Annotated in this window: 83 protein-coding genes, 1 tRNA gene and 1 pseudogene (1 of these 85 running past the window's edge); 44 read left to right on the top strand and 41 right to left on the bottom strand. The window is 52.6% G+C overall.

All coding sequences use genetic code 11. The features are described from left to right. A protein-coding gene (gene gyrA / locus PAG01S_RS11040) for a DNA topoisomerase (ATP-hydrolyzing) subunit A (RefSeq protein WP_062758689.1) crosses the window boundary here: on the top strand, nt 1–2190 show its 3' portion. 483 nt of this gene lie to the left of the window's left edge; only the last 2190 of its 2673 coding nucleotides appear in the window; its start codon lies off the left edge, out of view; its stop codon occupies nt 2188–2190. Nucleotides 2191–3162: 972 nt separating this feature from the next. Continuing rightward, the gene (rcsC, locus tag PAG01S_RS11035; protein WP_062758686.1) at nt 3163–6015 is read left to right on the top strand and encodes a two-component system sensor histidine kinase RcsC; all 2853 of its coding nucleotides are present in this window, start codon (nt 3163–3165) and stop codon (nt 6013–6015) included. A gap of 54 nt (nt 6016–6069) precedes the next feature. Here the strand turns inward: rcsC and rcsB are convergent, their stop codons facing one another. From rcsB to PAG01S_RS11020, 3 genes are read right to left on the bottom strand one after another with little or no spacing between them, the layout of a single operon-like run. Next, complete coding sequence (rcsB, locus tag PAG01S_RS11030) at nt 6070–6720, bottom strand: response regulator transcription factor RcsB (protein WP_009089068.1); 651 nt, start codon at nt 6718–6720, stop codon at nt 6070–6072. Between the two features lies 1 nt (nt 6721). Next, the gene (gene rcsD, locus PAG01S_RS11025; RefSeq protein ID WP_010248389.1) at nt 6722–9379 is read right to left on the bottom strand and encodes a phosphotransferase RcsD; all 2658 of its coding nucleotides are present in this window, start codon (nt 9377–9379) and stop codon (nt 6722–6724) included. Between the two features lie 19 nt (nt 9380–9398). Then, nucleotides 9399–10553, bottom strand: a complete 1155-nt coding sequence (locus PAG01S_RS11020; protein ID WP_050680391.1) for an MFS transporter — start codon at nt 10551–10553, stop codon at nt 9399–9401. 737 nt (nt 10554–11290) lie between these two features. Here PAG01S_RS11020 and PAG01S_RS11015 point away from each other — a divergent pair. From PAG01S_RS11015 to ompC, 6 genes are all read left to right on the top strand, one after another. Continuing rightward, nucleotides 11291–29296, top strand: coding sequence for an Ig-like domain-containing protein (locus PAG01S_RS11015; protein WP_062758683.1), 18006 nt, complete (start codon nt 11291–11293; stop codon nt 29294–29296). A 348-nt stretch (nt 29297–29644) separates the two neighbouring features. Then, a complete protein-coding gene (locus PAG01S_RS11010) occupies nt 29645–31588 on the top strand; it encodes an Ig-like domain-containing protein (RefSeq protein WP_062758677.1) in 1944 nt (647 codons plus the stop codon). A 304-nt stretch (nt 31589–31892) separates the two neighbouring features. After that, the gene (locus tag PAG01S_RS11005) at nt 31893–33248 is read left to right on the top strand and encodes a TolC family outer membrane protein (RefSeq protein ID WP_010248373.1); all 1356 of its coding nucleotides are present in this window, start codon (nt 31893–31895) and stop codon (nt 33246–33248) included. 16 nt (nt 33249–33264) lie between these two features. Continuing rightward, the gene (locus PAG01S_RS11000) at nt 33265–35418 is read left to right on the top strand and encodes a type I secretion system permease/ATPase (protein ID WP_010248371.1); all 2154 of its coding nucleotides are present in this window, start codon (nt 33265–33267) and stop codon (nt 35416–35418) included. After that, a complete protein-coding gene (locus PAG01S_RS10995) occupies nt 35415–36584 on the top strand; it encodes a beta-barrel domain-containing protein (protein WP_062758674.1) in 1170 nt (389 codons plus the stop codon). Before PAG01S_RS11000 ends, PAG01S_RS10995 begins: the two co-directional genes overlap by 4 nt. 598 nt (nt 36585–37182) lie before the next feature. Further along, complete coding sequence (ompC, locus tag PAG01S_RS10990; RefSeq protein ID WP_031292696.1) at nt 37183–38301, top strand: porin OmpC; 1119 nt, start codon at nt 37183–37185, stop codon at nt 38299–38301. 17 nt (nt 38302–38318) lie between these two features. On the opposite strand, the gene PAG01S_RS10985 is transcribed toward ompC, so the two are convergent. Both PAG01S_RS10985 and PAG01S_RS22515 read right to left on the bottom strand, forming a co-directional pair. Continuing rightward, nucleotides 38319–38513: a hypothetical protein gene (locus PAG01S_RS10985; RefSeq protein WP_010248364.1), complete on the bottom strand. Its 195-nt coding sequence runs from the start codon at nt 38511–38513 to the stop codon at nt 38319–38321. Between the two features lie 149 nt (nt 38514–38662). Continuing rightward, a complete protein-coding gene (locus PAG01S_RS22515) occupies nt 38663–38773 on the bottom strand; it encodes a hypothetical protein (RefSeq protein WP_010248361.1) in 111 nt (36 codons plus the stop codon). Between the two features lie 171 nt (nt 38774–38944). On the opposite strand from PAG01S_RS22515, the gene apbE reads away from it, so the two are divergent. The 3 genes from apbE to PAG01S_RS10970 all read left to right on the top strand — a co-directional run bounded on the left by apbE (nt 38945) and on the right by PAG01S_RS10970 (nt 42381). Further along, complete coding sequence (gene apbE / locus PAG01S_RS10980; protein WP_062758671.1) at nt 38945–39991, top strand: FAD:protein FMN transferase ApbE; 1047 nt, start codon at nt 38945–38947, stop codon at nt 39989–39991. Further along, nucleotides 39991–40632, top strand: coding sequence for a DNA oxidative demethylase AlkB (alkB, locus tag PAG01S_RS10975; RefSeq protein ID WP_062758668.1), 642 nt, complete (start codon nt 39991–39993; stop codon nt 40630–40632). The genes apbE and alkB overlap by 1 nt, the downstream gene beginning before the upstream one ends. A gap of 96 nt (nt 40633–40728) precedes the next feature. Next, nucleotides 40729–42381, top strand: a complete 1653-nt coding sequence (locus PAG01S_RS10970) for a multidrug ABC transporter permease/ATP-binding protein (RefSeq protein ID WP_010248354.1) — start codon at nt 40729–40731, stop codon at nt 42379–42381. A 170-nt stretch (nt 42382–42551) separates the two neighbouring features. Here PAG01S_RS10970 and PAG01S_RS10965 read toward each other — a convergent pair whose 3' ends face one another. From PAG01S_RS10965 to PAG01S_RS10955, 3 genes are all read right to left on the bottom strand, one after another. Further along, nucleotides 42552–43268 carry a 4'-phosphopantetheinyl transferase family protein gene (locus PAG01S_RS10965; protein ID WP_062758665.1) on the bottom strand — a complete coding sequence of 239 codons (717 nt, stop codon included), beginning with the start codon at nt 43266–43268 and terminating at the stop codon, nt 42552–42554. A gap of 71 nt (nt 43269–43339) precedes the next feature. Continuing rightward, nucleotides 43340–43543 carry a hypothetical protein gene (locus PAG01S_RS10960; RefSeq protein WP_003854174.1) on the bottom strand — a complete coding sequence of 68 codons (204 nt, stop codon included), beginning with the start codon at nt 43541–43543 and terminating at the stop codon, nt 43340–43342. Between the two features lie 557 nt (nt 43544–44100). Further along, on the bottom strand, nt 44101–45225 hold the full coding sequence (locus PAG01S_RS10955; RefSeq protein ID WP_062758662.1) for a DUF4062 domain-containing protein: 1125 nt from the start codon (nt 45223–45225) through the stop codon (nt 44101–44103). A gap of 78 nt (nt 45226–45303) precedes the next feature. Between PAG01S_RS10955 and PAG01S_RS10950 the strand changes: the two genes are divergently transcribed. From PAG01S_RS10950 to PAG01S_RS10940, 3 genes are all read left to right on the top strand, one after another. After that, nucleotides 45304–46158, top strand: a complete 855-nt coding sequence (locus PAG01S_RS10950) for a DUF6387 family protein (RefSeq protein WP_062758659.1) — start codon at nt 45304–45306, stop codon at nt 46156–46158. Nucleotides 46159–46257: 99 nt separating this feature from the next. Beyond that, complete coding sequence (locus tag PAG01S_RS10945) at nt 46258–46464, top strand: helix-turn-helix transcriptional regulator (protein ID WP_061062976.1); 207 nt, start codon at nt 46258–46260, stop codon at nt 46462–46464. Nucleotides 46465–46476: 12 nt separating this feature from the next. Then, complete coding sequence (locus tag PAG01S_RS10940) at nt 46477–46800, top strand: hypothetical protein (protein WP_062758656.1); 324 nt, start codon at nt 46477–46479, stop codon at nt 46798–46800. Nucleotides 46801–46894: 94 nt separating this feature from the next. On the opposite strand, the gene PAG01S_RS10935 is transcribed toward PAG01S_RS10940, so the two are convergent. After that, nucleotides 46895–47302: a hypothetical protein gene (locus PAG01S_RS10935; protein WP_062758653.1), complete on the bottom strand. Its 408-nt coding sequence runs from the start codon at nt 47300–47302 to the stop codon at nt 46895–46897. 405 nt (nt 47303–47707) lie between these two features. Here PAG01S_RS10935 and PAG01S_RS10930 point away from each other — a divergent pair, with 405 nt between their 5' ends. The 5 genes from PAG01S_RS10930 to PAG01S_RS10910 all read left to right on the top strand — a co-directional run bounded on the left by PAG01S_RS10930 (nt 47708) and on the right by PAG01S_RS10910 (nt 53207). Further along, complete coding sequence (locus tag PAG01S_RS10930; RefSeq protein WP_062758650.1) at nt 47708–48925, top strand: tyrosine-type recombinase/integrase; 1218 nt, start codon at nt 47708–47710, stop codon at nt 48923–48925. Next, a complete protein-coding gene (locus PAG01S_RS10925) occupies nt 48918–50438 on the top strand; it encodes a site-specific integrase (protein ID WP_062758647.1) in 1521 nt (506 codons plus the stop codon). The genes PAG01S_RS10930 and PAG01S_RS10925 overlap by 8 nt, the downstream gene beginning before the upstream one ends. Further along, entirely contained in the window at nt 50431–52260 is a 1830-nt protein-coding gene (locus PAG01S_RS10920; protein WP_062758644.1) for a hypothetical protein, read from the top strand. Before PAG01S_RS10925 ends, PAG01S_RS10920 begins: the two co-directional genes overlap by 8 nt. A 12-nt stretch (nt 52261–52272) precedes the next feature. Then, entirely contained in the window at nt 52273–52692 is a 420-nt protein-coding gene (locus tag PAG01S_RS10915; RefSeq protein WP_062758641.1) for a hypothetical protein, read from the top strand. Between the two features lie 95 nt (nt 52693–52787). Further along, the gene (locus PAG01S_RS10910; protein ID WP_062758638.1) at nt 52788–53207 is read left to right on the top strand and encodes a hypothetical protein; all 420 of its coding nucleotides are present in this window, start codon (nt 52788–52790) and stop codon (nt 53205–53207) included. 216 nt (nt 53208–53423) lie between these two features. On the opposite strand, the gene PAG01S_RS10905 is transcribed toward PAG01S_RS10910, so the two are convergent. The 4 genes from PAG01S_RS10905 to PAG01S_RS10890 are packed head-to-tail and all read right to left on the bottom strand — an operon-like array spanning nt 53424 to nt 56906. Further along, on the bottom strand, nt 53424–54533 hold the full coding sequence (locus PAG01S_RS10905; RefSeq protein ID WP_062758635.1) for a DegT/DnrJ/EryC1/StrS family aminotransferase: 1110 nt from the start codon (nt 54531–54533) through the stop codon (nt 53424–53426). Beyond that, nucleotides 54526–54984, bottom strand: a complete 459-nt coding sequence (locus tag PAG01S_RS10900) for an NUDIX domain-containing protein (RefSeq protein WP_062758632.1) — start codon at nt 54982–54984, stop codon at nt 54526–54528. Before PAG01S_RS10900 ends, PAG01S_RS10905 begins: the two co-directional genes overlap by 8 nt. After that, nucleotides 54981–55832 (bottom strand): DMT family transporter, encoded by an 852-nt coding sequence (locus tag PAG01S_RS10895; protein ID WP_062758630.1) that lies wholly within the window; start codon nt 55830–55832, stop codon nt 54981–54983. The genes PAG01S_RS10900 and PAG01S_RS10895 overlap by 4 nt, the downstream gene beginning before the upstream one ends. A 3-nt stretch (nt 55833–55835) precedes the next feature. Continuing rightward, a complete protein-coding gene (locus tag PAG01S_RS10890; RefSeq protein ID WP_140417635.1) occupies nt 55836–56906 on the bottom strand; it encodes a hypothetical protein in 1071 nt (356 codons plus the stop codon). Nucleotides 56907–58065: 1159 nt separating this feature from the next. Here PAG01S_RS10890 and PAG01S_RS10885 point away from each other — a divergent pair. From PAG01S_RS10885 to PAG01S_RS10870, 5 genes are read left to right on the top strand one after another with little or no spacing between them, the layout of a single operon-like run. Beyond that, complete coding sequence (locus PAG01S_RS10885; RefSeq protein WP_062758624.1) at nt 58066–58377, top strand: hypothetical protein; 312 nt, start codon at nt 58066–58068, stop codon at nt 58375–58377. A gap of 9 nt (nt 58378–58386) precedes the next feature. After that, nucleotides 58387–59589, top strand: a complete 1203-nt coding sequence (locus PAG01S_RS10880) for a PfkB family carbohydrate kinase (protein ID WP_062758621.1) — start codon at nt 58387–58389, stop codon at nt 59587–59589. Next, a complete protein-coding gene (locus PAG01S_RS21690; RefSeq protein WP_073970666.1) occupies nt 59582–60178 on the top strand; it encodes a 7-cyano-7-deazaguanine synthase in 597 nt (198 codons plus the stop codon). The genes PAG01S_RS10880 and PAG01S_RS21690 overlap by 8 nt, the downstream gene beginning before the upstream one ends. A gap of 29 nt (nt 60179–60207) precedes the next feature. Further along, the gene (locus tag PAG01S_RS10875) at nt 60208–62118 is read left to right on the top strand and encodes a DUF3696 domain-containing protein (RefSeq protein WP_062758618.1); all 1911 of its coding nucleotides are present in this window, start codon (nt 60208–60210) and stop codon (nt 62116–62118) included. Continuing rightward, nucleotides 62105–63133 carry a hypothetical protein gene (locus PAG01S_RS10870; RefSeq protein ID WP_062758615.1) on the top strand — a complete coding sequence of 343 codons (1029 nt, stop codon included), beginning with the start codon at nt 62105–62107 and terminating at the stop codon, nt 63131–63133. Before PAG01S_RS10875 ends, PAG01S_RS10870 begins: the two co-directional genes overlap by 14 nt. Nucleotides 63134–63203: 70 nt before the next feature. Here PAG01S_RS10870 and PAG01S_RS10865 read toward each other — a convergent pair whose 3' ends face one another. The 11 genes from PAG01S_RS10865 to PAG01S_RS10815 form a co-directional block, all read right to left on the bottom strand. Next, nucleotides 63204–63584, bottom strand: coding sequence for an SEN1984 family lipoprotein (locus PAG01S_RS10865; RefSeq protein ID WP_062758612.1), 381 nt, complete (start codon nt 63582–63584; stop codon nt 63204–63206). Nucleotides 63585–63587: 3 nt separating this feature from the next. Next, entirely contained in the window at nt 63588–64172 is a 585-nt protein-coding gene (locus tag PAG01S_RS10860) for a DUF4755 domain-containing protein (RefSeq protein ID WP_062758609.1), read from the bottom strand. A gap of 243 nt (nt 64173–64415) precedes the next feature. Continuing rightward, nucleotides 64416–65636, bottom strand: coding sequence for a relaxase/mobilization nuclease domain-containing protein (locus tag PAG01S_RS10855; protein WP_245006272.1), 1221 nt, complete (start codon nt 65634–65636; stop codon nt 64416–64418). Nucleotides 65637–66144: 508 nt separating this feature from the next. Then, nucleotides 66145–66855: an ankyrin repeat domain-containing protein gene (locus PAG01S_RS10850; RefSeq protein WP_062758603.1), complete on the bottom strand. Its 711-nt coding sequence runs from the start codon at nt 66853–66855 to the stop codon at nt 66145–66147. Nucleotides 66856–66921: 66 nt separating this feature from the next. After that, on the bottom strand, nt 66922–67518 hold the full coding sequence (locus PAG01S_RS10845; protein ID WP_062758601.1) for a hypothetical protein: 597 nt from the start codon (nt 67516–67518) through the stop codon (nt 66922–66924). A 103-nt stretch (nt 67519–67621) separates the two neighbouring features. Continuing rightward, nucleotides 67622–68944, bottom strand: coding sequence for an AAA family ATPase (locus PAG01S_RS10840; RefSeq protein ID WP_062758598.1), 1323 nt, complete (start codon nt 68942–68944; stop codon nt 67622–67624). Between the two features lies 1 nt (nt 68945). Continuing rightward, a complete protein-coding gene (locus PAG01S_RS10835; protein ID WP_062758595.1) occupies nt 68946–69893 on the bottom strand; it encodes a reverse transcriptase domain-containing protein in 948 nt (315 codons plus the stop codon). 275 nt (nt 69894–70168) lie between these two features. After that, nucleotides 70169–71416 (bottom strand): integrase domain-containing protein, encoded by a 1248-nt coding sequence (locus PAG01S_RS10830; RefSeq protein WP_062758592.1) that lies wholly within the window; start codon nt 71414–71416, stop codon nt 70169–70171. 214 nt (nt 71417–71630) lie between these two features. After that, a tRNA-Pro gene (locus PAG01S_RS10825) sits at nt 71631–71707 on the bottom strand. A 73-nt stretch (nt 71708–71780) separates the two neighbouring features. Next, the gene (yejM, locus tag PAG01S_RS10820; RefSeq protein ID WP_022625056.1) at nt 71781–73535 is read right to left on the bottom strand and encodes an LPS biosynthesis-modulating metalloenzyme YejM; all 1755 of its coding nucleotides are present in this window, start codon (nt 73533–73535) and stop codon (nt 71781–71783) included. Nucleotides 73536–73557: 22 nt separating this feature from the next. Continuing rightward, nucleotides 73558–73785 (bottom strand): YejL family protein, encoded by a 228-nt coding sequence (locus tag PAG01S_RS10815; RefSeq protein WP_010248348.1) that lies wholly within the window; start codon nt 73783–73785, stop codon nt 73558–73560. Between the two features lie 158 nt (nt 73786–73943). Between PAG01S_RS10815 and yejK the strand changes: the two genes are divergently transcribed. Further along, complete coding sequence (gene yejK, locus PAG01S_RS10810) at nt 73944–74948, top strand: nucleoid-associated protein YejK (RefSeq protein WP_010248346.1); 1005 nt, start codon at nt 73944–73946, stop codon at nt 74946–74948. A 118-nt stretch (nt 74949–75066) separates the two neighbouring features. On the opposite strand, the gene rplY is transcribed toward yejK, so the two are convergent. Together rplY and radD are read right to left on the bottom strand one after the other, a co-directional pair. Continuing rightward, the gene (gene rplY / locus PAG01S_RS10805) at nt 75067–75351 is read right to left on the bottom strand and encodes a 50S ribosomal protein L25 (RefSeq protein WP_003854168.1); all 285 of its coding nucleotides are present in this window, start codon (nt 75349–75351) and stop codon (nt 75067–75069) included. A 176-nt stretch (nt 75352–75527) separates the two neighbouring features. Continuing rightward, entirely contained in the window at nt 75528–77282 is a 1755-nt protein-coding gene (radD, locus tag PAG01S_RS10800) for a DNA repair helicase RadD (protein WP_010248344.1), read from the bottom strand. A gap of 155 nt (nt 77283–77437) precedes the next feature. Between radD and rsuA the strand changes: the two genes are divergently transcribed. The 3 genes from rsuA to PAG01S_RS10785 all read left to right on the top strand — a co-directional run bounded on the left by rsuA (nt 77438) and on the right by PAG01S_RS10785 (nt 80018). After that, complete coding sequence (gene rsuA / locus PAG01S_RS10795; RefSeq protein ID WP_010248342.1) at nt 77438–78157, top strand: 16S rRNA pseudouridine(516) synthase RsuA; 720 nt, start codon at nt 77438–77440, stop codon at nt 78155–78157. Nucleotides 78158–78206: 49 nt separating this feature from the next. Then, entirely contained in the window at nt 78207–79403 is a 1197-nt protein-coding gene (locus PAG01S_RS10790; protein WP_062758589.1) for a Bcr/CflA family multidrug efflux MFS transporter, read from the top strand. A 294-nt stretch (nt 79404–79697) separates the two neighbouring features. After that, entirely contained in the window at nt 79698–80018 is a 321-nt protein-coding gene (locus tag PAG01S_RS10785; protein ID WP_010248336.1) for a YejG family protein, read from the top strand. On the opposite strand, the gene yejF is transcribed toward PAG01S_RS10785, so the two are convergent. The 9 genes from yejF to yeiP form a co-directional block, all read right to left on the bottom strand. Next, nucleotides 80005–81609, bottom strand: coding sequence for a microcin C ABC transporter ATP-binding protein YejF (gene yejF / locus PAG01S_RS10780; RefSeq protein WP_062758586.1), 1605 nt, complete (start codon nt 81607–81609; stop codon nt 80005–80007). The two genes, PAG01S_RS10785 and yejF, sit on opposite strands and share 14 nt — an antisense overlap. Beyond that, a complete protein-coding gene (locus PAG01S_RS10775) occupies nt 81610–82632 on the bottom strand; it encodes an ABC transporter permease (RefSeq protein WP_022625052.1) in 1023 nt (340 codons plus the stop codon). Further along, nucleotides 82629–83723 (bottom strand): microcin C ABC transporter permease YejB, encoded by a 1095-nt coding sequence (locus tag PAG01S_RS10770; protein WP_010248326.1) that lies wholly within the window; start codon nt 83721–83723, stop codon nt 82629–82631. The genes PAG01S_RS10775 and PAG01S_RS10770 overlap by 4 nt, the downstream gene beginning before the upstream one ends. A gap of 11 nt (nt 83724–83734) precedes the next feature. Continuing rightward, nucleotides 83735–85543: an extracellular solute-binding protein gene (locus PAG01S_RS10765; RefSeq protein WP_062758583.1), complete on the bottom strand. Its 1809-nt coding sequence runs from the start codon at nt 85541–85543 to the stop codon at nt 83735–83737. Nucleotides 85544–85587: 44 nt separating this feature from the next. Next, the gene (gene pdeN, locus PAG01S_RS10760) at nt 85588–87150 is read right to left on the bottom strand and encodes a cyclic di-3',5'-guanosine monophosphate phosphodiesterase PdeN (protein WP_062758581.1); all 1563 of its coding nucleotides are present in this window, start codon (nt 87148–87150) and stop codon (nt 85588–85590) included. A gap of 222 nt (nt 87151–87372) precedes the next feature. Then, complete coding sequence (mepS, locus tag PAG01S_RS10755; protein ID WP_010248316.1) at nt 87373–87948, bottom strand: bifunctional murein DD-endopeptidase/murein LD-carboxypeptidase; 576 nt, start codon at nt 87946–87948, stop codon at nt 87373–87375. A gap of 512 nt (nt 87949–88460) precedes the next feature. Then, the gene (locus PAG01S_RS10750; protein WP_010671014.1) at nt 88461–89168 is read right to left on the bottom strand and encodes a phosphatase PAP2 family protein; all 708 of its coding nucleotides are present in this window, start codon (nt 89166–89168) and stop codon (nt 88461–88463) included. Nucleotides 89169–89213: 45 nt separating this feature from the next. Continuing rightward, the gene (locus PAG01S_RS10745) at nt 89214–90182 is read right to left on the bottom strand and encodes a CobW family GTP-binding protein (RefSeq protein ID WP_062758578.1); all 969 of its coding nucleotides are present in this window, start codon (nt 90180–90182) and stop codon (nt 89214–89216) included. Between the two features lie 76 nt (nt 90183–90258). Next, nucleotides 90259–90831 (bottom strand): elongation factor P-like protein YeiP, encoded by a 573-nt coding sequence (gene yeiP / locus PAG01S_RS10740; RefSeq protein WP_003854146.1) that lies wholly within the window; start codon nt 90829–90831, stop codon nt 90259–90261. A gap of 343 nt (nt 90832–91174) precedes the next feature. Here yeiP and PAG01S_RS21680 point away from each other — a divergent pair, with 343 nt between their 5' ends. After that, a complete protein-coding gene (locus tag PAG01S_RS21680; RefSeq protein WP_031292689.1) occupies nt 91175–91429 on the top strand; it encodes a YkgJ family cysteine cluster protein in 255 nt (84 codons plus the stop codon). Between the two features lie 39 nt (nt 91430–91468). Here PAG01S_RS21680 and PAG01S_RS10735 read toward each other — a convergent pair. Beyond that, a pseudogene (locus tag PAG01S_RS10735) lies at nt 91469–91705 on the bottom strand (PIN domain-containing protein); the annotation flags it as partial. A gap of 312 nt (nt 91706–92017) precedes the next feature. Between PAG01S_RS10735 and fruB the strand changes: the two are divergent. The 3 genes from fruB to fruA are packed head-to-tail and all read left to right on the top strand — an operon-like array spanning nt 92018 to nt 95812. Continuing rightward, nucleotides 92018–93148: a fused PTS fructose transporter subunit IIA/HPr protein gene (gene fruB, locus PAG01S_RS10730; RefSeq protein WP_010248303.1), complete on the top strand. Its 1131-nt coding sequence runs from the start codon at nt 92018–92020 to the stop codon at nt 93146–93148. Beyond that, on the top strand, nt 93145–94083 hold the full coding sequence (gene fruK / locus PAG01S_RS10725; RefSeq protein WP_010248301.1) for a 1-phosphofructokinase: 939 nt from the start codon (nt 93145–93147) through the stop codon (nt 94081–94083). The genes fruB and fruK overlap by 4 nt, the downstream gene beginning before the upstream one ends. Nucleotides 94084–94099: 16 nt before the next feature. Next, nucleotides 94100–95812 (top strand): PTS fructose transporter subunit IIBC, encoded by a 1713-nt coding sequence (fruA, locus tag PAG01S_RS10720; protein WP_062758575.1) that lies wholly within the window; start codon nt 94100–94102, stop codon nt 95810–95812. Between the two features lie 891 nt (nt 95813–96703). On the opposite strand, the gene nfo is transcribed toward fruA, so the two are convergent. Together nfo and PAG01S_RS10705 are read right to left on the bottom strand one after the other, a co-directional pair. Further along, nucleotides 96704–97549: a deoxyribonuclease IV gene (gene nfo, locus PAG01S_RS10710; protein ID WP_010671008.1), complete on the bottom strand. Its 846-nt coding sequence runs from the start codon at nt 97547–97549 to the stop codon at nt 96704–96706. Between the two features lie 51 nt (nt 97550–97600). After that, on the bottom strand, nt 97601–98656 hold the full coding sequence (locus PAG01S_RS10705; protein ID WP_062758861.1) for a YeiH family protein: 1056 nt from the start codon (nt 98654–98656) through the stop codon (nt 97601–97603). Nucleotides 98657–98762: 106 nt separating this feature from the next. Here PAG01S_RS10705 and PAG01S_RS10700 point away from each other — a divergent pair, with 106 nt between their 5' ends. The 5 genes from PAG01S_RS10700 to PAG01S_RS10680 all read left to right on the top strand — a co-directional run bounded on the left by PAG01S_RS10700 (nt 98763) and on the right by PAG01S_RS10680 (nt 103670). Further along, the gene (locus tag PAG01S_RS10700) at nt 98763–99137 is read left to right on the top strand and encodes a YkvA family protein (RefSeq protein ID WP_031592072.1); all 375 of its coding nucleotides are present in this window, start codon (nt 98763–98765) and stop codon (nt 99135–99137) included. A gap of 9 nt (nt 99138–99146) precedes the next feature. Next, a complete protein-coding gene (yieE, locus tag PAG01S_RS10695; protein WP_062758570.1) occupies nt 99147–100013 on the top strand; it encodes a DNA-binding transcriptional regulator YeiE in 867 nt (288 codons plus the stop codon). Nucleotides 100014–100130: 117 nt separating this feature from the next. After that, on the top strand, nt 100131–101597 hold the full coding sequence (locus PAG01S_RS10690; RefSeq protein ID WP_010248283.1) for an amino acid permease: 1467 nt from the start codon (nt 100131–100133) through the stop codon (nt 101595–101597). 208 nt (nt 101598–101805) lie between these two features. After that, nucleotides 101806–102882, top strand: a complete 1077-nt coding sequence (locus tag PAG01S_RS10685; protein ID WP_010248280.1) for a FecCD family ABC transporter permease — start codon at nt 101806–101808, stop codon at nt 102880–102882. Then, complete coding sequence (locus PAG01S_RS10680; protein WP_010248276.1) at nt 102882–103670, top strand: ABC transporter ATP-binding protein; 789 nt, start codon at nt 102882–102884, stop codon at nt 103668–103670. The genes PAG01S_RS10685 and PAG01S_RS10680 overlap by 1 nt, the downstream gene beginning before the upstream one ends. A gap of 151 nt (nt 103671–103821) precedes the next feature. On the opposite strand, the gene fghA is transcribed toward PAG01S_RS10680, so the two are convergent. From fghA to ptrR, 3 genes are all read right to left on the bottom strand, one after another. Beyond that, nucleotides 103822–104664: an S-formylglutathione hydrolase gene (gene fghA, locus PAG01S_RS10675; RefSeq protein ID WP_062758567.1), complete on the bottom strand. Its 843-nt coding sequence runs from the start codon at nt 104662–104664 to the stop codon at nt 103822–103824. A gap of 12 nt (nt 104665–104676) precedes the next feature. Then, nucleotides 104677–105801 carry an S-(hydroxymethyl)glutathione dehydrogenase/class III alcohol dehydrogenase gene (locus PAG01S_RS10670; RefSeq protein ID WP_010248270.1) on the bottom strand — a complete coding sequence of 375 codons (1125 nt, stop codon included), beginning with the start codon at nt 105799–105801 and terminating at the stop codon, nt 104677–104679. 100 nt (nt 105802–105901) lie between these two features. Beyond that, nucleotides 105902–106813 (bottom strand): putrescine utilization regulator PtrR, encoded by a 912-nt coding sequence (gene ptrR / locus PAG01S_RS10665; RefSeq protein WP_033767419.1) that lies wholly within the window; start codon nt 106811–106813, stop codon nt 105902–105904. Between the two features lie 117 nt (nt 106814–106930). Between ptrR and PAG01S_RS10660 the strand changes: the two genes are divergently transcribed. From PAG01S_RS10660 to mglC, 7 genes are all read left to right on the top strand, one after another. After that, the gene (locus tag PAG01S_RS10660) at nt 106931–108058 is read left to right on the top strand and encodes a YbfB/YjiJ family MFS transporter (protein ID WP_061703764.1); all 1128 of its coding nucleotides are present in this window, start codon (nt 106931–106933) and stop codon (nt 108056–108058) included. A gap of 125 nt (nt 108059–108183) precedes the next feature. Further along, a complete protein-coding gene (gene folE / locus PAG01S_RS10655) occupies nt 108184–108849 on the top strand; it encodes a GTP cyclohydrolase I FolE (protein WP_010248259.1) in 666 nt (221 codons plus the stop codon). Between the two features lie 49 nt (nt 108850–108898). Then, nucleotides 108899–110059: a DUF418 domain-containing protein YeiB gene (yeiB, locus tag PAG01S_RS10650; RefSeq protein ID WP_062758564.1), complete on the top strand. Its 1161-nt coding sequence runs from the start codon at nt 108899–108901 to the stop codon at nt 110057–110059. A 147-nt stretch (nt 110060–110206) separates the two neighbouring features. Beyond that, on the top strand, nt 110207–111247 hold the full coding sequence (gene galS / locus PAG01S_RS10645) for an HTH-type transcriptional regulator GalS (protein ID WP_022625039.1): 1041 nt from the start codon (nt 110207–110209) through the stop codon (nt 111245–111247). 311 nt (nt 111248–111558) lie between these two features. Continuing rightward, nucleotides 111559–112554 (top strand): galactose/glucose ABC transporter substrate-binding protein MglB, encoded by a 996-nt coding sequence (gene mglB, locus PAG01S_RS10640; RefSeq protein ID WP_010248252.1) that lies wholly within the window; start codon nt 111559–111561, stop codon nt 112552–112554. A 68-nt stretch (nt 112555–112622) separates the two neighbouring features. Then, a complete protein-coding gene (mglA, locus tag PAG01S_RS10635) occupies nt 112623–114143 on the top strand; it encodes a galactose/methyl galactoside ABC transporter ATP-binding protein MglA (protein ID WP_010248250.1) in 1521 nt (506 codons plus the stop codon). A gap of 19 nt (nt 114144–114162) precedes the next feature. Beyond that, entirely contained in the window at nt 114163–115173 is a 1011-nt protein-coding gene (gene mglC / locus PAG01S_RS10630; RefSeq protein WP_010248248.1) for a galactose/methyl galactoside ABC transporter permease MglC, read from the top strand. Nucleotides 115174–115343: the final 170 nt, after the last annotated feature.

The following is a 115343-nucleotide window of genomic DNA, read 5'->3' as shown; positions in this document are numbered from 1 at the left end:
AAAATCCCTAACCTGCTGGTGAACGGCTCTTCCGGTATCGCCGTGGGTATGGCAACCAACATTCCGCCGCATAACCTGCGTGAAGTGATTAACGGCTGTCTGGCTTACATTGAAAATGAAGACATCAGCATTGAAGAGCTGATGGAGCACATTCCGGGGCCTGATTTCCCGACCGCCGCTATCATCAATGGTCGCCGTGGCATCGAAGAAGCGTACCGCACCGGACGCGGTAAAATTTATATTCGTGCGCGTGGCGAAGTGGAAGCTGATGCTAAAACGGGCCGCGAGACCATCATCATTCATGAGCTGCCGTATCAGGTTAACAAGGCACGCCTGATTGAGAAGATTGCGGAGCTGGTGAAAGAGAAGCGTGTCGAAGGCATCAGCGCACTGCGCGATGAGTCTGATAAAGACGGCATGCGTATCGTGATTGAGATCAAGCGCGATGCGGTCGGCGAAGTCGTGCTGAATAATCTCTATTCACTGACCCAGTTGCAGACCTCGTTTGGTATCAACATGGTCGCCCTGCATCAGGGTCAGCCGAAGATCATGGCGCTGAAGGAGATTCTGGACGCCTTTGTTCGCCATCGTCGTGAAGTTGTGACGCGTCGTACTATCTTTGAACTGCGTAAGGCGCGCGATCGTGCGCATATCCTGGAAGGTCTGGCGATTGCGCTGGCGAATATCGATCCTATCATCGAGCTGATTCGTCGTGCACCAAACCCGGCAGAAGCAAAAGCGGGTCTGATTGCGCAGGCGTGGGATCTCGGTAACGTGTCAGCGATGCTGGAACGTGCCGGTGATGACGCCGCGCGTCCGGAGTGGCTGGATCCACAATACGGCATCCGTGATGGTCAATACTATCTGACCGAGCAGCAGGCTCAGGCGATTCTGGATCTGCGTCTGCAGAAACTGACCGGCCTTGAGCACGAGAAGCTGCTGGATGAGTATAAAGCGCTGCTGGAGCAGATCGCTGAGCTGCTGCGCATTCTGTCGAACGCGGACCGTCTGATGGAAGTGATCCGCGAAGAGCTGGAGCTGATGCGTGATCAGTTCGGTGATGAGCGTCGCACAGAGATTACTGCCAACACGGCTGACATTAATATCGAAGACCTGATCAATCAGGAAGATGTTGTGGTGACATTGTCGCATCAGGGCTATGTGAAGTATCAGCCGCTGACCGACTATGAAGCGCAGCGTCGTGGTGGTAAGGGCAAATCAGCCGCACGTATCAAAGAAGAGGACTTCATTGATCGTCTGCTGGTCGCCAATACGCATGACACGATTCTTTGCTTCTCCAGCCGTGGCCGTCTCTACTGGATGAAGGTTTACCAGCTGCCGGAAGCAAGCCGTGGCGCACGTGGACGTCCAATCGTCAACCTGCTGCCGCTGGAAGCCAACGAGCGTATTACGGCGATTCTGCCGGTACGTGAGTATACCGAAGGCTTTAATATCTTTATGGCGACCGCGCTCGGTACTGTGAAGAAGACCGCACTGAAAGAGTTCAGCCGTCCACGCAGCGCGGGCATTATTGCCGTGAATCTGCGTGACGACGATGAGCTGATCGGTGTGGCGCTGACCAACGGTAACGATGAGGCGATGCTGTTCTCAGCGGCCGGTAAAGTGGTGCGCTTTGCAGAAACCGCAGTCCGTGCGATGGGTCGTACCGCCTCTGGCGTACGCGGCATCAGGCTGGCTGAAGGCGATCGCGTTGTGTCATTGATTGTGCCGCGTGAAGAGGGTGCAATTATGACCGTGACGCAGAATGGTTACGGCAAGCGTACGGCCAACAGCGAATACCCGACCAAGTCGCGTGCGACTCAGGGTGTTATTTCAATCAAAGTGACCGAACGTAATGGTCCGGTGATTGGCGCCGTTCAGGTCGTTGATGGCGATCAGATTATGATGATCACCGATGCCGGTACGCTGGTGCGTACCCGCGTTTCAGAAGTGAGCGTCGTGGGTCGTAATACCCAGGGTGTGATTCTGATTCGTACCGCAGAGGATGAGAACGTCGTGGGTCTGCAGCGTGTTGCCGAGCCGGTTGAAGAAGAAGAGCTGGATTCAATCGACGGTAGCGTGGCGGAAGGCGAGGAAGATATCGCGCCGGAAGCAGAGAACGACGATGAAGAGATTGCGCCGGAAGCGGATGCAGAAGACGAAGACGACGCGGCTGAAGACGAAGAGTAATTTGTCTGGCGTGAGCTGAAGTTCGTTGCAGAAACGGCAGGTCAGGGGAAACCCGGCCTGCCGTTTTTTTTTGTGTGATGGGGAAGGAGCAGGGAGCTTAGGGCTGGAGGCTGGTTGCTGGAGGCTGGTTGCTGGTTGCTGGTTGCTGGTTGCTGGTGGCTGGTGGCTGTGAGTTGGGAGCCGCCGTAAGGCCCACTGTGCCCGATCGCAAAGGATTCCCGCATCCATGCGGATCGGCCACGCCATCCCTGGCGTGGACGCTTTGCTCTTCGGGCACAGCAGGCCTTTCTTGTTGGGATTTGGGTGTCGCTTTGAGGGGATGGGCGTGTTGTTTGAGGTGTGAGAGGCGGGTCGGGAAAATGGCTGGTGGCTGGTGGCTGGTGGCTGGTGGCTGGTGGCTGGTGGCTGATGGCTGGTGGCTGTGAGTTGGGAGCCGCCGAAAGGCCCACTATGCCCGATCGCAAAGGATTCCCGCATCCATGCGGATCGGCCACGCCATCGCGGGCCAGACGCTTTGCTCTTCGGGCATAGCAGGCCTTTCTTGGTGGGATTTGGGTGTCGCTTTGAGGGGATGGGCGTGTTGTTTGAGGTCTTAGAGGCGGGGCGGGAAAATGGCTGGCTGATGGCAGTCAGATGGGAGCCGTCGAAAGGACTGCTGTGCCCGATCGCAAAGGGTTCCCGCATCCATGCGGATCGGCCACGCCATCGCGGGCCAGACGCTTTGCTCTTCGGGCATAGCAGGCCTTTCTTGTTGGGGTTGTGGTGTCGCTTTAAGGAGATGTGTGCGTGCATTTGTTTGAGGGGGAGAGGCGGCGACTTCTTCCTAAGATAAAGATGTTGCTTTGGCTGTCTTAAAAGATTCCCAAACCGCCCGCTAAGCCTGCGGCTGGCTGGCTTTTTACGCCCGATAAAGCTAGTGTATGGGCATTAAAAATCGATGATGCGACTAACCTTGCCAACTGCGAGTTACCTTTGAAATATCCTGTCTCTTTCCGCACTACGCTTCGCATCTCGCGCTATCTTTTCCGCGCGCTGGCGCTGCTAATCTGGACGCTGGGCGCCGTTCTTACTGCGTTTTACATTATCAGCGTGCTGCACAATAAAGAGACGCAGGTTCGGCAGGAGTTTGCCAGCAACTACGGCACGATACAGTGGTATGTGCGCCATTCGGCGGACATGATGCGTGAGCTGAAATATATCACCGAGAACCGCTTAACCAACGCCAGCAGCGGTCTTGATGTGCTGACCGGTATGATGCCAGGCAAAACATCTCAGCCGCAGTTTACGCCCCTGTTTTCGGATGGCGACTGTACCTCGATGAGCAATACCTGGCGCAACTCGCTCGATTCACTCAGTTACTACATCAATTACTGGAAAAGTAACTTCGCCTCATCGTATGAGCTGAATCGGGTGTTCTTTATCGGTGGCGAGAGTCAGTGTCTGGCCGACTTCACGATTGGCAGCAGCAATGCTGACCGGGAACGCAGCCTGAAATCGCTGCGTGAGAATGTGCTGCGCTATCGCAACAGCAGCGAAGAAGATCGCCGCAATCCGATGTACTGGATTAACAGCAGTGCTCAGCCAGGCGTCGGAACCTTCTTTATGGTGGTGCCCGTCTACGTTGCTAATAAGTTACAGGCGCTGCTGGGCGTCGAACAGAATATCCGTCTGGATGAGTTTATTCAGCCGGGCAGCCTGCCGATTATCGCGTCCATTACCGATGAAAATTATCGTCCACTGCTAAATTCGCGGCGCGGCGGGCTGGGCTTCTCGCTCGATAGTCTTCCTGATGATAAAACCTGGTTCGGATACCTGAATGGTTATCGTCAGCTGGTTCTGAAAAAGCCGCTGCCGCCTTCCGATCTTAACGTGGTGTGGTCGATATCTACCGACGTGATGGTGGATCAGCTCAAGCTGATGATCATTAATGCGCTACTGCTCAATATTTTCAGCGCCGTTATTCTGTTTACCCTCGCCTGGCTGTTTGAGCGCCGGATGTTCCTGCCAGCGGAGGAGAATGCGCACCGGCTGGAAGAGCATGAGCAGTTTAACCGTAAGATTGTCGCCTCTGCGCCGGTCGGGATCTGTATTTTACGCACCAGCGACGGCACCAATATTCTGAGTAACGAGCTGGCGCACAATTATCTGACGTTGCTGACGCAGGAAGATCGCCTGCGGCTGAATGAGATTATTGGCGGGCAGCAGGTCAACTTTGTCGATGTGCTCACCGGCAGTAATACCAACCTGCAAATCAGCTTTGTGCATTCGCGCTATCGTAATGAGAACGTGGCGATTTGCGTGCTGGTCGATGTCTCGGCGCGCGTGCGGATGGAGCAGTCGCTGCAGGAGATGGCCCACGCGGCAGAGCAGGCGAGCCAGTCAAAATCGATGTTCCTTGCCACGGTCAGTCACGAACTGCGCACGCCGCTTTATGGCATTATCGGGAATCTCGATCTGCTGCAGACCAAAGAGCTGCCCAGCGGTATCGACTCGCTGGTGACGGCGATGAACAACTCCTCCAGCCTGCTGCTGAAAATCATCAGCGATATTCTCGACTTCTCAAAAATCGAATCAGAGCAGCTGAAAATTGAGCCGCGTCCGTTTGCACCTCGTGAAATCGTGACCCACATCGTCGGCAACTATCTGTCGCTGGTGGTGAAGAAGCGGCTTACGCTCTACTGCTTTATTGAGCATGACGTTCCGCAGGTGCTGGATGGCGATCCTCTGCGTCTGCAGCAGGTGATCTCGAACCTGCTGAATAACGCGATTAAGTTCACGCACACGGGCTGTATTATCCTCCACGCTTACGTTGCGCAGGGCTATCTGGCATTCCGCGTCCGTGATACTGGCGTCGGCATTCCGGCAAAAGAGCTGCCACGCCTGTTTGATCCTTTCTTCCAGGTGGGAAATGGCGTGCAGCGTAATTTCCAGGGCACCGGGCTGGGACTGGCGATCTGTGAAAAGCTGATCAATATGATGGATGGCGACATTGAGGTCGACTCAGAGCCAGGTATGGGCAGCCAGTTTATTGTGCGTATTCCAATCTACAAAGGGCAGAAGCCGTCACTGATGCTGCTGGAGGATTTACAGGATAAGAAAATCTGGCTGGCGATGCGCAACGAGTACCTCGCGGAATTTATCACGCGTCAGATTCAGCAGCAGGGCATTCAGGTCGCGGAGTATAACGGTAAGCCTGGCCACGACGATGTGGTGATGACCGATTACGAACTGGATATTGATGTCCCGCTGCGGGCACTGGTCACTTTCGATGGATCGCATGTGGATATGCCGCGTGAACGTCAGCCTGGCCGCTGGATCCACTCTACCGCCACGCTGCACGAGGTTCCGGCGCTGCTGGCGCGCATCTATCGGATCGCACTCGGCAACGACGCCGCAGATGCGCTGTTGCTGGCCGTGCCGGTAGAAGAGAAAGTGCATAACGATGACATCATGGTGTTGATTGTCGATGACCATCCGATTAACCGCATGCTGCTGTCGGAACAGCTCGGCACGCTGGGCTATCAGGTGAAGACTGCGCAGGATGGCGTTGATGCGCTTAATGTACTGAGTCGTAATGAGATTGATATCGTACTCACCGACGTGAACATGCCGAATATGGATGGTTATCGCCTGACGCAGCGGTTGCGTCAGCTTGGCCATCTCTTCCCGGTCGTTGGCGTGACGGCGAATGCGCTGGCGGAAGAGAAACAGCGTTGCATGGATGCGGGCATGGATAACTGCCTGTCGAAACCGGTGACGTTAGATGTGCTGAAAGTGACGCTGGCAATCTATGCTGATCGGGTACGTAAAACGCGGATGGGGTAGGGCAGGAAAGGGCAGAGGCGAGGCGGTGCAGGCTGCACCGCCTCAGGAAGTAACTTAGTCTCTTTCGACCTGAGTCTGGCTGACAGACGACAGGTAGTTCAGCAGTGCGATATCGTTATCCACGCCCAGTTTCATCATCGCTGATTTCTTCTGGCTACTGATGGTTTTGATACTGCGGTTCAGCTTCTTGGCAATCTCGGTGACCAGGAAACCTTCTGCAAACAGACGCAGCACTTCGCTCTCTTTCGGTGACAGGCGTTTGTCGCCATAACCACCCGCGCTGATTTTCTCCAGCAGTTTCGCAACGCTTTCCGGCGTATATTTCTTGCCTTTCTGCAGTGCAGCCAGTGCCTTTGGCAAATCGGTTGGCGCGCCCTGTTTCAGTACAATCCCTTCGATATCGAGATCAAGCACTGAACTCAGAATCGCCGGGTTATTGTTCATGGTCAGAACAATAATCGAGAGATCCGGGTAGTGGCGTTTAATATATTTAATCAGCGTAATACCATCGCCATACTTCTCACCTGGCATAGAGAGGTCGGTGATCAGGACGTTGGCGTCAAGCTTGGACAGATTATTGATCAGTGCTGTTGAGTCTTCGAACTCACCTACAACGTTAACCCATTCAATTTGTTCCAGAGATTTTCGGATACCGAAAAGGACAATTGGATGGTCATCGGCAATAATTACGTTTAAGTTATTCATCTTATTGGTTACCTTGCTGCAGCAGTTGATTGACGTAAGCGTCAATATCACTGGTGGTATTTGTAATGTTTGAATCGTCACACGCTTTAATGTGGTGTTCTAACTCTTCACAAAGCTGTTTGCCGGGAGTCAGATTGAGCATGGCAAACACGCCCTTTAGGCGATGCGCTGTCTGAGCAAGCGAGGCGTAGTCCTTTTCCGCCGACTCAGTATACAGCCTCTTCACATCAACCGGTACTGTCTCCGTAAACAGCTGGAAATAGCCGCCGCTCATCAATGGCGTGGCCGCGTCGTCTTCCGTGTCGTTATCCATCACATCATGCGACAGTTGCTTCTCTATCAGTGCCAGCAATGCATCCAGCAGCGCATTACTGAGATTGAAATTGACCCGATACTGCTGGTCGTTCAGTGCATGGTGCCCCAGTTCATCTTCCGCCAGCAGCAGTGCCCAGCCGCTAAGCTTTGATGGATCGTCGGTCACCAGCACATCGTGATCCTGACCGGAAATGCGCTCGTCGGGTGTCAGACAACGCGCTCCCCAGTTTTCCAGATGGCGGCAAACAATTTTATGCACGTCCTCCACGGTGATCTCCACCAGCGCGGTAACGCCATCCAGAATTTTTTCCTCTTCTTCTTCGCGCTTCTGCTCCAGCACCAGCGGCAACTGCATGTTGTAGCGCGTGCCGATATCCGCTTTTGCCACGATATCCAGGCTGCCGCCCATCTGCTTACAGAGCTGCTTACAGAGGAAGAACGCCATGCCAGAAGCCTGTCCGTAGCGATCCTGACTGGTATCGCCCAGGAACGGGAAGTCGACATTGGCCAGTTCATCCACCGTCAGGCCCGCACCGGTATCCACCAGTTCGATAATCAATCTATCGGCCTGCTTGTCCGCAGCCTTAACTTCCAGGGTGATTTTCCCCCAGCGGGTGGTGGTCAGGGCGTAGTGCATCAGCGTGGTCAGCACTTTACGCAGGGCGCGACGGTCGCCAAAGCGCGTCTCATCATTAGCCAGGTGATTATTCACCACCAGCGACAGCCCTTTGCGGCGCATCAGCGGCAGGCTTTCCAGCGCGATCTCATCCAGCAGTTCCTGCAGGTTAAAGACGGTCGCATCGGGTGACCAGTCGTGCGCCTCAAGCCGGTTCAGCAGCACGATATCATCCACCAGTCGCGCCAGCCCCTGACTCTCATCGAGCAGGTCCAGCACGGTCTCATCGGCATCACGCTGGCTGAGCTGTACCAGCTGCGTCACCATCTTCTCCAGGGGTTGATTCAGCGCATGGCCCAGATTGTGCAGTAGCTGCTGTCGCATCTGATGGTTACGATCCAGCACCTGCTGCGCTTTTTGCAGCTTCTTATTCACCAGCAGCTCGCGATCCTGGTCACGCATCATAAACAGCTGGGTATGCGGCGACAGCACGCTGCGGGCGTGGCGAATCTCATACACTTCGTTATTGATGGTGGCCTGCAGCACGCCCTGATGCTGGTCGGACATATTAATGATCTTCTGCAGATTGAGGTGAGGCAAAAGATGTTCAGCAATCTTATTGCTCAGCAGGGTGCGGTTGCTGGCAAAGTCATACACCAGCAGGCCGACAGGCAGACTGGCCACAATCTCTTCATTCAATACCCGCAGCGAATCGAGTTCAGCGCTCTGGTTCTCGCTGGGACGCAGCGACTGCTGGCGCAGCAGCACGATACCCGCCAGTGAAAGCAGGAACAGCAGCAGGTTAATCAGCAGAGGCCAGAGCAGATTATGCAGGGTGTCGATAATCAGACGGCCAATCGGCACCTGATAAACCAGCTGCAGCGAGGTGCTGGGCAGGGTGGCCGTAATCTCGATATTGGGATTAACCAGTGAGATGCGGGTATTTTCCACCTCCTGCTGTTCACTGCTGCTGGCAGGCATTGAGCTGTCCTGACGCAGCTGGAAATTTTCCAGCGGCATGTTCTGCGGAACAATATCGTTAACCGGCAGATCAAAGGCGACAACCGTGGCCAGATGGCCTGGCTGGTTAAAGGTGGTACGCAGCGTGAAATAGTGATCGTTCTGGAAGGCGAGGTGGCGCAGCGGTGAGAAACTCTCGCGCTCATCGAGCGCATTCGCCTGCTGCAACATCTCAGCACGACGGCCATCAACCATTGAACTGATGGCGCTCTCTTTATAGCGCGTCGCCATATCTTTCAGCGGCAGGGTCGAGATCATAATCAGGCTATTGTCCTGACCATTTAAAAAGTACATCGACCAGGTGGGATTTTCTGCGCCCCACAGCGTGTCGAGATAGTTCGACATCCGCATGGTCATATCCAGCGTGCTGCTGTCATGTGAACCGAAAATCAGCGCTTCCGTTTTACGCCGGGTTTTTTCCAGGTAGTAGACGTCAGGACGCAGTCGCGTCTCCTGCAGGTTACTGCCGGGTGTTGCACCTGCCGCACTGGTAGAGAGGTTTTCATAGATCTGCCAGGTGGCAAAGCGATAGGCATCAATGCGCTTCTGAACGTCACGAGCCAGATCGTCCATGGCATAGCGCTTCCCGGTCAGCCAGGCATTCACCGAGTTATGCACCATAAAGCCCAGCGCCAGCAGGAGCACCAGATTGAAAACCACAAAAAAGCGGGTGACGTTGCCGGAGGTCAGTGGAAACTTATACAACATAGCGTGTCAGGTACCTGAATTATTGCGCAACTTTTCGCGCACTGGCGGCTACCGCTAACAGCAACAGGGCGATCGCTAAAAATGCGCCGCTGAGGCTGATCCATTGCGAAATGAATCCGATTAAAGCCGGACCTGAGAGAATACCCGCATATCCCAGCGTTGTCATGGCAGAAATCGCCAGGTTCGCAGGCATATCCTGTTGATTCCCGGCAGCATTGAACAACATCGGCACCGTGTTAGATAAACCAAAGCCGACCAGCAGGAAAGCCAGCAGGGCGATCTCCGGCCACGGCAGCCAGACGGCCAGACTCATGCCCGCGGCGGCGGTCAGCGCGCCGGTCAGCATCACCGGGTAGCGACCAAAACGCTGGATGATCTTATCGCCGCTAAAACGGCCCAGCGTCATCGCTACGGAAAACACCGCATAGCCCAGCCCGGCCCAGGCGGGTGACATCTCCGGGTTCTGCAACAGCAGCAGCGCGCCCCAGTCCAGCACGGCCCCTTCCGCCAGGAACAGGATAAAGCAGAGCAGGCCAAGAAACGCGACCCAGCCGCGTGGGATCACCAGCCAGGGTTGATCGGGCTGATGCAGGCGTTCATTCATTAAGACCGGCAGTCGCCACAGCAACAGCAATAACATCACTGCCATCACCACCAGCGTGGCGGCCAGGGGTGTAAAAGACTGGCTCAGCAACAGGCTGACCGTGCCCGCACCCAGAATCCCGCCAAGACTGAAGAAGCCATGGAAGCCGGACATCATCGGTTTATCCGCCGCCTGCTCAACCTGAACCGCCTGATAATTCATCGCCACATCCAGCATGCCCAGCCCGGCGCCAAACAGCATCAGCGCAGCCGCCATAACCAGATGAGAATCAGCCGTGGCAAGTAGCGGCATCATCATCAGCACTAACAGGGTAGAGAAGCACATCACCCGACGGCAGCCAAACCGCGCCACCAGTGTGCCGGTCACCGGCATCGCGGTCAGCGAACCAATACCCAGACAGAGCAGTAACGCGCCCAGTGATGCGCCGCTGAGCTGCAGACGATCGCGGGCAAACGGCACCAGCGGAGCCCAGGCTGACATTCCTAAGCCATTGATCAAAAAGATGGTGCGCGTGCCCCAGTTCAGGCGGCTCTGATGTTTGTTTTGTTGTGCAGCGTCCAGTGCGGTCATAGGTCAGATTCATCAATGGTAAAGCGGAAAAGTGTAGCACTGGCCGTGAGTCAGTGGTCGTTGCGCCTCTTATCAGGAAGGGGATTGCAACATGGCATAAATGACAAAACCGGGAGTTTACCGACTTTTGTCGCGCTGCGAATTTTTTCCAGAACTTTCCTGGCATGACCACCGCCCCGCAGAATGACTTAACTCAAATTTCACTGTCGTTTTTCAACGACTTGCTGCTGAAAAATCGGAACAGGGCCACTGATAAATGATGGCTGAATCGCTTAATGAACAAATTTTTTTTTCAGCCCTGATGTTCCGGTAGTGGTGGTTTTTTAACCTCTCCGCATCATTTCCGGAAACAGTCAGCAATAAATTGACATGTAAAAACAAAGGCAAAGCGGATTTTATGAAAACCTTTTTTCAAGTGAGGCTTATGTAATGAAGATTAAAACATAATTAAATCTGTACATTGAAATTGTTTTTTAACACGGCTACGCTAAAACTTAATCTGTCAGAAACGTTACATTTTGCGTGAGTCTGTACAAGTAAAACTAACAATAACACCGTCACTCGCCACTCTGATTAGAGCGTGTGACCAGCTTTGGCTTTGCCGTTTCGACATACACCAGGTTAAGACATCTTCTGATTTTCAGAAGATGAAACTATGTGTGAACACTGTAAGCATAAAATAATTTTATGTTTATGGATTCAGTATATTAGCTAATCTGGTGGAGTAGAGGTCACAAATGGCAGAACTCACGCAAGGCCGTGTAGACATTATCTCGCGCGAAAACGGCACACTCATCTCGCAGTCCGTCAGCGGTTCGTCACAATCCATTAACCTCACCGAGCCCAGCGTCGTGCGCATCAGCGGCACCCGCGACATGGTGACGCAGTATGAGCGCCAGGGTAACGATCTGGTGTTGCATATGCGCGACGGCAAGACTGTCCGCTATCAGAAATTCTTCCTCGACGACGCCGATGGCCAGCACAGCGAACTGGTGTTCGATGATGGCGTCAACCCACCAGAACACGCGCTCTTTCCCCAGACCGCAGAAGGGGCTGAACTCGCTTCCACGTCGGTCACGCCAACCTATGAATCACTCGACAGCGTAGAGCCGCTGCTGCTGGCAGATAACGCCAACACCTCGATGGGTGTGATAACGGCGGGCGGTCTGGGTGTGCTCGGCTTAGCCGGTCTGGCCGTTGGCGTCGGCGGTGGTGGTGGTGGCGGCGGTGGGGGTAACGGTGGCGGCAATGATGGTGGCACCGATCCTGGAACACCGGTCACGCCGGGGACGCCTGCTATCACGCTCAATGCATTCGCTGGCGATGACGTTCTGGATAACGCGGAAAAAAGCAGCGATCAGGTACTGAGCGGCACCACCAGTAATGTCGAAGCGGGTCAGATTGTCACTGTCACGCTGGGCGGCCAGACCTACAACGCCACCGTCGGTGCTGACGGCAGCTGGAGCGTCACTATTCCTGCTGCCGCGCTGGCGGGACTCGCCGCAGGCACCACCACCATCGACGTCAGCGTCACTAACGCGGCGGGCACGACGACCACCGGCAGCCTGCCCATTACCGTCGCGGCCGCCGATCCCGGCACACCGGCTGCGCCGTCCATTAGCCTGAACCCGTTTGCGGGCGATAACCTGCTGGATAACAGCGAAAAAACCACGCCACAAACGTTGTCCGGCAGCACCAGCAATGTCGAAGCGGGCCAGCAGGTCAGTGTGACATTGGGCGGACAGAGCTATAACGCCACTGTGGGGGCGGATGGCAGCTGGAGCGTCTCAATTCCGGCTGCCGCACTCTCGGCGCTGGCTGCAGGCAGCAGCACCATTTCGGTCAGTGTGACCAGCGCCGCGGGCACGGCGGCTTCCGCCAGCCTGGGTATCCAGGTGCAGGCACCTGACACCACCCCTGGCGTGCCAGCCCTGACGATCGCCCCGTTTACCGGCGACGACGTGCTGAGCAACGCAGAAAAAACCAGCGATCAGATTCTTAGCGGCAGCACCACCAACGTCGAAGCCGGGCAGATCGTCACGGTTACACTGGGCGGCCAGAGCTACAGCGGCAGCGTGGCAGGCGACGGTAGCTGGAGCATTACCGTGCCTGCTGATGCGCTGACCGCACTGGCATCCGGCACCACCACGGTGACTGCCACCGTTGCTAACCAGGCAGGAACCGCTGCCAGCGGTAGCCTGACCGTAAACGTAGAGCCACCACTGACTCAGCCGGGTACGCCCGTTATCACCATCGATCAGTTTGCCGGTGATGACATTCTCAGCAATGCCGAGAAAAGCAGCGATCAGGTACTTAGCGGCACCACCACCAATGTGGAAGCGGGCCAGATTGTCACCATCACGCTGGGCGATCAGACCTACAGCGCAGTAGTGGATGCGCAGGGCAACTGGAGCGTCACGCTCTCGCCTGCGGCACTGAATGCGCTGGCAGCCGGTTCGGTGGCGATTTCCGCGGTCGTCACCAGCCAGGCTGGCATTGAAGCCAGTGAAAACCGCGCGATCAGCATTGATACGCCGGTCGTTCCGGGCCCGCCATCCGTCACGCTGGATGATTTTGCCGGGGACAACGTGCTGAGTAATGGGGAGAAAGTCACCGATCAGACACTCACCGGCAGCACCAGCAATGTTGAACCCGGTCAGCTGGTAACAGTCACCCTGGGCGGCCAGACTTACAGCGGCAGCGTTGATTCGCAGGGCAACTGGAGCGTTACTTTGCCATCGGCGGCCCTGAGCGCCCTGGCGGCAGGTGAAACGACGCTGACGGTTTCAGTCAGCAATGTGGCCGGTGATACCGTGACCGGCACGCTGCCCATCACCGTGGAAGCGCCTGTCACACTGCCGGGCGAACCCACCGTCACCATTGGTCAGTTTGCCGGGGATGACATCCTCAGCAACGATGAAAAAGGGACGGCCCAGACGCTCTCCGGCTCCACCACCAACATCGAAGCGGGCCAGACGGTGACAGTCACCTTCGGTGGCCAGACTTACCTCGGCACCGTCGATGGCAGTGGTAACTGGAGTGTAATTGTTCCGGCAGCCGCGCTGGGTAATCTGCCTGCGGGAGCTAATACCATCAGCGTTACCGTCAGCAATGCCGATGGCGTGAGCACTACCGAAATCCGCGATATCGCAGTTGAGACGCCAGTAACGGAACCGGGCGTGCCGTCTCTGATCCTGAATGATTTCGCCGGCGATAACCTTCTGAGCAACGACGAAAAAGCGGTCGATCAGCTTGTCAGCGGTAGCACCAGTAATGTCGAAACCGGGCAGATCGTGACGGTCACCCTGGGCGGTCAGACCTACAGTGCCAGCGTGCAGGGTGATGGCAGCTGGAGCGTCGCCGTGCCGTCAGCCGCGCTGAACGCGCTGGCAGCAGGCACCACCACACTGACCGTCTCGGTCAGTAATGCAGCGGGCGACACAGTCACTTCAACGCAGCCAGTCACTGTCGAAGCCCCGGTAACGCAGCCGGGTGAAGCCACCGTAACCATCGACGCCTTTGCCGGGGATGACATCCTCAGCAACAGCGAGAAAGCCAGCGATCAGCTGCTGAGCGGCACCACCACCAATATCGGTGAAGGCCAGCAGGTCACTGTCACCCTGAACGGAGAGACTTTTACCGCCACGGTCGGCGCGGATGGCAGCTGGAGCGTGTCGATTCCTGCCAGTTCGCTGGCGGCGCTGACAGCCGGTAGCGCAGCCCTGAATGTGACGGTGACAGATCAGTCTGGTACTCAGATCACTGAAACCCGCGACTTCCTGGTGGAGTCCTCGGGCACCGGGCCAGGCACCCCGACGCTAACTCTCAATGCCTTTGCTGACGACAACATCCTGAGCAACGATGAGAAGCTGGAAGCGCAGGCGGTCTCCGGCAGCACCACCAACGTCGAGGCGGGCCAGATTGTCACGGTGACGCTGGGCGGCCAGAGCTACAGCGGAACGGTTGGCGCCGACGGCAGCTGGAACATTGCCATTCCGGCCGATGCACTCGGTGCGCTGGCAGCCGGTTCTGCCTCGCTGGTGGTCACGGTCAGCAACGCGGCAGGCACCACCGTCAGTGACACGCTGCCGATCACGGTTGAGCCGCCGGTTACCGAGCCGGGCCAGCCCACTATCACGCTCGATCAGTTCGCCGTGGATGACGTGCTGAGCAACGATGAGAAAACCAGCGATCAGCTGCTGAGCGGCAGCTCAACCAATGTCGAGGCGGGTCAGGTCGTGACCGTTACGCTGGGCGACCAGACTTACAGCGCCACGGTCGGCGCGGATGGCAGCTGGAGCCTGAGCGTCCCGGCCAGCGCGCTGGCGGCACTGACGGCGGGCAACGCGACTATCGCGGCCACAGTCACCAATCAGGCGGGCGTAACAGTCAGCGAAGATCGGGTGATTGCGGTGGAAGCGCCAGCGGAACCGGGTACGCCGACGGTGACGATCGCCCTGTTTGCCGGTGACGATCTGCTGGATAACAGCGAAAAAGCGCTGGACCAGACGCTGTCCGGCAGCACCAGCAACGTGGAGGCGGGCCAGACGGTCACCATTACCCTGGGCGGCCAAAATTACACTGCGCTGGTCAACGCGGATGGCAGCTGGAGCACGCAGATCCCCTCTGCGGCGCTCAGCGCACTGGCGGCGGGCAGCACCACCATCGCGGTCAGCGTCACAACGGCGGCAGGCGCCTCAGCTACCGACACCCGCGATATTAACGTCGCCCCGGCGGCAGGCGAACCTGGCGTGGTTTCCATTAGTGAACCTGTCAGCCTTGATGGTTTCCTGAACCAGCAGGAGCTGAGCAGCGATCTGATCATCAGCGGATCTGCAGTCGGCGTTAACCCGGGCCAGGCAGTGCAGCTTAACTTTAACGGCAGCAATTACAGCGCGGTAGTGAACAGCAATGGCTTCTGGAGCGTCACCGTTCCGGCAGGCGATCTCACCACTATTACCGACGGCGTAAAACTGATTTCGGTCACCACCACCGACGCCACCGGCGCACTGCTGACCGACTCCGCTCAGCTGAATGTAGTCGCAGCCACGCTGCCGCAAATCACGCTGGAGGAGAGCGCGATCACCGATGGCCTTCTCAACCGGGTGGAAGCGGGCAGCGATCTGCTGATCGGCGGCAGCACCGGCAAAGCCGTGCCGGGCCAGCAGGTTGAACTGGAACTTAACGGTAAAACCTACAGCACCACGGTCAATCCTGACGGCAGCTGGAGCCTGGCGCTGCCGGCCGCCGATCTCGCCTTACTGCCACAGGGTGCCAACAGCCTGATCATTACCGCGATTGATGAAGCAGGCAACCGCGTGGACGAGACGCTCAACTTCAGCGTCGACACGCTGCCACCGAATCTGATTGTGGCAGAGGTCGCAGGCGGCGATGGCATTCTCAACAGCAGCGAAGTGGCTGCCGGTCTGCCGGTCAGCGGTTCAGGTGCGTTGCCGGGCGAAGTGGTTTCTGTCTCGCTGAATAACGTGAGTTACAGCGCCACCGTAGATGGGCAGGGCAACTGGACGGTGGATCTGCCGCCAGCGGCGCTGCAGGCCCTGTCAGATGGCAGCAGCTATACGCTGGTAGTTACACTGACTGATGCCAGTGGTAATACCACCACGCAGACGCAGCCCCTGACGGTCAGCACGCAGCCTCCGGTTGCGACTGTTACCGCACCGGGCGGTGATGGCGTCCTGACCAACAACGAACTCACTACGCCGCTGCAAATCAGCGGAACCGGCACACCGGGTGACAGCGTGACGGTGGAGTTAAACGGTAAGTCCTACACCGCCATTGTTGACGAAAACAGTAACTGGAGTGCATCCGTCCCGGTGGCCGATCTCGGCACGCTGACCAATCAGACCTATCCGGTGACCGTCACCGTGACCGATCCGGCCGGTAACATCAGCACTCAGAATACGGAACTGCGGGTGGCTACCGCGGTGCCCGCTCTGACGCTCAACGATCTCAGTGATGATGGCGTGATCAACGTCAGCGACGCGCAGCAGCCGCTAATCGTCAGCGGAACCGGCGACGAAGGCGACATCATCCGCGTCACGCTGAATAACGTGGCCTACAGCGCCGTGGTGGCGCAGGGTGGCAGCTGGAGTGTCACCGTTCCGGCATCCGACCTGGCAAATGTGCCCAACGGTACCCAACCGGTATCGGTAGTGGCGACAGACGCCGATGGTAATACCACGCCAGCCAGCAGTTCACTGATTTTCGCCACCACACCGCCGTTGCTGGAAGTCTCCACGCCGGGCAGTGATGGTTATATCAATATCGCTGAACACACTCAGGATCTCACACTCGACGGACGCGGGGGGGCCCAGGGCGACACCGTCACGGTGAGTTTCAATGGCGAGACCTACACCGCCACCGTGGATACCGATGGCGCGTGGAGTGTTACGGTGCCCGCCGCGATTATCAGCCAGCTGGGTGACGCAACCTATCCGGTGGATGTGGTACTCAGCGATGCTTATGGCAACAGCAGCACCGTACCGACCAGCGTCACTGTGCTGGCGGCAACGTCGCCGGCGCTGACCATTAATCCCGTGACCGGCGATAATCAGGTCGACAGCGCTGAACAGCTCACCGACATTCTGGTCACCGGTAACGTCACCGGCGTACCGGCAGGTCAGCCGGTATTGCTGACCATCAATGGCCAGTCTTACGATGGCGTAGTACAGGCGAACGGTAGCTGGAGTGTGTCGCTGCCAGCCGGATCGCTGGGCGGTGCAGGCGATAAAACCTTCACCGTGGCGATTACCGATGTGGCCGGTAACCCGGCGCTGCCTGCTGAAGGGCAGTTCAGCGTGGTTACTTCACCCGTACCGTCGCTGTCGATTGCCCCAATCAGTGACGACAATGCGCTGAATGCCCTGGAGGCGCAGAGCGATCTTATCCTCAGCGGCGGTTCAGCGAACCTGCCGGCTAACAGCCCGATCAGCGTAACGCTGGTGACTGGCGGCACCGTCTACACCACCACAACCGATGAAACCGGCGCGTGGACCCTGACCGTGCCGGCTGCCGATCTGGCGACGCTGCCGCAGGGCACGACCACCGTTACCGTCTCTTCGGGTGATGTGCAGAACAGCCTGCCGCTGCTGGTGGCGACCGCGCCGCTGGCAGACCCGCAAATCAACACGCCATTCACTGACGGCATACTTAATACCGATGAAGCCAGCGCGGCGCAGACGCTGACCGGCACAGTGCTGCCAGGCCAGGCCGTCAGCGTGACCCTGGGCGGTACCAGCTATCCGGCCACTGTAGACGCGAATGGTGAATGGAGCGTGACGATACCCGCAGACAGACTGCAGGCACTTGCGCAGGGCAGCAATCCGATTACCGTGACGGTGAGTGATGAAGCGGGTAACAGCACCAGCATCAGCGAGCCGCTGATTGTTGATACCGGCGTACCGGCGCTGACCGTTAACCCGATTGCTACCGATGGCACGATTAATGAGGCTGAAACCGCCACCGATCTGACCCTCAGCGGCACCGTTACGCCAGGCAGCAGCGTCAGCCTTGCGCTGAATGGCCAGACCTATGACGCAGTGGTTGCCGCCGATGGCAGCTGGACCGCCACCGTGCCTGCTGCGAATCTGCAACAGTTGCCAGATGGCCGTTACGATCTCAACGTGACCGTCACCACCGTCAGTGGCAACGTGGCTACCACGCCATTCCCGGTTACCGTGGATACCACGGCACCAGACTTCAGTATCGCTGCGCCCGCGGGTGATGGCGTGCTGAATATCGCTGAGCAGGCGGCAGGGTTCAGTTTCAGCGGCGCAGGCAGTGAAGGCGATCGCGTCAGTGTGACGCTGAATGGCATGACCTACACCGGCACCGTTGATGGTGACGGAAACTGGGCGCTGGCTGTTCCGCCAGCGGCGCTTGCCGGTCTGACCAATGGCAGCAGCTACCCGGTGGTGGTCACCGTCACCGACGCGGCCGGTAACAGCAGCAGCCAGAACAGTGCCCTGACGGTTGCGACTACGCCGCCTCCGCTGGTCGTCGCGCCGGTCAGCGGTGATAACGCGCTGAACGTCGGGGAACTGGCAGAGCCGCTGGTGGTGAGTGGCAGTGGTCAGAATGGCGACGTGGTCACGGTGCAGCTCAATGACCAGCTCTACAGCACCACCGTTGGCGTTAACGGCCAGTGGACGCTGCAGATCGCCCCTGAAGCGCTGGCGGCACTACCTCCAGGCAGTAATCTGGTGACGGTGACGGAAACCAGTGCTAACGGGAATCAGAGCAGCCAGGTGGTTGATCTGAATGTGGCAACCGCGTCGGACGTGCAGCCTGTACTGACCATCGACAGCAGCACCTTCGCCGGTGACGGCATCGTCACGGCAGCGGAGCAGCTGCAGCCGATAACGGTGCGCGGCAGCAGCACGAATGTCGAACCGGGCCAGCAGGTGATCATCTCCCTGAATGGCATCGAATACAGCGGTGTGGTCGAGGCCAGCGGCAACTGGAGCATTATTCTGCCTGCGGGCGCCCTGGCTGAACTGGGAGAAGGCACTCAGACGCTGAACGTCAGCGTCATCAACGCCGTGGGTAACACCGCCAGCAGCACGCTTGACTTCAGTGTGGACAACACCCTGCCGTCGATCGCGCTGGCACCCGTCAGTGACGACAACTACCTCAATGCGCAGGAATTGGGTGGCGCCGTCGTGGTCAGCGGCAGCACCAGCGGTCTGCCTGATGGCAGCATTGTCACCGTGCTGGCCAACGGCACCACGGTCAGCACCACCGTGACGGCAGATGGAAGCTGGAGCCTGACCTTACCGGCAGGCACCTTTACCGGAACGGCAGATGGCCCGCAGACCATCATCGCCACCGCCAGCGACGCTAACGGACAGCCGCTGGCGACCAGCGACGCTACCCTGACGGTGATCGCCAGCGCATTGCCGGTGGCGACCCCGGGCGTGGCCTTTGATGATGGCATTCTGAACGGTGAGGAAGCCGCCGCCGGTGGCGCGATCACCGGTAACACGGGCGTGACCGGCGACGGCCAGACCGTCGTCGTGACGCTGGGCGGCAACAACTACAGCGGCACGGTCGATGCCGCAGGCAACTGGCAGGTCGCCGTTCCGGCCGATGTCTTGTCTGCATTGCCGCAGGGCAATAGTGGCTACACCGTGGTCGTCAGTGATGTAGCGGGCAACAGCAGCCAGGCTGATGGCAACCTGGTGGTGGATACACTGCCTCCGGTGCTGAACTTCATTACGCCATCCGATGGCATCATTAACGCCGCTGAAAGTCAGCAGCCGCTGACGCTGACCGGCAGCAGCGAAGCTAACGCCCTGATTGTGGCCAGCTTTAACGGCACCACCCTGAGCACCACCGCTGACGTCAACGGCGTCTGGTCGCTGGATCTGCCCGCCACGGTTTACACCGGGCTGGGCAACGGCAGCTATCCGCTGACCGTGACCGCCAGCGATGCGGCAGGAAATGCCACCACCACCAGCCGCGAACTGGCGCTGAAAGTGGAGCCAGGCACACTGCCGACCCTGACGCTGGATGCCTTTGCCGGTAACAACGTGGTCGATGGCGCTGAGCGCCTCACCGATCAACGTCTCTCCGGCACCACCACCAACGTCGAAGCGGGTCAGCTGGTGACCGTCACCGTTGACGGCACAGTCTACAGCGCCGCCGTGCAGGCGAGCGGGGCATGGAGCCTGATCGTGCCAGCCGGTGCGCTGGCCGCGATTAATGATGGCAGCGCCAGTTTTACCGTGGCAGTCAGCGATGTGGCGGGCAACACCACCACCAGCAATCTCACCTTTGACGTCAATAGCAACGCCTCTGGCCTGGCGATGGATGCCATCAGCGAAGATAACTACCTGAATGCGCAGGAGCTGGGTCAGGCCCTGGTCGTCACCGGTACGTCGGTGAACGTGACAGAGGGCAGCACGGTCACGTTGCTGTTTAACAACATCAGCTACACCGCGCAGGTCTCGGCCAGCGGCCGCTGGACAGTGATCGTTCCGGCTGAGGCACTGACGGCGCTCGCCGATGGGCCTTACACTCTGACGGTCACCGCAACGGACAGCGGCGGGGCGACCCTGAGCAGCGAGGCAGCGCTCAGCGTGCTGGCGACGCTGCCAGCACCGCAGATCGTCTCGGCCTTTGGCGATGGCCTGCTCAACAGCAGCGAGATCGCCACAGCACAAACCCTGAGCGGCACCACCGGCATAACCGGTGACGGCCAGACGGTGAGCGTGCTGCTGAATGGCGCAACCTACAACGGCACCGTCGACGGCAATGGCAACTGGCAGATCAGCGTGCCGGCTTCCGCGCTGGCCGGCCTGCCGGAAGATCTTCTGAACTACACCGTCACAGTCCAGGATGCAGCGGGTAACACCGGCAGCAGCCAGGGCAGCGTGACGGTGGATCTGACGCCACCGACCCTGACACTGAATACGGTTGCGGGCGATAACAGTATCAATATTGCCGAAAGCACCGCGCCGATTGTTCTCAGCGGCAACAGCAATGCCGAAGCCGGACAGCAGGTCACCATTACCCTGAACAACCAGACCTGGACCACCACGGTTGACCAGAACGGCGAGTGGAATCTGACGCTGCCTGCGGGTTCGCTGGCCGGTATTCCGGCCGGGGCGTACATTCTGACCGTGACGGTCAGCGATGCGGCGGGTAACCCGGTAACCGAAACCCGTGAAATCACCGTGGCAACGGCGTCGCTGGCCGTCAGCATAGACACCCCGTTTGGTGATGGTTATCTGAACCTGGCGGAACAGGGGGTCGGTCAGACGCTGACCGGCAGCACCGGTGTAGCGGGCAACGGCCAGACCGTCAGCGTGACGCTGGGCGGGAACGATTATTCCGCTACGGTGGATGCGCAGGGTAACTGGACGCTGACCTTAACAGCAGATCAGGTGCAGACGCTGGGCGAGGGGGTTACTACGCTGGTGGTTAATGCCAGCGATGCCGCCGGTAACAGTGGTTCGCTGACCAGCGCCGTTACGGTGGATCTCACGCCGCCAGTGCTGACCGTCAATGCCATCGGCGGCGACAACATCATCAATTCGGTAGAGGTGCTGGAAGCGGTCGCTATCAGCGGCAGTGCGTCGGTAGCGGATGCCGGACAGACGGTCACCGTCAGCTTCCAGAACGTCGATTACACCACTCAGGTGCTCTCTGACGGCACCTGGGAGGTGACACTGCCAGCCAGCGTCGTGCAGGGGCTGGCAGACGGCAGCTACACCGTTGCTGTCTCAATGACCGATGCCGCGGGCAACCCGGCCACGGTCACCCAGACCCTGACGCGTGATGCTGACACTCTGAACCTGCCAACCCTGACCATCGGGACCATCAGTGATGATAACTTCCTTAATCAGGCGGAGTCGCTACAGGATCTGAGCATCGGCGGCACCAGTAACAACCTGGTGGAAGGCCAGCTGGTGACGGTGACGCTGAATAACATTCAGTACAGCGGCACGGTGGCAGCCGATGGCAGCTGGACGGTGACCGTTCCGGCCGCCGATCTGGGTAATCTGCCGGATGGCGATCAGCTGCTGGTCGTGGTCTCAGCGGATACATCTGGCAATCCGGCCAGCGCCAGCACCAGCCTGGTCGTGCTGGCCAGCGAGCAGGTTCAGCCGACGCTGACCATGAACGTGGTAGCCGGCGATGATGTGATTAACGCCACCGAGGCCACAGCGGATGTCGCGGTCAGCGGCAGCAGCACCCTGCTGGCAGCGGGTACGCTGGTGACGGTGTCGTTTAACGGCACTGACTACAGCACCACGCTCGACGCTGACGGCAACTGGACGGTGAATGTGCCGTCTGCTGCCTTTACCAGCGTGGCTCCGGGCAGCACGCAAATCTTTACCGTGACCGCCACTGATGTCGCAGGCAATCCGGCGACCGCCACTCAGGAGGTCAGTTTCATTACCACACCGCCTGCGCTGACGAATATCACGGTCGACGCGGGAGATACCCTTAACCTGGCGGAGTCGCTGCAGGATCTCACCATCAGCGGCAACACCACGGGCGCATTGCCGGTGACGGTGACGCTGAATAACGTCAGCTATACCACCACGGCCGATGCCGACGGTAACTGGTCACTTACTATTCCGACCGCTGACCTGCAGCAGCTGGCGGACGGCCCCAATGCGATTACCGTTTCGGTCACCGACGCGGCGGGCAATACCACCACAGACAGCACCACGTCACTGGAGGTCGCGTTTAATACCCTGCCAGCGCTGACGCTGAATACGCCGTTTGGCGATGCGCTGATCAGTGCGGCAGATGCGGAAGGGGCGTTAACGCTGAGTGGTGACAGTACCAATCTGCCGGAAGGCAGTGTGGTGAACATCTCTGTAGGCGGGCAGAACTTCAGCACCACCACGGATGCCAGCGGCAACTGGACGCTGAACCTGGCACCGGGCGCGCTGACGGGCCTGGCCGATGGACTGACACAGGTGGTGGTCAGCGCCGCGGATGGTGCCGGTAATCCGGCGCAGGTTACCGCAGGCGTTGAGATCCTGCAGAGTGATCCTGTTTCAGCCGCCTTCGACACGACACTGTTCGGCGATAACATCATTAATATCAGCGAAGCAGGCTCCGTTCAGCTGGTCACCGGCACCTCCACCGTCGTGCCGGGCCAGACCCTGAGCGTCACGGTAGGCGATGACAATATCCCGCTGTCGGTGACGGTCGATGCCAATGGCAACTGGACTGCCAGCCTGCCCCCAGAGTTCATTGCCAGCCTGGGAACCGGTGAACATACTCTGACCCTCACCACCACGGATCGGGCCGGTAACAGCATTGAAACGATCAAAACGTTCGTCGCTGCGATTACGCCGATTGCTAATCCAACGCTGGATACGCCATTTATTGATGGCCGTATCAATGCTGAAGAGGCCGCCTCAGGCGGATCCCTGACTGGTGCGGTGAATATTAATAACGCCGCGTCGGTCACGGTGACCGTTAATGGCACGGTCTATTCCGCTACGCTCAGTGCGGATGGTTCGCGCTGGTCGCTGGATCTGCCGCCTTCTGTATTGCAGTCATTGCCGGATGGCAACTGGCCGGTGAGCGTGACGGTTACCGATGCGAACGGCAACATCGGCAGCACCAGTGGCACTGTGCTGGTGGCCGTGAATGCGCTGCCGGACGTGACGCTGAACCTGCCGTTTGGAGACGGTGCGCTGAACGCAGCAGAGGCGGCCGGTGAACAGATCCTCAGTGGCACAACCGGCATTACCGGTGCCGGACAGACGGTAACGGTGCTCATCTCCGGCTTTAACAACGGTCAGCCGCTGGCAGCCACGGTGCAGACCGATGGCAGCTGGTCTCTGGCCCTGTCGCCAGCGCAGTTAGCCACCTTCACCAGCGGCACCCACACCATTACCGTGACGGCGACCGATATCGCGGGTAACAGCGACGCGACGGCGCAGAACGTGGTGACAGAGGTGGCGCTGCCTGTGCCGACCTTCAACCCAGGCGCATTTGGCGGCGACAACCTGCTGAACATCAGTGAAGCCGCGGCAGGGGTGACCCTGACCGGCACCACCGGCAGTGTCGGGGCGAACCAGGCGGTCAGCATTACCGTGGATGTCAACGGCAGCCTCTATTCTGGCACGGTGGCAAGCAACGGTAACTGGACTGTTAACATTCCTGCCAACGCCCTGAGTTCACTGGGTGACGGTGCGCAATCACTGACGGTTAACGTCGTGGATGCGGCGGGCAACAGCGCATCGGCGCAGCTGCCGTTCACCGCAGATCTCAGCGCGCCGCAGCCTGCGGTCAATCCGGAATTCCTTGGCAGTTATGTGAATGGCGGCGATGTGGCCGCGGGAGTAACGCTGAGCGGAACCACCGGTGAGGCGAGCGCGAATCAGACTGTGCAGCTTACGCTTGGCGGCACAACCTATTCCGCGACAGTGGATGCCAATGGGAACTGGACGGTGCCACTGACAACGGCGGAGCTTTCACTTCTGCCGGATGCCACCTATCCGGTTACCGTGACGGCAACCGATGCGGCGGGCAACAGCACCACCATTAACAGCTCGCTGGTGCTCGACACCACACCGCCGGTGCTTAATGTTGCCGCCTTTACCGGTGACAATGCGCTGAACTACACCGAGAGCATTCAGCCGCAGAGTCTCAGCGGCACCGCAGCGGGAGCCGAGCCGGGATCAGTGGTCTCAATCTCGCTGAATGACACGCTGCTTGGCACCGCGATAGTGACAGCCAACGGCAACTGGAGTGTAACGCTGACGCCAGAACAGATGGCCACCTTTGGTCCATCGACGACCCTGGCGCTGGCAGTGACCGATCTGGCAGGCAATACCGCCAACGGCACGGTTGCGCTGACGGTAGATCTTACCCCACCGCCAGGGCCGCTGGTCACGCTGGGCACGGTGTCGGGCGACAACATCATCAGCACTCAGGACGTGGCGGGTGGTGTGGTAGTGAGTGGCACCTCCGCTAACCTCGGTGCGGGTGGGGTAGTGACGGTGTCGATTGGTGATCAGGAGTACGCGACTACGCTGGATGCGTCGGGCAACTGGTCAACGGCGGCATTGCCGGTCAGCGCCTTTGGCAATGCGGACGGCAGCGTCGCTATCACGGTGAATGCTACCGATGGCACTACCCCTGTGATCACCAGCGGTAACGTGCTGATCGACCTTACGCCACCGGCACTGACTCTCAATCCGTTTACCGGTGACAACCAGGTCAATGGCAATGAAAGTGCCACCAGCCAGGCCATCAGTGGCACCGCCGATCTCAGCGAAGTGGGTCGCACGGTGGTGGTGACCTTCAATAATCAGACCTACAACGCCGTGGTGCAGAGCAACGGCACCTGGTCCACAACGGTTCCTGCCAGCGCGATGCAGGCTCTTCCCGATGGCAGCTCGCCGGTGATCACCGCGCAGCTGGCGGATGCGGCTGGTAACGTGACGACGACCACCCAGACGGTGACGGTCGATACCGCCGCGCCGCTGGTCCTGGTCGACGCGTTCCTCGGCGACAACGTGATCAACGCCGCTGACCTGGTGCTAAGCCAGGTGCTGACCGGCAGCGCGCAGGGAGCAGAAGGCCAGACCATCGGTCTCTATCTGGGCGATGCCGCGCCGATCGCCACCGCGACGGTGGGTGCTGACGGACGCTGGAGCATCGATCTCGCGCCGGATGTCCTGTCGAGTCTCACTGACGGTGCGCTGGTGTTTGGCGTGCGGGTCAATGACGGTGCGGGCAACCAGACCGACGCCACGCTGACGGTCAACAAAGTGGTCAACAGTGCGCTGACGCTGGTGGTCGACTCGGTGTTCGGCGACGGCACGCTCAGCGCGCTGGATACCACGGTGGCGCAGACTATCTCCGGGGTTGCGACCTCGGCGGGTGTGGGTGCCACGGTATCGGTGGTACTGGGCGGCACAACGCTCTCTGCGTCAGTGGGCCAGGATGGTAAATGGGCCATCGTGGTGCCGCCTTCGGTGCTGGGCCTGTTGAGCGATGGCAATCTTGCGCTTGACGTCACCCTGACCGATGCCGCGGGCAACACCCGTACCGTCGGTGAAACCGTCACCGCGATTGTCGATGCGGTGCCGGTGGTTGGCGCGCTCACCGGGCTGTTTGGCGGTGATAACCTGCTGAACATTGCGGAAGCCGCTGCCGGACAACTGGTCAGTGGCGTGATAGAAAATGCGGCTGTGGGTTCCCAGGTAACGGTCACCTTTGGCAGCAAGAGTTACAGCACGACGGTGCAGGCGGGTGGAGTGTGGAGCGTTAACCTGCCGGGCAGCGATCTGACCTCTCTGCTGGATGGCAATCTGACGCTGGGCGTCAGCGTCAGAGACGTGGCGGGTAATGTCGCCTCCAGCAGCGCATCCATCGGCATCTTTACTCAGACGCCATCAATCTCGCTGACCTCACTGTTTGGTGATGGGGTGCTGAACCTGGCCGATATTGCCACCGGACAGGTGATCAGCGGGGTGGTGAACAACGTCGCGCAGGGCAGTGTGGTGACGCTCTTGGTTGGCAACAGCCAGGTGACCGCCACCGTGGGTGCGGGCGGGGCGTTCAGCGCCACGGTGACGCCAGATATTCTGGGCACGCTGGCGCAGGGCAACCTGACGGTGGGCGCATCGGTAACGGATGCGGCGGGCAATACCGCCAGCACCAGCGCCGGTATCCGGGTCGATACGCTGCTGCCGACCATCACCGTGAATCCGCTGTTTGGCGACGGTCTGCTGAACGTGGCGGATTCGCTGGTCACACAGGTGATCGGTGGGGTGATTGGCGGCGCGGAAGCGGGATCGCGCGTGGTGGTGTCGGTAGGTTCACAGCAGTTGGTGACGGCGACCGATGCCAATGGCAACTTTAACGTCTCGCTGACGCCAGCGCTGTTGCAGGGGATTGCAGATGGCAATCTGACCGTGGGCATCAGCGTCACCGACAGCGCGGGTAACACCAACAGCACCACGGCCGGGGCACTGGTCGGTATTCACAACCTGCCGAAAGTCACCCTCAGTCCGCTGTTTGGCGACGGCGTGCTGAACCTGGCGGAGTCGCTGGTGACTCAGACCATCAGCGGCACGGTCTCCGGGCTGGCTGCGGGTAGCAGCGTCAGGCTGACGATTGGCAACACTATCGTCGACGCGCAGGTCAACGCGGATGGCAGTTTCTCAACCGCCGTCTCGCCAGCGATTCTGTCAACGCTGCTGAACGGGAACTTCACCGTCAGCGCGGCCGTCACCGATCCGGTCGGAAACGTCAGCAGCACCAGCGCGGGCGTGTCACTGGGACTGTTCCAGCCGACCCTGTCGGTGAATACGGTGTTTGGCGATGGTGTGCTGAGCGCCGCGGATCTGGCCTCTAACCAGACCCTGAGCGGGACGTCCAGCCTCTCTGCCGGTTCAACCGTCAGCGCCACGCTGAATGGCCTGACCTACACCACCAAAGTGGTCAGCGGCGGCAACTGGAGTATTACCGTCCCGAAAGCGGATCTTGTTGCTATCACTGACGGCAGTAAAACCGTCACGGTCACCGGCACCGATGCCTACGGTAACGTGGCAAACAGCAGCGGAACGCTGAGCGTCATCAGTCAGTCGACGCCGGTGGTCGCCATTACCTCGCTGTTTGGTGACAGTGCGCTGAGCGCGGTGGATGTGAAAACGGCGCAGACCATCAGCGGCACCGCCAGCAACGCCGAGGGATCGGTTGTGCGCGTCACGCTGGGTGGTCAGACTTACAGCACCACGGTGAGCAGCAACGGCAACTGGAGTCTCTCTGTTCCGGCGGCTAACCTTGCTGCCATTACTGACGGTCTGCAGACTGTCACCGCCAGCGTGACCAACGGTGCGGGCAGCATTGGCAACACCTCGGCGTCGCTGGGTGTGGTCAGTCACACCACGCCGACGGTCAGCGTCAACAGCTTCTTTGGCGGCGATGGCTACCTCAATATTGCGGAAGCCAACAGTACTGAAACCATCAGAGGAACCAGCACCAACGCGGCGGGCGGCACGGTGACGGTGAACGTGGCGGGTAATATCCTTACCACGACCATTGGTGCGAATGGCGCATGGAGCATCAGCGTGCCGTCAGCGACGCTGAAAGGGATCGCCGATGGCAGCCATCCACTCACCGTTACGGTGGCGGACATTGGCGGCAACACCGCAACCAGTACCAGCAGCTTTACCGCGCTGTCGCACAATCAGCCGCTGGTCGGAGTCGATCCGGTGCTGAGCATCGTCGGTTCCTTACTGGCGGGTCTGGTGGTGCAGGGGGGATCGCTGAATGCCGCGCAGGGCTCGAAAGTGAGCGTTACGCTGCTGCTCTCCAACGGCAACAACGGCCCGACGCTAAACACCACGACCGATGCGCTGGGGCGTTACGCAGTTAACTTCTCACCTTCACTGCTGTCGGTGGGTGGCCTGCTGCTGTCGCTGGGAACGCTGGCGAAAGTCACGATTACCGACGCGGCCGGTAACAGCTACTCGACCACCAATACCCTGTTACTGGGTGCCGTGCTACCGGTGACGCTGGCGGCAAACGAATCGGTTGCGCTGTTCTCGGTGGCGGATGACAGCGCTACTGTCGCCAGCGCGGAGACGCAGCATAACAGCAGCACCAGCAGCGACGAGAGCAGCGCCCATGTGGCGGTGGCTTCCACGCTGATCACCGAAGCGGATACCGTGACACCCGTCGGCAGCAGTGAAAACGCGGCGGCAAATGACGCCGCGGTGGCAGCGGCACCGGCAGAGGAGGCGGGGTACACCATCGGCGGCGTCGTGATTACGCTGGCCGATGGCAGCACCATTGAGGGGGCGACAGTGACCGGCAGCAGCGGGGCGGATATCGTGACGGTCAGTGACCTTAACTTTACCCATATTGATGGCGGCGCAGGCACCGATACCCTGGTGCTGAATGGTGAGCATCTCAGTCTGGATCTCACCGCGCTGGGCCTGAAGGTCGAACACATTGAGGTGCTCGATTTGGGTAAAACCGGAACCAACTCCGTGAAGCTCGATCTCAATGAAGCACTCAATATCACGGATAAGCAGAGTGACGATTTGCTGATCAAAGGCGCAGATGGCAGCCAGGTGACACTGGCTAACAGCAACGGCGGAATCTGGGAAGTGACGGGCGAGCGTACCGTTGAGGGCAGAGTCTTTGAGATCTACCACAACTCGGCGCTGACCAGTGATAACACCCTGGGCGATGTGCTGGTGCAGCAGAACCTGCAGGTTCATGTTGTGTAGTGACTGAAAGGTCTGTTCAGAAGATGAATAGAGCGGGTGCGAAAGCACCCGCTTTTTTTTGTTTTAGTCACGTGATAATTGCATTTTCCAGATTATCGCCACTATTCATTAGCAGAATGAAAGATTAGGGTAGGCGCAACAAACGGCGTCACGCCCTAAAATCAGCATTCTGACTCTATTTGGCGCTTTTATTAGCGTCCTGTTTATCAATCCTTGTTACCTGCGGGTAACCGGTTCCGACCAGCGGAAACGGGCAGCTTCAGCTGTCCCACTACCATGTCGTCAGACTAAACGATCGGTTTATCCGATGGTTTTTGTCTGCGTTTCTGTTCTGAACTGAGGTTACCTATGTCATCACGCGATACGCTTCGTACTACCCGGCTTGAATCCATTTTTCAGACGGCGGTGAGCGATTTTGCCGTCGCCGATAGCGCTGTGCCCGCCATTGCGCCAGCCGCCACGCAAAGTCTGAGCCTTCCTTTCGCCACGCCGGGCCAGAGCCTGCCGATCACTACGCTCTCCACCGAGTCACTGCATAGCAGCCCGCTCAACGACAGCACACTGGCTGTCAGCGCGGTGAAAAGTTCGCCGCCCGCTATGCTGCGACCCTATGAACCGATCGCCAGTGATGGCGTGATCGCTGGCTGGGAAGCGCAAAAGCCGGTGCATCTGCGCGGTCGTGCTGAAGGTGAAGCGGGCTCCACCGTAACGCTGACCTTCAACGATCAAAGCTGGCACAGCACCGTCAATAAGTGGGGCTACTGGAACGCCTCCATGCCGGCTGATGCGCTGAAAGGCGTAGCGGATGGCAATCACACGCTGACGCTGACCATTACCGATAAAGCAGGGCAAAGCACGGCAACTACCGTTGATTTTGGTCTCTATACCGACCGCACGATCAAACCTACCCTGACCGTGGACACGGTCAGTGGTGACAACGCGGTGAGTATTGCTGAGAGCATTTATGGCGTCGAGATTAGCGGCAGCGCAACGCACTTGCCGGTGGGGTCGGTGCTGAAACTGACGCTGGGTACGCAAACCACCACCGCCAGCATGGGAAATGACGGTAAGTGGTATGGCTCATTTCATGAAAGCGATATGCAGGCGCTGAAAGACGGGGTCTACAGCCTGAAAGTCACGGCGACCGATCCCAATGGAAAAACCGCCACCGAATATCACGATCTGACGCTGATCACCCATCTGAGTAGCCTGCCAAAAATTAGCTTCGATAAGATCACTGCGGACGATGTGATAAACCTGGCAGAAAGCCAGCAGGACCTGCTACTGAGCGGCACGCTCTCCACCGTCATGCCGGGCCATCGCCTGGTGATCACGGGTGCCAACCAGAAAGATTATGCCGCCACCATAGGCGATGATGGACACTGGCAGGTGGTGATCCCGGCAGCGGATGTGCACGCCTTTATCAACGTTGGGGAAATCCGCGCCTGGTCGATCGACGGGGCCAAAAACTATATCGACGTCACGCATGAGCTGAATATCCACACCGGTTTTATTCCGATCTACACCGAAATGGATATCGGCGGTGACATGACGCTCAACTATCAGGAGGCGCAGCACGATCTGAGCTTCTACGTTGAAGGCGCCAACACCCTGGAGATCAACGGTAAAACCTACCAGCCCGATGCCAAAGGTATGGTAACACTGACCTCCAGCGAGCTGCTGGCACTGCCGGATGGCCCGGTCGCCGCCACCTTTCACCGCTGGGATGAATATGGCAACAGCGACACCCAGACCAGCGATAAACTGTTTACCGTAGCCGTGCACCAGCGGCCGACGCTGACCCTGGACACGGCTTTTGGTGATAACAAAATTGATGCTGCCGATGTCAACAGCTGGCATCTGATTCAGGGCAGCTCCAGTCATCTGCAACCGGGCAGCCTGGTGGAATTAACGCTGGGCGATCAGCACTACAGCGCCAGTGTAAAAGCCGATGGCGGCTGGGCGCTGACCATTCTGGCCGGGCAGCTGGCACCGCTGGACGATGGTGAGTACCAGATGACAGTCAGCGGCAAAGACAGCGCCGGTAATCTGGCCAGTGCCAGCCAGACGGTGCAGGTGGCATCACATACTGAAAGTGCCAACCCGCTGGAGGGTCAGACGGTGGACCAGCTGCTGGAGACGGTCAGCCTGACCCAGCAGGCGGAGACGGCGCACGTGGCGCAGGCATCTTCTGCCGCCGCCGCACCGCAGGAAAGTCATCTGTTCTCTGATATTCCTTATACGCTCGCCGACCACCTGCTGCAGCATCCTGCGGCACACCCCCTGGTCTGACGCTGACACATTAGTAAACGCACTGCCTTCCGGACAGGTCTGTTAAGCCTGTCTGGATTGGCGCGAGTGCGCTCAATGGTTGCTTTTCGTCCGTTCAGCAGAAATATTAACGATTTCATCTGTTTTTAGCAGGAATAAGCGCGGGATCTGATCTAATAATGTTAAAGGTCGTTTAGCGTCTCGCTTGCGAACCATAAATAAAATAACGCAATAAATCTGTCAGACGCTGAGTAGCACCCCTTTTTGCTCGCTTTGTTCACCAGGAAAAACACCATGATGATAAGAACCCCTGTTGGTATGGATAATGAACAAAGCGCGATTAACTTTTTTGTTGTGCGCCCTGAGTGGCGTTGCAGTGCACGCGGCCTTTGCCGCACCCTTACCTAAAGCCGAATTTAACTGGCGCGCCGCGCCCACCGAAGAGCAGATTGCCAGCTTAACGCTGCGCGACGCCATTCTTCGGGCCTTCGCCCGCAATCCGAAAATCTCGGAAGCGGCGGCACAGATCCACATCGGTGAGGGGGATCTTGATGCCGCCCGCAGCGCCTGGTATCCGCAGATCTCACTACAGGGCGCGGCGGGACGCTCTCATCAGACCGACTCAGCCGGGAGCCTGAACAATAACGGCTCCGGCGGTATCACACTCAGCCAACTGCTCTACGACTTTGGTCGCACCGGCAGCGCCATCGATGAGCAGCACGCGCTGTCGGATGCTTATCGTTACAGCCTGTTCGACTCGATGACCACCGTGGCGGAAGATACGCTGCAGGCCTACCTCGAAGTCAAACGTTACCAGGCGCTGGCAGAAACGGCGCATACCAATATTGCCTCGCTGAAGCGCGTGCGGGATATCGCGAAGCTGCGCGCCGATGCCGGCCTCAATTCCCAGTCCGACGTGCTGCAGGCAGAAACCCGCATCGCCGCGATGCAGGCCACGCTGGAGCAATATCGCGCCCAGCATCGTTCCGCCACCGCGCAACTGACCGTGCTGACCGGCGTGGTTCCCGCCACGCTGCCTGAACTGCCACAGGCGCTGCTTAAGCAGCAGATCACCCTCGACAAAATCGCCTATGAAAGCAGCGCGGCGGTGCGCAGCGCGCAGTCGAAACAGGAAGCCGCTCGTGAACGGGTGCGCCAGGCAGAGTCCGGTCACTGGCCGACGATTAAAGTGCAGGCGGGCCGGACCCGCTATGAAAACGATCGTCAATCTTACTGGGATGATGAAGTGCAGCTGCAGGTGGAAGCGCCGCTTTATCAGGGCGGCCTGGTGAATGCGAAAACCCAGTCAGCGGAGGGCGATCGTGAAGCGGCGCAGGCCGCTATTCAGCAGGCCAAGCTCGCCATCAATCAAAACGCCTCTACCGCCTATGCCGACATGATTGGCGCGCAGCAGCGGCAGGCTGCCGGGGAAGTGCAGCTGGCCAGCGCCGACCATACCCGTAATGTCTACGCCGATGAATATCGCCTGAGTAAGCGCAGCCTGAACGATCTGCTTAGCGTGGAACAGGATGTGTTTCAGGCTGACAGCTCACGTATCACCGCGCTTTACGATGGCTGGGACGCCACCGTGCGTTATGCCGCCGCGGTAGACAATCTGCTCGATATCATGGGTATCGATCGCCAGCAAAGCAGCGGCGATCTCCTTCCTTCGCTGCAATAGCGATAAGGCATTAATAATGAGTACATCAACCCTGAATACCGATAACTGGATTGCCGCCATGCTGCGCGTAGCCGCGCGATTCGGTAAACCTGCCGATGGCAAAACCCTGCGTCAGCAGATGCGCTGGTTTGAACATCTGCCGGTGTCACAGCAGCTGGAACGACTCTCCGGCCTGCTGGGACTGCATCTGACCATGGTGCCGCAGAACAAACTGCGCTGGCGTCAGGAGATCACCCCGGTGGTGCTGGTGCTGGAGAATGCCAGCGTGGCGGTGCTGGAGAGCATCGATTCAGACAACAGCGCGCGCTACTGGCTCAGTGAAGGTGGCGATGTGGTGCGTGAAAGCGCGTTATCAGAACTGCTGGCACGCGCCCAGGGCGATGTCGGCGTGATTGGCGTAGCGGCGCGTGGCCGTGATGCGCGCATCGACGAATTCGTTCAGCCTTATGAACCACACTGGTTCTGGAAAAATTTTCGCGGTATGGGCCGCCGTATCACGGAAATTTCGCTGGCCTCGGTGATCAGTAATGTGCTGGCACTGGCCGGTATTCTCTTTTCGATGCAGGTCTACGATCGGGTCATTCCGGCCCAGTCGCAGTCCACGCTGTGGGTACTGTTTGTCGGCGTGCTGATCGCTGCGGCCATTGAGTATCTGATCCGGCTGATGCGGACCCAGGTGTCAGACTTAATGGGCAAACGCATCGACCTGAAAGTCTCGGCCATGCTGTTTGCCCGGGCGATGAGCATACGTAATGAGGCGCGTCCGAAATCGACCGGTTCGTTTATCTCGCAGCTGCGTGAGATCGACCAGGTGCGTGAGCTGCTCACCTCGACCACGGTAGGCGCAGCGGCCGATCTGCCGTTTGTTATCCTGTTCCTGTTTATTATGTCGTTTGTTGGCGGCTGGCTGGTGCTGATTCCGCTGGCGGCGATCCCGCTGATCGTCATTCCCGGTCTGCTGGTGCAGATCCCGATGGCGCGGCTGGCCAAAGAGGGGCTGCGCGAGGGCGCGCTGCGCAATGCGGTGCTGGTGGAGACCATTGAAGGGATTGAGGATATCAAGGCGCTGCAGGCGGAACCCTATTTTCAGCGACAGTGGGAGCAGACGCACGAAGTCAGCGCCTCAATCAGTAACCAGCAGCGGTTGTGGGGCGCGCGTCTCACCGGCTGGGCCTCGACTGTGCAGCAGCTCACCTATGCGGGCATGCTGGTATTTGGTGTCTATCTGGTGCTCGATTCGCAAATCACTACCGGTACGCTGGTTGCCTGCAGCCTGCTCTCATCACGCACCATCGCCCCGCTGATGCAGCTGACCATGGTTTTCTCGCGCTGGCAGCACGCCAAAATGGCGATGAAAGGGCTGGATGAGTTGCTGAAAAAGCCGCTTGATCAGCCTGAAGCGACGACGCTGGCACACTGCCCGACGCTCACCGGCCAGTACGATCTGCGCAATGTGCACTACAGCTATGACGAAGAGAATGAAAAGAATGTGCTCAACGTTCAGCAACTGCAGATTAAGCCCGGCGAGAAGATTGCCATTCTGGGCAAAGTCGGGGCAGGGAAATCGACGCTGCTGAAGATCCTCGCCGGTCAGGCGCTGGCGACCCAGGGCAAAGTGATTGTCGATGGCGTCGATATTGAGCGTATCGATCCCACCGATTTACGTCGTCAGCTCGGCTGGCTGTCGCACGACTCCCGCCTCTTTTTTGGCACGCTGCGGCAGAATCTGATGCTGGGCAATCCCCATGCCAGCGAACAGGAGATGCTGCAGGCGCTGCGCATCAGTGGCGCGCTGTCGCTGGTCCAGCAGGATGCCGCCAGCCTGGACCGCATTATCAATGAAGGCGGGCGCGGGCTTTCGGGCGGCCAGCGTCAGATGGTGATGCTGAGCCGGTTGATCCTGCGTCAGCCGCAGGTGGTGTTGCTGGATGAACCCACTGCGGCGATGGATGAACAGCTGGAGGAGCATGTGATCCGTCAGCTGCAGGGCTGGATCAGCGGCCGGACGCTGGTGCTGGTGACGCACCGTCCGGCGCTGCTGAAGATGGTCGATCGTATAGTGGTGATGGATAACGGCCGGATTGTGGCCGACGGCCCGCGCGACGAGATCCTGCGCCGTGCGACGACACCCGCGTCGGCACCGTCGCCAGGTAAAGGAGACACCGCATGAGTCTGGTTATTGTTGATAAAGATCTTGCCCGTCATGAGCGCCGGACATCGGCGATTATCTGGCTCTGCACCGCCGCGCTGGCGATTTTTCTCATCTGGGCGCACTTTGCCATTCTGGATGAGGTCACGGTCGGCACCGGTAAAGTCACTCCTTCCAGCCGCGCGCAGGTGATTGACAGCCTGGATGGCGGCATCGTCAAACAGCTTAACGTGCATGAGGGCGACATTGTCGAAAAAGGGCAGGTGCTGGCGACCCTCGATCCGACACGCTTCCAGTCGAACTTCGGCGAGGCGCAGGCCAAAGTGCGCACCCTGCGCGCCTCGTCCGAGCGGCTGGAGGCGGAGCTGTCGGGCACGCCGCTGACATTCAGCGCCGAAACGCTGAAGGAGCCGAACCTGGTGACGCGCGAACGGCAGCTCTACGAGTCGCGACGCCGTAATCTCACCGAAACCATCAGTAATCTGCAGCAGTCGCTGCGACTGGTGCAGGATGAACTGCGCCTGACGGAACCGCTGGTTGCCAAAGGCGCAGCAGGGCAGGTCGAGGTGATTCGACTGCGTCGTCAGGTCAGCGATCTGCGCGGCAAAATCGATGAGGCGCGCAATGACTATCTGGTGCGCGCCCACGAAGAGCAGGTAAAAAATAATGCCGAACTGGATGCGCAACTGCAGGTTGCTGCAGGCAAAGAGGATCAGCTGACGCGTGCCACGCTCTATTCACCGGTGCGCGGCATTGTTAAAGATATTCAGGTCACCACGGTCGGTGGGGTACTGGAGCCTGGCGGTAAACTGATGGAAATCGTCCCGCTGGAGGATCAACTGCTGATTGAGACGCGCATCAATCCACGCGATATCGCTTATATCCGGCCCGGTCTGGCGGCTACCGTCAAAGTGACCGCCTATGACTCCTCCATCTATGGCGATCTGCACGGCGAAGTTGAAACGGTGTCGCCAGATACCCTGCAGGATGAGGTAAAACGTGATCAATATTACTATCGTGTTTATGTTCGTACCCAGAAAGCCGAGCTGACTAACCGTGCCGGACGAAAATTCCCGATCGTGCCCGGTATGGTGGCCAATGTAGAGATTAAAACCGGTCAGAAATCGGTTATGGATTATCTGATTAAACCCCTGAATAAAGTCAACGAATCGATGCGCGAGCGCTGAAAATCCGCACCAGCTAAAATATCCGCCTGCTTAATTACGGTGATAAATTAACATGGCGGATATTTGGGCAGCCAGGGCGCAAAGTGTGCGTATTTTAACAATATGTGCGGAAACAGGCCGTAGTTAATTTAACCCGGTTAAGAAAGTTTACGAAGATATAACGCAACGGTAAATAGCAGGCAAAAAAATGCCGGACAACTTGTCCGGCGGGAAATAATAAGTTGTACATCTCATTCGGGGAGAATGAAGGTAATAATGGAATAAATGATGATAGCGGGGTCTATTCTATTACCAGATGCCGTATAAGTTTTATCATTCAGTGCTTCGGAATACTCTTATGTAACCTGTTGATAACATAGCTCTATGAATCGGTTTATCGATTTGTGCGCCATTTTTTATCGATCCGTGCTGGTTATTAGTTCCCCGTTATTTACATTATGAAATAACTGTTTCGACGTATGAAACACTTTTGGAAATTTAGTAGCATTTTCCTGGTGGATTATTGCCCGTTATAAAACAACAATGGCCTGCCGGCTGAATTTTTAATCATTCAGTTAGCAGTGGCAAATAATAAAGGCACATAACAGAGGGTAATAAAATGAAACGTCGCGTTCTCTCCCTGATGATCCCTGCGTTGCTGGTTGCAGCAGGATCAGCAAACGCAGCTGAAATCTATAACAAAGACGGCAACAAATTAGATCTCTTTGGTAAAGTTGACGGTCTGCACTATTTCTCTGATAACGATGGTTCTGATGGCGATCAGTCTTACGTTCGCTTCGGCTTCAAAGGCGAAACCGAAATCAGCAATGAGCTGACCGGTTACGGCCAGTGGGAATACCAGGCGGCGCTGAACAACGCCGAGTCTGAAGGTACGGCTGACAGCTTCACCCGTGTTGGCTTTGCCGGTGTGAAATTTGGTGATGCAGGTTCGTTCGACTACGGTCGTAACTACGGCGTAGCTTACGACATCGGTGCATGGACCGACGTGCTGCCAGAGTTCGGCGGCGACACCTACGGCGCAGATAACTTTATGTATCAGCGCGGTAACGGCATGGCGACCTACCGTAACAATAACTTCTTCGGTCTGGTGGATGGCTGGAACTTTGCAGTCCAGTATCAGGGCAAGAATGGCAACAGCACCGAGTCTCCGAATGGCCGTGACGTACTGGGTCAGAACGGCGACGGCTGGGGTCTGAGCACCACTTATGATCTGGGTTCAGGTTTCGGCATTGGTGCGGCTGCTTTCCAGTCTGACCGTACCAACGACCAGAACAGCGCAACATCAGGCATCCTCGGGAGTGGCGATAAAGCGGAAGTCTATACTGGCGGTCTGAAATATGACGCGAACAACGTCTATCTGGCGGCTATGTACTCACGCTCGTACAATGCGACCCGCTTCGGCGACAGCACCAATGACTCTTCAGCTTATGGCTATGCGGATAAAGCGGACAACTGGGAACTGGTTGCGCAGTATCAGTTCGACTTTGGCCTGCGTCCATCCCTGGCGTACGTCACCTCACGCGGCACCGATGTTCAGAACTGGGGTAAACAGAATCTGAAAAAATATATCGACGTTGGCGCGACCTACTACTTCAACAAAAACATGTCCACCTATGTTGATTACCAGATCAACCTGCTGGACGACAACGCTTTCACCGACGCAGCCGGTATCAATACCGACGACGTGGTGGCACTGGGTCTGGTTTACCAGTTCTGAGTTGTACGGGAGCGCAGTTACCGCTGCGCTCCTGCGTCACCTTTCGGGCTGAGCGCTTCAGCCTTTCGCCACTTGGTGGCTTCCGGCGCGGTTGTCACTGACGACACCACGCTGCCGAATCGCGCGCCTTCAAATGCCACGCCTGCCAGGGTGAAGGCTGAAAAGCTTAGCCAGTGATGCCATGCTGACTGCCACTTCTGTGAATTTTTCATTCTGCACCTCTCAGAGATAAACACTGTTTCAACAGTGCAGAATTCATGCCAGCTTTACCGCTCTCACAGCCACAGACCTCGCGCGCACTTTGGTACACTTGCCGCGCGCGTCAGGGCGATCTTGCCCCAATCAGGTGCAGTGAAGCCTGTTATTGGCGCGGGCGTGAGGGTGTCATGTGACGATGACGACGCTGATGCAAGACTTTATAGCTACTGAAGATAAACAGCCCCAGGGCAATGACGAGAATCAGATAGATCATCTGCCGCTCCTTACTTTGGTTAACGTTAGTCGCCTGATTAAAGGCGGATACAGGGTAGATGACCGGTGGATACTGATAGGTTTCAGAGAAATATTCAACTCTCTTTAAGCGTCTTTACCCGAAGTTTATGCTTTGTAGCAGAGCTGAATAAAGTGTTACAAGTGAGGAAAGATGCGTTCTCAGATTAATCTGCTGTTTATAGCGATGTTAGCGTTGATGTTAACGGCCTGTGATAAGCCAGCGACCACATCCGCGCTGGTGCTGGAAGGAAAAACCATGGGAACCGTCTGGCGGGTAAGCCTGGCCGGTGTGGCGAGTGAGCGCAGAGCGGAACTGCAACAGCGGATTCAGCAGCAGCTGGATGCGGACGATGCGGAGCTCTCTACCTGGAAGCCAGACTCCGCCTTATCGCGCTTCAACCAAAGCCGTGACCTGTCACCGCAGCCGGTGAGTGAAAACATGGCAGATATTGTCACCACCTCACTGCGGATTGGCCGTAAAACCGGCGGGGCGATGGATATTACCGTCGGGCCACTGGTCAACTTATGGGGCTTTGGCCCGACGAAGCAGCCCGGCCATACGCCGGATGCGGCACAAATCGCCGCCGCCCGGGCGCAGACCGGATTGCAGCATCTGCGGGTGGTGCAGGGCGCAGACGGACAGTGGCTGCAGAAAGATCTGCCAGGTCTCTATGTCGATCTCTCGACGGTGGGCGAGGGCTTCGCCACCGATCATCTGGCGCGACTGATGGAGCAGCTCGGCATCAATAACTATCTGGTGTCTGTGGGCGGCGCCGTGCTGAGCCGTGGCCTTAATGCGCAGCAGCAGCTGTGGCGGGTGGCGATTCAGAAACCGACCGATCGTGAGAATGCGGTTCAGGCGCGTGTTAATCTGCAGGGACACGGCATCAGTACCTCCGGCAGCTATCGCAACTATTATGAACTGGACGGCAAACGCATTTCTCATGTGATCGATCCCGTTACCGGACGGCCAATTGAGCATAAACTGGTTTCCGCCACGGTGATCGCCACCACGGCGCTGGAAGCCGATGGCTGGGATACCGGACTGATGGTACTTGGCACGGAAAAAGCCCAGGCGCTGGCGATTGAACAGCATCTGGCGGTCTATCTGATCAGCAAGCAGGGCGATAAATTTGTCAGCTGGATGTCGCCGCAGTTCGCTGCTTTCCTGATCCCCGCTGAATCCGGAGAACCCTGATGTTAGATCTGTTTAGTGAAGAACAACCCTGGCAGGAGACGCTGGCTGAGGGCGCGGTGATCCTGCGGCGTCGCGCACGTGAGGATGCAGAGGCGCTTTATCAGCAAATAATGGCAATTGCGGAGCAGAATCCGTTTGCCCATCGCATTACGCCCGGTGGCCATCGCATGTCGGTGGCGATGACCAACTGTGGCGATTTCTGCTGGTCGGTGGATTCACGCGGCTACCAGTATCAGCAGCAGGACAACCTGAACGGGCGTAAATGGCCGGCTATGCCGCCGCTGTTTCGTACTCTGGCGCAGCAGGCGGCGTCTGAGGCGGGGTTCCCTGGCTTTAATCCGGATGCCTGCCTGCTTAATCGCTATGAGCCGGGCGCGAAGCTGACGCTGCATCAGGATAAAGATGAGAAAGATCTGCGTCAGCCTATCGTTTCGGTGTCGCTGGGTTTACCGGCGGTCTTTCAGTTTGGCGGTTTCGAACGGGGTGACAGTACCCAGCGTGTGCTGCTGGAGCATGGCGACATTGTGGTGTGGGGCGGGCCGTCGCGCCTGCGTTACCACGGCATCCTGCCACTTAAGCCAGGCGTTCATCCGCTGGTGGGTGCCTGGCGTTATAACCTGACGTTTCGACGCGCTTTCTGACCCACCACGCCGGTTACGGCGTGGTACGAATAACTATTGCTATCATTTTGCATCCCATTACACTGCAGGCTGTTTTTTGACTGCTGGATTGCCTGCATGACGTTGCTAAGCGTTGTTTTTCGCCAGTTCCGCTGGCCTTTTATCGGGGTGATTGCGCTCACGTTGTTAAGCGCCGTGCTGGGTATCGGCATGATCGCCTTTATCAATCGCGAAATGATTGTCGCCATCAACACCTCATTCGCGGTACTGCCGCAGTTTCTGTTGCAGCTGGTGGTGCTGATGGCGGTGACACTGGCCTCGCAGCTGGCGCTGACCATGCTTGGCCATCAGTTTGTCTGGCGACTGCGCGGCGAATTTATCAAGCGTATCCTCGATACCCGCATTGAACGCATCGAGCAACTCGGCAGTGCGCAGCTGCTGGCGGGCCTGACCAGCGACGTGCGGGCCATTACTCTGGCCTTTGTGCGCCTGCCGGAGCTCTTTCAGGGTGTGATTATTACGCTTGGCTCGGCGATCTATCTTGCGTGGCTGTCGCCTAAAATGCTGCTGGTAACCAGTGTCTGGCTGGGTGTCACGCTGGTTGGCGGCTGGCTGCTGGTCTCGCGGGTTTACCAGCACATGGCAAAGCTGCGGGAAATCGAAGATAACCTCTATCGTGATTATCAGACGGTGATTGAAGGGCGCAAAGAGCTACAGCTTAACCGCTCACGCGCTCAGCAGGTCTACGACACGGTTTATCAGGAAGATGCCCGCGCCTGGCGACACCACATTGTCCGCGCCGATACTTATCATCTCAGTGCGGTCAACTGGTCAAATATCATGACGTTAGGCGCTATCGGCATGGTCTTTTTTATGGCCAACAGCCTGGGCTGGGCCAATACCGCCGTCGCCGCTACCTTTTCCCTGACGCTGCTGTTTTTACGCACACCGCTGCTCTCCGCGGTGGGCGCGTTACCGACGTTGCTCAGTGCCCAGGTCGCATTCCGTAAGCTCAACGCCTTTGACCTCGCTCCTTATCAGTCAGGATTCCACTCCGCCTCCACGTCCTCAGACTGGCAAACGCTGGAGTTGCGCGACGTCTCTTTTCACTATGGTGATAACGGCTTCCAGGTCGGGCCGGTTAACCTGACGCTGCGCCGGGGCGAACTGGTCTTTCTGATTGGCGGCAACGGCAGCGGGAAATCGACGCTGGCGATGCTGCTGACCGGTCTTTATCAGCCTCAGTCCGGCACGCTGCTGCTGGATGGCAAGCCGATAACGGCGGATGAGCTTGATGTTTGGCGCAGTCAGTTCTCGGCGGTCTTTACCGACTTGCACCTGTTTGACCGGTTAATGGGGCGGGAAGGGGTTGCAGCCAACCCGGCGCTGGTTCAGCTCTGGCTTGAGAGACTGAAGATGCAGGATAAGCTGAAGATTGAAGGCAACAAAGTGCTGAATCTGCAGCTTTCTAAAGGACAGAGTAAGCGACTGGCACTGCTGCTGGCGGTGGCAGAAGAGCGCGATGTGCTGCTACTGGATGAGTGGGCGGCGGATCAGGACCCTCACTTCCGACGTATCTTTTATCGCGAGCTGCTGCCGTGGCTACAGCAGGCGGGTAAAACGGTGTTTGCTATCAGCCATGACGATCACTACTTCATACATGCCGATCGGTTGCTGGAGATGCGTGAAGGCAAGTTGACGGAGCTGACCGGTAATGAGCGCGATCTTGCCACGCTCGACTCGGTAAAACGCACCGACACCGGGCTTTAACGGCAGCTGGCAAAGCTTAGCAAAAAAGCGTAGTGGCATGCTTCGCCTGAACCAGGCTACGTTAGCGATCAGCAGAAACTCCGGTTTCTGCCATTCTGAACCTTTTCTTTCGTCTGTGTTACCCCCGGCTAAACCGCAAAGTTTTAACGCGTATTGTTTAGCCGGTTTTTTTAAAGCCGATGTGTGATTAGCGTGATTACCTGAGTATCCCGCCACACAAAGCTCGCCTCCAGTAACGTCCCCATCGCAAAACATCCGCTGAAGTCCTGAGTCAGTCGCAACGTCGCGCGCTGCTGTGAGAAATCTACCGACACCAGTTCCGCATCCGGAAAGTCCATCGGCTGAAGCAGTTGCGGCCAGATGGCTTTATAAACGCTCTCTTTGAGGGAGAAGAGCAGGGTAGCGGCAGCGCAAAAAGAGACGGGCAGCGTCCGTAACAGGTGCTGTTCCTGCTCGTTCATCAGCAACTCAGCCGTTTCATGCGCCGTCGTCTCCGACATGAACTGCTCGACATCCACCCCAACAGCGCAGGGCTGACGGGTTGCCGCTACCACAACGATGCCTGCACTGTGCGACAGTGACGCCTGAATGCCAGCGGGCCAGCAGGGGGATCGATCGGCTGCATTAGTCAGAATGAAATCAGCAATACCCAGTTCTGCCATCACTGACCGGACCAGCAGACGGCTGGCGAGGTATTCAGCACGCCGTTTACTGACAGCCTGCTGCAGTCGGGCAGGCAGCGGAATATCCCATTCGACAGCCAGCCCGTCATGATACTTTTGCGGATCGAAGTGACTCACCGCCAGCAAAGGATCGCTGCGGTTAAGGTGCCGGGAAAGGATAAAGCCGCCTGCAACAGGCGGCAGCGGCAGGTCGGGATAGCGCATGCGGGACCATCATCAAAACCAAAAAGGCATTAAATCAGGCGCGATGGATCAGGGCAAGCAGCCCGCCGGAATCAGTCGTTGGGAGGAATGGCAAAACTCTTCAGAGAAACAACGAAATGGTGGTGACCCCTGCTGATGCGTGCACCTCGGTCGCACCAGTGGCTTGCCAGACGAAAGAAATCGTCGCTGCCAATGTCATACGCCAGTTCCACTTTGCTAATGCCTGAATGCAGCAATGCTTCTGCATCTTTCAGGCTTTTCGCTTTGATCGCCATAAAAATTATCCGTCAATTTCTGGGGATTTCAGGGTAGGCATTTTCTGTGACATTTTTGTTTCAGTTTGATGAATAAGCGCAGCCGGTAGCCGATTTTGTGAAGCAGATCAGATTATAATGCAACTGTTAACCTGCTGATTGTAAGAGGAATGTTAACTGCCACACGGGACTATTCTGAATGTTAAACGGAGAGATAAGCTGAGATAGAAAGGCCGCGTCAGACGCGGCCCCGTGGGTTACTTCTGGTCTGGCGGGGAAGGTTGCTTATCGCCTGACTCGGGTGCTTCTGTTGGATCGTCTTTTTCAATATATGTCATGAACTCTCCTCTTGTTACCCACACGCAGTTAAGTATAGAACGAATTGTGGAAGGTGCGAGGTAAGTTAAGGTTTGATGACAGAAACGAAAAAAGCAGCCTTTAGGGCTGCTTTTCAGGGAATTTGGTCGGCACGAGAGGATTTGAAAAGTTAAACTAACATTATGCATTTAAAGGTATTTAAAACTGATATATAAGTTAAATATGCCTATGCATATGCCTAAAACATGTGCTTATGAAATTTACTTACTTTTCCATTGTCGTCGTAAGAGGGCTATGAAATCTTCGACATATAAAAGCTTATCTAAGGTAAATGCCTGTCTTCCAACATGAGCAGGGTTCAAGAAGACCGGAGCTTTATCTTGTCCCATTGAGAATGATGAATACATAGTATTGGGACTAGCCAGGTACTCAGCCTGAGTTTTCCATGAGGCTGAGGAGCCACCTGATATGCTTAGTGCAGGCACGAGATGAGTTAATCGTTGTGTAGGATCGATGTCAGAGTAGATCCATAAAGCATAATCTAAAGCTTTTGAGAGCTGCTCAGTTACCTGTTCTTCGATGATGGCGGGAAGGCCTCCTGAAGGTGAAGACAAAGGTAATGAGATCAGTAGATCGCCATTAGAATGTAGCTTTACAAGATTCTTAAGATCCCGGTTTAGCGTCTGACATATACACAGCGCTCCATTTTCAAGCGATACATTTGTGCCAAATTGCTTGTCGAAGATAGCATGCCTGCCGAAAAGAGCTTCTTTTGATAACTTATCCTCGAGCTCTTTAGAGTCCATTTGAGCAGGACGGATAATGGTTGAATCAGGGCCGGCAGCAATTGAGATATCCAGATTGATTGCGCTTTGTGAAAAAGTTTGGTTACTGCGCGGCAGATTCTCAACTGCTCTAGTTTTAAGGCCCACAGGATCAAGAGGTGCTACTGCACGGGCAAGTACAAGGTCATGAATTGCTTTAAGAGCTTTAGCTTTTAGATCTTCAGCTGAAGAAAATTCCCCTCTAAAAAGGCCTTTTTCCCAAGTACTTACTTCCTTTATCAGTTTATCCTGTTCAGGTTCCGCTTCGCTGATTTCACTTTCGATGAAGATAATCAAGGGCTTGGTATTACGAGCTTCGATGACTTCCTCGTGGGTTGCTGATAGGCCTGACTGTTGTATCGCTCCATATCGAGAGCCTAAAATCAAAATTACAGCGTCAGATTCACGAACACCGTTAAGACAAGTGATTTGTGGCGAATTTGCTCTAGCCCCAAAATCCTCTGCCATAAGAGGTTTATGCCCAAGAACACAAACGGCATCCTTGACAGCTTTTCTTTTATCTTCAAAACCCGATATCAACGAACTTATGAAAATATTCATATGAATTCTCAGCAGACAGGTTATTAATAAGTATAGGCATTAATCGTGAGTCGAACTTTATTACCAAATAGGAAAATTATGAAAAATTGGTCTGCTGAGGATACAAGAGCAGTTAAAGCTTGGCTGAACATAGAAAACTATAAAAGTTTTGAAGATACAACGCTCAATGCGCTATACCACGAGTTATGGGCAAGAGCCCTTCTTTTTAAGCCATGGCCGACTGAAGAGGAAAAGGTCGGTCTTGGTGGATACATGAGACAGATCTTCAATGGGAAGCCTTTCCTCTTCGAGCCCGAACAGCTTAACTACATGCAAGATGATCAAACTCTTCAAAGCGTTCCTCACGTCTTCATTACTGATATAACCAGACTTGCTCAACTTAGTGTAACTGGTCTCCGGGTCAATCTGTTCTCTTGGGAGCAAGGTAGTGACGAGTACTGCGTCAACCTTCCCCACCATGAAGCATATGTATCTACGGTTATGTCAGCGATATGTGAAAGCACCGTCCTTTTAGAAATCGACCTTGCCAGTGGTACAGACGATGAAATTGCAGAGTCTATCAAATCAGCTCTTCCGCAATGGAGACGCGTGAAGGGGATTGAAGCTGACGAGTCAAGAGCTGTGCGCTTCGGCTACGGCACAATTAAGAAGGTTATCTCTTATCGGCTCATAGCAATGCTCGACGTGCTTCTGTGGGCAAAAATGAATGACCTACGCCTTTCAGACGACAGGCTGTCGAGACTTTTGTACACAGACGAAGATGATGAGGCAGTTATTCGTCTGCACTACCATATCAAAGACGCAGACAGACCCCTTGCGATGAAAGCTGCGACCATAGATTTCATTAGGCAGTTCAACTTCTTCATAAATCGAAACCTACACCTGAAAAACATGAGAGTTTCGGAGGTTATGAAACTCTCGGATTCTAACTGACCTATCCTTCAGCGGTTCTGTTGTCTTGAGTCGCACTAACCCTCCTCTCCATATTTCCCTTACATTTGCTCTCGTCGAAACTGCACCGAGGAGAGCAACATGAAAACACAAAATACGAAACTAATGCGTTTACCTGCTGTGATTGAGAGGACTGGTTTTAGCCGTTCTTGGATCTACGAGTTGATCAATCAAAAGCAGTTTCCTCAACCTATCAAGATTGGCTCTCGTGCGGTGGCATTTATTGAGGGTGAAATTGATGAATGGATTGAAATGTTAATTTCTAAATCACGAAGCGAAACCTTTTAAGAGGGCTTTATTATGAAACTGAATGATTTTATCAGCACTAATAAATATTTCGCGGACATGAATAAACAAGCATTTGATGAAAAATTCGAACATGACGAAGTTGTAGCCATGTGTAATGATGAATTTTCTAAAAGCATTGCTTTCTGGTTGGGAGAATATCTCTCAGGGAATATAAAGGGGGCAGTATCTGCTATTTTTGAACTTGAGTTTAAAATACAGTACGCGGTCTTTTCAATATGGATGACTTTATTTAAACAGAAAGAAGATGTTGAAAATTTGGCAAAAATGATCCTTTTATTTAAATCTGAACATGAATTCAAGGATTTTAAGTTGTAAGATTATTTTAAATAAATCGTATTTTTATAGGGTTAATTTAACAGCGATAGGAATGGGGCCATGTATCATATGCATGGCCCTTCATATAAATGAATTACAACCTATCTTGCTTTTTTATGGTTTCTGCTAGTTGTTCAATATTGGAACCCAATAGTTGCTGTTCATTTTTAATCCTTTGGGTTAAATGTTCGTTTCTAAGATCGGCAACACGTGATTGAATAGACTGAAAGTTTTCGAATTGTGGTTCTCCGTCGAGAGTGGATTTTTGATCAAAGCCATAGCTAATGAGCTGAGATATTGAATGTTTATCATCAAGATTATTATCGATTTTGTAGTCTAATAAATATTGGAAGAAATCAATGAACTCCCTTGCTGATAACTCCAATAGGTAGCGTTCGTAGAACTCGAAAGAAGATGATTCATGTAATTCATGCAAGATTTCATTTTCATTTTCAGGAAAGTATATCCACATAATTTCCAGGTTGTTTTTAATGTCAATCATAGACTCTCCTTAATTTTTTATTTATATATAACTAATTATAAAATAAAAGCAAGTATTGACTAGTTAAATAGTTGTGTTATTAAAAATTAATGCCGTGAAAGTTGTCGATAAAATGGAAAGAATTAAAAGCCAAAACAGCTTAAATTTTGCAAAATTCTTTACGGAAATAAAGCGAAGTTAGTTGTATCAAGCTGCACAGAGTGTTTTGAAGGTATCAGGTAAATAGAATATTCCTAATATATACCTTATTAACATTTGGAAAGAATATTTAGTACCATCCTTTATTGACAGTTATTAAGCGGTATATTAATAAAATATTCTTGCAAAATTATTGTAGGTCATTGTTTTTGAATATTTAACCTATACTTATTTTGCAAAGAATTTAACTGAAAAAAAGGAGAGTTTATGGAAAGATTTGGTATTAAAACGTTTAAAATGAAAAATGGTGAGCGCTATTGCATTATAAAAAACAAGAAAACAGGTATTCCGGTATTTTATCCATGTTTATTTATTACTACACAACTGAGAAACAGTAGTGAATCGATAAAAACAATTGAGACTCAGGCAGGGTGTATCGCACTTTTTTATCGGTTTCTTTTTATACACAACATAGACATTGAAGAGCGAATTCAAACAGCCACATTCCTGGATAACAACGAAATTGATCTTCTGCGGGATTTTGTCGGGAAGAGGATGAGAACTGCGAAAGTAATTAGTATCAAAGATCATCAACTTGGTGTATGCAGTGCGACAAAGTACATACGGCTTACGACCATAGCAAAATATCTCGAATGGTTGTGTCAGCTAACTATTAGAAATATAGATGATGGCTACAGGAAAATTTCCTACTTTGTGCGAAAAATAAAAGCCAGAAGGCCGAAGATAAAATACAGGAATTCAGAAGGCAACGTCTATAAAACAATCGAAGAAGAAGACCTAGATATGCTTCTTTCTATTATTGATCCTCAATGTGAATTCAACCCATTCGACAAAAAAGTTCGCCAGAGAAATCAACTCATAGTCACGATATTACATTCATTAGGAATAAGATGTGGCGAGTTATTGAACCTGAGAGTAGAAGATATTGATTTTGCAGCGCAAATGCTTTTCGTAAGAAGGAGACCTGACAGTATTGAGGACACAAGAGTCAATCAGCCCCTCGTAAAAACGCTTGAAAGAAATTTACCTATGTCTGACGAACTTACCAGACTTATACATTCTTATATTACAGGGGAAAGAAAAGCCAACATCAGAAAGAAAAAGCATGGATACCTTTTTATTACGCACAAAGAAGGAGAGACACGCGGCGATCCTTTGTCTATTCCTTCATACCATAAGATAATTTACAGACTCAGAGGCATTGACTCAGGTTTAAGCCAGTTGACTGGACATAAGTTCAGACATACCTGGAACTATTTATTTTCGAAACTGATGGATGAAAGTACCGAGTATGTGAGTGAAGAGATGCAAGAGAAAATGCGTTCCAACCATATGGGTTGGGAGCCGGGTTCTGGAACAGCACAGACCTACAACAGACGGTTTATCGTTTCAAAATCAGAGGAAGCAGCCCTGGCAGTTCAGAAAGTTATTTTCCAAAAGCGCAGTGGGGTGTCTTATGAATAAATTAAATTTTCTGGACGCGCATCGAGATATCTTTCATGCAAAAAATGAAAGTTACACATTTGGATTGGATGATGAATTCTGGGAGTTAAGTAGAAATATAAAACTGAATGTGGGTGAGGTCACTAAAAGGTTGTCAGGCAACCTCAGGTTCGGCTATGTGAATACACTGAAATATTTCGCAGAAGAAATCAGCCCTGGTTCTGTTAAGCAAATTAACAGGGTTTTCATGAAATTCATTTCGTTTATGAGCTTTGATTCAATTGACGAAGCTGTAATGCTAACAACAAAATCAAGTGATAAGTTCTCGAATCAGGATCTCATTTGTCTCAGAATCCTAATCAAAAAATGGTATGAACTAGGTTTTGAGGGGATTACCAAAAATTGTGTAGACCTCGTTGATAACTGGACGATAAAAGACAATAAAAAGGGGGAGGTGGTTAAAAGACGAGACCCTTACCAGGGGCCTCTGACAGACATGGAGTTTGATAACTTTTACGATGCTGTCTCACGCGCATACCAGAAGGGGACGATATCCTATTCTGATCTGGCAATGGCTTTAATCACCATTCACACGGGCAGAAGAAGTTTACAAATCACACAGATAAAAACGAAAGATATCATAAAAGAAAGAGCTATAAACGAATGCTATATAAATATCCCCAGAATAAAGCAAGGTGAGAAGTATAGAGCCTCATTCAGGCGATTCAGAATTACAGATGAATTATTCAACATATTTAAAGAGCAGGCACGTATTGTTTCTGAGAGTTTTAGCAAGCAGATCGGTAGAAAACTCTCTGAGAAGGAGATATTAGAATTACCATTGTTTGTCTGTCAGGAAAGGCTTGAGGGGGTTGTTGAGTGTGAGAATTTACATGAGATTCTTTCTTCAGACAGACTTCATGCCTATGCGATAAAGTGCACTCAAACGCTCAAAAAAATAGCTACAACAGAGAACGTGATCTCGGAAAGGACGGGTGAAGTAATAAATATGAATGCCAGGCGGTTTCGCTATACCTTAGGAACCCGGCTTGCCAGAGAAGGTTATGGAGAAGTCGTCATAGGCGAATTACTTGATCATTCCACTTTAATGTATACAGGCGTTTATGTTCAGTCAGGTCCAGATAGTTTAAATAAAATCGAAGATGCCGTTTCAGTTGAGCTTAGCTACTATGCAAAGATGTTTCAGGGAGTGCTGATTAACAAAAGTGAGGATAAATATCCCGGCGGCAATATCAGAATCAATACTGGTGAAAAGTCAGGGCAATGCGCCAGTTGCAAATCCTGCACAGCATGTGTGCCCATCCCCTGTTACACCTGCATGCATTTCAGACCTTTTGTTGAAGGGCCGCATGAAAAATTACTCGAATATTTACTCGATGAGCGTAACAGGATTCAGTGCATAGTGTCTGATCCTGTGACTACACAGATACTGGACAGAACAATTATTGCAGTATCAGAGGTGATAAATAAGTGCAAAGAAATCAAATCAAACCCGGAGGTGTTAAATGGATAATATTAAAAATGATAAGTTAAAAGTGCTCGAAACGCGCAGGGAAAAATATTGCGCGCAGAAAATAGATGATTTTGTGAGCTACTGTCGGTTCACTCTCAATAAAAACGACCTTGTGAGCTGGGAGGAGGTTAACTGGTCAAAAGTTTTCCTTTTCACTAAAACCCCTGTCAAAGGCGTCAAAAAAAGCTCTGTTATTGTAAATGAGCCATTAGACAAGAATTTTATTGAGTTCGCTAAAAGCTATATCCTTTACCACTACATGAATGGAGGCAAGAAAATCAATCAGCGTCTGAATATCGTTTTCAGAACACTTGAGGCAGCCCTCTTGCAGGTCAATGGGCGGAGTCATATTCAGTACGTTAATCTCACTGTTCTGGAACAGTGCGTTGTCACCTTAAGAAGCGCATACAACAAAGCAGTAGCGCATGCCTGCGGTAAAGTACTGGAAGGACTGGTTTCATTTCTCAGAGAAAAAGAATTCCTGATCATGCAGTCACTGCTCTGGAAGAGCCCACTCAGAGCGCAGGAAGCAAGCAACAGGCTCACTAAAACTGCACAAGAGGCCCGTGAGGCAAAGTTACCTGACGAAGAGTCGTTGAATGCTATCGCTGAAATTTTCGCACTTCCTGACGATCAGCTTTCAGAAATGGACTTGTTCATAAGCTCCGTCTTTGCATTGCTCATGTGCGCACCTTCCAGAGTAACCGAAATCCTGACGCTCCCTGCTGATTGTGAAATCCGTGAGGCGGACAGGGAAGGAAAGCTGAGGTACGGGCTGAGCTTCTATTCCGTGAAGGGGTTTGGTGGAAATGTGAAATGGATACCTGAAGTCATGGTTCCGGTTGCTGAGATAGCTATCAGGAGGCTGAGTACTCTTTCAGAAAACGCCCGCACATATGCCAGAGAGATTGAGATTTCCGGTAAGGGCCGTGAGCTTTACCCGGATTTTCCCTGGTACGATAAAGAAAAGAACATTCGATACAGCAATGCACTATGTCTTCTGTTCCGGTATCAGCTCAGTGCAAGTTTAACGACGCAAAGATCTCTTTTCAGACCAACTGCCACTCTGGTTAGCGCCAATCTGGGAAGCACTGAGTATCGCCGGACTCACTCTATTAAAACAATTTTTGACAGGCACGGATACATAGGGGCAAATGGGAATAGCCTTTCCCTCAGAAGTCACCAGGCAAGACACTTACTCAATACGATTGCACAACGTGGTGGGCTTGGAGATTTTGAACTAGCTAAGTGGTCAGGACGAGTGAGGGAAACACAAAACAGAACCTATAACCACGTCAGCCAGGAAGAGAAGGTTCGGGAATCAGTTAAGCATGGTGTACAGAATATCGGCATTAAACCAGAAAACACCACCCCAAGAGCTATAGCAAACCCTTCATGGCGTATTGATGTCAAAGATACAGGCCACGCAGCCATTCACGTGACAGAGTTCGGCTACTGCACTCATGACTACGTAATCTCTCCGTGTACGAAGTTCAGGGACTGTATCAATTGCAGCAATCATGTGTGCGTGAAAGGGGACAAAGCCTCGCTAGGCAGGCTGGAAGCTACTGCGGCCTACACAGAGCAGCTTCTTGAAAAGGCAAAGGTTGATATGGAAGAGGAATACGGGGCTGACAAGTGGGCGGCCTATCACGAAAAAACTCAAGCAAGACTTCTGGATTTGATAGCGTTACTCAAAAGCAAAAATCTTGAGGACGGGGCGCTGGTAAGACTGGAGGGTGATGATTTTACACATATGAAAAATCTCACAGGCGCGAGCAGAAATGAACTGATTGGAAATGAAAGGATTAATCATAATTAAAAGGAGAGTCATATGGCTAAACATCTAGATAATAAAGATATCAGCATAATTAAAAACACAATAGCAGGTTGGGACAGTGAGAAATCAGGTAAGCTTTCATGGGAATATCTTTGTGACAGGCTTGAACCTCTGATTGGTAAGCGACCAACCCGTCAGTCACTGGGGCTTCACAAAGATATTGTCATGGCTTTCAACATTAAGAAGAAAAATATTAAGTCTGGCAATGATGAAGAGAAGCGGCCAGCTAATTTAAACATCGCCTCACAGCGCATCCGTAATCTCGAACTCAAAAATAAAACTCTGGAAGAAGAGCTCAGGAGTCTGGAAGAGAGGTTTGTTGTATGGCAGTTTAATGCTATAAATCACGGAATCAGTTTTGAACAACTTAATAATGGGTTGCCCAAGATAGACAGGGAAACGAATGCTGATTAAATATTTGATTGCGCAGATGTTGCGCAATTTAAATTATATGTTATCTTGTATATACAACCAAGGAGTGGTTGATCAATTTTGCAAGGACGCAATCTATGAAACATACAGACGCTCTTTCAAGGGAAGAAAAGTTACTTTTGCTTTTACAAATGTTCATTGAGAGATTAAAAAAATCAGGTTTTTCACAGGACAAGATAATTCGCTATATGTGGCTATTCTGTGTCGGCTACTACATTAAGTACTACCTTCCACAATCTAAAACAGATCTTGCAGATCGTTTTACGATCATATCTATGCTTTCAAACGCTCTAAAATCGAGTTCTCCAAGAATCATTCAGCACCTTGGCTATGAACATGAGATCACGTTTTTCTTTCGCTTTATGATTCATTATGCCATTGATAATGAAGAAGAGGCGGAAAATATTTATCGTGAGGAAAGGGTAAAATATGAGAAAGCTGTACTCCTGAATCAGGTTGTTGCTGCCAGAAGAAAGAGAAAAAAAAGGAGAATTTAAAAATTAAAGAATATACATTTTTTATAATGTTTTAAATTAAATACCTACTGCGAAATACGGGGTTAATATATTTCACAGCGTTAGATAAGACACGAAAATAGTTCTTAAGTGAGGGCGGATTTTTAAGTCATTATTCTAATTTTGGGTTGGCATTTACATGGATTGCTCATTGCCAGGCTAGTCTCCAATGAAGAATTCTATCCTGGCAGAAAAATATCAGCCTTTTATCAAACTGGATATCAATCGTGAGCCTTCTGCGATATCTGCTGATTTTATATTATCATGTACAGGGAGGATAAGCAGACGACGAATAAATTTCATCGCTTTAGGCAGTTTATCATCTCCAGGATGATACTCTGCGAAAACCGGGTAGCAGGTGATTGGTTTCAGTTCATAGCGATAAGGATCTGTAAGCAGGCCAAGGGCAGCTAATTCAGCCGCAAAGTGCAGCCCGTCAGTATTATCATTGAACTGCATAGCACATGCATAGGGCGCTACTTTACCGTTATCTGCAACTGGTAAAGATTTAAGCTGGGGAAGCAAAGAGAGTGACTCGAGCCATGCTGAGCATAGTGCCTCTCGAGACGATAGGTAATTATCCAGCCCCGTCAGCGAATGCAGACCCGCGATAGCCTGATAACCTGACAGTTTATAGTTCACACCGAACTGATTGCCATATCCATTCCCGTCAAAGCCCAGTCGTATAAAGGCACGAAGGCGCTCAGCCAGATCCGTATCATTTGTCGATACGAAACCGCCTTCTCCTGTTGAGAGCAGCTTATACTCATGGGTACTAAAGCAACCTAAGTGGCCCTTAAGACCTTCCTGCCCGCAAGGAGTTGAGGCTCCGAAAGACTGTGCGGCATCTTCCAGCAATGGGACATTGAAACGTCTGGAGAGTAAAAGCATAGTTTCTGAAGTACCTGGATTACCCCACATACCACAGGCAATTATGGCTGCCAGTCCATTATTAAGTTCGGATTCCAATTGTTCGGGATCAAGGCAGAAGGAGTCGCCATCTGTGTCAATCACAACAGGCGTAGCGCCAAGCTGAAGGACTGGTAATACGGTCATAACCGCACAGATTGCTGGTACAGCGACACGGCTACCTTTACCCACGCCAAGAGCTACCAGCCCTGCGTGGATTGCTGCTGTACCTGAGGAGACGGCGATGACATGTTTAACATTAAGCCTGGCTTCCAGTTTTAGCTCGTAGTCTCTTACAGCAGCTGCGGTACCTGAGTAGTCCCGGTAGTTCATAAGGCTGTTCTGGTATGCTTCTGCCATGCGCTCAGAAATGAATTTAGGCCCTGTCGACTTAATCATTATTATTGCCCCAGCCCCATTCAAGATAATTTTCAACCACATTTTCTGACAATGAATGAAACACGGGGGTTATGTAATCCACCAGTTCAATGGAGGCATTGGCAGGTGAAATGAACTCCAGCGCACTGCATTTGTAGGGTTCAGTGTTTACAGGCCGACCTTGCCAGTTCGTTGCCTCCATAAATACGTCTATGATTCGGCGGTCAGCCGTGCGTCTATGCATAATAGTGCGGAAAATCCAATCTGATTGCGCCAGATCCAGTCCTGTCTCTTCTTTCAGCTCCCGACTCGCAGCGCATGTCAGGGACTCACCTTCATCAACGTGCCCAGCAGGGAAAGACCACTTGCCATCTGCATATCCTGTATTAGAACGCTGAAGCATAAGTACTTTATCGCCGTTGCGGACGATACAATAAATGGCCAGGTAGGGGCGTTCACGTTCAATTTTCATTTCACTCTCCTGTTGATAGTTTGTGTCATTCCCATCGCAATAATCGAAACGATGACGAGCAGTTCTCCAGTCAGCTTGAACTGGCCAAACTGATAGCCGTAAAACGGTAGTGAAATCAGCGTAACAAACACGGGCGATAGCGCACGTAAAGCAGTGGCGACATGAAAGTCGACAGATCCAGCTGTTTTGATATATGAAAACATCGAATAAAAAATGAATGCTGCACTCACTACGCTGCAGGTTGTTCCCTGAACATCCAGACCGTTAAACATCTTCTGACCCTGACCAGCACCAAGGAAAATCGCCAGTGCAAACAGGAACAGTCCGTTTACGCCAAGTGGCACGCAGGGGTGTATATCCTGAGTCTTCTTTTTAAGCACCGCATAATTGAGCGCGAAAAGCAGGGATGAGAGCAGGGTAAAAATCACCGCCTGTAGCGTAACTGTACCCTCTGTGTCTGGCAGCGATGATAGAGCTACACCTGTAATACAGGTAACAAGCACAAGCACCTTAGCGTTCGTCAGCTTTTCCCGGAACCACAGAACAGATATGAGCATGCCAAAGATTATGTAGCTGCGAGCTATGAAAGAGTGCGTACTGGGTGTCAGCTTCTCCAGACCCAAATAAAAACACCAGGTACCGAGCGTGTTAAGGACTGCGGAGGCTATTCCGTTTCGTGTTGTCAGATACCTGACCATGTCAGACATTCGAGCGTGAATCAGCGCCAGCAACATAAAAGTGACTGCATAAATCATGAGGAAGGCGTTTTCACTGATCCAGCCGAAACTGAACTTAGCCAGTAAAATGGAAATGGCATTCAGAAATACAGACATAAATTGATAAAACATGATTCACCACAGATAGTTTTTAATGATTCCAGCGATTCTGCTGATAATGATTTTCTTCTTATGCAGGGAAGAGGGAGATCTGCCTCGCGCAAGGTCATGGCGGACCTGAAGGGACCAGTCGTGCATGTCGCGCAGGTAATCCGTTGCATAATGAATCGGCGAATATCTGACACGGGAACCTGTTCGGGTGTTAAACCGATGAATTTCACGAGCAATGAAAGCAATTTCATTGTCAATAGACTCAACGCCGTTCATGGCAAGACGTTGACGTTGAGAGAACGTTTCCTCCATGATTGTTGGAACGGATGCATGTATGCCTAAACGGTGGCTTGGGTTGAAGGCGGTAAAACTATTCTCCATTTTTATAGTGGGACCCAGTTGGGTCAGACCGCTAAACATCTGATAATGAGAAGGTGTGAAAATTTCCTGATAGATATCTGCCGGTGCCGTGAGCGTTCCCAGCTTTCCAAAATAAATGATTTCTGATGGCTGAAATTGCTCGCAGAGAAAGCGGGCGATACTGCCAGAAAGCCTACCCCAGAAGCTAAACTTGCAGCCCAGGAAAATTACATTGTTCTGGGCTTTCCAGCATGCATAGAAGTCATTCTCTTCAAAAGAAAAAACCTGATCTTTCATATACTCAATGAGTAGATCACAGCAACCAATCACAACCTGAGCGCCCGGTTTAATATCAAGCATGTTAAGACCAGTGAGCGCAGGGTATCGGCGGTCATTAAGCAGGTCATAATCAATTGTCATTAGATCCTGTGGGCGTGATATGCGAGCTTTCAGGTAATGCAAAACCAGTGATGAAAAATGCCGAATGTAGTCATAGCCGGATGGGATGCGAAGGACGACAGATTCCTTATGTTCCTCGTCAATGTGCGTGTGCCATGTCGGCCTAAAGCTATTAACTACTCTGCACGTATGACGGTAACTGAAATCGATCAGATCTGGTGAAAAGCCTGTACCTGCATGGTTTTCAACACGAATGGGTATTCGATTTGCTGCGACGTGTTCCAGCAAATCTGCTGGCAGTTTTTGCTCTACGTATTGTTCGAGGCTGTGGGACATGGTGTGCTCAAGTGAGTAAGACACCGGGATAATCTTTAATGATATTTTTCCTGTCCGCATTTCAATCAATAAATTCCATTTACTTATCATTTTGTGGTGTGGAAGTATTCAGTAGAAATGTTGCATTATTATGTCAATATCATTAATAGAAAATGACGAGGGTTATGATTAAATTTCGAGTTTTACACAGTCGTGTAATGGAATAGATTGCTAAAAATAATTCGTAAAAATGCTAATTAGCAGGATGGTAAGCTATTAACTCCATCTTTCTTTAATTCATTTTTCTCAAATCTGTTATCATTACTAAGTAAAGTTAGTTTATAGCAATTTATTTTTTTGGTTGTTCATTTTTCTCATTCCTTGTCTATAAATTTGACAAAGCCAAACGTTAACAGTTTTTTTAGATCAATCCTCAGCGTTTTGTGGGTGGAAACTAATATCAAGTATTTAAATTGGCTTAGGTACTATCGTGCCAAAATTTTTTTTTGCAGATGCTCATTGAGAGAGTAAAAGATCAGGTTTTGCACAGGACAAGATAATTCGCTATATCTGGTTATTCTGCGTCGGCTACTACATTAAATACTATCTCACACAAGATAATGATCATTTGATTGATCGCTTCACGATTATCTCAATGCTTTCAAACGCGCTGAAGGGGAGTTCACAGCGGGTCATAGACACACTTGGATATGAACATGAGCTTACTTGGTTCTATCGGAATTTGATCCATTACGTAATTGATAATGAGCATGAAGCGGAGGGAATTTATCAGGCAGAAAGGGTTAAGTATGAAAAATCGATGTTGTCAAATTTGCCATCTGGAGCTCGTAGAAAGAGAAGGGGTAAAAGAATTTGATAGTGCTATATAAGTCATATCGTCATAATTATTAATGTCGTAGATTTCAGATTGCTTACAAAGGGCATGAGCTTGTCATATAAATTTTTTTTGGAATCAATTGCATTCTGCTTTCCAGATGCAGCAAGTTAAAGATCGCTGGTAATTAACTAATACATTGATTTATAAGCATGTATTCTATGGTTTATGTTTGAATACGTGAAACCAGTCTTAAGCAGTTATCTATTAATAATCCTTGACAATTTACGTGTTTTTGAACAAATTGTTATTTGAAACCATAAAATCAGAAAAGGAGTATTGACTATGTCTGGTTCAGGCAGTTTTTCATCTGGGAGTGCTTCAAAGCTTTATAGCTGTGAAGTTATTAAATTCTATACTAATATTCGCTCGCCGAACCCCTTGGTTGTAAAGAAACTAAAGATCGGAGACCTGCTTGATATTGATTTGATTGATAATTCGATCTGTGCGGTTTTAGATGGGGAGATAGTGGGGGGAGTCACGTCTACTCAGTATTACGAAAGTCTGTACAAATGCCTCACTGGAGGTACATTGTACCAAGCTTCTGTAATCGAAATTAACAACGGCCAAATCAAAGTTTTTATCTATTCTGTATAAGGACCTCGCATGCAAATAATTGGGGGTGTTTATCGTGAAAGATGTTTACATCCAGGCTGGGATTACATCTTCGGTTCTGGAGGACGTGCCGCGATTGCCATATGTGAGATGGGACACGATATTCATTTACACTCTTATGTAAATGATGATTTTAAAAAATACCTTGAAATTGAGTCGAAGTTTTGTAGTGGAAAACTTACAGTTAATCAACATAAAACTGATGAAGCTTTGGAATTTAATTATACACATGGGTTAGCTAATATTATCCCACCGAGTAGTAATAAATATAATTCAGAAATCTTTATCCAAACCGAATCAGTTCTGATGTTTGGAATGATTGAATGCAAGACAAGAACCGAGTCAGTATACGCAGTATATGACCCGCAAAATACTTTTCAAACTTTATCTTTTCGTCAAACAGGTTCTAAAGCACAACATTTAGCCTTAGTTTTGAATGAAAGAGAAGCATATGCACTCGCAAAAGCTGAATGTCAAAATAGCATAGAAGATGTAATATATAACATCGTTGAGAAAGAAAGTGCCGAGGTTGTAGTTGTAAAAAGAGGTCCGAAGGGTGCATTGGTTTACAATGATGGGAAACTTTCAAAAATCCCTTTATTTTTAACTGAGCAGGTCTGGAAAATTGGTTCTGGTGATTGCTTTTCAGCCCATTTCGCTCTCAATTGGATATTGTTAGGCAAAACTGCGCATGAAAGCGCCTATAACGCTTCATTAGCTACATCTTATTATTGCCAAACACAATGTTTACCTTCAAAAGTAAATCTTAATTTGTATGCCCCAAAGCCTCTCATTATCAACAGTAATAAGAAATGTAAAGTTTACCTTGCTGCTCCTATATTTACTTTGGCTCAGTTGTGGATTGTGGAACAAGTTAGGAACAATTTAATTGAAATGGGATTGGAAGTTTTCTCTCCGTATCATGATGTAGGCTTAACTAACGATAAATATTACATATATAAAGAAGATATCCTAGGTTTAGATAATTCAGATATGGTATTTGCCATTTTAGATGGTCTCGATAGTGGAACAATATTCGAAATAGGGTTTGCTAGCGCTAAGGGAAAAAAAGTAATCATTTATAACGAAAATGTAGATGACAAAGATTTAGTCATGTTTTCTGGGGAACATACTTTCATTATTAAAGACTTTGTGTCAGCAATTTACAGAGCAGTTTGGGAGTCGTATGCATAAAAGAACAGGATTGATTTTATCAGGAGGCATGGACTCTTTAACTATTGCATGGTGGAAAAAACCAGAGGTTGCTTTCACTGTCGATTATGGACAAAAAGCAGCCAATGCTGAGATCCAAGCTTCATCTCAAATTTGTAAAATACTCAATATTGAACACCATATCTTGAGAGTTGATTGTAGCAGCTTAGGTTCAGGTGATATGGCTGGGAAGGCTTCTGATAAAAATGCTCCAGAAACCGATTGGTGGCCTTATCGAAACCAAATGTTGGTAACATTAATTGCAATGAAGGCGATAGGCCAAGATGTAGATAAACTTCTGATTGGTACAGTCTGCAGCGATTCTAATCATAAAGATGGAACATTAGAATTTATTAAATTAATGTCTAATCTACTTGCGTTCCAAGAAGGTCATTTAATTCTTGAAGCACCAGCCATTGGAATGACAACCCATGAATTGATTACTAAATCAAATATCCCTCATGGTTATTTGTTATGGGCGCATAGTTGTCATACAAGCAACATACCATGTGGTAAATGCCGTGGCTGTAACAAATTCCACAATGTTATTCATGAATTGAATATCCTATGATTTCATCAATATAATATAATGGAGTAAAAATGATCAATAATATTTCCATTCATAATTTCAAATCCCTAAAAACTTTAGATCCAATAGCAATGGGCTCATGTCTATTCTTGTGTGGGCCAAATAGTAGTGGTAAAAGTTCTTTTATACAAGCTGTACTATTAATTGCTCAAAATATAGCTAATGATTTCAAAGGCGGAATGGTTAGTTTAAATGGTAACCTTGTTAAACTTGGTGAGTTTGATAATATATTAAGCCATTCAGATGATGCAAAGGAAATAAAAATATCATTCGACCTTTTTCCTGAGAATGACATTCAAAAAAGTGATGAAATTCATAAAGTCTCATTCGGCTTATCATTTGGAATTCGTGAATCAGATGGCGAAAAAAGGAGAATTAACCCCGAGTTAAGTCGAGTTGAAGTGGATGCATTTAATAGAGATAGTGACTCACATGACTTAATTAGAAAATTTTCACTTGAGGTCAAGCAATCTTCCTTAATCAATTTGGATTTGTGTACCGAAGATCAAGAAAAATTAGAACAGGTTTATCCTGAATTTAAAATATCAGAGTTTCGTAAGTTCGATGGATGTATACCAACGACAATCAAGTTGGTTTATAACGTTTCAAAGAAAATTAGCCAAGATATCATCCCTTTGATAGTAAACGAACAGAAGTATTTATTCAAGAAAAGCACATTTAAAGATGTTGAAAAAAGAGAACTTACAAATATAACCATCCCTGAAGAATTCTCGCTTAAAATTTGCGAATTAATTAAAAATAAATTAAATGATTTAAATAATGGGCTTAATGTTCCCTCTGAGGAATTCAATAAGCGTTTTATCGGGCTTGAAAGTGTTCTAATTCATGGGCTTGAGAGCTTAAAAGAGAACTTTATTGCTATAAACTTCAAATTAAAACAATCCGACATTCCCGAACATTTTTTAAAAACAAAAACGCATATAAGAGAATGGCAGTATTTTATATCGAATTTACAATATGACAAACGTCAGCAATTGATTGTTCTTTTAGACGAGAATCGATCTCTATTGCAGGAGATTTGGTTACAACACTCAAAAAAAATCACTTCTGAAATAGAATATGAGATGCCGATATTTTCTCAATTAAACAAAATTCTTCACAATCAATTCAGCACTAATATAAAGTATCTTGGCCCGCTTCGAAAGGGACCAGTCCCTTTTTATGAAACAAACCCGTACAATGGAGAAACTGTCGGTTTAAAAGGAGAATACACAGCTGCACTCTTATATAACAAGAAAGATGAAATAATTACGTATTTATCGCCAATTTTATATAATAATGAGCAATATATAAAGTTTGTAGAAAAACAAGATACTTTACACAATGCATGCATTTCTTGGTTAACCTATTTAGGAGTTATCACAGACATTGAGGTCGGTGATATAGGAGAGCTTGGTTTAAATATAAAGGTTAAAAATACTAATGACAAAAAACTGCAAGGTTTAAGTCATGTTGGGGTGGGGGTAAGTCAGGTTTTACCTATAATAGTCATGTTGTTATTATCTAAAAGAAATGACACTCTTATTTTCGAGCAACCTGAATTACACTTACACCCTAAAATACAATCCAGATTGTGCGATTTGATAATTTCCTCTTCCACTTCGGAGCGACAATGTATTGTTGAAACTCATAGTGAATATATTATTAATAGATTAAGGCTTAGAATTGCACAGTCTTCCGATCCAGAAATAACTAAAAATAATATTTTATATTTCGTAAATAAAGTTGAATCTAACTCTTTTTTTGAAAAAGTAGATATCAACAGGTTTGGGGCTATACCAAATTGGCCAGAAGGTTTTTTTGACCAGACTGATAAGGAAATTGAAAAGATTCTGATAGCGGCTAATAACAAAAGTAAAAAAGAAAGAATTTCAGAGGAGGATAAAAATGCTGATTATTAACTCTGAATATTTAGTTGCGCCTTTGTTTTGCAGTGGGAATATTTTAGAAAAATATGTTGAAGATCTTAGAATACTTAATGAATTAATTGATGATGAAAGTTTTCAGGTTTTCAAAGAATGTAATATTGTTGAAGAAATGCGTGTTCTTGATTTTTATCCGTCAGATGCACATTTCAAAAAAATAATTTCACAAGACATAAATTCAAGATTCAGCGCAAATGATATTGTAAGAGTTTTATTTAGGCTTCTAAATGCGATTCCTGAATACAGCAATATTATTGATAACTATGAGATTGAATGGAAAGCTCAGTCTACTGATCCGATACTATCTTATCTTTCAGATATTAGAAAATTACACTATAAGGATCTGTTTCACAAAGTTATATTTCAATCCATTCTAGCACAGCAGGAAAGTTATATTTTTTCGCTTCAAAAAAATAGCATGTTCAACACAAACTTCGATATTGAGATAGATACAGGAATACTACTTATTGAACCTGAGATATTAGGCACTGTACCACTTGATATAAAGAAAAATATTACAGTTTTTGGTGGTGTTAAAGATGTTATCGTAAAGCTTAACGGTTATGATATTTATAAGAGAGCTGACTCTGCGCAAAGCTTGAAGTTAGCATTCTATTTTGGAGTACTAAACTACCTATCTTTAAATAAAATAGGTAGGTTGATTTCATGGGATGATTTTGACATTGGTCAATATTTCTATGAATCATTGATAAATAATCAATGTGCTAATACGCAACAGTTTTCTACTTTAGTATATGATACAGTTATAAAAACTATATGTCGTAAACGCGATGAGTTAAAAGTTAAACCGTTTAGAATATCAGAAAACTCAAATACTCAAAAAACTTTTGAGGGGCTTAAGGGTTTTAGGTGCCACCTGACTAGAGGTCATGAAGCTTTAAGACTTATGTTCTGGTCAGATCCCGAGACTCGCAAGATAATTTTTGCAAACGTTGGACCAAAAATGGAACTTATAATTTCTGATCCCTAAGTATTTCTTAGTAACTGCTTAATGTTTAGATTAAATCCTCCGGCTCTTAGAGGATTTAATCATTTTACTTTCAGATTCCATTATGAACCGAATCATTACTCTCACTAAACGTCCAGTTCTCGACTTTGTCACCTGTGAATGTTATAGTCAAATTTTTACTTTTCATATCAGTTCCGTTCGAGAATAGCCCTACAATTGGAATGTAAGACATCGCTGACATATTCGAGTTCATGATTGAGTAAAACCACATGTCCTCATTGGTATCAACGGTTGTCTTACGAGTAGGTTCACCGAACTGCTTTTGAATATCTTCCTTCGTGGTTCGACCTTTGAAGATCTTTGACGCAATACTTTGCTGCGTCTCATTTTTAATTGATTGATTCCCTGCTGTTGACGCACAACCTGACAAAAGGATAAGAGTGAATAAAGCTCCTGCAATCTTAGCTTTCATTATTTATTCCTTATTAATAGTTTGAGATAAAACTCTTAACCACCGTGTAATCTGCATTTTGACATCGTTATACCCTGTATCCTGGTGAAACTTGCCTTTCTGCGGGTAAAACTTCACCTGCCACACGGGAAACATGACGTCCTTTACTTCAATAAAAAGGCCTGAGTTATTCAGGTTCTGCTGTCTGATAGCGCCGGTACCAAAGCCGCCGTCATATCCGCCTGAGTCGAGATTGAAATGCCAACTGATTACTGAGCTAAACGGATACGTTTTTTCGTTAGCACCATTTTTGATAGTAATAGTTTGCTGCTTTTCGTTAAGCAACAGCTTTGAGTCTCTGAATTCATGGCTCCAGAAGCCGTCATTGCCTTCGTTGAAATTATCGAAAGTTGAGACGTTATCTTTCTTATGCTTATAGCTAATACCAGCTGTCACGAGTAAGAAAAAAGCGGGGATACACCACAGAACAAGCATTCCCATGGCGTCAGTGGGTTTTGACTTGAGGACGATTAAAACGGCTACGCCGATTGTGAACCAGACTCTGATTGAACGGAAGTAAGAGGGTTTTCTCATACTCATGCTGCTCATGTTGAATCCCTTTTAAAACCAATAGTGGAAGATAGTCATGTCTGTAACTAGCTGATTGGTCACTGCTTTTACTGAGCATTTTTGAGCAAGCTCAAAACTTAAGCAAATCATTTGTACCGATCGATAGATCCTATTTGATAGGTATAATCTATCATAAACAACTTTATTGATCTGTAAAAACGATCAATTTTTTTGTGTTTAGAAGTGGTTAGGCAGGAAAGATGATGTTCTTCAGAGGGTTGGTTAGTTAGGCGTATATGGGTTTTTTATGAAGTCTTCTGTTGTTTCATTTGAGGTTTTAACGTCAGGCTCGGCTGAGCTGACAGCGCTGATAATGGAAAATAAGGATTTTCTGTGGAGAAACGTTTTGCCTGTCTCTTTGAGCAATTTTACGAATGCTCCGAGGTAAGGAATGCTTAGTAGCCACTTTATGACTTCCGTCATGAGGTAGTCTTTATTGTTGCCCTGTCCCGGTGCTGTAAGCACAATGCTGGCAAAAGTGTATGCTTCGCAAGTTTTCGCTGTCTCTACTCTATGTTCCTGCTGGGGATGAGGTGCAATAATTTCTGACTCTAACGAAGCCGGTAGCGACAGCATAGTATCCTCCTTCGTATCTTCTGTTACTGAATCACTCGTCTCATTACCTCCCATAGCTGAAGCTTTCAAGGCAAAGAGCAGAGGATTGTCACGTTCAGGCTCGTAGCGAAGCTTATCTTGCAGGTTAGCCCATGAGTAGGTCTTCCCCAGTTGGGAAGCTTTGAAAGCAATTCCTCCATATTCGAATGAGAAACCATTCATGCGGCCCGTGGAGGAAATGTTGGGTATAGTCGCTATACCGTTCTCAGCAAGTGCTTCAACGAAGCCCGAGATATCATTGGCACTCGTAAGGATCTCGTCGATAGTGTTTTGTAAGAACGTCTTGGCCGTTGGCTGACCTTCACGCTTCTCCTTCTGTTGCTCGCCACGTGATAGCTTCTTGCGCTCTCTGACAGGTGAAGGAGAGGGGCCTTTAGTTCTGGTCAGGCCATGAGTCAACTCAAGCTCCTGAATTACTCGCGTACTGATCAGGTTTTCATTTCTACCGAGATAAAGCTTTCCTCCAATAAGATCCACTCTGCTCGCAATGATATGAATGTGCTGGCCGGCCTCATCGTCATGTAGGACATAACAACGTAGGTGAGTGTCACTGAATCCCATACACCTCATATAGTCGTCAGCAAACGTAGCCCATTGCTCCTCTGTGAGGGAGTCCCCTTGTGGCAGGCGAAGTGAGTTGTGCCACACCGGTTTTGCCACGTCTGTTCGTAGTGAATCCGAAGCAGTGAACTCAGCAATCAGGTTGGTTGCTGAAGCGCCAAGCATGTTGCCCCCTATGACCACCGGGTCGCTTTTATGGTGCGTTTTTGACTTTAACGTGTATAGAACAACTCCAGCGAAACTCTTACCTCGTTTGATCTTCTGCATGCCCTTCATTAGAGGGGGGACTCCATAGATCAGCGGAAAGTAGGCGAGAGCGAAGTTCACTGATTTGCCGCTTCACAGCAAAGAGCTCTGTCTTAGTCAGCGGATTGCATGATTGTTTAGCATTCAGGTGGTTTAGGATCTCGTTAAGCCTGTGATTAATCTCACCGAACATTTTCCATGCGCTTCTGTTGATTTCTGGGACAACAGGTACATGGTTCTTAAGCAAACACATGCGAAGCCATTCGCCTTTGGCGTGTTGTTTACGTTCATGATCTAAAGTATTAAGCTCTGAGTTATTTAGTCTAACGCTGACGCAATGAATGCGTAGTTTTTTTGCAAGGGGAGGGTGGTATATATCTCTCATAGAAGCTCCATATTCTAAATATAAGCATATTCCTTATGCCTGATCTATTTATAACCGATAAATAAATTATGTCAACGATGTGGGTTTTGACTTTCCTTTTTCAACCGAAGGGCAGAAAAAGCAAGGCAACTCAGCTTCGCTGAGTTAGCCCTTGCTGCTGATAGCTCTATCTAAATATTTCAAACTATATATAGTACAAATATTACTATCATTAGAATAGAAAGTGAACTTTGTATCTTGATGGATTGTTGCTTTTGTCAAACCACTTCTAAAATTTTCAAACGGCACTGGGTTTGATAAGGGGTCAAAATGCAAGTGAACTTTCTTTGGGATATGAATTTTTATTTTATGATTATTTAATAAATTTAGGCAATGGTGCGTATTCTCGTAAATTTGAAAAACTTCGACCTCTCTTATTTTAGTAGATGCAAGCTGTTCTGAAAATATATGCGGGGTTGTATGAAAGAGTTCATAAGATAGGAAGGAGCGATTTTTGTTATCTGATATACTTGTATTAATGTCAAATTTCAACATCAATTCTACATTTTTAGTTTCATTGGTATAAAACAAAAGATTTTTTCCTTGATTGTCCACATGCTGATGGTCAGCACCATAAAGTAAAAGTAATCGGAATTGAATTTTATCTTTACAATAGAAAATGGGTGTTTTACCGAAGTTGTCAATGCTGTTGATATTAAAACCATTTTTTGTTAAATGTTCTAGATCTTTTATGTTCCAGACATAATCCCTGAATATTAGATTCTGCCCTTTTTCATTTTTAAGCTGGGGGTTACTATATTGCTTGACCACTTCCGAAAAAATTGAATGTATTGAGTTGAGTGAATTTTCTGACACTTTTTAAAATCTCCTTTTTATTAAATTAATAATATATAAAAAGGAGAAGTCAATAGTTATTATAAATTAAATGGATTTTTTAAGATTTTTTTTGTATTCGGTAGATTCATTTTCTGGGGGGACATTGGATATAAGAGGAAAATAACTAGTGATCTCATCATCTTTGAATGTTTTTAAAAGCTTTTTCCGCAAACTTTCAGAAGGGTAATCTTCTTGAATATCTATGTCATTAATAATTTCGCTAAGAAGTTCTTTATGTACTTCGTTAATGCTTGGTTCATCGAAAACGTATTTAAAATGATCGTTCAATGAAATTGACGAGGTAGAAAAAACAGCTTTATTTTCTGAGGGTGAGTTTTCTTTATTGTTGTTTTTTCTTGCAGATAATAAAGAATTTGTAACTTCATCAATAATAATGAAAGTGTTTAAATTTATTCCTTCCAAGTTTTTTTTATGATACTCGACTTCCTTTAATCGCTTTTCTACGTTACCATAAGAATCTGAATAAACACTTCCAAAATATTTTAAGTAACTTTTTATCAAATCGTATGCTAAACTAATTTCTTTGAAGGAACCAAGAAACGTATTAAAGGAATCAAAAACTTGGTAACTTTTTTGATTTTTTTTATCGGTATTTTCAACGATGTTAAATGTATAATCCATTGTTTATTCCTTCGATAAATGTTATATGTAACAGGCTGATTTTTGGTTATTTAAATTTCCAACTGAAGAAGTTAAATCTCCTCGCGTATAATTTCGAAACGCTTTATCTCATGAATTCTATCAGGATTTTTTTTAAAGAATCAATTTCTTGTCTGTGACCTTTTTCAACAATCCCAATTATTTTATCAAAAGATAATTTGTCCGATAATTTTTCGAAAATATGTTTGGCACCCGAATTTCGATAACCAACTTTAGGCAATTTATATCTTGTTCTATCTCTGTATTTCTTAAATAGTTCTTTTTCAATACTGTCGAAAGGAATGAAGTATATATTAGGGATGTTTGTCTTTTCACCTAATATTTCCTTTTTAACATCCCCGTCAAGTATGGAAATGACATTTTTTGGGTTTGAGAGGAATTGTTGATGCTTATTTCTATCCATTAGAGAAATTACTCCCTGGCAACCGCCTATGAATATAACCTTGTACGAGTTTTTGCTTTTAATTGTAGAAAGAATCCTAATAAGATATTTTTCAAGGACAATGTCTTCAGTTAGAATATATCTATCATAACCAACAAAGCCATACATGGAACTTTTGACGTAATTATATGAGCATGGTGTTGCCTTAACAAATCCTTCCTCATTTTCGAGGAATAAAAGTAATTCATGATCTTCTTGCAATGTTCTTAGTAAAGCGAGTGAGTGCGATGTAAAAATTATTTTCTTATTGCTTTTTTTACACATTTCTCTGATGTGCGTAATTAATCGAACTTGTGCAGCTGCATCCAGAGAGGTGTCTATTTCATCAATTATTAATATGTCTTTTGTCGAGCTTAAATGGCGGTACAGATTAATTATGAAGTATTCACCTGTGCTAAAATGATCTTCCCTTATATAACGTCCATTTTTTGCAATAAGAAAGTAATAATCAACTCCGTCGATCATAGTTGTTTTTAGCTCTTTGAATTTCGTATTTTCATAAATCGAATTCAAAAAATCACTCATTTCATTTGCGGTTTGATAATTTTTTATCAAAACATTCGTTCTTAGCTGATCATCTAGGCCGCTTAGTTTTGAGAATTTCTGAAACCTATCTCCAAATGGAGTTGCCAGCTCAAGACTGTATGTTTTATTAGTTCTTACAAACCCTTTTGATTCAAGATAATCAATAACAGGAGAGTAAAAGAATTTATAAATACTATCGTCAATTGATATCTCTATTTTGCTATCTTCAGATATTATTCCCGTCGGGCAAGTTTGTTTAATTATTGAAGGTCTATAGAGCATAGAAAAAGCTTTTAAAAGCGTTGTTTTACCTACCCCATTTTTACTCACTATACAAGCCATGTTATAATTATGAAGATCAATTTTTACTTCCATAGAAACAATGTGCTGTATGTTTTCGATTTTAATGTTTAGGTTCATTTTAGATTGCCTTCCTAAAAAAAAGGTCCACTAAAGAATTACCATATTTATATTTTAGTTTATCGATATATTTAGGATCGATAGTATTTATATAGTTTAGTTGACCGGAAAGCCTGGCAATAGCATGATTTTTATCAAGGCTTGAATATGAAACAAAATCATTTTGGTTTTTTAAAAAAAGATATAGTTTGGTTTCAATTTCATTTTTTAATCTTTTACCTATAGAAAGAGAGCCATCAGGATGGATCTGAACTCCCATAACTTCCATGTTTTTGCCTTTTTTTATTAACTTTGTCTTCAAGGTATTTATCTTGAATTTTTGTTCAAAGCAAGAATTAAGAATGTTATCGATATCATGTATACATTCCTCCTTATCAAGATAATTGTTTGATGAAATTAGTAAGTCATCAGCATATCTTGAATAGATCATATTATTTCTATTACAATGCTTTTTTATTTTTATATCGAAATTATTAAAAACAGCATTGCTCAATACAGGTGAAGTTGAAAAGCCTTGAGGCAATCTATCTTTATAAGTTACTAAATTACAAATTCGGTCTAAATAGGATTCTATGTCGGATAATGGTTGGTTGTCAATTTGAGTGAAAATACAGTTGTGTATTGTTTTTTTTGAAATGGAATGAAAGAAAGAATGTATGTCAGTTTTGAAAATAAATTTATTTTTGGAGTGAGGGGCAATGCAGTCAAGAACATTAACATTTTTTCGATATGAAAAGACACAGTCTTCTTGTATTTCTAAATTATCAAATATAAATTGATTGAAAAAAGAATGGATTCTTTTTAGTTTTTCACTGCATTTTACGACTTCACGTTTTTCAACTTTGATTTCTTCTATATTTGTTTTTAATTCAATATTAAGAAAATCATTGAAATCAATCTTACCATCACAATACGCATTAAATGTGTGCTCTAAATAATATTTATCCATGGTTAATTCTGATTTAAGAGTTTTAAAGAAGATGATACCTTCCTAAAAGGATAAGTACAGTTTTTTTTAATGGTTGAAAAGATTGTAATAGAAAATTATGAGGTTACGAGGAGGTGCGGAAGGTTCAGAAAAACTATAGGTACTAAAAATTACAAAGCCCCTAAAGAAGTTTTTAAACTCCTAAAAGGGGCGAGTAACGTACCTAAATGCCTGTAGAGGCCGTCTATTGTGACTGGGGAATACCCTCTAGTCAGACAGCATAACTACAATCTAGTTTATGCGAGATCTTTTGTCAACTCTGCTAAGGTTGACATTGCCATTGTACCTAATGAAGTCAGTTGGATATGTTTGCCCCACCACACCATCATCTCCCTTCGTTGTTCCAAATACTGAGAACGGTTGTAAGCTCTCCTGACCTCATTAGTATCAATGTGAGCCAGTGCTGCTTCAATGACGTCAGGTTGAAACCCTTTCTCGTTAAGAACTGTTGAAGCTATGGATCTCATACCGTGCGCAACAAGGACATCTTTGAAGCCCATGCGCTTCAACGCCATGTTTGCTGTCTGACTGTTCATTGGTTCTAGTGGATTGCGGTAACCGGGAAAAACGTGTGGTCTGTGCTGGCTGATTGGCTTCATAACTTCTAGCACAGCAAGAGCTTGCTCAGATAGCGGAACAATATGCATGCGTTTCATTTTCATGCGACCGGCAGGGATGCACCATTCCTTTGTCTCGAAGTTGATCTCATCCCAGCGTGTCATCGCCGCTTCTGCCGGTCGTGTCATTGTAAGGAGCTGCCATTCGATAAGACAGCGCGTCTGTCTGCCAATACTCGCAAATGCGAGCTTCTTCATAAGCAGAGGTAGCTGTTCAGGTAAGAGGGCGGGGCGGTGTTTTACTTTTGGTTTATGGAACGTCTTACCGATTTTTGCCGCTGGGTTTGAAGTCACTAAGCCAGAGTTCAAAGCGTAATCCATAACCTCATTAATACGCTGACTCAACCTTTTAACAGTTTCGAGTCTGCCTGCCGCATGAGTTGGGCTAAGGGATCCAATGAACTGTTGGGCTGTAATGCTGGAAATAGGCATAGAGCCAATATGTGGAAACACATATTTACTCATTGAACGCCAGATATCGTTAAGAGTGTGAGTTGTTAATCCTGCTGCCTCTTTGGTTTTAAACCACTCAGCAGCAACTTTTTCAAACGTACTTTCACTCACACTCTTCTGACGAAGTTGCTCTGCCTTTTTGTGCTCTTGAGGGTCAACTTCTTTCCTGAGAAGAGCGCGGGCTGATTCACGATTTTGGCGGGCTTCGGAAAGCGAAACGGAAGGGTATGAACCAAAGCTGATCATAGCCCGTTTACGAGTGAAGGGTTTGTAATAACGAAACCGCCAGAGTTTTGAGCCTCCGGGAGTTACCTGCAGTTCCAGACCATCCCCGTCATAAAGAACCAATGCTCGTCCAGCAGCTTTGGCGTTCTTCACTTCGGTATTGTTTAAGGGCTTGGTCTGTCTTGCCATGAGCAGTCTCCATTCTGTTCCTCGGAAGGCTTAGGCATATCAAAAGGCAGTCTTAGAAACGTATGCCCATGAGTATGCCTAAATCAGGTGGATTCCACTGTATCAATCAGGATTTCACTAGACAACAGAAAAACAGCAGGTTTCAACAACCTACTGTTTAAACTGTTTTTTATGGTTCTCTCTGGACTTCACCAGACAAAACGTTGGGAGAATTTGGTCGGCACGAGAGGATTTGAACCTCCGACCCCGGACACCCCATGACCGTGCGCTACCAGGCTGCGCTACGTGCCGAACACTGGAGGATTAGTCTACTGGTTATCACCATTAATGCAAGATACCTGCCGGCTATTTGCCTGATTATTAATCAGTTAGCGATAAACCGCTTCTCTTCAGTTAATACCTGCAACAGCAGCGCCAGTTCTGGCTTGTGATCTTTCAGGGCGTTGCCCTGCGCATCATAAGCGCGATAGCTGCCGTTATTGTTGAGTACCAGCGTCACCTGCGGCGTGGTAATCACCAGCTTATTCTCTTCGCTGCTGACGACCCAGTCATGGCGACGGCGCGCAGCAAACAGATCTTCACCCTGAGAGTAGTTCACTGGATTGGTCCGCACATGCAGCAGTCGCTGCATCAGCGTCGACATCACATCCTGATGATCAGAAAGGCGATCAACGGTCTGTGCGGGCGTATCAGGCCAGTGAATCACTAACGGCACCTGCAGCGTCTGGCGGTTTCCGGCGCTGTCAGGATTGCCATCCAGTGCCAGTCCACGCTGCGCCGTAATCACCACCACCGTGTTCTTCAGTAAATCACGCGCCTGCAGGCTGCTGAGCACCGCGTGGATCTGCTCATCAACGGCAGGAGCCTGGCGCAGATAGCTGCGCTGACGCGCTTTTGCACTGTCGCCGGTGACGTCCGGGCCGTTCAGGGCAATCCATGAGAACCACGGCGCCTGTGAACCGTTCTGTTTCTCCAGCCAGTTCTGCCATTGCGCCACAGTACTGGCGTTGGGCTGGCTGGTCGTTGCAGGCAGTGAATAATCAGTCAGCAACGCCTGTCGGTAGAGCGGTGGATTAAAGCCTTCTGAGGAGAAGAGGCCAAACTGGTAACCCTGGGTGCTAAGCGCGCCCAGCAGCGCCGACGGCGTTCGGGATGCCAGAATACCGTTCATGTAGCTGGATGAGATCCCATAGAACAGGCCAAACAACCCTTTCTCCGGCGTATCACCCGCGCTGTAGTGCTGGGTAAAACGCACGTTCTCGCTGGCGAACTGATTAAGCTCCGGCAGCGCTTTGGCCAGCGTGGCGTTGTTCAGACCATCGACCGTCAGAACCAGCAGGTTGTTGCGTGTGCCGGCATCACGGAAAGTAATCTCGCTCAGCGGATATTCCACCGCCACTGCTTCCGGGTCGCCCTGCTGAATCAGCCGACGCTGATACTCCTGGGCATCCAGCAGACCATGACGCTCAAGGAAGCGGCGGGCAGTCATCGGGTAGGAGAGCGGCAGGTTGGCACGCTGCATCGTAATCGGACGATAGAAATTCGCATCGGCCCAGATATACATCAGGTGGCTGGCAAAGAAGGCGCTGATAAACAGGGCGGCGACAGGCTTACCAAACGAACGGCGATTCAGGCTGCGAAGCTTCTGCCAGCTCCAGGTCGCAAACAGCATCTCAACCAGGAAAATCAGCGGCACGCTGATAAACATCAGCTGCCAGTCGCGCGCCATCTCGCTCTGATCAGGGTTAATGACCAGCTCCCACACCACCGGATTCAGGTGCAGGTGGAAGCGGCTGAACACCGCACTGTCGACCATCACCAGCGTCAGCCCGGCGGTAGCGACCACCGCGGACAACACCCGCATCAGCCGTTGCGACATCACCACAAAGGTCAGCGGGAAGATAATCAGCAGATAGGCGGCAAAAACAACAAAACTGAAGTGGCCAACCCAGCTGGTATAGGCGTAGATGCGCCCCGCCAGCGAAGAAGGCCAGTCGGCGACCAACAGGTAGCGACTGCCTAAAATCAGCGCGAATAAGATGTTAAACAGAGCAAACCAGTGACCCCAACTGATCATCTGGGAAACTTTTTCGCGGTAGCGCTGCCGGTTGGTTACCATATTATGAAGTCAAATCAGCCAATTAATGGGCGTTATCGTCACGCACAGACGCCTGAAGGGCATCGGCGAAAGATCGTGCCAGTGAACGACGTTGCGCCGGAGCGACATCGCTGTTAATTAAGTTGGTCACCATATTTCCCAGAACCATCAGGGAGAGATCGGTGGGGGCCTTGTCCTTGTGCAGGATTTGGGCCATTTCCGCGAGGAGTTGTTCCACGCGTTCGTCACTGTAACGGGATGATTGTGCCATATCGTCGTCTAAGCTCATTTCAAAAGGCGATATATTACCGGAACAGCGCACTTTTTACCGCAATTTTATCGAAAGCAGCGCGTTCGCTATACGCATGGAGTTGAAAGCCGATGCTGGCGGTGTTTGAATACGCGCCTGTGCTAAAAGGAGAGTCTACCATGAGTCTGGATATCGACCAGATTGCCCTGCATCAGTTAATCAAACGCGATGAAAACCAGCTTGAACTGGCGCTGCGCGATTCGCTGCTGCCTGCCACCAACACGGTCAACGCGATGGTGGAGGAGTTACACCGGGTTTATAGCGCAAAAAGCAAAGCCTATGGCCTGTTCAATGCAGAGAGTGAACTGGCAGAAGCGCTGCGTAATTGTCGTAAGGGCAACGATGATTTTCTCGCTTTTAGCCGTGCCGCGACCGGTCGTCTGCGCGATGAGCTTGCAAAATACCCCTTCGCTGAAGGCGGCGTGGTGCTGTTTATTCACTACCGCTATCTGGCGGTGGAATACCTGCTGATTGCGGTGCTGAACAGCCAGTCCAGCATGCGCGTCAACGAGCAGATGGATATCAGCAGCACCCACTATCTTGACATCAATCATGCCGACATCGTGGCACGCATCGATTTAACCGAGTGGGAAACTAACCCGGAATCGACCCGTTATCTGACTTTCCTGCGTGGCCGCGTCGGACGTAAAGTGGCTGACTTCTTTATGGATTTCCTGGGTGCCGAAGTGGGATTAGACACCAAGGCGCAGAACCGCGGTCTGTTGCAGGCGGTAGATGACTACTGCAACGAATCGGAACTGGATAAGCAGGAGCGGCAGAACTATCGCCAGCAGGTCTACAGCTACTGCAACGAGCAGCTGCAGGCGGGCGAGGAGATTGCGCTGGAAGAGTTGTCGAGCGAACTGCCACCACTGGGTGAAAAAACGTTCCAGGCCTTTACCCAGGAGCAGGGGTATGAACTGGAAGAGAGCTTTCCGGCGGATCGCAGTACCCTGCGCCAGCTGACGAAGTTTGCCGGAAGCGGCGGGGGACTGACCCTGAACTTCGATGCGATGTTGCTGGGCGAACGCATTTTCTGGGATCCGGCAACGGACACCCTGACGATTAAGGGCACACCACCCAATCTGCGCGATCAGCTGCAGCGCCGTACCAGCAGTAAATAAAAAAGCCGGGCTAAGCCCGGCTTTCATTCCCTGCACGCGGCGATCATTTCACCGGGCAGCGCCAAAAGAAAAGGGCCGGTTTCGCAACCGGCCCTTCTGCTTTCAACGAAGTTCGCGATTAAGCGCGAACGAAGTCGATGTGGAACAGTTTTGGCTTGAACGGGTGACGCTGAACAGCCTGAACTTTCACTTTAGTTTCTTTACCGTCAACTGACAGGGTCAGCACTTCGTCGTAGAAACCTGGCTTAGATTGCAGGTTCATTACGGAGTCGTGATCCAGGTCGATGGCAACAGCCGCTTCAGAACCACCGTAGATGATGGCCGGGAAACGGTTTGCTGTACGCAGGCGGCGGCTCGCACCCTTACCCTGCTCTTTACGTTCTACTGCATTGATAGTGAGCATTAATATATCTCTTTATTTAATTCCTGCTACAGGCGACCCAGTAACAGGCTGGTTATTCAATACCGCTGATGCACATGCAAAAGCGGGCGGCAGTATAGCCGTTATGCCGGGTGGTAGCAAACGATATACCCGCCAGCCGGGCTCGGCATCCGGTTAGCCGGACCCGATAGCGCTCATTAGCGCAGCTCATTGGCACGGCGATAGCGACCCTGATAATCGAACATTTTTTCGCGGATCTGCCAGAACTGACCTTTGGCCCGCGCCACCACAAAGTCGGGATGACGCAGCAGCGGCTGCAGCGCCAGCACGTCAGCGGCGCTTTGCCAGCCCAGCGGCACGCCGGGCGCGCGCTGATGCGGGCGCATAAAGAGCTGTTCAAACGCTTTGCGCTGGGCCGGTGTCTGCAGACGAAACCGTTCGCTGACGCTGGTGCCTTCCTCGTCATAATAGGTCGCCTTGAGCCATTCACCTTTGGCATCACGGCCCTGTTCCAGCGTCATGCCGCCACAGCGCAGCACCAGCGCATCTTTAAGCTTCAGCGCCGCTTTGAGCATATCGTCAGGATCGACCAATATTTTGTCGCACTGGTGACAGCGCCGGGCGGCAATATCATTCTCTGCGCCACAGTCGGGGCAGCTTTTAAAGCGGAAGCGGAAGTCACACTGTTCGCGCTCGCCCTCATCATCTTCCAGCACGCCCTGACAGCGTCGGCCAAAATGTTCGATAACCATGCCATCTTCGGTCGCCTTGCCCCAGAAGGTGTTGGCGAAACCGCAGGCGGGACAAAAAACCTGTACCGGCTGATTGTCGCTGGCCCCTTTGGGCGCGCCGACCTCGGGCGTAAAGAGATCGTGCGGATTACCGGCATAATCGAGAATCAGACAGTCGGTTTTACCGGGCGAGAGCCGCAGGCCGCGTCCGACGATTTGCTGATAGAGGCTGACCGACTCGGTCGGGCGCAGAATCGCAATCAGATCAACGTGCGGAGCATCAAACCCGGTGGTCAGCACCGCCACGTTAACCAGGAATTTCAGCTGCTGCGCCTTAAAGGCCAGAATCAGAGCATCGCGCTCTCTGGCAGGCGTTTCGGCTGACACCAGCGCGCTGTTAGCGGGCAGCAGCCGCAAAATTTCATGCGCATGCTCAACCGTTGAGGCAAAAATCATCACCCCCAGCCGATCTTCAGCGAACTCCACGATCTGACGGATAATATGGGGCGTCACGCGCTGCTGCTGTTTCAGTTCACGATTAAGATCGGCTTCGCTGAACAAGCCGCTGCTTTGTGCCGTCAGGCGACTGAAGTCATACTGCACCACCGGCATATCCAGTCGCTCCGGCGGCACCAGAAACTGATGCTTAATCATGTAGCGCAGCGGCAGTTCATAGATACAGTCGCGAAACAGCGATTTTTCGTCGCCACGCACCATGCCGTGATAGTGGAACTGATAAATCCAGCCTTTACCCAGCCGGAAAGGCGTGGCGGTCAGGCCCAGTAAACGCAGTTGCGGATTATGCTGACGCAGATGATTAAAGATCTGCTGATACTGACTCTCTTTATCATCACCGATACGGTGGCACTCATCGACAATCACCAGTGAAAAGGCGCTGTCGAACTGGTCGAGGTTACGCGCCACTGACTGCACGCTGCCAAACACCACTTTGCGCTGACTCTCTTTACGCTGAAGTCCGGCGGCAAAGATATCCGCCTCCAGCCCGTAAGCCTGATATTTACTGTGGTTCTGCGCTACCAGCTCTTTGACGTGCGCCAGCACCAGCACCCGGCCACGCGCCAGCCGTGCCAGCTCGGCAATGACCAGGCTCTTTCCGGCTCCGGTCGGCAGCACAATGACTGCAGGCTGTTGATGACGACGGAAATGCGCCACGGTGGCATTCACCGCATCCTGTTGATAGGGGCGTAAGGTAAAAGACATGATGCTCACTTTTGCAAAACTGGGGGTAATTATGCCATGAAAGTGCGGTAAACGCGCTGTCAGGCTGGCGCGGATCACGTTATACTTCCCGCACATTTTCAACGGTTAACCAGGCCGTTTCAGATTCCCTCCGCAGTAACAGGCAAAACGAATTCATGCGACTCGACAAATTCATCTCTCAGCAACTGGAAATCAGCCGCGCCATCGCCCATCGCGAGATCCGTGGCCAGCGTGTCACCGTTAACGGGGAAATCGTACGCGATACCGCGTTTAAACTGCTGCCCGACCACGAAGTCGTCTATGACGGCAACGTACTGCAGATGCAGACTGGTCCACGCTACTTTATGCTGAACAAACCGCAGGGTTACGTCTGCTCAACCGACGATCCCGATCATCCCACCATCATCTATTTCATTGAAGAACCGATGTCATTCAAACTGCACGCGGCGGGGCGTCTTGATATCGACACCACCGGACTGGTGCTGCTGACAGATGATGGCCAGTGGTCACACCGTATTACCTCGCCACGTCATCACTGCGAGAAAACCTACCGTGTGACCCTGGAATCACCGGTCAGTGACGATACCGCCGCGCAGTTTACGGCGGGCGTGCAGCTGCACAATGAGAAGAGCCTGACTAAACCGGCACAGCTGGAGGTGATCACCCCGACAGACGTCCGGCTGACACTGAGCGAAGGCCGTTATCATCAGGTAAAACGGATGTTTGCGGCAGTAGGCAATCGGGTCCTTGAGCTGCATCGCGAGCGCATCGGTGACATCGTACTGGACGCCGATCTGGAACCGGGCGAATATCGTGCGCTGACAGAAGAAGAGATCGCCAGCATCGGTCTGCCGAAAGAGCTGCAGACAAAATAACCGGACGGGCCCGGCGGCCCGCATCACGACCATAAGGGCAGGAGAGGGTGTGCGTAAGGAAAAGAATTCGCCAACAGGACTGGTGGTCATCCTCGGTCTGTTAGCCATGCTGATGCCGTTGTCGATCGACATGTATCTGCCCGCCATGCCGCAGATTGCACGCGAATTTGGCGTTTCAGCCGGTAGCGTGCAGATGTCGCTCAACCTCTACATTCTTGGCTTCGCGATTGGGCAGCTGATCTATGGGCCGCTGGCAGACAGCTATGGGCGTAAGCCGGTGATTGCGCTCGGGACCCTGATCTTTGCCTGCGCTGCCGCGGCCTGTGCGCTGTCGCAAACCATCGATCAGCTGATTACGATGCGCTTTCTGCATGGACTGTCGGCTGCCGCAGCCAGTGTGGTGATCAATGCGTTAATGCGTGACAGTTACTCGAAAGAGGACTTCTCCCGCATGATGTCCTTTGTGATGCTGATTACCACCATTGCGCCGCTGCTGGCGCCGATCATCGGCGGCTGGCTGCTGGTGCTCTGGAGCTGGCACGCCATCTTCTGGGCGCTCGCGGGCGCGGCGTTAGTCACGACCGTGCTGGTGACCACGCAGATCCGTGAAACCCTGAAGCCGGAGCAGCGACAGCGCTTTCATCTGCGTACTACGCTCGGCAATTTCGTAACTCTGTTTCGCCACAAACGCGCGTTCAGTTACATGCTGTCGAGCGGTTTCTCCTTTGCCGGGCTGTTTACCTTTCTCAATGCCGGCCCCTTTGTTTACATCGAACTGAATCACGTTTCACCGCAAAACTTTGGTTACTACTTTGGCCTCAATGTGGTGTTTCTGTTTGTCCTGACGCTGATTAACAGCCGCGCCGTGCGCCGCTTTGGCCCGGTGGCGATGTTCCGGATGGGACTGCTGATACAGTTCTGTATGGGGGTCTGGTTGCTGCTGGTCAGCGCCTTCAGCCTCGGCTTTTTGCCGCTGGTGATGGGGATCGCGATGTTTATCGGTTGCGTGTCGATGGTCTCATCGAATGCGATGGCGGTGATTCTGGATGAGTTTCCGCATATGGCGGGTACGGCATCGTCGCTGGCGGGCACCCTGCGTTTTGGCGTCGGGGCATTTGTTGGCGCACTGCTGTCGCTGGTGAGTTTCAACAGCGCCTGGCCAATGGTCGGCACGATTGCACTGTGCGCGACAATCTCTCTGCTGCTCTTTTTCTACGCTTCACGTCCCCGCACTGCGTCCCGGTAATCGGGCGCAGTGGTTTCCCTCTGCAATGACCTGCCGACTTGCACGCCTCCTGACTTTGTTTCGATATTGTGAAAATATTTAGTTAAAAAAGTAATCACAATGCAGCTAAAATGATTGTTAACGGCGTGTGAACGCGGTACATATAGGCTGAAGTGCGATGTGAGTCGCAAAAAATGCGCTTCTGCAATCCACACGGACGGGCCATTAAACCCTGTCCGGACTCAGCGGTTATCAGGCCGCTTCCAGCTGGGCTGCTTTGTGTTGCGACATAAACTCATCCGGGGAGAGTAAACTATGCTGCAACTTTCGATTGTGCATCGTCTGCCACAGCATTTTCGATGGGCTAGCGATCACCACAGTGCTATCGAATCCGATGACACCACGCTGGACGAGCAGGATTTCGTTGCGCTGCGATTGATCAGCCATGACGGCATTCCGGCGTGGGAGATCCTTCAGCAGCTAAAAGAGGTTCTGGCGGATATTCAGGTCGATTGTAAAGTGGCCGAGTGCGAAGGACAGCCCTGCCTGTTCATTCAGCGTCGTGACGAAAGCGCCACCAACTGCTGCCTGAAAAATCAGGGCGTAGCGATTGCCGAGACTTTTATCGCAGGTTGAGTTGCGCCGACTGCAGCAGCTCGCGGGTATACCCGGCCGCGGGTGAAGCAAACAACCTTTCACACTCTCCCTGTTCCACCACTTCTCCCTGACGCAGCACAATAAGCTGGTGGCACAGGGCGCGCACCACATCCAGATCGTGACTGATAAACAGATAGCTGAGCTGCCGCTGCTGCTGTAAGCGGCGCAACAGCGTCAGAATCTGCTTCTGCACCGTGCGATCCAGCGATGAGGTCGGTTCATCCAGCACCAGCAGCTCCGGCTCCAGAATGAGTGCCCGCGCAATGGCAATACGCTGTCGCTGACCGCCCGAAAATTCGGCCGGATAACGATGGCGACTTTCCGCTTCCAGCCCCACCTCCGCCATCACCGCGATGACCCGCTGCTCCTGTTGCGCACGGCTAAGTTCTGGCTGATGCACCGCCAGGCCTTCCGCAATGATCTGCTGCACTGTCATACGCGGATTCAGGGATGAGTTGGGATCCTGAAACACCACCTGAATGCGCTGACGCAGCGGCAATAACTGACGACGTGACAGCTGATGCAGCGGCTGGCCGTCAAACCAGACTTCGCCGCGCGAGGCAATCAGCCGCAGCAGTGCCAGCCCGGTAGTGCTTTTACCTGAACCAGACTCGCCGACCAGCCCCAGGCTTTCGCCGCGTCGCAGGCTGAAGCTCAGCCCGGAGAGCACCTGTTTCTCACCGGTCTGCCGGCGGAACAGCCCGCGCCGCAGCGGAAAGCTGACCTGAAGATCATCGACCCGAAGAATGACCGGCGCGTCTGCGGGCAGCGGCAGCGCTTTTCCTTCCGGTTCGGCGGCCAGCAACTGCTGGCTGTAAGGGTGTTGCGGCTGATTCAGCAGGACCTGGCAGCGGTTCTGTTCGACGATGTGACCATTGCGCATCACGCTAACGTTATCCGCCAGCTGACGCACGATATTCAGGTTATGGGTGATAAACAGCATGCCCATATTCAGCTCCCGCTGCAGTTCACGAAGCAGCGTCAGGATCTGCGCCTGTACCGTTACATCCAGCGCGGTGGTCGGCTCATCGGCAATCAGCAACTGAGGTTCGGTCAGCAATGCCATAGCGATCATCACCCGCTGACGTTCCCCACCCGAGAGCTGGTGGGGGAAATCATTGAGCCGGGTGGCGGGCTGTCGTATTCCGACCCGATCAAGCACGCTGAGAATTTCACCGCGTGCCGCCGGACGACGCAGCCCGCGATGCAGCGACAGCACTTCATACAGCTGCTTCTCCACGGTGTGCAGCGGATTAAGCGATACCATCGGCTCCTGAAAAATCATCGCGATCTGGTTGCCGCGAATCCCGCGCAGGCGCTGCTCGCGCGCGCGCAGCAGATCTTCACCGTTAAACAGAATCTCCCCGCTGGGATAAACGACCGCAGCCTCATGCAGCAGTCGCATCACCGACAGTGCCGTGACGCTCTTACCGGAACCCGACTCGCCCACCAGCGCCAGCGTTTCGCCCGCGTCGATGCGCAGTGAAACGTCATTCACCACCTGGCGAAGCGTCTCGCCCTGACGAAAGGCGACCGAGAGATGATTGATGGCAAGCAATGGCGTGTTCATTCAGGCTCCTTTGCCCGGATCAAAAGCGTCGCGTACCGCTTCGCCAATAAAAATCAGCAGCGAAAGCAGGATCGCCAGGGTGAAAAAGCCCGCCAGGCCTAACCAGGGTGCCTGCAGGTTATTTTTGCCCTGCAGCAGTAACTCGCCCAGCGAGGGCGAACCCAGCGGCAGGCCAAAGCCGAGAAAGTCGAGTGAGGTCAGCGTGGTAATCGATCCGCACAGAATAAATGGCAGAAAGGTCAGGGTGGCGACCATGGCATTTGGCAGCATGTGGCGCAGCATAATCCGGCCGTCGCTAACCCCCAGCGCCTGCGCCGCACGGATGTAATCAAAGTTTCGGGTACGCAGAAACTCGGCCCGGACCACGCTGACCAGGCTCATCCAGCCGAAAGCCACGGTGACCAGCAGCAGCCACCAGAAACCCGGCTGGATCACGCTGGAGAGGAGAATCAGCAGAAACAGCGCAGGCATGCCGGACCAGACTTCAATCAGCCGCTGCCCAATCAGGTCAATCCTGCCGCCGAAATAGCCCTGCACCGCGCCGACTACAATCCCGATGACGCTGGAGAAGAGCGTCAGCATCAGTCCGAACAGCAGAGAAATGCGCGTGCCATAGAGCAGGCGTGCCATCACGTCGCCGCCGTTGGCATCCGTGCCGAGCCAGTTTTGCGCAGAGGGCGGAGAGGGGAAGGGCACCTCGGTGGCAAAATTGATGGTGCTGTCGCTGAAACGAATCGGTGCCCATATGGCCCAGCCATTCTGCTCAATGCGCTGCCGCAGCCAGGGATCCTGATAATCCGCCGCTGTCGCCAGTGCGCCGCCATAGTCGGTTTCGCTGTAGTCAAACAGCAGCGGTACTGTCCAGCGCTGCTGGTAATGCACCAGCAGTGGCTTGTCATTGGCAATCAGTTCGGCACCCATCGACAGCAGAAAGATGATCAGAAAGATCCACAGCGACCAGTAGCCGCGCCGGTTATGGCGAAAGCGCTGCCAGCGCTGTTGATTCAGCGGAGAGAGCCTCATGAGCGGCTCCCGAAATCGATGCGCGGATCGACCAGCGTATAGGTGAGATCACTGAGAATATTCATCAGCAAACCTATCAGCGTAAAAATATAGAGCGTGCCAAACATCACCGGATAGTCACGTTGCAGAGTCGCATCATAGCCGAGTAGTCCAAGCCCGTTGAGCGAGAACATGACCTCGATCAGCACCGAGCTGGTAAAGAACATGCTGATAAAGGTGGCGGGGAAGCTGGCGATCACCAGCAGCATCGCATTGCGAAACACATGGTGATAGAGAATACGGCGCTCCGGCACCCCTTTGGCGCGCGCAGTCACCACATAGAGCTTGCGGATCTCATCCAGAAACGCGTTTTTCGTCAGCATGGTCAGCGTGGCGAAGCCACCGATCACTGTCGCCAGCACCGGCAGGGCGATATGCCAGAAGTAGTCCAGCACTTTGCCATACCAGGGCAGTGTGTCGTGCTGCGCAGAGGTGAGCCCGCGCAGCGGAAACCAGTCCAGATAGCTGCCACCGGCAAATAGCACGATTAACATGATGCCGAACAGAAAAGCCGGGATGGAGTAGCCAATGATAATAAAAGCGCTGCTCCAGACATCGAAAGCGCTGCCATTGCGCACCGCTTTGCGGATCCCCAGCGGGATCGACACAAGGTAGATGATCAGTGTGCTCCATAATCCCAGACTGATCGAAACCGGCAGGCTCTCTTTGATCAGCCCGATTACCGAGGCACTGCGAAACAGGCTGTCGCCAAAATCCAGACGCAGATAATTCCACAGCATCTCGCCGTAACGCTGCCAGAGAGGTTTATCGAAACCGTAACGCTGTTTAATCTCAGCAATCACTTCGGGATCCAGCCCGCGTGCGCCACGATACTGATTATCGGCAGGATTGAGATGACTGACGCTGGCGCGTGAACCGGCGCTGTCTGCGCCACTGCCGGGCAGACCGGTTGTCTGACCAAACTGAATGTTAGCCAGCGCCTGATCGACCGGTCCGCCGGGCGCGATTTGCACGATAAAAAAATTAAGCGTGATGATCGCCCATAACGTTGGGATGATCAGCAGCAATCTGCGCAGAAAGTAAGCGGCCAACGGTGATCTCCTTAGCGTTTGCTGGCCGGCAGGCGTCCGGCTTTGTTTGTGTCGTACCACCAGTTTTCCAGTCCGACGCTGTAGGCTGGCTTGCGGGCAGGGTGAGAAAACTTATCCCAGTACGCCAGCCGCTGCTCTGCGTTGTACCACATCGGGATCATATACGCATTCCACAGCAGCACCCGGTCCAGCGCCTGGGCCAGCGGCCGCAGCGCGGCGGGATCACCCTGATGCGCCACAATCTGTTTCACGAAATGATCGACTACAGGCTCTTTGACCCGCGCGGTATTCCACGATGAGGCGATAAAGTCAGACTGCCACAGGATCTGCAGACTGGAGGTCGGGATCGGCATCGCCCCATAGACCGTGGCAATCATGTCATAGTCGCCTTCGCGCCAGCGCCGCAGATACTGTGAATTATCGATCTGCCGCAGGTTCAGCGTAATGCCAAGCCGGGAAAGATTGTGCTGGAACGGTAACGCCCAGTCGGTATTGGTGCCACCGCGCAGCAGGAGTTCTATGGTAAACGGCTGACCGGTTTTATCATTGATCAGACGGCGATTTTTTATCTGCCAGCCCGCCTGTTTCAGCAGGTCAGACGCTTTTAACAGGCTGGCGCGGTCATAGCCGCTGCCGTCGGTTTTGTGTGGCTGATAAGGCTGGCTGAAAAGCTCAGGTGGCAGTTGCGCGCGCCAGGGTTCAAGCAGGGCCTGCTGCTGTGCATCCGGCACGCCGCTGGCCGCATACGCCGTGTTCTGGAAATAGCTGCTGGCGCGCTGCCAGGCACCGTAATAGAGCGCCTTGTTCATCCACTCGAAATCGAACATCAGTGACAGCGCCTGACGCACGCGGCGATCCTGGAACAGCGGTTTTTCATTGTTGAATGCCAGCCAGCGGGTATCGATAGCGGCATCGTTAGGCGTGGTCTCTTTAACGATGCTGCCATCGTCAAAATTGCGGCCACGATACTGAGTGGCCCATTTCTTTGCCGATGTCTCTTCACGCAGATCGTAAGCACCCGCCTTGAAGGCTTCAAATGCCACATTGTCATCGAGATAGTAGTCATAGCGCATTAGATCAAAATTAAAGCGTCCGCGATTGACCGGCAGATCAGCGGCCCAGTAATCTTTTACCCGGCTGAACTCAATAAACTGTCCCAGCTTCCAGCGAGTGATGCGATAGGGTCCGCTCGACAAGGGTGGCTCGCTTAACGGCTCATTAAACTTCTTATCGCGCCAGAACGACTCTGCGATAACCGGCAGCGTCAGTAAGCCAAGCAGCAGATCTTTATCCGGCTTCTGTGCCTCGATGCGTACAGTGAGATCGTTCAGCGCTTTAACGGTCACGCCACGGTAGGCGACGCGAAATTGAGGCACGCCCTCGGTCATGAATTTCTGATAGGTGAACGCCACGTCGCGGGCGGTGATGGGTGTGCCATTCTGAAAACGGGCGCGGGGATTAAGGCGGATCTCAATCCATGTAAAATCGCTGGCGTAGCGCGCTGACTCGGCAATCAGCGGATAATAACTGCCAGGTTCATCGTCTGAGCTGGTGTAAAGTCCATCATAAAGCGTGCCGGTGTTAATGCCCGGATTACCGCGAGAAGCGTAGCGGTTGAAGTTGTCGTAAGTGCCCACCACCGCCATGGTGATGCTGCCACCTTTGGGTGCGCGGGGATCGGCGTAGTCGTAATGGCTGAAGCCGGGCGGATATTTCGCTTCACCGGCCTGGGTGAACGCGTAGCTTTGCTGGACAGAGGCCGCCAGCAGCGGGGCGCTGAGCAGGCTGCACAGCAGCAGAAGTCCGGAACGAAACAGCATGCACTCTCCTGTCAGATGTCTGGCGCGATTCGGGCCAGGTAGTGTCAGGCGTTATGACGCCGGAAATAGTCTATCAGCGTTTCCGGCCGCAGCGGACGGCTGAAGATGTAACCCTGCAGATGGGTCACACCGCGATTAATCAGCCAGGCAGCCTGCTCGCCGGTTTCTACCCCTTCGGCCACACTTTTCAGGTTCAGCTTCTTCGCCAGCTGCAGCACGGTATCGAGCACCGGCGAGGTCAGGCTATCCGTACCGATGCTCTGAACAAAGCCGCGATCAATTTTCAGATAATCAAAGTCATAACGTTCCAGATAGATCAGCGCGCTGTGACCGGTACCGAAATCATCAATGGCGATATGGATCTGCTGCTGATGCAGCCAGTCAAACAGTTCTCCAACGTTTTCGTCGCGCACCATGGCTCGCTCGGTGATCTCAAACACGTAAGTAAAGTGGTCCGCAGGCATAGTATCAAGCCAGCGCAGCACATCCTGACGGAAACCGCTGTCAGCCAGATGCAGGGGCGAAATGTTGAGGCTGAGGCAGGCATGACGGGGAATGGTATGACACAGCAGGTGGGCATCACGGGAAACCAGCTGAAACAGATGTCGGGTCAGGGGAATAATCAGGTTCTGCGCCTCGGCATAGTGAATAAACACATCGGGCGGAATCGGGCCTTTCGTCGGGTGGGTCCAGCGCAGTAACGCTTCCATCCCATACGGCTGACCATCATGGGAGGTGACCAGCGGCTGATATTCGACGTGAAATTCACCGCGCTTCATGCCCCGAATCAGCTCTTTACCAGGGCGCTTATAAACCGACAACAGCAGCCAGCAAGCGCCTGAAACCAGCAGCGACAGTAGCAGGCCGCTCAGCAGGATATTCTGATAATCGCTGAACGCCAGAGTGGAACCGTACAACACAAACTGCAGCGGATAGCCTGTCAGCGTCTGCCGGTGCAGCGGCGTCGGCAGGTTTTTATTCTGCATGACGACGGATTGCCAGCTGGTTAAGGCACTGCGTTGTGCCACCAGTGCCATACCGGTGATTTCCGGATGCCCGGACGCCAGCAGCTGATAGGGTGCCAGGGTAATATTCAGCGTCGCGAAAACGCCTGACTGCAGGCTGCCGGGATTTTTGATCCACAACGCCAGCGCCGGTTTATTGGGCTGCAACGGCGTGCCCGGCATCAGCTGCAGATCGATATCACGCGAAATATCACTCAGGGGCGCAATTACATTGAGCGGCAGATTAAAACTGCCGGTGGCCGAGGAGCAAAAGGCATTACCTTCTTTAACCAGCAGGATGGCACGAAGATTTCCGGCAAAGGCGGCGCGTGAGGTAAGTTCACGATTGATGGTATTGCAGGCAGTGTGGGTAAACGGAAGCAGGGGACTGAGAGTACTGTTAATCAGGCTGGAGAGCGTTTGCTGCAATGCCGTGCGGCTGTTCTCCAGCAGTTGCTGATGCTGTCGTTCGCGCTTCTGCCAGGTCTGGTGAAGCGAGAGTGCAGCAAATAACAGAAAGAATAAGCCGCCAGCCATCGCACTACTCCATGCGATACGGCGAGGATAGGTGGCATGGCGCCGTAGCGCCCCCGACAGTGGCATGAGGAGCTTCCCCTAATCAAATTATTATTATGTTATTGCGCACGACGGCTTCGGTTTAAGCGACCGAGAATATAACGAGACGGCGGGAAATGTCTTGCTATTAATCTGAATCAGAATGCTTTTGTCTTATATAACTGCTGGTAAAAATGATTAAAGGCGAAAAAAAACGCTGCATAAGCAGCGTTTCATGTTCTCTGGCTGAGAGAAGATCGAAAGTGGTTATCAGGTCGGGTTACGACTTAATACACGGCGTCCTTCACGGTAGCGCTTTTTCCAGTAATCATCATTCAGACTGGAGATCATCACGCCACTGCTGGTCGAGGCATGAACGAAGTTATCGTTGCCAAGATAGATGCCAACGTGACGGCCCGTAGAGCCTGCACGGAACATCACCAGATCGCCGGGACGCAGTTTACTGCGGGTAATCTCTTTACCGGTGTCCTGCTGCTGCGAGGTAGAACGCGGTAATTCTAAGCCAAACTGATCGCGGAAGGTGCGTTGTACAAAGGCGGAACAATCGATCCCGCGTTTGGTATCGCCACCGAGGCGATAGCGCACACCTTTCCAGACGGCGTATTGTTCCATGATGCGCGACTTAACGTCGACATTACGCACCATTTCTTCAAACTCATCCTGAGACGCCTGAAGTAAAAAACCATTGTGGTTGTTAACTTCATGATTCTCGTTATTCGCGTTTTGACTGCTATGGGTACTGCTACAAGCTGAGAGGAGTGTTGCCAGCGCCACTGCGGGCACGATCCGCAAGATATATCTCAGTATTGGTTGAGACTTGACCATTATTCGGGTTTTCCTTCGATTTCCTTACGACAAGATTGTCGCCAGCCAGATGACAAAACAGGGAGATTAATAAGCGAAACAGACTAAGACAAATCCTTAATTACTAAAATGTGTTAATGGACACATTTTAACGGTAAAAAATCCGAATTTTCTGCCGCTTTTGCCTCACTGCGACTGAGGTTAACTGATTACAGACGCCGTGGCGAGTGCTTTTAATCAATTTCATATAGGTTTTTTTGATGTGAAATCAAACCGTAACACACTGACTACTTTAGCTACAATTGTGGTCAAATGATGGTGAGAACAGGGAGTTAAAGGGGGGCTAATTCGGGGCATAGCCGCTATTTTTAGAGTTTTCTTTATTGACAGAGGATATTGGCGACTATTTAACCTGCCAGCAGGGTCATAACCTTTTCTTTTCGTGGATTTAATTAGCAGGCTAATAGTGATGGGGTGTTTTTTATAAGCACGGGCGGTTCAAACCAGGGGTTTAAATCGCCCGCGCTTAACATTTACGTCACGGGCTTATATTTACCCGGCAATTTGCGATAAAACCAGTTAACCAATACGTCACTGGCTGGCGTTAATAGCCACCAGCTCAGACCCACTAATACCACCGACATTGAACCGACGGCAACATCGGTAAACCAGTGCGCACCGGCCATGATGCGTGGCAGTGAAAATATCACCACAATAGCCGTGGCAATTAAAAAGCGGCTGAAACCAAAATAACGCCAGATAAAGCAGGCGAAAATGATCAGCATCATACCGTGGTCGCCAGGGAAGCTATCTTTCGAAGCATCTTTAGCGGGAATACCGGTCAGTTCACTGACGCGATGCACGTTCTCGAAGAACAGTGTCGGACTGGAGTGTTTAACCGGCAATAAATGGCCCAGCTGATTGAGAACGACGGCGGTCAGCAGCATGGTGATGCCGATTGCCAGCATCCGGCGCTGCGCCTGTGGCGTTTCGCGCCGCCAGATCGACAGGTAAAGCAGACCCATCGCCAGCAATGACACCGCATCAAAACCACGGTAATTCGTGATAGCGACGATCAGCGCGAACAGCGGATGGGTCACCATCTGGCTATTGAAGCCAAAGAAAATAGATTTATCGACGCCGAACCAGAAGCCATGTTCCGGGGGCAGATACCATGACAGAAATAGCACCACGCCCAGTGCATTAAGCAGCAGGATAGTAATAAGGCGAGTTACGCGCATAGTTAAACTCATTATTATTAAAAATAACCGCCGACAATACCTCTGTCAGCGTAAACGGCACTTCAACAATGCCGATTGTAGACGATTCCAGTCAGCCTGTTGAGAATGAATGATCTCAATGCGGCTATCGGATGGCGGTGAGGGGAGTGTTTCACTCTGCAGCTCATTTGCCTGGCGATTGATACGCAGAGCGCCTTCTTTCGTGCGCATCACTCCTTTAACGCGATCTACCGGCGCCTGCCGAACCCATTCCAGCAGCGTGCCGCTGTCGAACAGCGTATCACCATCAAACAGCCAGCCGCAGGCGCTATAGCCCTGTCCGTGGTTCAGCGCCCGACGCCAGCGCGCCTCGCCATTCAGTCGCAACGCCGCCAGACCGCTGGTGGGACCCGACGAATGATGGTGCTGCGGCACGGGAAGCTCGCGCGGCTGCCGGGGTGTATCCAGCAGGGAAAGGGGGATCTGACCAAATTCTGTCTCTATCAGAGGGCGCGCAGGCTGCATCTGCTGCTGCCAGTCAGCCAGGCGCTGACTATCCGCCTGATCCCAGCAGTCGCGCTTATTAGCGATGACAAGGTCGGCGGCAGCCAGCTGATCGCGGAAGTTTTCATTGGCAACGATACGAGGATTGGCCAGCTGACGCGCATCCAGCAGCGTTAGTGTGGCATTCAGTTGCAGCCACGACTGATAGACGGGCGCACTCAACATCTCCAGCACCTGACGAGGATGGCCCAGGCCGGTTGGCTCGATCAGCAGCCGATCGGGTTTACTCTTCAGCAGCATATTCAGCCCGACCTGCATCGGCAGGCCATTCACACAGCACAGGCAGCCGCCGGGGATCTCTTTCAGCGTGGCACCGCGATCGGCCAGCAGGGTGCCGTCGATCCCGATCTCGCCAAATTCATTTACCAGCACCGCCCAGTTTTCCCCGGACGGCCTGGCAGCCAGCAGATGGCAGAGTAGCGTGGTTTTGCCGCTGCCCAAAAAACCGGTAATCAGATTAACGCGTGTCATGGGAGTGACTCCTGCCGGGGAATAACGTGATAATGTAATAATATAACACTATCATGATCGGCAGCAGGCTTCTGATTTAGTCTGCGCGGCCCATATAGCGGCGTTCAGCAATGTGGATGCGGATGCGGTCACCGTTGCTGAGGTATTCCGGTACCTGGATCGAGAGGCCTGTACTCATACCGGCGGGTTTGGTACGGGCGCTGGCGGAAGCACCTTTAATGCCTGGTGAGGTATCAACAATCTCCATATCCACGGTTTGTGGCAGTTCCAGCGCCAGCACCTGACCTTCCATCGTCAGCACGTGAATGCCAGGGATACCGCCTTCAGGGATAAACAGCAGCTCCTCTTCAATCTGCTCCTGTTTAAAGGAGTAGGGGGTGTAATCCTCATCATCCATAAAAATATATTCGTCACCATCTATATAAGAGAAGGTTACGCTGCGACGGCTGAGCGAAATCGCATCAATAATCTCGTCGCCTTTGAAGCGCTCTTCCACTTTTAAGCCGGTGCGGACATCGGTAAAGCGCATTTTATACAGGGTGGCGGCACCGCGTGCGCTGGGGCTCTGGACATCAATATCTTTAACCAGCAGCAGTTTACCGTTGTGCGTGACGGCCATCCCTTTTTTGATTTCATTGGCTTTTGGCATTGCTGTTCTCGCTATCTTGAGAGTGAAGTGCGCGCAACGTTACTCGCGCCGATGAAAACTGGCAATATCACCGGCGTGAAATTTTGTCTCAGGCCGCGGCTTTCATGGCAATTGCCGCCCCGGACTGCTATTGTCGCCGCGACTTTCTCTGCCGGAGCACAGCATGCAATGCCGTAGCCAGGGCGGTGCCTGTTGCACAGCGTCATCTATATCTTCACCGATTTCTGGCATGGGTGACAGTGAACGATTTAAGCAGGAAGTTAAGAGCTGAAGGGTGTGGTGTCGCTCCCTCTGAGGTTCTGTTACTGTCTGTTGTATCCTGAAGGTCGCGTAAGAGGTGTTAATGCAGTGTCGTATTGATTGTGGAGCCTGCTGCATCGCGCCGTCAATCTCCAGCCCCATCCCCGGAATGCCGCAGGGTAAACCCGCGAATGTCCGATGCATTCAGTTATCGGATGAAAATTTGTGCATGATTTTCGGTTCAGATTTAAGGCCGAAAGTATGTGGAAGTCTGCAACCTTCAGTTGATATGTGTCTTACAGACCGTACCTCAGCCATGACCTACCTGATTGAGCTTGAAGCCAGCACACGTGCCTGAGAACCCTCCCACTGCTTAGATTCAATCCAGCGTCAGCGGTTAGCTGACCCACTCTTCCAGCTGCAATCCGGGTACCCGTTCAAACTCGCGTGTGTTATTGGTCACCAGAATAGCCCTGGCCGCAATGGCATGCCCGGCAATCGCGGTGTCGTTGGGACCAATGGGCGTTCCGGCAGCAGCCAGCGCCGCTTTAATTTCAGTGGTTGCATCTACCGCTGCGCGATCCCATGAAAGCACAGCATCAGGACGTGCGCAGAATGCATCCACCAATTGCAAACGTATCTGCTGTAAACCGAAGCGGATACCGCGCCCTGAGGCGCTGACGCTGCTGAAGTTTTTCTGTCCACCCATTCTCACTTTACAGCAGCAGCGTCAGCCTGTTCGCCCGCTAATCCCCTAAACCTGCCCGAAATGTGCGTAACGTCAAAAATCTGCTACGCCGTTTGCGCATTTTCTTGCCTGGCGAAAGCGGCTGTACCACAATCCCTGAAACGTTTCAGCGGTGACTGCGCCATCTGTTTTTCTCAGCATGGCGTAAAAACTTTCCCACTAGCTGAAACGATTCAATCTCAGCAAGCGAGGAGAATTATGTTCCAGCTCGAATTGCAGGCCATCCATACCGGAGCCAGCGCCCAGAATAAAGAAGAGGCCATTCGTCAGGTTGCTGCCGCGTTAACCGCGGCGGGCAATGTGACCGAAGGGTACGTCAACGGCATGCTGGCGCGCGAACAGCAGACCTCAACCTTTCTTGGCAACGGCATCGCAATCCCTCATGGCACCACCGATACCCGCGATCTGGTGCTGAAAACCGGCGTTCAGGTTTTCCAGTTTCCGCAGGGCATTGCCTGGGGTGACGATCAGACAGCCTATGTTGCCATCGGGATTGCCGCTAAGTCGGATGAACATCTGGCGCTGCTGCGTCAGCTGACCCATGTGCTGAGCGATGACACCATTGCAGAACAGCTAAAAACCGCCTCTGCTGAAGATCTTCGTGCGTTGCTGATGGGCGAGAAACAAGCCGCTGAATTCAGCTTCGACACCTCATTAATCACGCTCAACGTGGCTGCCAGCGATCTGATCACCTTACAGGCGATGAACGCCGGTCGGCTGCAGTCCGCTGGTGTGGTGGATGCCAGTTACGTCGCAGACGTGGTTTCAACGCCTCCGCTGAATCTGGGTCAGGGCATCTGGCTCAGCGACAGCAGCCTCGGCAACCTGCGCAGCGGCGTGGCTATAAGCCGCGCTGAACATGCCTTCGACCATCAGGGCGAATCGGCTGCGATGTTAATCAGCGTTTCGGCGACCGATGAACGTCCGCTGGAAGTGCTGGGTTACCTCAGCGCATTGCTGCAGCAGGGCAAAGCGGATCGTCTGTTGAAAGCGGATGCTGCAGGCGTTTACGCACTGCTCACCAGCGAAGTCGATGAGCAGGCTGACGTGCTGACGGCTGAATTTACCATTCGCAACGAACACGGCCTGCACGCCCGTCCGGGCACGGCGCTGGTTAGCGTGATCAAGCAGTTCAACAGCGACATTACCGTGACCAATCTCGACGGCAGCGGCAAACCCGCTAATGGCCGCAGCCTGATGAAAGTGGTTGCGCTGGGCGTGAAGAAAGGCCATCGCCTGCGCTTCACCGCCAGCGGTGAAGATGCACAGCAGGCACTGAACGCGATTGAAGAAGCGATCACCAGTGGTCTGGGTGAGGGGGCATCATGAGCAGACGCGTCGCCACCATTACGCTGAATCCGGCGTATGACCTGGTGGGATATACCCCTGAAATTGAACGTGGCGAAGTTAACCTGGTGAAAACCACCGGGCTGCATGCTGCGGGCAAGGGCATCAACGTAGCCAAAGTACTTAAAGATCTGGGTATCGATGTCACCGTCGGTGGCTTCATGGGGAAAGAGAATCAGGACGGTTTCCAGCAGTTGTTCAGTGAGCTGGGCATAGCCAACCGTTTCCATGTCGTGCCTGGCCGTACCCGTATCAACGTTAAACTCACTGAACAGACCGGTGACGTCACCGATCTGAATTTCTCCGGTTTTCAGGTGACGGCGCAGGACTGGGATCGTTTTACTACCGATTCTCTGACCTGGCTGGGCCAGTTCGATATGGTCTGCGTCAGCGGTAGCCTGCCTGAGGGCGTCGACCACGATGCCTTTACCCGCTGGATGACCGAACTTCGCACCCACTGCCCATGCATCATCTTTGACAGCAGCCGCGAGGCGCTGGTGGCAGGACTGAAGGCGGCACCGTGGCTGGTTAAACCTAACCGACGTGAGCTGGAAATCTGGGCCGGTCGCAAACTGCCAACCCTGCAGGATGTGATTGGCGCTGCGCACGAACTGCGCGAGCAGGGTATCGCCCATGTGGTGATTTCGCTGGGCGCAGAAGGTGCTCTGTGGGTCAACGCTTCTGGCGAATGGATCGCTAAACCGCCGGTGTGCGAAGTGGTCAGCACCGTGGGTGCAGGCGACTCAATGGTTGGTGGCCTGATTTATGGCCTGCTGATGCGCGAATCCAGCGAACACACGCTGCGTCTTGCGACTGCCGTGGCGGCGATGGCCGTCAGCCAGAGCAATGTTGGCGTTTCCGATCGTACTCAGTTGGCCGCAATGATGGCGCGCGTCGACTTACAACCCGTTAACTGACAGCAGGAGAGCGATAATGAAAACGCTGCTGATTAAAGACCCTACACTGGGACTGGCTTCCGCATACATGGCGCAACAACGTCTGGCGGCTGCCGCCGCTGCGGCGGGCCTGACCCTGACTGATAATCCTGCCGACGCTGAACTGGTGATTGTGCTGGGTAAAAACGTGCCGGACGATGCGGCGCTGAACGGCAAAGCGGTCTGGCTGGGCGATATCCAGCTGGCAGTACGTGAGCCAGAAACCTTCCTGAACCGCGCGAAAGCAGAAGCGAAAACCTGGCAGGCTCCGGCTGCGGTAGCAACACCTGCAGCAGGCGCACCTGCTGCACCGGCTCAGGCTGGCGCGCAGAAACGCGTCGTCGCGGTGACCGCCTGTCCGACCGGCGTGGCGCACACCTTTATGGCTGCCGAGGCCATTCAGGCTGAAGCGACCCGTCGCGGCTGGTGGGTGAAAGTTGAAACCCGTGGTTCAGTGGGAGCCGGTAACGCGATCACACCGGAAGAAGTCGCTGCCGCCGATCTGGTGATCGTCGCAGCTGATATCGAAGTCGACCTGGCGAAATTTGCCGGTAAGCCGATGTACCGTACCTCAACCGGTCTGGCGCTGAAGAAAACTGCGCAGGAGCTGGATAAAGCGGTAGCAGAAGCGAAGCCGTACAAAGCGGCGGCTGGCGGACAGAGCAATTCCAGTGAAGAAGAGAAGAAAGGCGGAGCAGGGGCTTATCGTCACCTGCTGACCGGTGTTTCTTATATGCTGCCGATGGTGGTCGCAGGTGGTCTGAGCATCGCGCTGTCGTTTGCCTTTGGTATCACGGCGTTTAAAGAGCAGGGCACGCTGGCTGCGGCGCTGATGCAAATTGGTGGTGGCAGCGCCTTTGCCCTGATGGTGCCGGTGCTGGCGGGCTTTATCGCCTTCTCCATCGCTGATCGTCCGGGTCTGACGCCGGGTCTGATTGGCGGTATGATCGCCACCAGCATTAACGCAGGTTTCTTAGGCGGTATTATCGCGGGCTTTATTGCCGGTTATGCGGCGAAGCTGATCAGCGGCAAAGTTAAACTGCCGCAGAGTATGGAAGCGCTGAAACCTATACTGATTATTCCCCTGTTCGCCAGTCTGATCACCGGTCTGCTGATGATCTACGTAGTGGGTAAACCGGTTGCTGGCATCATGAACGGCCTGACGCACTGGCTGGCCAACATGGGAACGGCGAATGCGGTCCTGCTGGGTGCCATTCTGGGCGGCATGATGTGTACCGATATGGGCGGTCCGGTAAACAAAGTGGCTTACGCGTTTGGCGTCGGGTTACTGAGTTCGCAGACCTATGCGCCAATGGCAGCCATTATGGCAGCCGGTATGGTGCCACCGCTGGCGATGGGGCTGGCGACGCTGGTTGCCCGTCGTAAATTCAATAAAGGTCAGCAGGAAGGTGGTAAAGCAGCACTGGTTCTGGGTCTCTGCTTTATCTCTGAAGGCGCGATTCCGTTTGCCGCCCGTGACCCGATGCGCGTTCTGCCTTGCTGTATCGTTGGCGGTGCAACCACCGGCGCGATCTCCATGGCAATTGGCGCAAAACTGATGGCACCGCACGGTGGACTGTTCGTACTGCTGATCCCTGGCGCGATTACCCCGGTTATCGGCTATCTGATGGCGATCATCATCGGTACTGCGATTGCGGGTCTGAGCTATGCGGTACTGAAACGTCCGGAAGAGCAACTGGTGAAAGCCTGATTTGCTGAAGTGCATAATTTGCTGAAGTGAAAATAACAGGGAGCCGGATGGCTCCCTGTTTGCTTTTACAGACGGTTCCCGAAGCCAAAGCGACGGGAGCATACGCCTGGAGTAAAGCATCGCGGGCCATGGACAAAAAGCCGGGAGCGTTTTTGAACAACGCAAAGCGTTGGCCCGGCTACGGGCGCACCTCAGGGATGAGGTGCGTAATCGCCCGCGCTGCGCCTGCCAGGGATGGCGTTTTTTTGCGTCTTTACGGAAGGCGTATGCTCCCTGAGCCAGCGTTCTCTCTAAACGAAAAGGGAGCATGCCAGCCAGTTAAGCGACAGGTGATAACGCAGTCTGGTGCCGCTCAGGGGCTGGCGGTCCTCGCGCCGCTGCGCGGTTCCTTCACTTCATTCGCCTGCCTGACGGACCGCCGGGGATGGCACATCCTGTGCCGCCCCGCCTTTCGCCCGCGTCCTGCGGGCTCTCCTGGCAGACTCATTCTGTTCAGCGCTGCGGATTGCCTGCTCCTGATCGCCACCGGCCTGCTCTGAAGCTTCTGGTGCGTACTGTTAAAAAGGGCACGAGAGTGGAGGCCTGAGCGCCTCTGCTGCTGAAAGGGCTATCCGCAGCGCTGAGGGGTGACGGTGGGCCAGAAGTCCACGCCGGGAAGCGTGGACAGTTCGGGGCCGGCCAGGGAGGGCCGATCCCCGAACGGTTCGTCGGCACGACGTCAAAGCCGAAGGTACCGCGTGAGCGGCGCGAGGACGGCCCGGCAGCAGCAGAGGTGCGCAGGCACGCACTGCGGCTCGCTCGTCCAGAAAAAAAGGCTGCCACGTCTGACCGTGACAGCCTTAACAAATCTAATCTTAACTGACCAGCATTGAGCCAGCTGGCTCCCTTTTACTATCCCTGCTGTTCGGCTTTCAGCCAGGCAATCTCATCTTTCCAGATATCAGGATTAATGGTCTCCAGAATCAACGGGATGCCATCGAACCGCGGATCTTTCATCAGCCAGCTAAACGCTGTTTTGCCGATATTGCCTTCACCCAGGCTGTGATGGCGGTCGACGCGACTGTCGAAGGCGCTTTTGGCATCGTTAAGGTGCATGCCGCGCAGATAGTTAAAGCCGACAATGCGCTCAAATTCGGCGAAGGTCGCTTCGCAATCCGCTTCGGTACGCAGGTCATAACCACCGGCAAACGCATGGCAGGTATCAATACAGACGCCGACACGCGACTTATCTTCAACATGCTCAATAATGGTGGCGAGATGCTCGAAGCGGAAACCCAGATTACTGCCCTGACCGGCGGTATTCTCAATGACGGCGGTGACGTTCTGGCTCTGGTCGAGGGCGATATTGATCGACTCCGCAATCCGCTTCAGACAGGCCTCCTCATCAATCTGATGCAGATGGCTGCCCGGATGGAAGTTCAGCAAAGTCAGGCCGAGCTGGTCGGCACGTCGCAGCTCATCAATAAAAGCCGCGCGGGATTTCTCCAGTGCCTCTTCAACCGGATGACCCAGGTTAATCAGGAAACTGTCGTGCGGCAGGATTTGCTGCGGACCGAATTTGTACGTCTCGCAGGCGGCGCGAAAAGCATCAATCACCTCAGTCGAGAGCGGGGCAGCCTTCCACTGACGTTGATTTTTAGTAAAGAGCGCGAAGGCGGTGGCTTCTATTTCATGGGCGCGGATCACTGCCTGATCCACGCCACCTGCCGCACTCACGTGTGCGCCAATATATTTCATGCCTTTCTCCTGGGGCTGTGCACGGATGAAACGGCATGATACCCGATGCCGCTAGCCCATGAAATGTTGCACCAGCAGATTGATTGCACCGCCGCCCGCGATTAACCAGACAAACACCAGCGCACCCAGCAGCAGCGGTTTAACGCCTGCCTCACGCAATGCCCCGAAACGGGTGGTCAATCCCAGCGCCGCCATCGCCATCGCCAGCAGCAGACCCGCCAGCTGATTCAGCGTAGCCACCACCGCGGCAGGCAGCAGCTGCAGCGAGTTAAACAGTGCGACGGCAATAAACAGCAGGGCGAACCAGGGAAATGTCACAGCCTGACGCGCGTTGCTTCCTTGACGTTTGCCGCGTATCACGGCGCTCAGGCAGAGCAGAAAGGGAGCCAGCATCATTACCCGCAGCATTTTGGCAATGACCGCGCTGTTCTCGGCTTCCGGGCTGATGCTGTGTCCGGCGGCCACCACCTGCGCCACTTCATGGATGGTTGAGCCGGTAAAAACCCCGAACTGCGATGCACTGAGATCCGGGAACAGCTCATGCGCCAGCGGCCACAGCAGCGGATAGATAAAAATCGCCAGCGTGCCGAACAGCACCACGGTCGCGATAGCCACCGCAACTTTCGACGGCGCGGCTTTCACTACCGGCTCGGTCGCCAGTACAGCCGCAGCACCGCAGATACTGCTGCCCGCACCTATCAGCCAGACGGTATCGCGATCCAGCTTCAGTAGCCGCATGCCCAGCAGGCAGGTTATCAGGAAGGTGCTGGTCAGGGTCAGCGCATCAATCAGGATGCCGCTGAAACCGACGTCAGCAATTTGTTGTAAAGTGATGCGAAAGCCAAACAGGATGATCCCCAGCCGCAGCAGTTTCTGCTTAGCCAGCAGCACGCCGTTGTCGCAGCGTGACGCCAGTGGCGAATAGATGCTGTTACCGACCAGGATGCCCAGCATAATCGCCAGAGTCAGTGAACCCAGCCCCAGCGCGGCAATCATCGGTTGCTGCGCCAGCCAGCTGGCTGCCCCGGCAATCACGGCGGTCAGCAGCAGACCCGGGATCCAGAGCGGAACGGGATGATGCGGTTTAGCGATGCTCAGTTCAGTCATGGTGGTCACTCCTCCTGGTTGAGACCCGATCATGACGGCGACTGGCTTAAAAGTGAAATTGATAATATATTTATAATTAACCAGAATAAACGATAAGGCAGCAATCATGATAGTTTCGCGTCTGCGCCGCTGGGCGACGTTGATCAAAAGAGATGTGTTTGTGCTGGGGTTTGCCTTCCGCGATCCCCGCACACCCTGGTGGAACAAGCTGGGGATGCTGGGGCTGGTCGCCTATGGCATCAGCCCGATCGATCTCATTCCTGATGTCATCCCCTTTGTCGGTCTGCTGGATGACGCGGTGATTATTCCGACGGGCGTCATGGTGCTGCTGCGTTTACTGCCGCGAGAGGTGCGCATCAGCAGCAGCGAGCGGGCGCAGTCTCAACGTTCGCGTGGCAAAAAGATTGCAGGCTGGCTGGTGGCGATAGGGCTGATCTGGCTGGCATTAATCATTTACCTGGTCAGGCAGTCACTGAGTTAAGAGGCAACGATGCACATTACGCTGCGACAAATTGAAGTTTTCACCGAAGTGCTTAAGAGCGGCTCCACCACTCAGGCTTCGCAACTGCTGGCGCTGTCGCAGTCCGCAGTGAGTGCAGCGCTGGCCGATCTGGAGAGTCAGCTCGGCGTGCAACTGTTTGACCGCGTCGGCAAACGGCTGGTGCTGAATGAGCATGGACGGCTGCTCTATCCCCGTGCAGTAGGGCTGCTGGAGCAGGCGGGCGAAATCGAGCAGCTGTTTAAAGAGGATAACGGCGCGATCCGCATCTTTGCCAGCAGCACCATCGGTAACTATCTGCTGCCAGGCATGATGGCTGCTTATCGTCGCGATTTTCCCCGCCTGCCGCTGGAGCTGAGTGTCGGCAACAGTCAGGATGTGATTCAGGCGGTTTCCGATTTCCGCGTCGATGTCGGATTAATTGAAGGGCCGTGCCATATGACCGAGCTGGTCAGCGAGCCCTGGCTCGAAGATGAGCTGGTGGTGTTTGCCGCGCCAGACGCGGCGATTCTGCAACAGCCGGTGACGCTACAAACCCTGGCTGACGCCCCGTGGATCCTGCGCGAACGCGGCTCCGGCACCCGTGAAATTGTCGATTATCTGCTGCTGTCGCATCTGCCGAGTTTTCAGCTGGGCATGGAGCTGGGCAATTCCGAGGCGATTAAACATGCGGTGCGGCACGGCATGGGCATCAGCTGTCTTTCGCGCCGGGTGATTACCGATCTGCTGGAGGCGGGCACGCTGGTTGAACTGACGATTCCGCTGCCGCGTCTTATCCGCACGCTCTATCGCATCCATCACCGGCAGAAGCATATTTCCAAAGCACTGACGCGGTTTTTTTCCTATTGTCGCGAGTAATTACTAATAATACCGGCGCGATCATGAAGTTAACTAATAACAGGTTGGCATTCGCTATACAGAGGCGATCTGGCTGCTACAATCGCGCCTCATTTTTACCCAGCGTAGCGTTAACACATGCATAATGACTCAAATACAACACAACAACCTGCATTACGACGTGCGTTAAAAGCCCGTCACCTGACGATGATCGCCATCGGCGGCTCCATTGGTACCGGCCTGTTTGTCGCCTCTGGTGCCACCATCGCTCAGGCTGGCCCCGGCGGAGCACTGCTCTCCTATATCCTCATCGGCCTGATGGTCTACTTCCTGATGACCAGCCTCGGCGAACTGGCTGCGTTCATGCCGGTATCGGGTTCCTTCGCCACTTACGGCGCGAAATATGTCGAAGAGGGCTTTGGTTTCGCACTCGGCTGGAACTACTGGTACAACTGGGCGGTGACCATCGCGGTTGACCTGGTGGCGTCCCAGCTGGTGATGAACTACTGGTTCCCCGACACGCCTGGCTGGATCTGGAGCGCGCTGTTCCTGGGGCTGATGTTCCTGCTCAACTACATTTCGGTCAAAGGCTTTGGCGAGGCGGAATACTGGTTCTCGCTGATTAAAGTGGCCACCGTGATTATCTTTATCATCGTTGGCGTGCTGATGATCACCGGCATTATGCGCGGTGCTGAACATGCGGGCTGGCAGAACTGGCAGGTGGGCGACGCGCCGTTTGCGGGCGGCTTTGCGGCGATGATTGGGGTGGCGATGATTGTGGGATTCTCCTTCCAGGGCACCGAACTGATCGGTATCGCGGCGGGCGAATCTGAAGATCCGGCGAAAAATATTCCGCGCGCTGTGCGGCAGATTTTCTGGCGTATCCTGCTGTTCTATGTGTTCGCTATCCTGATTATCAGCCTGATCCTGCCATACACCGATCCGCAGTTGCTGCACAATGATATCGACGATATCAGCGTCAGCCCGTTCACCCTGGTGTTCCAGAACGCCGGTCTGCTCTCTGCCGCCGCCGTCATGAATGCGGTGATCCTGACGGCTGTGCTGTCAGCGGGTAACTCCGGGATGTATGCGTCAACGCGTATGCTTTACAACCTTGCCAGCGAAGGTAAAGCGCCACGGATTTTCGCGAAGCTCTCTAAAGGCGGCGTGCCGCGTAATGCCCTGTGGGCCACCACCGTGGTGGCCGGACTGTGCTTCCTGACCTCAAAATTTGGTAATCAGGAAGTCTATCTGTGGCTGCTGAATACCTCAGGCATGACCGGGTTTATTGCCTGGCTGGGTATTGCCATCAGTCACTATCGCTTTCGTCGGGGCTATGTGGCCCAGGGACGTGACCTGAACGATCTGCCTTACCGTTCCGGCTTCTTCCCGCTGGGTCCGATTTTCGCCTTTGTGCTCTGCCTGATCATCACGCTGGGTCAGAACTACCAGGCATTCCTCAACGACAGCATCGACTGGTATGGCGTGGCGGCAACCTACATCGGCATTCCGCTGTTCCTGATTATCTGGTTCGGCTACAAGCTGACGCGCGGCAGCCGTTTCGTTAAGTACAGCGAGATGGAGTTCCCGGTTCACAAAGAGTAACTCTGCGTCATCGCCCGCACAAAACCCGCCAGGGATGGCGGGTTCTGCGTCTTTGCGAAAGGCGCAGGCTCCCTGAGCCATTCTCCTGCCTGCAACACCGTTTTTTACTGTTTTTTCACGTCTCGCTTATGTTCTCGAATTGATAATTATTATCACCTGCACTATTGTGGCTGCGTTTTCTGACGTGATAGCCACACAGGGTTCAAACATGACTACCGAAACTTCGCTGCTGGCGGGGGAAGAGACGCTTCACCACACCATGCAGAACTATCATCAGGTGCTGCGCCGCCGCTTAATCTGGATTGGCGTGCTGCTGCTGGCGATACTCGCCTCGCTGATCCTCGACTTCACGCTGGGTCCGGCGGGACTCTCACTTGAAACGCTGTGGAATACGCTGCTCAGCCCCGAGAGCGTCGATGCCGGCACGCGCGTCATTGTCTGGGACATTCGTCTGCCCTATGCGCTGATGGCGCTGGTAGTGGGCCTGTCGCTGGGTCTGGCGGGCGCAGAAATGCAGACCATCCTGAATAACCCGCTGGCCAGTCCGTTTACCCTCGGTGTCTCATCGGCGGCGGCGTTTGGTGCCGCGCTGGCCATCATCCTCGGCGTGGGTATTCCCGGCATTCCCGATCAGTGGTTAATTTCTGCCAATGCCTTTGTCTTTGCCCTGTTTGCCGCGCTGATGCTGGATGCCGTAACCCGCTGGACTCAGGTCTCTTCGGCAGGCGTGGTGCTGTTCGGTATCGCGCTGGTCTTCACCTTTAACGCCCTGGTATCCATGATGCAGTTCATCGCCAGTGAAGATACCCTGCAGGGCCTGGTGTTCTGGACCATGGGCAGCCTGGCGCGCGCCTCCTGGGAGAAGCTGGGCGTGCTGAGCGTGGCGCTGGCCATTCTGGTGCCGTTTTCCATGATGAGCAGCTGGAAGCTGACGGCGCTGCGTCTGGGCGAAGACCGCGCGGTAAGCTTTGGCATTGACGTGCGTCGTCTGCGCCTGACTACGTTACTGCGCATCAGTATCCTCTCTGCCCTGGCGGTCGCGTTTGTCGGCCCGATCGGTTTCATTGGGCTGGTCGCACCCCATATCGCCCGCATGATGTTTGGTGAAGATCACCGTTTCTATCTGCCCGCCAGTGCGCTGGTTGGCGCGCTGGTGCTGTCGCTGGCGTCGGTCGCCTCGAAAAACCTGCTCCCCGGTGTAATCATCCCGGTTGGCATTGTCACCTCACTGATTGGCGTGCCGTTCTTCCTGAGTATTATTCTGCGTCATCGGGGGACGGTATGATGGAACAGGGTCTGACGTTACGCGGCTTCAGTGCCGGGTACCCAAAAAATAAAGTCATTGATAATCTTAATATCGCGCCGCTGCCGCGCGGCGAGATCACCGTGCTGCTGGGGCCGAATGGCTGTGGTAAATCGACGCTGCTGCGGGCACTGGCCGGTCTGAATAAAGGCCAGGGCGAGATGTGGCTCAACGGTGAAGATCTTATGACCCAGCCGTTTGCCCGGCGTGCGAAGAACGTGGTTTATCTGCCGCAGTCGCTGCCTGCGGGCGTACATCTGCATGTGCTGGAGTCGATCATCGTGGCGCAGCGTGCCTCCGGTGGTCTGCACAGCGCCAGCAGCGAAGCGGAAATCATGCATCTGCTGGAACAACTGGGCATTGCCCATCTGGCGATGCGATATCTCGATCAGCTCTCCGGCGGACAGAAACAGCTGGTCGGGCTGGCGCAGTCACTGATCCGTCGCCCTAAGCTGCTGCTGCTGGATGAACCGCTGAGTGCGCTGGATCTCAACTACCAGTTTCACGTAATGGACCTGGTGCGGCGCGAAACCGCCCAGCGTAACATCGTGACGGTGGTAGTGGTGCATGACATCAATATTGCACTGCGTCATGCGCAACATGCGCTGATGCTGAAGCAGGGCGCGCTGGTGGCGGAAGGGCAGCCGGATAAGGTGATCACGCCTGCCACTCTGGCAAAGGTGTATGGCGTCGATGGTCGTATCGAACACTGCTCGCGTGGTATCCCGCAGGTGATGATCGACGGGCTGACCGGCCCGGCACTGGTCTGATATTGAGGAGGCGTCCGGTAGGGCGCTGAGCATCACTGTTCTGAGAAAGGCATTTTTACAGGGCAGGCTGGCAGGACACTGGCTCTGTGACAGAGCGTTAGCCAGCAGAGCAGGCATAAAAGTTCAGGGCCGCGATTGCGGCCCTGATTGTTTACGCCAGCAGATGCTGCGCATGGAAGCGCAGATGATCTTCCACAAAGCTGGCTATAAAGAAGTAGCTATGGTCATAACCTGGCTGAATGCGCAACGTCAGCGGGAAACCCACCTCATTCGCGACCTCTTGTAACCGCTCCGGTTGCAGCTGATCGGCCAGGAACTGATCGCTGTCGCCCTGATCGATCAGCATTGGCAGCCGATGCGACACCTCCGCCATCAGCTGGCAGCTGTCATATTCCCGCCACGCCGCACGATCGTCGCCCAGATAGGCCTGAAACGCTTTCTGGCCCCAGGGTACCTGCATCGGATTCACAATCGGAGCAAAAGCGGAAGCCGAGGCAAAGCGGTTACCCAGACGCAGCGCCAGCATCAGCGCGCCGTGTCCGCCCATGGAGTGACCCATAATCGACTGACGTTCACTGACCTTGAAGTTATCCGCAATCAGGGCGGGTAACTCGCTGCTCAGATAATCGAACATGCGGAAATGGCTGGCCCAGGGCTGTTGGGTGGCATTGAGATAAAATCCCGCGCCCTGACCCAGATCGTATCCTTCATCATTCGCAACCCCTTCGCCGCGCGGGCTGGTGTCCGGCATAATCAGCACCAGACCCAGTTCCGCTGCAACCCGCTGTGCACCGGCTTTGCTGGTGAAGTTCTCATCGTTGCAGGTCAGCCCGGCCAGAAACCAGACCACCGGCGGCGGCGCATCACCGTGCGGCCCAGGCAGATAGATGCTGAAGGTCATCGGGCAGTTCAGCAGCAAAGACTGATGACGCCAGCGCTGTTGCCAGCCGCCAAAAATACGGTGTTCTTCCAGTAGCTCCAGAGTGGATGCCATAACGCCTCCTGATTACTTGTTAAAGTGCACGACCGAGCGAATCGATTTTCCTTCGTGCATCAAATCAAAGGCGTCGTTGATCTCTTCCAGCGGCATGGTGTGGGTGATGAAGTCGTTCAGCGCAAATTTACCGTCGAGGTAATCCTGCACAATGCCAGGCAGCTGCGAACGGCCTTTTACGCCGCCAAACGCAGAACCACGCCAGACGCGGCCGGTCACCAGCTGGAACGGACGAGTGGAGATCTCTTCACCGGCACCGGCGACGCCGATAATCACGGACTCGCCCCAGCCTTTGTGGCAGCACTCCAGCGCGGAACGCATCACGTTGACGTTGCCGATACATTCAAATGAGAAATCCACGCCGCCGTCGGTCAGCTCGACAATCACATCCTGAATCGGCTTGTCGTAATCTTTCGGGTTGATCAGATCGGTGGCACCCAGTTTGCGTGCCAGATCGAATTTGCTGGTGTTAAGGTCGATGGCAATGATGCGGCCCGCTTTCGCCATCTTCGCGCCGATGACCGCAGAGAGGCCAATGCCGCCGAGACCGAAAATCGCCACGGTATCGCCTTCTTTCACTTTGGCGGTGTTCATCACCGCGCCCATGCCAGTGGTCACGCCACAGCCCAGCAGACAAACCTCTTCCAGCGGCGCTTCTTTACTGATTTTCGCCAGCGAGATCTCCGGGATTACCGTGTACTCAGAGAAGGTTGAGGTGCCCATATAGTGGAAAATGGGTTTGCCATCTTTAAAGAAACGGGTGGTGCCATCCGGCATCAGGCCTTTACCCTGAGTGGTACGGATCGCCTGGCAGAGGTTAGTTTTGCCTGAAAGACAATATTTACATTTGCCACACTCCGGGGTGTAGAGCGGAATGACGTGGTCACCCACTTCAACGCTGGTCACGCCTTCGCCCACGGCTTCGACGATGCCGCCGCCTTCATGGCCAAGAATCGCCGGGAAAACGCCTTCCGGGTCGGTGCCGGACAGGGTGTAGGCGTCGGTATGACAGACGCCGGTCGCGACGATACGCACCAGCACTTCACCTTTCTGCGGTGGCATTAAATCAACTTCTTCGATTTTCAGCGGTTCGCCAGCAGCCCAGGCAACAGCGGCACGGGTTTTGATCATATTCATGCAATCCCTCTTCCAGTCAGATTGTGACGCGCAGTGGCGCCGGGTGGTCGTGATGATTCAAAGCCTGGTGGGTCAGGCTCTTAAACATAGCGTGGAACGCTTATTCCGCCGCCTGTAATGGGTAAATCAGCTCATCGTTGAGCGGACGATCGTCAAATTGTTCAATAATCAGGTACTTCAGTGCTTCAACATTCGGCGTAAAGGCGTCGCGTCGCCACATCAGCCAGGTGGCGGTGTCGCGATAAGCGGGAGGTAACGTATGCGCCTGCACCCGTGTCCGATCCGCCATCTGCTTCAGCACCGAGGCCGGAATCATCGCTACGCCCGCACCGCCTGCCACGCAGGCCAGCATGGCGTGATAGGACTGAATCTCCATCACACTGTTGGGCGCAGTCTGGCTGTCCCGATACCAGCTCTCCAGCTTCACCCGGTAAGAGCAGCTGTTGCGAAAGGCAAACAGGGTATCGTCCTGCACGTCGCGCGCGGTGGCGATTGGCGCATGATCGAGGCCGGTGATCAGTATCATCTCTTCGCGAAAGGCGATGCAGCCATTGAGATCGTCATGGGAGACCGGGCCATCCACCAGCGCGGCCGCCAGGGTGCCTTCACGCACCCGATCGATGATTTCGCCCGAGGTGCCGGTAATCAGCGATAGCGCCACTTTGGGGAAGCGCTGGTGATAGGCGGCGAGCAGGCCGGGCAGACGCGTCGCCGCGGTGCTCTCCATTGAGCCCAGCGCAAAGTTGCCCGCCGGTTCACCGGTGCGGGTCATGCTCATCGCTTCTTCACTTAATGCCAGGATACGCTGCGCATAATTCAGAAAATTATGGCCCATTGGTGACAGGCGAATGCGCTGTTTCTCACGAATAAAGAGATCCACACCTAATTCTTCTTCCAGCTGGCGCAGCCGCGTGGTGAGATTAGAGGGGACGCGATGCAGCTGTTCTGCTGCGCGCGCCAGTGAACCCGTTTCGGCGACGGAACAGAACATACGCAGCTGAACTAAATCCATATATTCTCTTCCTGTAAGCAAGTTGGTTAAAATTATTCACTTTCCGTGAGTTTAATCATCCTGCATGCTGTTAGCAAGTCAGAAGAGATCTCAGGGCAGAACAACAGGAGTTCAGCAATGGCGTTACGCGTCGCGCTCAGCGCGTTTTTAACCTTATTTGTCGCGATGGGCATTGGCCGGTTTGCCTTTACGCCCCAGGTGCCGCTGATGATTCAGGCACACCAGCTGACACTCACCAGTGCCAGCCTGGTCGCGGCACTTAATTATCTTGGCTATCTGTGTGGCTCATTTGATGCCATGCGCGCACACCGGCGGGTTGAGCTGCGATTGCAGGCGGGCGTATGGGGCGCGGTGATCCTGACCCTGCTCTCAGCATTCGCCAGCGGACCGTGGCTGCACGGCGCAATCCGCTTTCTGATTGGCTGGTCCAGCGGCTGGGCGATGGTGCTGGTGGCGGCCTGGAGCAATGAACAGCTGCATCGCCATGGCCGGGCAGGGCTGTCGGCGGCCGTTTTTGCCGGGCCAGGCTGCGGCATTTTTGTCAGCGGTCTGCTGGGGGTAGCGCTGCACACATTGCAGGTTTCTGCCGGTCTGGCCTGGGCCGCTTACGGTGCGCTGGCGCTGCTGCTGATTGCGCTGATTACCCGTAATCTGCCGCGTCGGGGCGAACTGCATCGCCCGGATCAGGCACCCGAGCCGCTGGTGCTGGATCGCAACCTTAAACGGCTGGTACTGAGTTACAGTCTGGCGGGCTTTGGCTACATTCTGCCCGCCACCTTTTTGTCGCAGATGGCCGCCACGCGGTTTCCGGACGGCATCTTCGCGCAGTTTGTCTGGCCGATTTTTGGCGGCGCGGCGATGATCGGCATCCTGCTGGGGATCCTGACGCGACGCTGGGGGCACAGCCACGTCCGCCTGGCACTGGTGCTGTGGGCGCAGGCGCTGGGCGTATTTGCCGCGGCGCTGCTGCCAGGCTTTAGCGGCCTGCTGGCCGGTGCGCTGCTGGTGGGGGGCGGTTTCCTCAGCGTGGTGCAGCTGTCGCTGCTCTGCGCCCGTGAGCTGGCACCCAATCATCTGCGCTACATGGCTGGCCTGCTGACCACCGGCTATGCTATCGGGCAGCTGGTCGGCCCGCTGCTCTCTTTTCTCTCCACAGCCCTGTTACATCGGCTGGAGCCTGCCCTGTGGGTTGCAGGGGTTAGCCTGGTCTGGGCCGGGCTGCTGGTGTGGCGGCGAACCGGGTGAAAAGCTTTCATCACCAATCTGATTGATTGCTGGATTCCCCGCAAAGAAAGTTTCACAATACGCGCCTGATTACAGGGCCCGCTGGCAAAAGCTGGCGGGCGCAACACCAGCCGGAGAAGAGTAAGATGAGCACCCTAAGTCAGGAAGCTGCCCTGGTTCACGAAGCGCTGCTGGCGCGTGGACTGGAAACGCCGTTACGTGCACCGACGCGCGATATAGATGACAACACACGTAAAAGTCTGATTGCCGGGCACATGACCGAGATTATGCAGCTGCTGAATCTGGATCTTGAAGATGACAGCCTGATGGAAACGCCGCATCGCATCGCCAAAATGTATGTGGATGAAGTCTTTTCCGGTCTAGACTACGCCAACTTCCCGAAAATCACCGTCATTGAGAATAAAATGAAGGTTGATGAGATGGTGACCGTGCGTGATATCACGCTGACCAGCACCTGTGAACACCACTTTGTGATCATCGATGGCAAAGCGACCGTCGCCTACATTCCCAAAGAAAAGGTGATTGGCCTGTCGAAAATCAACCGTATCGTGCAGTTCTTCGCCCAGCGCCCGCAGGTGCAGGAGCGTCTGACGCAGCAGGTTCTGGTCGCATTGCAGACGCTGCTGGGCACCAACAATGTGGCTGTTTCTATTGATGCGGTGCATTACTGTGTGAAAGCGCGTGGCGTAAAAGATGCCACCAGCGCCACCACGACGACCTCTCTGGGCGGTCTGTTCAAGTCCAGCCAGAATACCCGCCAGGAATTTTTGCGCGCGGTGCGCCATAGTTGAGTCTACGGCGGGCGCATAACGTTGCCCGCCTCAATGGTGCAGGTGCCGCATGCAACGCTATCACGCGCTGGATTTCATTCGTGGATGTGCCATTCTCGGCATTCTGCTGCTCAATATTGTCGGCTTCGGCCTGCCTTCTGCCGCCTACCTTAATCCGGCCTGGCAGGGCAGCGTCAGCCTGTCCGATGTCTGGACATGGGCGATCTCTGACGCCTTTGCCCAGCTCAAATTCCTCACCCTGTTTGCGCTGCTGTTTGGCGCAGGGCTGCAAATGCAGCTGCCACGCGGCAGTCGCTGGCTGACTGCCCGGCTCTCACTGCTGGTGCTGATCGGTTTTCTGCACGGCGTTTTTCTCTGGGAGGGCGATATCCTGCTGGACTACGGCATTATCGGGTTGGTGGTCTGGCGGGTAGTGCGCGATGTCCCTTCCACCCGCAGCCTGATGAATACCGGCATTCTGCTCTATCTGGTGGGCTGTGGCGTTCTGCTGGTGTTTGGGTCAATCTCCGATCCTGAACCGACCCGATCCTGGCTGCCAGGTGCTGCCGATCTGCAATATGAACAGTACTGGAAACTGACCGGCGGCTGGGAAGCGATACAGAACCGGCTGGATCATCTCTCGTCAGGACTGATGGCGCTGGCGGCGCAGTATGGCTGGCAGCTGGCGGGCCTGATGATGATCGGTGGCGCACTGCTGCGCAGTGGCTGGCTGCTCGGCGAGTTTTCAGCGCAACATTACCGTCAGGCGGCGGCGCTGCTGCTGACGATGGGGTTATTAATTGCGGTGGCCGGTGTGGCAGCGCAATGGCTGTTACATTGGGAATTCCGCTGGACCGCTTTTTATCTGCAAACCCCGCGCGATCTCGCCAGCCCGCTGATTAGCCTGGGCTATGCCGCGCTCTGTCTGGCTTACTGGCCGCAGATAGCGCGCTGGCGCATCAGCTATGCCATTCAGTGCGTGGGCCGCATGGCGCTGACCAACTATCTGCTGCAGTCGCTGATCTGCACCACGCTGTTCTATCGCTTCGGCTTCTATATGCACTTCACCCGGCCGGAACTGGTGCTGATGGTGCCTGCGGTCTGGCTTATCAATATCCTGTTTTCACTCATCTGGTTACATTTCTTCGCACAGGGTCCGCTCGAGTGGCTGTGGCGGCGGCTCACGCTGATCTCAGCCGGTAAATCGCGCATCACTGACAACGCCAGATAATGACCGCCATCACAAAGGTTACAGAATTGTATGTAACCGTTTTCATTGATGTGACGCAATTCACGCTGTACGCCTCCTGCCCCTGACAAAATAGCGCCGGTGTTCAACCCGGCGTGATGCCTTATTTTTCCTCTGTGGAACTGCTGCATGATAACAATTCGTGATGTTGCCCGTCAGGCTGGCGTGTCGGTGGCGACCGTGTCGCGCGTCCTCAATCAGAGCAGCGCCGTCACCTCTGACACCCGCGACGCCGTGTTACAGGCGGTGGAAGCGCTGGGCTATCGGCCCAACGCCAATGCGCAGGCGCTGGCGACGCAGGTCAGTGACACCATTGGCGTGGTGGTGATGGATGTTTCGGATCCCTTCTTCGGTGCACTGGTTAAAGCGGTGGATACCGTGGCGCAGCGCGTGCACAAACATGTGTTAATCAGCAACTCCTGGCATCAGGAAGAGAAAGAGCGTCATGCCATTGAAGTGCTGATTCGTCAGCGTTGCAGCGCCCTGGTGGTACACGCGAAAACGCTGCCTGACGCTGAACTGGCGGATTTTATGCGCCACGTTCCGGGCATGGTGGTGATTAACCGCATCGTGCCCGGATTTGAACACCGCAGTGTCAGTCTGGATAACGTCACGGGTGCGTTGATGGCCTCACGAACCCTGCTACAGCAGGGGCATAGCCGCATTGGCTACCTTTGTTCCAGCCATCCCATCGAAGATGTGGCGCAGCGCCGTGAAGGGTGGATTCAGGCGATGGCAGAGCAGGGCATCCGGCCGCAGGAGAGCTGGATAGCCAGCGCAGAGCCCGATATGCAGGGCGGCGAAGCGGCGATGGTGGAGCTGCTGGGACGCAATCTCAATCTCAGTGCGGTGTTTGCCTATAACGACGGCATGGCGGCTGGCGCACTCACTGCGCTGAAAGACAACGGCATCCAGGTGCCACAGCATTTTTCTGTCATTGGCTTTGATGACATCCCCATTTCCCGTTACACCGACCCACAGTTAACCACTGTGCGCTATCCCATTGTATCTATGGCAAAAATCGCCACTGAACTGGCGCTGCAGGGCGCAGCCGGACTGCTGGATGACACGGCAACGCACATCTTTATGCCAACGCTGGTGCGGCGTCATTCGGTGGCGCAGCGGCAAAATGTGGAGTCCGTCACTAATTCAGGCGATTCAGCCATGTAACCGTTTTCAATCTGTGATTACATTCACAGTTAATTAACATTGCTCTCACTATGATGGCAGCGTCTTACCGGACTGAAACATTATGTAACGCCAGTGTAACGGCATCAGTTGTGGTCTCAGTAGCCGGTTAAAGGGTTTATACCCTCTTCATGGAAGCATTCTGGCACAGGGAAGTCAGGTTTTAGACGGTGTTCAATGGCTTAACATTCTCATTACGTTAATCGACGCGCCGATCTGTTTTACCGATTGCTCTCCCGCCTGTATGGCGCGGTAGCGCTAAAAAGACCCTGCATAATAAAACCGGAGATACCATGAATAAGAAGGTTTTCACGCTTACAGCACTGGTTGCCAGCATGATGTTTGGTGCAACCGCTCACGCAGCTGACACCCGTATCGGCGTGACCATTTACAAATATGATGACAACTTCATGTCAATGGTACGCAAAGACATCGAGAAAGAAGCGAAAGCGATCGGTGGCGTGCAGTTGCTGATGAATGATTCACAGAATGACCAGTCCAAACAGAACGATCAGATTGACGTGCTGATGGCAAAAGGCGTGAAAGCGCTGGCGATTAACCTGGTTGACCCGGCTGCGGCTGCGGTGGTAGTAGACAAAGCGCGTGCCAACGACGTGCCGGTGGTCTTCTTCAACAAAGAACCTAACGCCAAAGTGCTGGCCGGTTATGACAAAGCTTACTATGTCGGTACCGACTCTAAAGAGTCAGGCATCATTCAGGGTCAGCTGATTGAGAAGCACTGGAAAGCCACACCCGCGTGGGATCTGAACAAAGATGGTCAGATTCAGTTCGTGCTGCTGAAAGGCGAGCCGGGCCATCCTGATGCAGAAGCCCGTACCAAATATGTGATCGATACCCTGAACAAAGATGGTCTGAAAACCCAGCAGTTAGCGATGGATACTGCAATGTGGGATACCGCGCAGGCCAAAGATAAGATGGATGCGTGGCTGTCAGGCCCGAATGCCAAAAAAATCGAAGTGGTGATTGCCAACAACGATGCGATGGCGATGGGTGCGGTTGAAGCGCTGAAAGCGCACAACATGACCTCAATCCCGGTCTTCGGCGTCGATGCACTGCCAGAAGCGCTGGCGCTGGTGAAATCCGGTGCGCTGGCCGGTACCGTGCTGAACGATGCGGAAAACCAGGCGAAAGCAACGCTGGATATTGCCAACAATCTGGCTAACGGCAAAGCTGCCACCGACGGAACAAACTTCAAGATGGTTGATAAGATCGTCCGCGTTCCTTACGTGCCGGTTGATAAAGAAAATCTGTCTCAGTTCGTGAAATAAGATCGATTACGGGCGCGACCGCTGTCGCGCCTTTTTTATGTCACCACCGTTTTTTAGCCAGGTAAAATATGGCCAGTGATAATACGACCGCGCAGCGAGAATATCTGCTGGAAATGACGGATGTCTCAAAATCATTTCCCGGCGTTAAAGCGTTAGATAATGTGAATTTAAAAGTGCGGCCTCACTCTGTTCATGCATTAATGGGCGAGAACGGTGCCGGGAAATCTACCTTATTAAAATGCCTGTTTGGTATTTATAAAAAAGATACCGGCAGTATCCTGTTTCAGGGTAAAGAGATCGACTATAAAAGTTCCAAAGAGGCGCTGGAAAATGGCGTGTCGATGGTGCATCAGGAATTAAACCTGGTCCTGCAGCGTACCGTGATGGACAATATGTGGCTTGGGCGTTATCCGCGCAAAGGCTTCTTTGTCGATCAGGATAAAATGTACCGGGATACCAAAGCGATTTTTGACGAGCTGGATATTGATATCGATCCGCGCGATAAAGTTGCCAATCTTTCTGTATCGCAGATGCAGATGATTGAAATTGCCAAAGCGTTTTCCTACGACGCGAAAATTGTGATTATGGATGAGCCGACCTCCTCGTTAACCGAGAAAGAGGTTAATCACCTGTTCACGATTATTCGTAAGCTGAAAGATCGCGGCTGTGGCATTGTTTATATTTCGCACAAAATGGAAGAGATTTTCCAGCTGTGTGATGAGATCACTATCCTGCGTGATGGTCAGTGGATCACCTCTCAGCCGCTGGAAGGGCTGGATATGGATAAGATCATCTCCATGATGGTTGGCCGTTCACTGAACCAGCGTTTCCCTGACCGTACTAACGTGCCAGGCGAGACGATTCTTGAGGTGCGTCATCTGACGTCACTGCGTCAGCCATCGATTCGCGACATCTCATTTGATTTGCGTAAAGGAGAGATACTCGGTATTGCCGGGCTGGTGGGCGCCAAACGTACCGATATCGTCGAAACGCTGTTTGGCATTCGCGAAAAATCGGGCGGCACCATTAAACTGCATGGCAAACCGATTAATAATCACAGCGCCAATGAAGCCATTAACCACGGTTTTGCGCTGGTGACTGAAGAGCGTCGCTCAACCGGTATTTATGCTTTCCTCGACATTGGTTTTAACTCGCTTATTTCCAATATCAAAAAATATAAAAACAGTATGGGACTGCTGGATAATAAACGCATGAAGAGTGATACCCAATGGGTGATCGATTCTATGCGTGTAAAAACGCCAGGCCACCATACTCAGATTGGTTCGCTTTCGGGCGGTAACCAGCAAAAAGTGATTATTGGCCGCTGGTTATTGACCCAGCCTGAAATCCTGATGCTTGATGAACCCACTCGCGGTATTGATGTTGGTGCAAAATTCGAAATTTACCAGTTAATTGCTGAGCTGGCGAAAAGAGAAAAGGGCATCATTATTATCTCATCCGAAATGCCGGAGCTGTTAGGCATTACCGATCGTATTCTGGTAATGAGTAATGGTCTGGTAGCAGGCATAGTTGATACCAAAACGACCACGCAGAACGAAATATTGCGTTTAGCGTCATTACACCTTTAATGAAGCAAGGGCTGTTAACATGAAAGCGACTACAAAAAAGAATGCGCTAACCTGGTTAAAAGAGGGCGGCATTTATGTCGTGCTGCTGGTATTGCTGGCTATTATTATTTTCCAGGACCCCTCATTTTTAAGTTTAATGAACCTGAGTAATATTCTGACCCAATCTTCGGTGCGCATTATTATTGCACTGGGTGTGGCGGGTCTGATTGTGACCCAGGGTACTGACCTGTCAGCCGGACGTCAGGTCGGTCTGGCGGCGGTGGTCGCCGCGACGCTGCTGCAGGCGATGGATAACGCGAACAAGGTCTTCCCGACGCTGGATACGGTGCCGATTCCACTGGTTATTCTGACCGTGTGCATCATCGGCGGCGTGATTGGTCTGGTCAACGGTGTGATTATTGCTTACCTCAAGGTAACGCCATTTATCACCACGCTGGGCACCATGATCATCGTTTACGGTATCAACTCACTCTATTACGACTTTGTTGGCGCATCACCGATTGCCGGTTTTGATACAGGGTTCTCGAAATTTACCCAGGGCTTCTTACGCTTTGGTGATTTCAAGCTTTCGTTCATCACCTTCTACGCCGTGATTGCCATTATTTTCGTCTGGGTGCTGTGGAACAAAACCCGCTTCGGCAAGAACATTTTTGCTATCGGCGGTAACCCGGAAGCGGCGAAAGTCTCAGGCGTTAACGTCAACCTGAACCTGATCATGATTTATGCCCTGTCAGGTGTGTTCTACGCCTTCGGCGGGATGCTGGAAGCGGGGCGTATCGGTTCGGCCACCAACAACCTTGGCTTTATGTATGAGCTGGATGCGATTGCGGCCTGTGTGGTCGGCGGTGTCTCCTTCGCCGGTGGGGTGGGTAGCGTGGCGGGCGTAGTGACCGGTGTGTTGATCTTCACCGTCATCAACTATGGTCTGACCTATATCGGCGTTAACCCTTACTGGCAGTACATCATTAAAGGCGGCATCATCATCTTCGCCGTGGCGCTGGATTCCCTGAAATATTCTCGTAAGAAGTAAGTCCAACTCCACGCTAAAGAAGCGACCTTCGGGTCGCTTTTTTATTATGTAAAAGAAGGGATTGTTGCTGGAGTGCAGGCATTGTTGCTGGAGTGCATGCCTTGTCGCTGTGAGATCGAGTCTGCGAAGGGAACACGGTCAGATCGGAAAGTCGCAAAAGCCGTCATCCA

The sequence above is a fragment of the Pantoea agglomerans NBRC 102470 genome (assembly GCF_001598475.1).
Classification (GTDB): domain Bacteria; phylum Pseudomonadota; class Gammaproteobacteria; order Enterobacterales; family Enterobacteriaceae; genus Pantoea; species Pantoea agglomerans.
Note: the sequence above shows the minus strand (reverse complement) of the source record. Positions and strands in the feature narration are given on the sequence as shown.

Bases quoted from the DNA above. Each gene is read 5' to 3' on its own strand.
- rcsB (WP_009089068.1), bottom strand. From the start codon at position 6,720: ATGAATAACTTAAACGTAATTATTGCCGATGACCATCCAATTGTCCTT.
- rcsD (WP_010248389.1), bottom strand. From the start codon at position 9,379: ATGTTGTATAAGTTTCCACTGACCTCCGGCAACGTCACCCGCTTTTTT.
- PAG01S_RS11020 (WP_050680391.1), bottom strand. From the start codon at position 10,553: ATGACCGCACTGGACGCTGCACAACAAAACAAACATCAGAGCCGCCTG.
- PAG01S_RS11015 (WP_062758683.1), top strand. From the start codon at position 11,291: ATGGCAGAACTCACGCAAGGCCGTGTAGACATTATCTCGCGCGAAAAC.
- PAG01S_RS11010 (WP_062758677.1), top strand. From the start codon at position 29,645: ATGTCATCACGCGATACGCTTCGTACTACCCGGCTTGAATCCATTTTT.
- PAG01S_RS11005 (WP_010248373.1), top strand. From the start codon at position 31,893: ATGAACAAAGCGCGATTAACTTTTTTGTTGTGCGCCCTGAGTGGCGTT.
- PAG01S_RS11000 (WP_010248371.1), top strand. From the start codon at position 33,265: ATGAGTACATCAACCCTGAATACCGATAACTGGATTGCCGCCATGCTG.
- PAG01S_RS10995 (WP_062758674.1), top strand. From the start codon at position 35,415: ATGAGTCTGGTTATTGTTGATAAAGATCTTGCCCGTCATGAGCGCCGG.
- ompC (WP_031292696.1), top strand. From the start codon at position 37,183: ATGAAACGTCGCGTTCTCTCCCTGATGATCCCTGCGTTGCTGGTTGCA.
- PAG01S_RS10985 (WP_010248364.1), bottom strand. From the start codon at position 38,513: ATGAAAAATTCACAGAAGTGGCAGTCAGCATGGCATCACTGGCTAAGC.
- PAG01S_RS22515 (WP_010248361.1), bottom strand. From the start codon at position 38,773: ATGATCTATCTGATTCTCGTCATTGCCCTGGGGCTGTTTATCTTCAGT.
- apbE (WP_062758671.1), top strand. From the start codon at position 38,945: ATGCGTTCTCAGATTAATCTGCTGTTTATAGCGATGTTAGCGTTGATG.
- alkB (WP_062758668.1), top strand. From the start codon at position 39,991: ATGTTAGATCTGTTTAGTGAAGAACAACCCTGGCAGGAGACGCTGGCT.
- PAG01S_RS10970 (WP_010248354.1), top strand. From the start codon at position 40,729: ATGACGTTGCTAAGCGTTGTTTTTCGCCAGTTCCGCTGGCCTTTTATC.
- PAG01S_RS10965 (WP_062758665.1), bottom strand. From the start codon at position 43,268: ATGCGCTATCCCGACCTGCCGCTGCCGCCTGTTGCAGGCGGCTTTATC.
- PAG01S_RS10960 (WP_003854174.1), bottom strand. From the start codon at position 43,543: ATGGCGATCAAAGCGAAAAGCCTGAAAGATGCAGAAGCATTGCTGCAT.
- PAG01S_RS10955 (WP_062758662.1), bottom strand. From the start codon at position 45,225: ATGAATATTTTCATAAGTTCGTTGATATCGGGTTTTGAAGATAAAAGA.
- PAG01S_RS10950 (WP_062758659.1), top strand. From the start codon at position 45,304: ATGAAAAATTGGTCTGCTGAGGATACAAGAGCAGTTAAAGCTTGGCTG.
- PAG01S_RS10945 (WP_061062976.1), top strand. From the start codon at position 46,258: ATGAAAACACAAAATACGAAACTAATGCGTTTACCTGCTGTGATTGAG.
- PAG01S_RS10940 (WP_062758656.1), top strand. From the start codon at position 46,477: ATGAAACTGAATGATTTTATCAGCACTAATAAATATTTCGCGGACATG.
- PAG01S_RS10935 (WP_062758653.1), bottom strand. From the start codon at position 47,302: ATGATTGACATTAAAAACAACCTGGAAATTATGTGGATATACTTTCCT.
- PAG01S_RS10930 (WP_062758650.1), top strand. From the start codon at position 47,708: ATGGAAAGATTTGGTATTAAAACGTTTAAAATGAAAAATGGTGAGCGC.
- PAG01S_RS10925 (WP_062758647.1), top strand. From the start codon at position 48,918: ATGAATAAATTAAATTTTCTGGACGCGCATCGAGATATCTTTCATGCA.
- PAG01S_RS10920 (WP_062758644.1), top strand. From the start codon at position 50,431: ATGGATAATATTAAAAATGATAAGTTAAAAGTGCTCGAAACGCGCAGG.
- PAG01S_RS10915 (WP_062758641.1), top strand. From the start codon at position 52,273: ATGGCTAAACATCTAGATAATAAAGATATCAGCATAATTAAAAACACA.
- PAG01S_RS10910 (WP_062758638.1), top strand. From the start codon at position 52,788: ATGAAACATACAGACGCTCTTTCAAGGGAAGAAAAGTTACTTTTGCTT.
- PAG01S_RS10905 (WP_062758635.1), bottom strand. From the start codon at position 54,533: ATGATTAAGTCGACAGGGCCTAAATTCATTTCTGAGCGCATGGCAGAA.
- PAG01S_RS10900 (WP_062758632.1), bottom strand. From the start codon at position 54,984: ATGAAAATTGAACGTGAACGCCCCTACCTGGCCATTTATTGTATCGTC.
- PAG01S_RS10895 (WP_062758630.1), bottom strand. From the start codon at position 55,832: ATGTTTTATCAATTTATGTCTGTATTTCTGAATGCCATTTCCATTTTA.
- PAG01S_RS10890 (WP_140417635.1), bottom strand. From the start codon at position 56,906: ATGTCCCACAGCCTCGAACAATACGTAGAGCAAAAACTGCCAGCAGAT.
- PAG01S_RS10885 (WP_062758624.1), top strand. From the start codon at position 58,066: ATGTCTGGTTCAGGCAGTTTTTCATCTGGGAGTGCTTCAAAGCTTTAT.
- PAG01S_RS10880 (WP_062758621.1), top strand. From the start codon at position 58,387: ATGCAAATAATTGGGGGTGTTTATCGTGAAAGATGTTTACATCCAGGC.
- PAG01S_RS21690 (WP_073970666.1), top strand. From the start codon at position 59,582: ATGCATAAAAGAACAGGATTGATTTTATCAGGAGGCATGGACTCTTTA.
- PAG01S_RS10875 (WP_062758618.1), top strand. From the start codon at position 60,208: ATGATCAATAATATTTCCATTCATAATTTCAAATCCCTAAAAACTTTA.
- PAG01S_RS10870 (WP_062758615.1), top strand. From the start codon at position 62,105: ATGCTGATTATTAACTCTGAATATTTAGTTGCGCCTTTGTTTTGCAGT.
- PAG01S_RS10865 (WP_062758612.1), bottom strand. From the start codon at position 63,584: ATGAAAGCTAAGATTGCAGGAGCTTTATTCACTCTTATCCTTTTGTCA.
- PAG01S_RS10860 (WP_062758609.1), bottom strand. From the start codon at position 64,172: ATGAGCAGCATGAGTATGAGAAAACCCTCTTACTTCCGTTCAATCAGA.
- PAG01S_RS10855 (WP_245006272.1), bottom strand. From the start codon at position 65,636: ATGCAGAAGATCAAACGAGGTAAGAGTTTCGCTGGAGTTGTTCTATAC.
- PAG01S_RS10845 (WP_062758601.1), bottom strand. From the start codon at position 67,518: ATGGATTATACATTTAACATCGTTGAAAATACCGATAAAAAAAATCAA.
- PAG01S_RS10840 (WP_062758598.1), bottom strand. From the start codon at position 68,944: ATGAACCTAAACATTAAAATCGAAAACATACAGCACATTGTTTCTATG.
- PAG01S_RS10835 (WP_062758595.1), bottom strand. From the start codon at position 69,893: ATGGATAAATATTATTTAGAGCACACATTTAATGCGTATTGTGATGGT.
- PAG01S_RS10830 (WP_062758592.1), bottom strand. From the start codon at position 71,416: ATGGCAAGACAGACCAAGCCCTTAAACAATACCGAAGTGAAGAACGCC.
- yejM (WP_022625056.1), bottom strand. From the start codon at position 73,535: ATGGTAACCAACCGGCAGCGCTACCGCGAAAAAGTTTCCCAGATGATC.
- PAG01S_RS10815 (WP_010248348.1), bottom strand. From the start codon at position 73,785: ATGGCACAATCATCCCGTTACAGTGACGAACGCGTGGAACAACTCCTC.
- yejK (WP_010248346.1), top strand. From the start codon at position 73,944: ATGAGTCTGGATATCGACCAGATTGCCCTGCATCAGTTAATCAAACGC.
- rplY (WP_003854168.1), bottom strand. From the start codon at position 75,351: ATGCTCACTATCAATGCAGTAGAACGTAAAGAGCAGGGTAAGGGTGCG.
- radD (WP_010248344.1), bottom strand. From the start codon at position 77,282: ATGTCTTTTACCTTACGCCCCTATCAACAGGATGCGGTGAATGCCACC.
- rsuA (WP_010248342.1), top strand. From the start codon at position 77,438: ATGCGACTCGACAAATTCATCTCTCAGCAACTGGAAATCAGCCGCGCC.
- PAG01S_RS10785 (WP_010248336.1), top strand. From the start codon at position 79,698: ATGCTGCAACTTTCGATTGTGCATCGTCTGCCACAGCATTTTCGATGG.
- yejF (WP_062758586.1), bottom strand. From the start codon at position 81,609: ATGAACACGCCATTGCTTGCCATCAATCATCTCTCGGTCGCCTTTCGT.
- PAG01S_RS10775 (WP_022625052.1), bottom strand. From the start codon at position 82,632: ATGAGGCTCTCTCCGCTGAATCAACAGCGCTGGCAGCGCTTTCGCCAT.
- PAG01S_RS10765 (WP_062758583.1), bottom strand. From the start codon at position 85,543: ATGCTGTTTCGTTCCGGACTTCTGCTGCTGTGCAGCCTGCTCAGCGCC.
- pdeN (WP_062758581.1), bottom strand. From the start codon at position 87,150: ATGCCACTGTCGGGGGCGCTACGGCGCCATGCCACCTATCCTCGCCGT.
- mepS (WP_010248316.1), bottom strand. From the start codon at position 87,948: ATGGTCAAGTCTCAACCAATACTGAGATATATCTTGCGGATCGTGCCC.
- PAG01S_RS10750 (WP_010671014.1), bottom strand. From the start codon at position 89,168: ATGCGCGTAACTCGCCTTATTACTATCCTGCTGCTTAATGCACTGGGC.
- PAG01S_RS10745 (WP_062758578.1), bottom strand. From the start codon at position 90,182: ATGACACGCGTTAATCTGATTACCGGTTTTTTGGGCAGCGGCAAAACC.
- yeiP (WP_003854146.1), bottom strand. From the start codon at position 90,831: ATGCCAAAAGCCAATGAAATCAAAAAAGGGATGGCCGTCACGCACAAC.
- PAG01S_RS21680 (WP_031292689.1), top strand. From the start codon at position 91,175: ATGCAGTGTCGTATTGATTGTGGAGCCTGCTGCATCGCGCCGTCAATC.
- fruB (WP_010248303.1), top strand. From the start codon at position 92,018: ATGTTCCAGCTCGAATTGCAGGCCATCCATACCGGAGCCAGCGCCCAG.
- fruK (WP_010248301.1), top strand. From the start codon at position 93,145: ATGAGCAGACGCGTCGCCACCATTACGCTGAATCCGGCGTATGACCTG.
- fruA (WP_062758575.1), top strand. From the start codon at position 94,100: ATGAAAACGCTGCTGATTAAAGACCCTACACTGGGACTGGCTTCCGCA.
- nfo (WP_010671008.1), bottom strand. From the start codon at position 97,549: ATGAAATATATTGGCGCACACGTGAGTGCGGCAGGTGGCGTGGATCAG.
- PAG01S_RS10705 (WP_062758861.1), bottom strand. From the start codon at position 98,656: ATGACTGAACTGAGCATCGCTAAACCGCATCATCCCGTTCCGCTCTGG.
- PAG01S_RS10700 (WP_031592072.1), top strand. From the start codon at position 98,763: ATGATAGTTTCGCGTCTGCGCCGCTGGGCGACGTTGATCAAAAGAGAT.
- yieE (WP_062758570.1), top strand. From the start codon at position 99,147: ATGCACATTACGCTGCGACAAATTGAAGTTTTCACCGAAGTGCTTAAG.
- PAG01S_RS10690 (WP_010248283.1), top strand. From the start codon at position 100,131: ATGCATAATGACTCAAATACAACACAACAACCTGCATTACGACGTGCG.
- PAG01S_RS10685 (WP_010248280.1), top strand. From the start codon at position 101,806: ATGACTACCGAAACTTCGCTGCTGGCGGGGGAAGAGACGCTTCACCAC.
- PAG01S_RS10680 (WP_010248276.1), top strand. From the start codon at position 102,882: ATGGAACAGGGTCTGACGTTACGCGGCTTCAGTGCCGGGTACCCAAAA.
- fghA (WP_062758567.1), bottom strand. From the start codon at position 104,664: ATGGCATCCACTCTGGAGCTACTGGAAGAACACCGTATTTTTGGCGGC.
- PAG01S_RS10670 (WP_010248270.1), bottom strand. From the start codon at position 105,801: ATGAATATGATCAAAACCCGTGCCGCTGTTGCCTGGGCTGCTGGCGAA.
- ptrR (WP_033767419.1), bottom strand. From the start codon at position 106,813: ATGGATTTAGTTCAGCTGCGTATGTTCTGTTCCGTCGCCGAAACGGGT.
- PAG01S_RS10660 (WP_061703764.1), top strand. From the start codon at position 106,931: ATGGCGTTACGCGTCGCGCTCAGCGCGTTTTTAACCTTATTTGTCGCG.
- folE (WP_010248259.1), top strand. From the start codon at position 108,184: ATGAGCACCCTAAGTCAGGAAGCTGCCCTGGTTCACGAAGCGCTGCTG.
- yeiB (WP_062758564.1), top strand. From the start codon at position 108,899: ATGCAACGCTATCACGCGCTGGATTTCATTCGTGGATGTGCCATTCTC.
- galS (WP_022625039.1), top strand. From the start codon at position 110,207: ATGATAACAATTCGTGATGTTGCCCGTCAGGCTGGCGTGTCGGTGGCG.
- mglB (WP_010248252.1), top strand. From the start codon at position 111,559: ATGAATAAGAAGGTTTTCACGCTTACAGCACTGGTTGCCAGCATGATG.
- mglA (WP_010248250.1), top strand. From the start codon at position 112,623: ATGGCCAGTGATAATACGACCGCGCAGCGAGAATATCTGCTGGAAATG.
- mglC (WP_010248248.1), top strand. From the start codon at position 114,163: ATGAAAGCGACTACAAAAAAGAATGCGCTAACCTGGTTAAAAGAGGGC.